Annotated in this window: 66 protein-coding genes and 14 tRNA genes; 42 read left to right on the top strand and 38 right to left on the bottom strand. The window is 42.6% G+C overall.

Annotated features, from left to right (window positions below; translation table 11 throughout):
• Positions 1 to 162: 162 nt before the first annotated feature.
• From ACW689_RS17095 to lolB, 10 genes are all read right to left on the bottom strand, one after another.
• Positions 163 to 239, bottom strand: a tRNA-Met gene (locus ACW689_RS17095).
• Between the two features lie 2 nt (positions 240 to 241).
• Positions 242 to 316 (bottom strand) — tRNA-Gln (locus ACW689_RS17090).
• A gap of 45 nt (positions 317 to 361) precedes the next feature.
• Positions 362 to 446, bottom strand: a tRNA-Leu gene (locus ACW689_RS17085).
• 45 nt (positions 447 to 491) lie between these two features.
• Positions 492 to 568 (bottom strand) — tRNA-Met (locus ACW689_RS17080).
• Positions 569 to 824: 256 nt separating this feature from the next.
• Positions 825 to 1,916, bottom strand: a complete 1,092-nt coding sequence (gene ychF, locus ACW689_RS17075; RefSeq protein WP_476293215.1) for a redox-regulated ATPase YchF — start codon at positions 1,914 to 1,916, stop codon at positions 825 to 827.
• 46 nt (positions 1,917 to 1,962) lie between these two features.
• On the bottom strand, positions 1,963 to 2,547 hold the full coding sequence (gene pth, locus ACW689_RS17070; RefSeq protein WP_476293214.1) for an aminoacyl-tRNA hydrolase: 585 nt from the start codon (positions 2,545 to 2,547) through the stop codon (positions 1,963 to 1,965).
• Between the two features lie 19 nt (positions 2,548 to 2,566).
• Positions 2,567 to 3,181, bottom strand: a complete 615-nt coding sequence (locus ACW689_RS17065) for a 50S ribosomal protein L25/general stress protein Ctc (protein ID WP_476293213.1) — start codon at positions 3,179 to 3,181, stop codon at positions 2,567 to 2,569.
• Between the two features lie 171 nt (positions 3,182 to 3,352).
• Positions 3,353 to 4,300, bottom strand: a complete 948-nt coding sequence (locus ACW689_RS17060) for a ribose-phosphate pyrophosphokinase (RefSeq protein WP_476293212.1) — start codon at positions 4,298 to 4,300, stop codon at positions 3,353 to 3,355.
• Positions 4,301 to 4,381: 81 nt separating this feature from the next.
• Entirely contained in the window at positions 4,382 to 5,230 is an 849-nt protein-coding gene (ispE, locus tag ACW689_RS17055) for a 4-(cytidine 5'-diphospho)-2-C-methyl-D-erythritol kinase (RefSeq protein WP_476293210.1), read from the bottom strand.
• Position 5,231: 1 nt separating this feature from the next.
• The gene (gene lolB, locus ACW689_RS17050; RefSeq protein ID WP_476293209.1) at positions 5,232 to 5,837 is read right to left on the bottom strand and encodes a lipoprotein insertase outer membrane protein LolB; all 606 of its coding nucleotides are present in this window, start codon (positions 5,835 to 5,837) and stop codon (positions 5,232 to 5,234) included.
• Between the two features lie 63 nt (positions 5,838 to 5,900).
• Between lolB and hemA the strand changes: the two genes are divergently transcribed.
• The 12 genes from hemA to rlmM all read left to right on the top strand — a co-directional run bounded on the left by hemA (position 5,901) and on the right by rlmM (position 17,243).
• Complete coding sequence (gene hemA / locus ACW689_RS17045) at positions 5,901 to 7,157, top strand: glutamyl-tRNA reductase (RefSeq protein WP_476293207.1); 1,257 nt, start codon at positions 5,901 to 5,903, stop codon at positions 7,155 to 7,157.
• A gap of 7 nt (positions 7,158 to 7,164) precedes the next feature.
• Positions 7,165 to 8,250 carry a peptide chain release factor 1 gene (prfA, locus tag ACW689_RS17040; protein WP_476293206.1) on the top strand — a complete coding sequence of 362 codons (1,086 nt, stop codon included), beginning with the start codon at positions 7,165 to 7,167 and terminating at the stop codon, positions 8,248 to 8,250.
• Between the two features lie 2 nt (positions 8,251 to 8,252).
• A complete protein-coding gene (gene prmC / locus ACW689_RS17035) occupies positions 8,253 to 9,101 on the top strand; it encodes a peptide chain release factor N(5)-glutamine methyltransferase (RefSeq protein ID WP_476293204.1) in 849 nt (282 codons plus the stop codon).
• 40 nt (positions 9,102 to 9,141) lie between these two features.
• Complete coding sequence (locus ACW689_RS17030; RefSeq protein WP_476293202.1) at positions 9,142 to 10,686, top strand: DUF3369 domain-containing protein; 1,545 nt, start codon at positions 9,142 to 9,144, stop codon at positions 10,684 to 10,686.
• Positions 10,687 to 10,697: 11 nt separating this feature from the next.
• Positions 10,698 to 11,072 carry a SirB2 family protein gene (locus ACW689_RS17025; RefSeq protein ID WP_476293201.1) on the top strand — a complete coding sequence of 125 codons (375 nt, stop codon included), beginning with the start codon at positions 10,698 to 10,700 and terminating at the stop codon, positions 11,070 to 11,072.
• 188 nt (positions 11,073 to 11,260) lie between these two features.
• The gene (locus ACW689_RS17020) at positions 11,261 to 12,070 is read left to right on the top strand and encodes a tetratricopeptide repeat protein (protein ID WP_476293200.1); all 810 of its coding nucleotides are present in this window, start codon (positions 11,261 to 11,263) and stop codon (positions 12,068 to 12,070) included.
• A 17-nt stretch (positions 12,071 to 12,087) separates the two neighbouring features.
• Complete coding sequence (locus ACW689_RS17015) at positions 12,088 to 13,338, top strand: DUF819 family protein (protein ID WP_476293199.1); 1,251 nt, start codon at positions 12,088 to 12,090, stop codon at positions 13,336 to 13,338.
• A 12-nt stretch (positions 13,339 to 13,350) separates the two neighbouring features.
• On the top strand, positions 13,351 to 14,205 hold the full coding sequence (kdsA, locus tag ACW689_RS17010) for a 3-deoxy-8-phosphooctulonate synthase (RefSeq protein ID WP_476293198.1): 855 nt from the start codon (positions 13,351 to 13,353) through the stop codon (positions 14,203 to 14,205).
• 56 nt (positions 14,206 to 14,261) lie between these two features.
• Positions 14,262 to 15,155 (top strand): transcriptional regulator GcvA, encoded by an 894-nt coding sequence (locus ACW689_RS17005; protein ID WP_476293196.1) that lies wholly within the window; start codon positions 14,262 to 14,264, stop codon positions 15,153 to 15,155.
• On the top strand, positions 15,155 to 15,784 hold the full coding sequence (locus ACW689_RS17000; protein ID WP_476293195.1) for an alpha/beta family hydrolase: 630 nt from the start codon (positions 15,155 to 15,157) through the stop codon (positions 15,782 to 15,784). The genes ACW689_RS17005 and ACW689_RS17000 overlap by 1 nt, the downstream gene beginning before the upstream one ends.
• Complete coding sequence (locus ACW689_RS16995) at positions 15,777 to 16,145, top strand: DUF423 domain-containing protein (protein ID WP_476293193.1); 369 nt, start codon at positions 15,777 to 15,779, stop codon at positions 16,143 to 16,145. The genes ACW689_RS17000 and ACW689_RS16995 overlap by 8 nt, the downstream gene beginning before the upstream one ends.
• A gap of 12 nt (positions 16,146 to 16,157) precedes the next feature.
• The gene (gene rlmM, locus ACW689_RS16990; protein ID WP_476293191.1) at positions 16,158 to 17,243 is read left to right on the top strand and encodes a 23S rRNA (cytidine(2498)-2'-O)-methyltransferase RlmM; all 1,086 of its coding nucleotides are present in this window, start codon (positions 16,158 to 16,160) and stop codon (positions 17,241 to 17,243) included.
• Positions 17,244 to 17,307: 64 nt separating this feature from the next.
• Here rlmM and ACW689_RS16985 read toward each other — a convergent pair whose 3' ends face one another.
• Positions 17,308 to 17,460, bottom strand: coding sequence for a hypothetical protein (locus ACW689_RS16985; RefSeq protein WP_476293190.1), 153 nt, complete (start codon positions 17,458 to 17,460; stop codon positions 17,308 to 17,310).
• Positions 17,461 to 18,025: 565 nt separating this feature from the next.
• Between ACW689_RS16985 and ACW689_RS16980 the strand changes: the two genes are divergently transcribed.
• Positions 18,026 to 19,630: a formylglycine-generating enzyme family protein gene (locus ACW689_RS16980; RefSeq protein WP_476293188.1), complete on the top strand. Its 1,605-nt coding sequence runs from the start codon at positions 18,026 to 18,028 to the stop codon at positions 19,628 to 19,630.
• Positions 19,631 to 19,694: 64 nt separating this feature from the next.
• Here the strand turns inward: ACW689_RS16980 and ACW689_RS16975 are convergent, their stop codons facing one another.
• A complete protein-coding gene (locus ACW689_RS16975; protein WP_476293186.1) occupies positions 19,695 to 21,443 on the bottom strand; it encodes a winged helix-turn-helix domain-containing protein in 1,749 nt (582 codons plus the stop codon).
• Positions 21,444 to 22,613: 1,170 nt separating this feature from the next.
• Here ACW689_RS16975 and ACW689_RS16970 point away from each other — a divergent pair.
• The 11 genes from ACW689_RS16970 (at position 22,614) to ACW689_RS16920 (ending at position 65,499) form a co-directional block, all read left to right on the top strand.
• Positions 22,614 to 23,888 carry an MFS transporter gene (locus tag ACW689_RS16970; RefSeq protein ID WP_476293185.1) on the top strand — a complete coding sequence of 425 codons (1,275 nt, stop codon included), beginning with the start codon at positions 22,614 to 22,616 and terminating at the stop codon, positions 23,886 to 23,888.
• A gap of 60 nt (positions 23,889 to 23,948) precedes the next feature.
• Positions 23,949 to 39,872, top strand: a complete 15,924-nt coding sequence (locus ACW689_RS16965) for an amino acid adenylation domain-containing protein (RefSeq protein WP_476293184.1) — start codon at positions 23,949 to 23,951, stop codon at positions 39,870 to 39,872.
• Positions 39,869 to 47,806 (top strand): amino acid adenylation domain-containing protein, encoded by a 7,938-nt coding sequence (locus tag ACW689_RS16960; protein WP_476293183.1) that lies wholly within the window; start codon positions 39,869 to 39,871, stop codon positions 47,804 to 47,806. The genes ACW689_RS16965 and ACW689_RS16960 overlap by 4 nt, the downstream gene beginning before the upstream one ends.
• A gap of 24 nt (positions 47,807 to 47,830) precedes the next feature.
• On the top strand, positions 47,831 to 54,322 hold the full coding sequence (locus ACW689_RS16955; protein ID WP_476293182.1) for an amino acid adenylation domain-containing protein: 6,492 nt from the start codon (positions 47,831 to 47,833) through the stop codon (positions 54,320 to 54,322).
• A gap of 83 nt (positions 54,323 to 54,405) precedes the next feature.
• Positions 54,406 to 55,395 carry a TauD/TfdA family dioxygenase gene (locus tag ACW689_RS16950; RefSeq protein ID WP_476293181.1) on the top strand — a complete coding sequence of 330 codons (990 nt, stop codon included), beginning with the start codon at positions 54,406 to 54,408 and terminating at the stop codon, positions 55,393 to 55,395.
• 72 nt (positions 55,396 to 55,467) lie between these two features.
• The gene (locus ACW689_RS16945) at positions 55,468 to 60,177 is read left to right on the top strand and encodes an amino acid adenylation domain-containing protein (RefSeq protein WP_476293179.1); all 4,710 of its coding nucleotides are present in this window, start codon (positions 55,468 to 55,470) and stop codon (positions 60,175 to 60,177) included.
• Positions 60,178 to 60,420, top strand: coding sequence for a hypothetical protein (locus ACW689_RS16940; RefSeq protein ID WP_476293178.1), 243 nt, complete (start codon positions 60,178 to 60,180; stop codon positions 60,418 to 60,420).
• A 122-nt stretch (positions 60,421 to 60,542) separates the two neighbouring features.
• Positions 60,543 to 61,574 (top strand): cytochrome-c peroxidase, encoded by a 1,032-nt coding sequence (locus ACW689_RS16935; protein WP_476293176.1) that lies wholly within the window; start codon positions 60,543 to 60,545, stop codon positions 61,572 to 61,574.
• Entirely contained in the window at positions 61,571 to 63,886 is a 2,316-nt protein-coding gene (locus tag ACW689_RS16930; protein ID WP_476293175.1) for a response regulator, read from the top strand. Before ACW689_RS16935 ends, ACW689_RS16930 begins: the two co-directional genes overlap by 4 nt.
• A gap of 214 nt (positions 63,887 to 64,100) precedes the next feature.
• Entirely contained in the window at positions 64,101 to 64,817 is a 717-nt protein-coding gene (locus ACW689_RS16925; RefSeq protein WP_476293174.1) for a substrate-binding periplasmic protein, read from the top strand.
• Between the two features lie 124 nt (positions 64,818 to 64,941).
• A complete protein-coding gene (locus ACW689_RS16920) occupies positions 64,942 to 65,499 on the top strand; it encodes a nuclear transport factor 2-like protein (protein ID WP_476293173.1) in 558 nt (185 codons plus the stop codon).
• A gap of 50 nt (positions 65,500 to 65,549) precedes the next feature.
• Here the strand turns inward: ACW689_RS16920 and ACW689_RS16915 are convergent, their stop codons facing one another.
• Together ACW689_RS16915 and cysZ are read right to left on the bottom strand one after the other, a co-directional pair.
• Positions 65,550 to 66,884 carry a glycerophosphodiester phosphodiesterase family protein gene (locus ACW689_RS16915; RefSeq protein ID WP_476293172.1) on the bottom strand — a complete coding sequence of 445 codons (1,335 nt, stop codon included), beginning with the start codon at positions 66,882 to 66,884 and terminating at the stop codon, positions 65,550 to 65,552.
• 134 nt (positions 66,885 to 67,018) lie between these two features.
• Positions 67,019 to 67,744, bottom strand: coding sequence for a sulfate transporter CysZ (cysZ, locus tag ACW689_RS16910; protein WP_476293171.1), 726 nt, complete (start codon positions 67,742 to 67,744; stop codon positions 67,019 to 67,021).
• A gap of 254 nt (positions 67,745 to 67,998) precedes the next feature.
• On the opposite strand from cysZ, the gene paeA reads away from it, so the two are divergent.
• The 5 genes from paeA (at position 67,999) to speB (ending at position 73,383) form a co-directional block, all read left to right on the top strand.
• The gene (gene paeA, locus ACW689_RS16905; protein WP_476293169.1) at positions 67,999 to 69,300 is read left to right on the top strand and encodes a polyamine export protein PaeA; all 1,302 of its coding nucleotides are present in this window, start codon (positions 67,999 to 68,001) and stop codon (positions 69,298 to 69,300) included.
• A 78-nt stretch (positions 69,301 to 69,378) separates the two neighbouring features.
• Positions 69,379 to 69,660, top strand: coding sequence for a hypothetical protein (locus tag ACW689_RS16900; RefSeq protein ID WP_476293167.1), 282 nt, complete (start codon positions 69,379 to 69,381; stop codon positions 69,658 to 69,660).
• Positions 69,661 to 69,718: 58 nt separating this feature from the next.
• Positions 69,719 to 70,309, top strand: coding sequence for a CBS domain-containing protein (locus ACW689_RS16895; RefSeq protein WP_476293166.1), 591 nt, complete (start codon positions 69,719 to 69,721; stop codon positions 70,307 to 70,309).
• Positions 70,310 to 70,542: 233 nt separating this feature from the next.
• A complete protein-coding gene (gene speA, locus ACW689_RS16890) occupies positions 70,543 to 72,456 on the top strand; it encodes a biosynthetic arginine decarboxylase (protein WP_476293165.1) in 1,914 nt (637 codons plus the stop codon).
• 3 nt (positions 72,457 to 72,459) lie between these two features.
• Complete coding sequence (gene speB, locus ACW689_RS16885) at positions 72,460 to 73,383, top strand: agmatinase (RefSeq protein ID WP_476293163.1); 924 nt, start codon at positions 72,460 to 72,462, stop codon at positions 73,381 to 73,383.
• Positions 73,384 to 73,524: 141 nt separating this feature from the next.
• On the opposite strand, the gene ACW689_RS16880 is transcribed toward speB, so the two are convergent.
• On the bottom strand, positions 73,525 to 73,818 hold the full coding sequence (locus ACW689_RS16880) for a hypothetical protein (RefSeq protein WP_476293162.1): 294 nt from the start codon (positions 73,816 to 73,818) through the stop codon (positions 73,525 to 73,527).
• Positions 73,819 to 74,214: 396 nt separating this feature from the next.
• Here ACW689_RS16880 and ACW689_RS16875 point away from each other — a divergent pair, with 396 nt between their 5' ends.
• The gene (locus tag ACW689_RS16875; protein ID WP_476293160.1) at positions 74,215 to 74,910 is read left to right on the top strand and encodes a helix-turn-helix transcriptional regulator; all 696 of its coding nucleotides are present in this window, start codon (positions 74,215 to 74,217) and stop codon (positions 74,908 to 74,910) included.
• Here ACW689_RS16875 and ACW689_RS16870 read toward each other — a convergent pair.
• The 5 genes from ACW689_RS16870 to ACW689_RS16850 all read right to left on the bottom strand — a co-directional run bounded on the left by ACW689_RS16870 (position 74,855) and on the right by ACW689_RS16850 (position 78,717).
• Positions 74,855 to 75,643 (bottom strand): CsgG/HfaB family protein, encoded by a 789-nt coding sequence (locus ACW689_RS16870; RefSeq protein WP_476293158.1) that lies wholly within the window; start codon positions 75,641 to 75,643, stop codon positions 74,855 to 74,857. The two genes, ACW689_RS16875 and ACW689_RS16870, sit on opposite strands and share 56 nt — an antisense overlap.
• A 28-nt stretch (positions 75,644 to 75,671) precedes the next feature.
• Complete coding sequence (locus ACW689_RS16865) at positions 75,672 to 76,100, bottom strand: curli assembly protein CsgF (protein ID WP_476293157.1); 429 nt, start codon at positions 76,098 to 76,100, stop codon at positions 75,672 to 75,674.
• A gap of 2 nt (positions 76,101 to 76,102) precedes the next feature.
• Positions 76,103 to 76,489, bottom strand: a complete 387-nt coding sequence (locus ACW689_RS16860; RefSeq protein ID WP_476293155.1) for a CsgE family curli-type amyloid fiber assembly protein — start codon at positions 76,487 to 76,489, stop codon at positions 76,103 to 76,105.
• A gap of 87 nt (positions 76,490 to 76,576) precedes the next feature.
• Complete coding sequence (locus ACW689_RS16855; RefSeq protein ID WP_476293154.1) at positions 76,577 to 78,226, bottom strand: hypothetical protein; 1,650 nt, start codon at positions 78,224 to 78,226, stop codon at positions 76,577 to 76,579.
• Positions 78,227 to 78,246: 20 nt separating this feature from the next.
• The gene (locus ACW689_RS16850) at positions 78,247 to 78,717 is read right to left on the bottom strand and encodes a curlin subunit CsgB (RefSeq protein WP_476293153.1); all 471 of its coding nucleotides are present in this window, start codon (positions 78,715 to 78,717) and stop codon (positions 78,247 to 78,249) included.
• Between the two features lie 477 nt (positions 78,718 to 79,194).
• Between ACW689_RS16850 and ACW689_RS16845 the strand changes: the two genes are divergently transcribed.
• The gene (locus tag ACW689_RS16845; protein ID WP_476293151.1) at positions 79,195 to 81,693 is read left to right on the top strand and encodes a S8 family serine peptidase; all 2,499 of its coding nucleotides are present in this window, start codon (positions 79,195 to 79,197) and stop codon (positions 81,691 to 81,693) included.
• A gap of 79 nt (positions 81,694 to 81,772) precedes the next feature.
• Here ACW689_RS16845 and ACW689_RS16840 read toward each other — a convergent pair whose 3' ends face one another.
• A complete protein-coding gene (locus ACW689_RS16840) occupies positions 81,773 to 82,723 on the bottom strand; it encodes a hypothetical protein (protein WP_476293150.1) in 951 nt (316 codons plus the stop codon).
• Positions 82,724 to 82,905: 182 nt separating this feature from the next.
• On the opposite strand from ACW689_RS16840, the gene ACW689_RS16835 reads away from it, so the two are divergent.
• From ACW689_RS16835 to ligA, 4 genes are all read left to right on the top strand, one after another.
• Positions 82,906 to 83,637, top strand: a complete 732-nt coding sequence (locus ACW689_RS16835; RefSeq protein WP_476293149.1) for a TrmH family RNA methyltransferase — start codon at positions 82,906 to 82,908, stop codon at positions 83,635 to 83,637.
• A 54-nt stretch (positions 83,638 to 83,691) separates the two neighbouring features.
• A complete protein-coding gene (locus tag ACW689_RS16830; RefSeq protein WP_476293147.1) occupies positions 83,692 to 87,084 on the top strand; it encodes an AAA family ATPase in 3,393 nt (1,130 codons plus the stop codon).
• A gap of 18 nt (positions 87,085 to 87,102) precedes the next feature.
• The gene (gene zipA / locus ACW689_RS16825) at positions 87,103 to 87,828 is read left to right on the top strand and encodes a cell division protein ZipA (protein WP_476293145.1); all 726 of its coding nucleotides are present in this window, start codon (positions 87,103 to 87,105) and stop codon (positions 87,826 to 87,828) included.
• An 83-nt stretch (positions 87,829 to 87,911) separates the two neighbouring features.
• Positions 87,912 to 89,930, top strand: coding sequence for an NAD-dependent DNA ligase LigA (ligA, locus tag ACW689_RS16820; protein ID WP_476293143.1), 2,019 nt, complete (start codon positions 87,912 to 87,914; stop codon positions 89,928 to 89,930).
• A gap of 46 nt (positions 89,931 to 89,976) precedes the next feature.
• Here the strand turns inward: ligA and ACW689_RS16815 are convergent, their stop codons facing one another.
• The gene (locus ACW689_RS16815; RefSeq protein WP_476293142.1) at positions 89,977 to 91,212 is read right to left on the bottom strand and encodes a pepsin/retropepsin-like aspartic protease family protein; all 1,236 of its coding nucleotides are present in this window, start codon (positions 91,210 to 91,212) and stop codon (positions 89,977 to 89,979) included.
• Positions 91,213 to 91,347: 135 nt separating this feature from the next.
• Here ACW689_RS16815 and ACW689_RS16810 point away from each other — a divergent pair, with 135 nt between their 5' ends.
• Both ACW689_RS16810 and ACW689_RS16805 read left to right on the top strand, forming a co-directional pair.
• The gene (locus tag ACW689_RS16810) at positions 91,348 to 92,157 is read left to right on the top strand and encodes a helix-turn-helix domain-containing protein (protein WP_476293140.1); all 810 of its coding nucleotides are present in this window, start codon (positions 91,348 to 91,350) and stop codon (positions 92,155 to 92,157) included.
• Between the two features lie 44 nt (positions 92,158 to 92,201).
• Positions 92,202 to 92,384: a glycine zipper domain-containing protein gene (locus tag ACW689_RS16805; protein ID WP_476293138.1), complete on the top strand. Its 183-nt coding sequence runs from the start codon at positions 92,202 to 92,204 to the stop codon at positions 92,382 to 92,384.
• Positions 92,385 to 92,440: 56 nt separating this feature from the next.
• Here ACW689_RS16805 and ACW689_RS16800 read toward each other — a convergent pair whose 3' ends face one another.
• The 8 genes from ACW689_RS16800 to ACW689_RS16765 all read right to left on the bottom strand — a co-directional run bounded on the left by ACW689_RS16800 (position 92,441) and on the right by ACW689_RS16765 (position 97,936).
• A complete protein-coding gene (locus ACW689_RS16800; RefSeq protein WP_476293136.1) occupies positions 92,441 to 94,078 on the bottom strand; it encodes an ABC transporter ATP-binding protein in 1,638 nt (545 codons plus the stop codon).
• Positions 94,075 to 94,614: a hypothetical protein gene (locus tag ACW689_RS16795; RefSeq protein ID WP_476293135.1), complete on the bottom strand. Its 540-nt coding sequence runs from the start codon at positions 94,612 to 94,614 to the stop codon at positions 94,075 to 94,077. Before ACW689_RS16795 ends, ACW689_RS16800 begins: the two co-directional genes overlap by 4 nt.
• 1 nt (position 94,615) lies before the next feature.
• Positions 94,616 to 95,116, bottom strand: coding sequence for a MauE/DoxX family redox-associated membrane protein (locus ACW689_RS16790; protein ID WP_476293133.1), 501 nt, complete (start codon positions 95,114 to 95,116; stop codon positions 94,616 to 94,618).
• 7 nt (positions 95,117 to 95,123) lie between these two features.
• Positions 95,124 to 96,032 (bottom strand): SDH family Clp fold serine proteinase, encoded by a 909-nt coding sequence (locus tag ACW689_RS16785; protein WP_476293132.1) that lies wholly within the window; start codon positions 96,030 to 96,032, stop codon positions 95,124 to 95,126.
• Positions 96,029 to 97,006 (bottom strand): MvdC/MvdD family ATP grasp protein, encoded by a 978-nt coding sequence (locus tag ACW689_RS16780; RefSeq protein ID WP_476293131.1) that lies wholly within the window; start codon positions 97,004 to 97,006, stop codon positions 96,029 to 96,031. Before ACW689_RS16780 ends, ACW689_RS16785 begins: the two co-directional genes overlap by 4 nt.
• A gap of 133 nt (positions 97,007 to 97,139) precedes the next feature.
• On the bottom strand, positions 97,140 to 97,301 hold the full coding sequence (locus ACW689_RS16775; RefSeq protein WP_476293129.1) for a hypothetical protein: 162 nt from the start codon (positions 97,299 to 97,301) through the stop codon (positions 97,140 to 97,142).
• Positions 97,302 to 97,498: 197 nt separating this feature from the next.
• Positions 97,499 to 97,660, bottom strand: a complete 162-nt coding sequence (locus ACW689_RS16770; RefSeq protein ID WP_476293127.1) for a hypothetical protein — start codon at positions 97,658 to 97,660, stop codon at positions 97,499 to 97,501.
• A gap of 114 nt (positions 97,661 to 97,774) precedes the next feature.
• Positions 97,775 to 97,936 carry a hypothetical protein gene (locus ACW689_RS16765; RefSeq protein ID WP_476293126.1) on the bottom strand — a complete coding sequence of 54 codons (162 nt, stop codon included), beginning with the start codon at positions 97,934 to 97,936 and terminating at the stop codon, positions 97,775 to 97,777.
• 340 nt (positions 97,937 to 98,276) lie between these two features.
• Between ACW689_RS16765 and ACW689_RS16760 the strand changes: the two genes are divergently transcribed.
• On the top strand, positions 98,277 to 98,759 hold the full coding sequence (locus ACW689_RS16760) for a DUF2919 domain-containing protein (protein ID WP_476293124.1): 483 nt from the start codon (positions 98,277 to 98,279) through the stop codon (positions 98,757 to 98,759).
• 30 nt (positions 98,760 to 98,789) lie between these two features.
• Complete coding sequence (msrB, locus tag ACW689_RS16755; RefSeq protein ID WP_476293122.1) at positions 98,790 to 99,230, top strand: peptide-methionine (R)-S-oxide reductase MsrB; 441 nt, start codon at positions 98,790 to 98,792, stop codon at positions 99,228 to 99,230.
• Positions 99,231 to 99,246: 16 nt separating this feature from the next.
• Here msrB and ACW689_RS16750 read toward each other — a convergent pair whose 3' ends face one another.
• From ACW689_RS16750 to ACW689_RS16715, 8 genes are all read right to left on the bottom strand, one after another.
• The gene (locus ACW689_RS16750) at positions 99,247 to 100,878 is read right to left on the bottom strand and encodes a response regulator (RefSeq protein ID WP_476293121.1); all 1,632 of its coding nucleotides are present in this window, start codon (positions 100,876 to 100,878) and stop codon (positions 99,247 to 99,249) included.
• Between the two features lie 272 nt (positions 100,879 to 101,150).
• Positions 101,151 to 101,226, bottom strand: a tRNA-Val gene (locus tag ACW689_RS16745).
• Positions 101,227 to 101,427: 201 nt separating this feature from the next.
• Positions 101,428 to 101,503, bottom strand: a tRNA-Val gene (locus ACW689_RS16740).
• Between the two features lie 32 nt (positions 101,504 to 101,535).
• Positions 101,536 to 101,611 (bottom strand) — tRNA-Val (locus tag ACW689_RS16735).
• A gap of 16 nt (positions 101,612 to 101,627) precedes the next feature.
• Positions 101,628 to 101,703: transfer RNA gene (locus ACW689_RS16730), tRNA-Val, on the bottom strand.
• A gap of 29 nt (positions 101,704 to 101,732) precedes the next feature.
• A tRNA-Val gene (locus ACW689_RS16725) sits at positions 101,733 to 101,808 on the bottom strand.
• A gap of 16 nt (positions 101,809 to 101,824) precedes the next feature.
• Positions 101,825 to 101,900: transfer RNA gene (locus tag ACW689_RS16720), tRNA-Val, on the bottom strand.
• A gap of 18 nt (positions 101,901 to 101,918) precedes the next feature.
• A tRNA-Val gene (locus ACW689_RS16715) sits at positions 101,919 to 101,994 on the bottom strand.
• A 638-nt stretch (positions 101,995 to 102,632) separates the two neighbouring features.
• On the opposite strand from ACW689_RS16715, the gene ACW689_RS16710 reads away from it, so the two are divergent.
• From ACW689_RS16710 to ACW689_RS16700, 3 genes are all read left to right on the top strand, one after another.
• Positions 102,633 to 102,708 (top strand) — tRNA-Ala (locus ACW689_RS16710).
• A 34-nt stretch (positions 102,709 to 102,742) separates the two neighbouring features.
• Positions 102,743 to 102,818 (top strand) — tRNA-Glu (locus ACW689_RS16705).
• Between the two features lie 103 nt (positions 102,819 to 102,921).
• Positions 102,922 to 102,997, top strand: a tRNA-Glu gene (locus ACW689_RS16700).
• The last annotated feature ends 15 nt before the right edge of the window (positions 102,998 to 103,012 follow it).

The raw sequence follows: 103,012 nt of genomic DNA, 5'->3' as shown, positions 1-103,012 counted from the left end.
AGAGACTTGAACTCTCACACCCGAAGATACTGGAACCTAAATCCAGCGCGTCTACCAATTCCGCCACCCCCGCACAGGAGGTTGTGTTTTTAGTGGAACCTAAATCCAGCGTCTAAAATGACATCTGGCCAATTCCGCCACTCCACACAGGAGGTAAGCAAATGGTGGCTATGCCCTGATTTGAACAGGGGACCCCATCATTATGAGTGATGTGCTCTAACCAGCTGAGCTACATAGCCAATGGCTGGAGTACCAGGATTTGAACCTGGGAATGGCGGGATCAAAACCCGCTGCCTTACCGCTTGGCGATACTCCAACAACGTTTACTTAGCGTTGATTATTTTACTTCTTATCGAGAAGTTGGTGCGGAGGGAGAGACTTGAACTCTCACACCCGAAGATACTGGAACCTAAATCCAGCGCGTCTACCAATTCCGCCACCCCCGCAAGGTCGACCAGCTAAACCGATGAGTTTGGTAGTAATAAAAAACATGGTGGCTATGCCCTGATTTGAACAGGGGACCCCATCATTATGAGTGATGTGCTCTAACCAGCTGAGCTACATAGCCATCTTTTTTTATTTCTCATCATCGCTGATGCGGGGCGTATTATGCTGATATGCCCCAAACTCGTCAACACCTTTTTTGCAAAAAACTACAGAAGAGTGTCTGTTTGCAGATTAAATAGCCGAATTGGTCATGATAATGTCATTGCTCGCTGCTATTTTAGACGATTCAGTAAAATGAACTCTTTTTCAAGGTAAGTTTCATATAACTGTAAAAACAAAAAAGGGCCAATGTTGGCCCTTTTGCAGTTTAATGTAAGTTACACATTAAATAAGAAGTTCAATACATCGCCATCTTTGACGATGTAATCTTTACCTTCTTGGCGGAATTTACCCGCATCTTTCGCACCACTTTCACCGCGATATTGAATGTAATCATCAAATGCGATGGTTTGTGCACGGATAAAGCCACGCTCAAAGTCAGTGTGGATCTTACCAGCCGCTTGAGGCGCGGTAGCACCTACTGGGATTGTCCAAGCGCGCACTTCTTTTACGCCAGCGGTGAAGTAAGTTTGCAGCTTAAGTAACTCATAACCACCACGGATCACTAAGTTTAATCCAGGCTCTTCTAAGCCAAGATCTTCCATAAACTCAAGTTTATCTTCGTCTTCAAGCTCAGATAATTCTGCTTCAATTGCCGCACATACAGGAATAACCACGGCATCTTCCGCTGCTGCAATTTCACGTACTTTGTCTAAATGAGGGTTATTTTCAAAGCCATCTTCATTGACGTTGGCAATGTACATCGTTGGTTTGATGGTTAAGAAGTTAAGTGGTTTGATCGCCTCTTTTTCTTCTTTTTCCAACTGTAATGAGCGAAGTGTTAAGCCTTCATCTAAATGAGCTTTTACTTTCTCTAGTACTTGGTTTTGGAATTTAGCTTCTTTATCACCGCCTTTGGCTTTTTTAGCGTTACGCTGCATCGCGCGATCGGCGGCATCCATATCAGCTAGTACAAGCTCAGTGTTGATCACGTCGATATCGTCAGCAGGGTCAATTGTGCCCGCAACGTGAACGATATTTTCATTTTCAAAACAACGTACTACGTGACCAATTGCGTCAGTTTCACGGATGTTTGCTAAGAACTGGTTACCAAGACCTTCACCTTTTGAAGCACCTTTTACCAAACCTGCAATGTCAACAAACTCCATTGTTGTTGGTAAAATACGCTGTGGGTTCACGATTTCGGCTAATTGTTCTAGACGATTATCAGGAACCGGTACTACACCCGTATTCGGCTCGATAGTACAAAATGGAAAGTTAGCGGCTTCGATACCCGCTTTAGTTAACGCATTGAAAAGGGTAGATTTACCGACGTTTGGTAAACCAACAATGCCACATTTAAAACCCATAGTTTTGAACCCTAATTTGACTCAGATAAACGCAATATACTTTAAATCACGGCTTAAATGAATGTAGTCTGTTTTGTGCTTTTAACACACCGTCTTTTGCTAAAATTTCCATGCAACGCACGGCTTCATCAACCGCCGCATCAATCTTCTCTTGGTCCTCTTTTGGCGCTTTTCCAAGCACCCAACCAGTCACTTTATCTTTGTGACCAGGGTGACCAATACCAATTCGCAAACGCATGAATTCTTTACTGTTAGCCATCTTTGCAATGATGTCTTTTAAGCCGTTATGACCACCGTGACCTCCGCCTTTTTTCAATTTGGCGATACCAGGCTCTAAATCCATTTCGTCATGGGCGACAAGGATATTTTCTACCGGAATTTTATAAAAATTAGCGAGACTACTTACCGCTTTACCACTTAAGTTCATATAGGTGGTTGGGATCAAAAGCTTAAACTCTTGATTATTGATAAGTACTTTTCCAGTAAGACCGAAGTGTTTTGCGTCAGGTTTTAATTGGCAGTTGTAGCGTTTGGCGAGTTCGAGAATGAACCATTCACCAGCATTGTGACGTGTGTTTTGATATTCGGGGCCTGGATTAGCCAGGCCCACAAGCATTTGAATATTATTCAAGGTGCTGACACCTTAATAATTATTCTGCAGCTTCTTCAGTTGCTTCTTCAGATGCAGCGCCTTTAGGTGCATTTAAAGTAACAACCGCTTGGTCGTGACCTTCACCTTTAGCAAGTTCAACTGAAGCAACACCAGCAGGAAGTTTAATGTCAGAAAGGTGTACAGTTGCACCAACTTCAAGCGCAGCTACGTCTACTTCGATGAACTCAGGAAGTGCAGCTGGTAAACAAGTAACATCGATTTCAGTTACGTGGTGAGCGATAGTGTTACCACCTTTAGTTGCTGCTTCTTCGTTTAGGAAGTGTACAGGTACTTTAGTGTGGATTTTGTGGTTAGCGTCAACACGTTGGAAGTCTAAGTGAGTTACTTTAGGCTTGTATGGGTGACGTTGAATGTCTTTAAGGATAGCTTCAACAGACTCGCCAGCAATGTTTAGCGTAAGGATGTGGCTGTAGAAACCTTCATCTTCTTGTGCTTTGATTACTTTGTTGTGGTCAAGTGTTAGCGCTAAAGCTTCTTTGTCTGCACCGTAAAGGATCGCTGGAACCTTGTCTGCACGGCGTAGGCGGCGGCTCGCACCAGTACCTAAATCAGCACGTACTTCGGCATTCAATGTGTATAATTCGTTAGACATAATGTCTCCAAAAATATTTTAAGTTTAATGTTGAGGGTGCTCGCGACCAAACACCCTACCTAAAAAGGCGCGCTACTATACCATTGCTGGTTGATAAATAAAACATAGAAGCACAAAAAAAGCACCCTAAGGTGCTTTTTGTCTAGTCGGCAATAATAAACGCCGACTAAATTAATGCTGGAACATAGCAGAGATTGACTCTTCGTTGCTAATACGACGGATCGTTTCTGCAAGCATATCTGCCAGTGTTAGCACTTTGATGTTATCAAGTGTGCGTAACTCATCCGTTAATGGAATTGAGTCAGTGACAATTACTTCATCAATGACTGAGTTACGTAGGTTTTCTGCTGCTGCACCTGAAAGCACTGGGTGAGTTGCATAGGCGAATACTCGTTTAGCACCGTGCTCTTTAAGTGCTTCAGCCGCTTTGCATAAAGTTCCACCCGTATCAATCATATCGTCTACGATGATACAGTCACGACCAGCCACGTCACCAATGATATGCATCACTTGAGAAACATTCGCTTGTGGGCGACGTTTGTCAATAATAGCTAGGTCTGTGTCGTTGAGTAGTTTTGCGATAGCGCGAGCACGTACAACACCACCGATATCTGGTGAGACAACAACCACATCTTCAAACTCACGCTCTTTCATATCGTCTAGTAGTACTGGACTACCAAAAACGTTATCTACAGGAACGTCAAAGAATCCTTGGATTTGTTCTGCGTGAAGATCAACCGTTAGTACACGGTCAACACCTACGCTAGATAGGAAGTCTGCAACTACCTTTGCTGTGATTGGTACACGCGCAGAGCGTACACGACGGTCTTGACGAGCATAACCAAAATAAGGAATAACAGCAGTAATACGACCCGCAGAGGCACGACGTAGAGCGTCGACCATGACGATAAGTTCCATTAGGTTATCGTTAGTTGGGGCACAAGTTGACTGGATAATGAAAACATCCGATCCGCGTACGTTTTCGTTGATTTGAACACTGATCTCGCCGTCACTAAAACGGCCAACAACAGCATCACCTAACTCAATGAATAAACGTTTTGCAACTTTTTGAGCTAACTCAGGTGTTGCGTTACCAGCGAAGAGCTTCATGTCAGGCACGGTAGGGTTCCTCAGGCACTGAATTTTTGGACTAACATGCAATGACAGGGTCAAAACAGGCTAACTTAAACAAATTTACTTCTACATTTTAAGCCAACTATCAAGCTGCATATGGGCAGGTGAGATATTGGTACTTGGGGCTATAAACCCTTGCCAGTATGACGGTAATGAATCGAGCACACGCTGTGCTGCATCGGCTGAATCTAATTCAACAAAGCAACACGCTCCGGTTCCTGTCATACGAGACGGCCCATATTTTAGCAACCACCCAAGGGTCTTTTCAACCTCGGGGTAAAGCTTTTTAACTAAAGCCTCACAATCATTTCGAGTTTGCGACAGTTGCCACTGGCCAAAAAGCTTTGGCGTATTTCTGACCAACTCTGGGTGTGTGAATACTTTTGCGGTACTAACATGTACATTTGGAAAAACCACGCAAAACCAGCGTTGCTCTATGCTGTATGGTGTTAGCTGTTCACCCACACCTTGGGCTAAAGCCGTTTTACCGTTCACAAAAACGGGCACATCTGCGCCCAGTTTTAGGCCCAGTTCTGCGAGTTTTTCTAGGTTTAAATTACATTGCCATAATTGATTAATTGCTAATAATGTCGTTGCTGCATCGGAAGAACCGCCACCTACACCGCCACCCATAGGTAACTTTTTTATAAGCTTGATGTCTACACCCTGTTTTGACTGGCGGTAAGGCATTAGAGTCATGGCAGCTTTATAGATGAGATTTTCTTCAAGCGGGATAGTGGATTGGGTATCGTGAATGCGCACACCGTCAGTGTCACTTAAAGAAAAAGTGAGTTCATCTCCATAATCTAAAATCGTGAACAAGGTTTCTAACTCATGGTAGCCATCTTCTCGCTGGTTATTGATGTGTAGAAACAAGTTAAGTTTGGCGGGGGCCATTAAAGAGAGTGAAGTCATATTAAAACTGCCATGAATTGAGCTGAATTTTTAAACGTAACGAATCATGTCTGAGGTCCATGCGAGTAGGCAGCCACATGCCATTTACTTGTTCAAACTGCTGATATTTTGCTTGCCACTGTTGACCTGAACTGTCGGTCCATGTGCCTGATTTTAGACGACCCAAGTTGTCATATTGATTGCTGTCATCATCAACAGTACCAGTTAGCCATAAAGGGGCCTGCGATACAGGTAAATCAAGACCACTGAGTCGCTTTACTAATTGCTGACTATCATTGTCTACATAGGTTTTGCCATCGTATTCTAGCTCGCTGTATTGATCTTGCTCGGTCAGCGATAAAATACGAGTGCCTATAAAGCTAGTGAGTACTAATTTTTGCTTGTTGTTACTAAGGTGCCAATTAAAATTGGCGGATTGACGATCTTGGTCGCTCATAAATGCAAGTTTACCACTTGCCTGCCAACTAGTTTGAGCTTTAAGCTGAGACCTCCAATCGTTATTTTGCGATGTCGGTTGGGAGATTTTTTGCGCACATCCATTAAGAAATAAAAAAAACATGAGCAAAATCAAATGAAATCGTTTCAATTGATGTTCCTTACTTTCCATATTCGATTGATTTTTGGTAAAATTGCGAGCTTTGAAACAGGGCTCGGGCAATTCTAGGCATCTATGACCATCATAGCACTTGGTATAAATCATAAAACGGCATCGGTAGAACTGCGCGAAAAAGTCGCCTTTTCCCCTGAGCAACTCTCGGAAGCACTGACTCAATTGGCGCACCACAGTCAATTTAAAGAGTCTGTGATTGTGTCGACCTGTAACCGTACCGAAATCTATTGTAGCCTTGAGAGCGAGAATCCCCAAGCGCTTCTAGCGTGGTTAGCAGACTTCCATCGCATTGAAGAAGCGCAATTGAGCGACAATGTTTATGTTCATCATAACCAAGATGCAGTTAATCACTTAATGCGTGTTGCTTGCGGCCTAGATTCTTTGGTTTTGGGCGAACCACAAATTTTAGGGCAAATTAAACAAGCTTATAACACGGCAAAGCACCACAATGGCATTAGACCCGCTTTTGAGCGTTTGTTCCAAAAGACGTTTTCTGTTGCTAAGCAGGTACGCACAGAAACGGATATTGGTGCCAGTGCGGTATCTGTGGCTTATGCTGCGGTCAATCTCGCCAAGCATATTTATGGTCAGTTGGATAAAACGCGGGTGTTGTTAATTGGCGCAGGTGAAACGATTGAACTGGTCGCGAAACATTTGTTTCAGCATCACCCTAAGTCAATTACAGTCGCGAACCGTACAATTGAGCGGGCGCAAGGACTAGCCACGGAAGTCAATGGGGAAGTGATTTCACTCGCGCAGTTACCTGAAGAGTTACATAAAGCAGATATCGTGATTTCATCCACCGCCAGTACGTTGCCCATCATTGGTAAAGGGGTGGTTGAACAGGCACTTAAACAACGCCGCCATAAGCCTATGTTGTTAATTGATATTGCAGTGCCACGAGATATTGAAAGCCAAGTTGGGGACTTGGATGCTGCCTATTTGTATTCTGTTGATGACTTACAAGCGATTGTCAGCGAGAATATGGCCTCTCGTGAACAAGCAGCGCGACAAGCCCAAGCTATAATTGAAGAGAAAACGAGAGAATTTGCGCAGTGGCAACGCTCACTCAAATCGGTAGATGTGATCAGACAGTACCGAGATAGCGCGCAGCAAATTAAAACAGAGTTGGTTGAAAAAGCGCTCAGCCAACTGGAGTCAGGCAAGCCTTCAGACAAGGTGTTGCTCGAGTTGGCCAATAAATTAACCAACCGTTTAACTCATGCTCCCACTCGTGCAATTCAAGAAGCCGCGAAATCGGGGGATGTTGAGCAACTGGCGCAACTCAAACAAACATTAGGAATTGAGCAGGAATAATACGTTAATGAAAGAGTCGGTATATCGTAAGTTAGAAACATTGGCTGAGCGTTATGAAGAGGTTCAGGCGATGCTAAGTGATCCAGAAGTGATAGGGGATCAGAACCGCTTTCGCGCATTGTCAAAAGAGTATTCAGAACTAGAAGATGTGGTAAAGGCGTTTGCGGCATACCAACAAGCACAAGAAGATGTTGCCACTTCGGAAGAAATGCTTAAAGACTCCGATCCAGACATGCGTGAAATGGCGCAAGAAGAGTATAAAGAAGCCAAAGCAGCCATCGCACAACTTGAGGACGACCTGCAAGTATTGATGCTGCCAAAAGATCCTAAGGATGACAACAATGTTTTCCTTGAAGTTCGCGCCGGTACTGGTGGTGATGAAGCGGCAATTTTTGCAGGTGACTTGTTCCGTATGTACAGCCGTTATGCTGAAACACAGAAATGGAAAGTTGAAGTGGTCAGTGCCAATGAAGGCGAGCATGGTGGTTATAAAGAGATTATTGCCAATATCAGTGGTGATGGTGTTTATGGAAAATTGAAGTTTGAGTCGGGAGCGCACCGTGTACAGCGTGTGCCAGAAACTGAATCTCAAGGCCGCGTTCATACCTCGGCGTGTACTGTTGCGGTGATGGCCGAAATACCAGAAGCTGAAGCAATTCAGATTAACCCAGCGGATCTAAAAATTGATACCTTCCGCGCGTCTGGTGCTGGTGGTCAGCACGTTAACAAAACTGACTCAGCAATTCGTATCACCCACTTGCCAACCGGTGTGGTTGTAGAGTGTCAGGATGAACGTTCACAGCATAAAAACCGTGCCAAAGCGTTGTCAGTGTTAGGGGCGCGTTTACAGCAAGCTGAAGATGAAAAACGTCAAGCGGCAGAAGCATCAGAGCGTCGTAACTTGGTGGGTAGTGGTGACCGTTCTGAGCGTATTCGTACTTACAACTATCCACAAGGCCGTATTACCGATCACCGTATCAATTTGACACTGTATCGTTTGAATGAGGTCGTGGCAGGTGAATTAGGCGCGATTATCGACCCATTGTTACTTGAGCACCAGGCTGACTTGCTTGCGGCTATGGGTGAAGAATAATAGTGACCACACAAACCGTTGCCCAAGCGATCGCTTGGGCTACCCAACTTTTAAAAGACACTTCCGATACTGCAAAGCTTGATAGTGAAGTTATTCTCCTTCACATAATCGATAAACCAAAGAGTTATTTATTTGCTTGGCCTGATGCAGAATTGACACACGCCCAGCGTGGTCAATTTTACGAATTCATACAAAGAAGGCACGCTGGTGAGCCTGTTGCACATATTGTGGGTGAGCGTGAGTTCTGGAGTTTGCCATTTGAGGTTAATCCAAGCACGTTAATTCCAAGACCAGATACGGAAACCTTGGTGGAATATGCATTGAGTTTAGCTTTGCCAAGTAACGCTAAAGTGCTGGACTTGGGCACGGGGACGGGCGCGATTGCCTTAGCACTGGCATCAGAACAACCTACATGGCAGATAACCGCTGTTGATTTTTCTGATGAAGCAGTGTTACTTGCTAAGCGAAATCAGTCTAAATTCGGTTTCAACAACGTCAGTATTATGCAAAGTAACTGGTATCAGGCAATACACGGTGAGAGGTTTGATCTTATTGTGAGTAACCCACCGTACATAGAAGAGGATGATCACCATTTAGCACAAGGTGATGTGCGTTTTGAGCCTCTCAGTGCTTTGGTGGCCGCTGATGATGGCATGGCCGATATAAAAACGATTATCCGTGAGGGTAGAGAGCACCTAAACCTAGGTGGCTTTTTACTCATTGAGCATGGCTTTAGGCAAGCTATTAAATTGCAGCAGTATTTTGCACAAATGGCGTATAACAATATACTTACCATTAAAGATATGGCAGGCTGTGATAGAGTCACCTTAGCACAATGGCAGGGTGAATAGCGCTGAACCTCAAGTTAGCAAGTAGTTGAAGGATCCCTCTATGGATGATTTTTTGTTTTCTGATGAACCCAATGACGTTGTTGAACCTGAGCAGGGTGGCAAGTGGAAGGTAATCATTGTTGATGACGAGCCGGAGGTTCATGCGGTGACTAAACTCGCATTGAGTGACTTTGAATTTCAAAAGAAACGTTTGGAATTCTTGAGTGCTTATTCGGGTGAGGAAGCTCGAAAAGTGATTAGTGAACACCCTGATGCTGCAATCGTACTGCTTGACGTTGTGATGGAAACCGATGATGCGGGCTTGCAAGTCGCTAAGTTTATTCGTGAAGAGGCAAAAAACAGCCATATTCGGATCATTTTACGAACCGGTCAGCCAGGGCAAGCGCCCGAGCGTCAAGTGATCGTTAACTACGATATTAACGACTATAAATCAAAAACAGAGCTAACAGCGCAAAAATTATTTACCGTAGTGATGTCTAGCTTGCGGTCTTATCGGGATATTCTTGCCATTGAGCAATCACGGCAAGGGCTTGAGAAAATTATTTGTGCTTCTCGTGATATATTCTCAACTCATTCTATCGAGCACTTTATTCAAGGTGTAATGCAGCAACTTACATCATTGCTAGGCACCGTAGATGAGGCTATGTACGCGACCTCATTGGTTGCAAGCAATCAGTGCAATCAAAAGCATGAGCAATTGGTTGTGTTTACAGGCCGTGGTGAATTTGAACAGTGTGAAGGTAAGCCTATCACTGAAGTTTTGACGGCAGAACAACTTGAGGCATGTAATCAAGCTTTGAATGACAAAGGTATTGTCTATAAAAACAATTATTTGTTTGCCTACTGTTCTAGCGAATATAACCACAGCTCCATGTTATTCGTGTCTGGGATCCCAGAATCACTTAGTGATACGCAAAAGCACCTGATCAAAATTTTCTCGCAAAATGTGCAACTGGCATACGAAAATGTACAACTTCAAGCCGAGATCGAAAGCACTCAACAAGAATTAGTTTACCGACTCAGTGAAGCGCTTGAACAACGCTCAACAGAGACTGGTAACCATGTAAAGCGCGTCGCGTATATGTGTGAGCTATTTGGTTCGAAAAAAGGCTTGAGCCACCACGATGTTGAACTGCTTCGTATGGCATCGCCTCTGCATGATGTGGGCAAAGTGGGTATTCCCGACGCGATTTTAAATAAACCTGAGAAGCTAACAGACGATGAGTGGAATGAGATGAAATCTCATACACTTAAGGGCTACAAAATTTTAAAAGACTCTCGCCGAGAGATAGTCAATGCTGGCGCTATTATTGCCAAAGAGCATCATGAGAAATGGGACGGTACGGGCTACCCTGAAGGGAAAAAAGGGGAAGATATTCATGTTTTCGGTCGCATTGTTGCATTGGCTGACGTTTATGATGCACTGCGTCATCAACGTTGTTACAAGGCTCCATGGACTAAAGAACAAGCGCTTGCAGAAATAAACACGCAAAGAGGTAAACACTTTGACCCTGAATTGGTTGATATTTTAAACGAACACATAGAAGATATAGAAGCAATATTCGCACGTTTCCCGGATCATTAAGAAGAAAAACTATGGATTATTTAGCTTTAAAGCACACTCACATGCTGTTTGTCGTTCTCAGTGTTATATTATTTTACACTCGAGCAATCTCTCGTTTAGCGACGGGAAAGTTAGCATCACATAAAGGTGTTTTTATTGTCGGTCATAGCGTCGATACGCTGCTCCTTATATCTGCTATCGCTTTACTCATCATGGGCAGTATCAACCCGCTGAGCCAGCCTTGGCTACTTGAGAAAATCGTTTTAGTGATAGCTTATATTGCGCTTGGTGTTATTGGTGCGAAAGCAGCCTCACGTCAGTTAAAAGTATCTACTTTGGTGCTGGGTACGTTGACGTTATTAGGGGCTGGTTATTTAGCAGGAACTAAGTCGGCTTTTATATTGTAGTGATTAAGTGATCTGATAAAAAAGCGCACATCTGTGCGCTTTTTTATTTTTTGCAATAGACTGACTGCTCGAAGTCTAAAAAAGGCAACTTACACTCAAAATGCGGCTTTCAAGGGTGTTTGGGTCTTTGCTAAAAAGTGGTAAACTAACCTTTCGATTAATGGAAAACAGAAAATAACTCGGTGGATATGACTGATCTCTGGTTCAACGAACAAGACGGTAGTACAGATTACATACCTCAAGAACCTTTGCTGCGCTGTATAGAAGCAGAACGGCACTGGGATGCACAAGCTAAATTAGAAACCAGTTACTGCCAACTTGCGGAACTAGAACTGCAAGTGGATGAAATTTGCTCGAAAAACATAAGCTTACACGAGCGTTTAGATGCATTGTTAGATGCGTTTTACACATTGTGGTTATTCAGTGGCAGCGATCAAAACGTCCCAGAGCACGCATTAAACAGTGTGTGTTACACATTAAATATGCGTAGTGGTTCTCCCACATCATTAGCACTGATTCTTACACACCTATTGAAGCGAGCTGAATATGACGCGCAGATGGCACTCAGTCAAGGTGAGGTCATGGTCAATGTTGCAATGAGTGGCTGTGAAAGCTATCTGATTGACCCAAATAGCGGTCAGCAAACATGGTTCATTCAAGCTGAAAACGATAAAGACAAAGAGAAAGAAGAAGAGCCACTTGAACTTGTTATTGGTGATGAGGCGGTTAAGTTATATCTTGCTCAGCAAAAATGGGCATTTATTGCGGTCGATAAGTTCAGCCATGCTTTGAGCTGTGTGGAACTGTTGATGGATCTGATCGGTGATGACCCATATGAACGCCGTGATAGAGGTTACCTTCTTAACCAGCTGAACTGTCCTAAAATGGCAAAAGAAGATTTACAGTTCTTCGTTGACGAGTGCCCAGATGATCCCACCATTGAGATCATTCAACATCAAATTGCGGAACTGGCCGATCATAATAATATACTCCACTAATAATAATGAGGATCGCTATGCACGAAGGATCTGCTTTAATCACTAATAATGCCGTTATTTTAGGCTTGTTAGCGGCAATATTGGGATTTGTTTTCTACACATCTAATTTAAAGCAAGGCTTTTGGGCTAAGTTTTACAAGTATGTGCCAGCGTTGTTAATGTGCTACTTTTTGCCTTCGTTATTGAACACCTTTGGTATTGTGGATGGCAGTAATAATCAGGTTTACACCGTAGCCAAGTACTTCCTATTACCAGCGTGTTTGGTGTTGTTGACGCTAAGTATCGACCTTAAAGCTATTCTCGGTTTAGGTAAAAAGGCCATCATTATGTTCTTAACAGGCACCGTTGGCGTTGTGATAGGTGGGCCAATTGCCTTATTAATTGTCGCGACGATAATGCCTGATTTACTCGGCGTGAGTGGTCCCGATGCTTTGTGGCGGGGTATGGCTGCACTGGCAGGCAGCTGGATTGGTGGTGGTGCCAATATGCTTGCGATGAAAGAAATTTATGGCGCTGGTGGTGAGATATTTACTGTGATGGTCACCGTGGATATTGTGGTTGCCAACCTTTGGATGGCTGGGCTACTGCTGCTGGCTGCAAGACATAAAGAAATTGATGCGAAAACGGGGGCGGATACAAGCTCAATTGATCGATTAATCGATAAGGTCCAGCAATTTGAAGCACAACATGCACGAAAGCCTGAATTGAAAGACTTTATGATCATGCTTGCATTGGCATTTGGTGCAACTGGCTTAGCGCATTTCTCAGCAGACCTTCTGGTACCATTTTTTGTTGAAAATTACCCTGAGCTTAAGAAGTTTTCATTACACAGTAAACTGTTTTGGATTGTTGTGTTAGTTACAACGGTAGGCCTTGGTTTATCTTTTACTAAGGCTCGCCAATATGAAGCCGTTGGAGCATCGAAAATCGGTGCTAGCTTTTTATATATTCTAATTGCAACCATTGGTTTGCATATGGATATTGCTAAAATTATAGAAGCTCCGAAGTATATCATTATTGGTGTGATTTGGATGTTGATCCATGTAGGCTTGCTGTTCTTTGTTGCGAAATTGATTAAAGCGCCCGTGTTTTATGTGGCTGTAGGTAGTAAAGCCAATATTGGCGGAGCAGCGTCGGCACCGGTTGTCGCCTCGGCATTTCATCCAGCTCTTGCGCCTGTGGGTGTATTACTCGCGGTTCTTGGTTATGCGCTGGGTACATATATGGCGTGGCTGTGTGGCCAGTTGTTGCGCATTGTTGGTAGTTAATTTGGAAATAATATGAATACACAAACAATTAGCTTAGCTAATATTGAAATCGCAAACGACAAACCGTTTGTGTTGTTCGGTGGAATGAACGTGCTTGAGTCACGTGATTTGGCGATGCGCATTGCTGAACATTATGTTGAGGTGACCAATAAACTTAACATCCCTTACGTTTTTAAGGCGTCTTTTGATAAGGCAAATCGTTCTTCAATTAACTCTTATCGTGGTCCTGGTATGGACGAAGGTTTGAAAATTTTTGAAGAAATTAAAAATACCTTTGAGGTGCCACTTATCAGCGACGTACATGAACCATATCAAGCAAAGCCAGTTTCTGAAGTGGTTGATATTATTCAGCTACCTGCGTTTTTGGCGCGTCAAACCGACTTAGTTGTTGCGATGGCTAAAACGGACGCTGTGATCAATGTAAAAAAACCACAGTTTTTAGCGCCTCATGAAATGCGACATATTCTCAAAAAGATTAATGAAGCTGGCAACGACCAAGTGATTTTATGCGAGCGTGGCAGCAGCTTTGGCTACAATAATTTGGTAGTCGATATGTTGGGTATGGACGATATGAAGCATATGGCACCTGTGATATTTGATGCAACTCATGCACTACAGCGCCCAGGTGGGCGTACTGATTCGGCAGACGGACGTCGTGCACAAGCGGCTGAGTTAGCACGCAGTGGTATGGCATTGGGCTTAGCGGGTTTATTCATCGAAGCGCACCCAAATCCAAATGAAGCAAAATGTGATGGCCCTTGTGCTTTGCCATTGGCAAAGCTCGAAGGCTATTTGCAACAAATGAAGGCGGTTGATGAACTGGTTAAGAGCTTTCCTGCACTTGATACCAGCGCGGCTGATCTGTAAGCAATACAGTGAGTCCAACATGGGATGGGCTCACGTAATTTGTAAGGCCCTTTTTCATGTCCAGACGACTTCCTCCACTTAACGCACTCAAAGCATTTGAAGCTGCAGCACGACATTTAAGTTTTACCAAAGCGGCAGAAGAGCTTTACGTTACTCAAGCTGCGGTAAGCCATCAAATAAAAATTTTAGAAGAGCATTTAGGCTTAAAGCTGTTTTTGCGTAAAAACCGATCGTTGCTGCTTACCGAAGAAGGGCAAGGTTATTTTCTTGACATAAAAGAAATATTTTCTCAGCTTATTGATGCAACTGAAAAACTACTGGCACGAGGAGCAAAAGGCTCTCTAACAGTGAGTTTAACGCCGAGTTTTGCAATCCAGTGGCTAGTGCCCCGCCTGAGTCAGTTTCAAGAATTACACCCTGAGATTGATGTTCGGATCAAAGCGCAAGATCATGATGAAAACTCATTGACCGATGACGTTGACGTTGCAATTTATTATGGCAGAGGTCATTGGAATGGCGTGCAAACTCACAAATTACACACTGAGTATTTAGTACCCCTGTGTAGCCCATTACTGCTCAATGGCCCAAAACCACTCGATCAGCCAAGCGACTTGACCCATCATACTCTACTTCATGATACTTCACGAAGAGCTTGGAAGGCATGGATGAAAACCGCTGGTGTTCGCAATGTACAAGTCAATACGGGGCCAATCTTCAGTCACTCGTCAATGGTGTTACAGGCTGCGGTGCATGGTCAAGGTGTTGCACTGGGGAACAGTGTGTTGGCAAAGCCTGATTTAGACTCAGGCCGACTCATTATCCCTTTTAATCATGTGCTTGAAAGTAAGAATGCATACTATCTAGTGCTTAGGGAGTCGCAAGCAGAGCTAGGTAAAATCGTATCATTTAGGGATTGGATGCTCAGTCTCGTAGAACAAGAGCAATTGTAATGACAATACAATGGTTTAAACCAACAAAGCCGATGGCACAGTTTATTTTTGCCCATGGTGCCGGTGCGGGTAGTGATTCTGACTTTATGCAAGTCATGGCCAAACACTTGTGTGATTTGAATATACAAGTTGGCCTGTTTGATTTTGAGTATATGCAACAAGCAAAAGCGCAGAATAAACGACGTCCTCCAGATAGAGCGCCAAAGCTATTGGCGTATTTTACAGAGCAACTAAAACAAGCAGACCCTCAGCTGCCTTTGTTTATTGGTGGTAAATCAATGGGAGGGAGAATGGCCTCTATGCTCGTCACTGAAAGTGATATGCCAATACGCGGCGTAATTGCTATGGGTTATCCGTTTCACCCCCCCGGTAAACCGGACAAGCTCAGAGTAGAGCACTTTAGTGATATTTCATGCCCTTTTTTAATATTACAAGGTGAGCGAGATACCTTCGGTAATCAAACTGAAATAACGCGTATGACTTTTTCTAAAGCGCCTAAATTAATTTGGCTTGCCGATGGTGACCACTCACTTAAGCCTCGCAAAAAAAGTGGTTATAGCGAGCAACAGCATCTACTTGATGCTGCGAAGCATGCAGCCCAATTTATGCAGGAGCACAGTCATGATTAAGCTTTTTCTCATGTTAGGAAGCTTGTTTTGTATGCTATCAGTGGCATTAGGTGCGTTTGCCGCTCACGGCCTTAAAAAGCACTTAGATGAATATGCACTCGGTATTTTTAAAACCGCTAGCGAATATCAGATGACCCATGGCCTTGCTTTAATCGCGGTGGCCATTTTACTTAAATGGGGCGTAAAGGCCGGGTTATCTGGGTGGTTGTTGATAGCCGGTATCATGCTCTTCAGCGGTAGTTTATACTTACTTGCTGTGACGGGAGCAAAATGGCTAGGTGCCATTACGCCACTCGGTGGCATTTGTTTTATCGCTGCGTGGGCGATATTAATTGTTAAGATTTATAAGCATTCATTTTAAAAGAGAGCACAGATGTCGAGTGTTGTAATTTATTGTCGCAGTGGGTTTGAAAATGACGCCGCAGCAGAGATCAATCACCATGCAGCTTTGCAAGGTGTAGCGGGTTACGTAAAGGCTAAATCCAATACAGGTTTTGTGACCTTTGAATGCTTTTCACCAGATGATGCGCAGCAGCTCATAAAGTTAGTTGACTTTAAAAGTCTTGTATTTGCTCGCCAGTGGTTTGCGGGCGTGCTAGTTAGCAATATGCTCATAGAAGATAGAGTCAGTGAGGTGAAAGCGGTTGTAGGCGAGTTCCCGCTGTGTGGCGACTTACGTGTAGAGACCCCGGACACCAACGAAGGTAAGGAGCTATCTAAATTCTGCAAGAAGTTTTCGACGCCACTAGCAAAGAGCTTGGAGAAGTTGAATAAACTAACCCGAGATCACAAACCAATGAAACCTGTTTTACATGTGTTGTTTTTGGCCAATGATACGGCTTATGTTGGCTATTCATTTAGTAATAACAACTCGCCATTTTTTATGGGCATTCCGCGTTTAAAAATGCCATCGGATGCGCCGAGCCGCTCAACTTTAAAATTAGATGAAGCATTCAATGTATTTGTGCCTAAGGACGAAGTAGAGAAACGTGTACAACCAGGCATGCGAGCGGTCGATTTAGGGGCCTGTCCTGGTGGTTGGACTTATCAGCTCGTCCGTCGTGGTATGTTTGTAGCAGCCATTGATAATGGCCCGATGAACGATGCCTTGATGGAGTCCGGTCAAGTGAAGCATTTTAGAGAAGATGGCTTTAAGTACCTACCTGAAAAACGTAATATCAATTGGTTGGTATGTGATATGGTTGAAAAACCTTTGAAAGTCACGAACTTGATGCTGGATTGGATAGTTAATGCTTTCGCTAAAGAATTGATATTCAATCTTAAATTACCCATGAAGAAACGTTTTGATAGTGTTTATGAGTGTTTAACATTGATCCATGAAGAGTTGGCGAAGTACGAAGTAGATTATACGTTGCAAGCCAAACATCTATATCATGACCGTGAAGAAGTAACCGTGCATATTGAGGTAAATAAGGTGCCTGAAAAGCTGTATAGTTAGTTTTCTTCAAACATGAGTCTTTAACCTGTAAAGACTCATTCGGACAAGCCCATTTTTAAACGAGTTAGCAAGCTTCGCTACAAGGGCCACGGCTAGGCACGCAGTAGTGATGATCGCCATTGGTAAGCGCGCCACCGCCAACTTGTGGTGTTTGAGCTGCATCAATTTTTTTTGTTTTTACCGACAGTTTTTTGAGTTGTGTTTTCTTAAGTAACATCAATAATTCCTTTTTATTGGTGATTTGGGAAAAAGAGCGATTAGGCTCTTGATTCTATTTTTAACATTTAAAATTCTTTTTTGCAACATTGTGTGTTCGGATGGATTTCGTAGAATGCACTGACGAATAAATAAAACGGTTTACAAACGAATGTTAGGTACTTAACCTCAGCTGCACATAAGCGAATTTGCCCAATAAAGCTATTTCGCTCACTCTCTGCGTTATTTCCACTTGTAATAGCCTGCTATTACTTCGCGAAAATGCCTTGATATTAAGCGAAATATCATCATTGGATGTCGAAATAGTTGCAATGTTTCTATTGCTAGCTATCAAAACTCTTATCCGCAGCTGAGGTTACTTAGTCCGGCCATTGATTATTGAACTTAGTCTTATTTGGTAGAATAAGCCTGTGATTAGGCTATACAAAAAGGGAATAAAAAAATAGAAAACGTTTTAAGTTTATGATTATTATGGTTATGAGTTTATTGGGGTAAAAAATAGAAGTAAAATAAGACGAATTTTTTTCACCAGCCTAAAGTGCTTCTCAACATTAGAGGAGCAAACAATGAAAACTCAATTTCCATCTATTATTTTAGTCAGCCAGTTAATAGTAAGTGGTATTACTTACGCTACAGATAGTCATGTCATCGAACCCGTTTTACAAAAGATCCCTATTGGCGACCAAGCAAATTTAGCCAGCTTTTATATGGGACAATATGAAGTGACAGTGGCTGAGTTTATGCAGTTTGTGAATGAAACGGGCTACCAATTACCTAGCAAATGTATGACATTTACAGATGAGCTTTGGCCCGATCCAGACAAACCAACGAAATGGAATTTACCGGCATTAATCGAAAACCCATATCGTCCAATAGTGTGCGTAGGTGCACAGGGGGCGTTGGATTATGCTGACTGGTTATCAAAAAAAACGGGTAAGGCTTATAAGTTACCAAGTGAGCGGCAGTGGCGACACGCAGCATTAGCGGGTCAAACAGGACGTATGGCATTTGCTGATGATTATGATCAAACTGAGATATGCAAATATGAAAATACTGAGGATATTGCCAATATAGCGGGGCTGAAAAAGCATCACCAAGTGCGTTACAAACGCAGTGCGCAATGTAACGATGGCGCAATATATCATACTGTTGTGGGCATGTACCGGCCAAATCAATTTGGCTTATATGACATGATGGGTAATGTGAGAGAGTATACTCGTACATGTCATGCGTATAGTGACTCCGAGCCAAAAGCTTGCAAGCAATATGTTGCTGTAGGGGAAGCTTGGCACTGGCAGCCTAGGGGCGTGATGATACCCGATTGGATAGAGGTTGACTTTCAAGGGAGTATCGAGGGGTTTAGGCTCGTACTTGAGGCTGAAAATACGGGACCGATGACAAAACAAACGCTTTCTTTTTTGGAAAAGCTAAAAGACGCGCATCATCAAGCGCGACAGGGACATGCTCAACTGCAGCGTATTCCAGCTACACCTGAAGGAGTTTTTTTACAGTCAATGGGAAATAAAACTCCAAAAATTAGCTGGTTACCAGTAAAAAGCAAAAAGGTAAAATATACTGTCTACCGTGCTTTAAGTGACTTCAAAGGGGCACAGGTAACGCGCTTTACCAAAATAGTGGATGAGCTAAATATCCCTGAATTTATTGACACAAGTGTACCAAAAGATGCCTTTGCACGATATCAGGTATTCTCATATAACGATATGGGGGAAGGACTTGGTAGTAAAGTCGTCACACATGGTGAACCTAAAACCTTTACTATGGCAGAGCGCATTGAAGCCGAACACCACTTTAATGAACGTTATACATGGATTAGTAAGCGTGATGCAGCAACCGTAGTTGGGTTTAGTAGTAACCCAGATCACTTCCCAACGGGTATTAAGCCCCATAAACCTGCATGGCTTAGTTTGGCGCTTGATGTAACAGAAGCGGTGAGCACAGAGCTAACATTCAGGGCTAAATCAGGACAAGGTGGCGGGTTCGAGCTTTGGCAAGGCACACATTTAGTGGGGCGCTATAAAGTCCCTGCTGGAGACGAATTTTCAGTTTATAAGGGGCCAGCTACAATCATTAAAAGTAATGCACCTTTAGAAATTCGAGCAGAACAGTCAAACTGGTTTGAGCTAGATTGGTTGGAGTTTAAGTTACATTAATTGTTAAAGTGGCATGCACACCAGTTGGTATTGAATAGCAGCACTAGCTGCTATTTTTATTTCACTATCCGTTATTTAAATGATTTTTTAACCACTGATGTTCGCCACTGCGCTGTAAAAAGTCATAATAAAGTTGTCGCTTTTGATTTTGTTCCTGTAGGTGCAGGTAAAGCGCACGTGCGGCATGAATACTGGCGTTTTTATCAAATGCTTTTTGCGCTTGCTGGTACGCGTCTTCTAAAAAGAGGATGGCTTGTTGTGTTTGGTCTTGTGCCAATAGAAGCCTAGCTTGTAGAAGGTTGCGGTTAACCGCATGCGCCACGTTACTAGTAAGTAAGGTGTTTGCTTGTTTAAATTTGCCTGTTTGCACGTACAAATCGAAAAGTCGTTCGAAAGCATCATCAATCACCCAGAAGTTTGCTTGGCTGCGGGGGAGCGGTAGCACCTTTTTTAAATATTTTTCTTGCATGCCCTCATCAGTCGAAAAAAGTGCATAGTGAAAATAGACAAATGCGAGATGAGATGGGTGAAGATTCTCCTCGTTAGCAAGCTGCTGTGCTTCATTGAGTTGTAGGTACTTACGCTCATTCAGTCCCAACTTTGCCGAGAGGATAGAGTCTAAAATATGCAGTTGAAAGCGACCTTCAGCGTCAATGTTTTGTTGGGCAAGTTGTGTACCTCGTTTTAACTGTACTTCAACTTGCTGCAAGTTCCGCATCGCATAGGCTAAAAAGGCTTGTTTTTTAATGAGTTCAAATTGTAACGGCCAAATTTTCTGTGCGAGTTCATTTTCGGCTTTGTCTAACGTACTTTTTGCGAGAGTGTATTGGCCATTGTGCTTGTAAATTGAAGTTTTTAGTAACGCAGCTTCAATACGAATAGGCATGTTCTGTATGCTGATGGGCTGCTTCGCAATGCTCTCTAGGTGGGCTAAAGCAGCATCAACATGGCCAAGGCGGTAGTAGTAGTTAGCCAAAAATAGCGTTTTACTTTGGGCATTATAATCATCAGCGCGTTCAAGTATGTTCACCCAATGATTTACTTGGTTTGCGCTATCGAACAAGCCAACTTGCGAAAGTTGGTGTAGCTGTTTTTGCAATTTTGAAGCGAGTGTCGAGGGGTCTTTAGCAAACACATAGTCATGCCACTGAATATCATTGCTCTGCAATTTAAACTCTAAATATTGTCCCTCAGGAGTTTGGAAAAGACGGGTGCCCATTAACCAAGCATGGTTACCTACTGCAAGCTCCTTATAAGCCAGTTCAGGCATATTCATAAATTTGAGAGAAGCGACTCGGTTATGTGATAGCGGCTTAAAATCCATTACGCCATCGCTTAATTGGCTTAACAGGGGTTGGCTGTCATCGTGCGATAAATAAAATATTTGTAATGCCTGAAAGCTGGCGTTTCGCCAAATACCATATCCAGTAATTAGCGTAAAAATTAACACGGCACTTATTGCATAGCCTATCGATTTAGGGCGCTTGCTTGCCAAAGAAGCGGAAGGAGCTTGTTCGTTATTATGCGTGATTGGGTACAGCCATTTGTATCCTTTTCGTGGATAAGTTTGAATGGCACGTTCTCCCAAAATAGTCCTTAATTGGCTAATGGTTTGAAATACCACTTGCTCAGACACAACTCGGTTTTGCCACACGCTATCAAGGATTCGTTCTTTGCTCAGAACTATTTCTGGATTGCTGATAAAGAGCGCCAGTAAAGCTTGCTGTTTAGGCTGAAGGTCAATGACTTGGCCTTGGTGCGTCAAAATACCAGTGAGCGTATTGAATTGAAATGTATTGAACGAAACTACCATGCAATGACTCTGACGAGTGAGATTACCGTCATTATTCAATATTCTATAATTTAGGTAAATAGCCGCACATGATTGGGTCATGTGTACAAGACAGAGATTAGCTCTTGAGCGCTTATTTTTATCAAATCACGGGCTATGAAGATTGAGATATGAACAGTCTTGCGATGCAGTGCACTATAAATATATAAAATAAAATCAATGTTTTATTTTTCTTTTATCTATTAAGCCTCTGTCTATGATAGATAGTTGATTCATGCCTGATCTGGCTATGTGATTCGTCACATCAACAAGCAATGATGCATGAAGAGCTAAATGCTTGTTAGTTATCAACGTTTCAAACTGCTTGCCTTCTTAGTTGTTCAGTAAAATGAATTAAAAACATTCGGTCACTCAGCGTTTAATTGCACGCAAAAAGCAATAGTCGGGGTTGTGTGTCGCTTAGGGCTTAGCACTGGCGATAAACTTGATTCTACACAGTTATATATGTGGACAAGTTAAAAATTGAGCCTTATTTCTATCTCATCTTATCCTTATAAAAGTGTGCTTTTAGAATGTAAATTCTACATATTGTTGTTTATAAAACAGCCTTTTGAAGTCGCTTTTGGCAAGGCGTTATGTTTTTCAAAACAAATTATTAGTAGTAAAAACGCACGTTTAGTATTTTTTTTGAACGAAAAGTCCCATCTTTAAAAATAGAATTAAAAAATAAATAATTTCATAAAAGGCAACAGATGTTTTTTTTACTTACCTGATGAGCTCAGATGTTTTGTATCTGGGTTATGCCTAAGCCGCATTTTTATTTGCTTTGTTCACTGCTTGGTAGAAGTGCGGGGTTGTTAAAATTGGAATATTATTGTTATTTATGCACCTTTCTTTGTTTACATTAATTTTCATTAACGCAATATATTTTGACAGTTTATTTTCACGTGGATAGAATTCTTGGCGTAAACAAATCTTAGTAGTAATGGTTTGTGATTCATGTGTGTTTTTTTGAAGTTAAAAGTCTAAATTTTTTTGTCATTAATGTTAGCGAATTTGAGTGTTTCAAAATGCGCTTTGTTTGGTGTTAGACCTGATCTTTATACTGAATTGTTGATGTATATGACTTCTAATAAATAAGTGACAAAAATGGACTTGTTCGAACAAACACAGTTATAAGGATATGTTGTAATGCTAGATTTTTCTCTCGGGCTTGACTTTTGGAAGTACCGAATTGGTCGTTTTATACACGACTTTATGGGCAGTGCGCTGTTGATTGGGATAAGTGTTTGGGTATTGCAATCAGGAAATAAACCTTCTGATTTGGCACTTACCGTCGTTCCAGCTCAAGTTATCGGGTTGTTTTTAACACCTTTATTGGGCCCTTTTTCCGATAGATTCAATCGCAAGCGGTTGATGTTATTAGCTAACTTTTTAGTTTTATTACCACTCGGCGCAATGCTGTATTTTTCATTAAATGGTCTATTGAGTATCTTTGTTATCGCTTTACTCATGGCTGCAAATCAAACAGCAAACTCGCTATTTAGTGCTTGCGCAAGCGCTATTTTACCGCAACTAGTTACCAAGGATAAATTAGCTTCTGCGACCGCAAATGTGCAGGTTATGAACGCTTTGGTAGCGGTATTGGGTGGCCTGTTAGGTGCAAGTTTGGTCGCAATATTATCACTGTCTGAGCTATTGGTGATTGTGCTCATTGCTAAACTCGTTACATCTTTATTTATCGCTTTAATCAAATCTGATTTTTCTGTCACCCACATTGGTGAGAAGGATGCAGAATATGGCGTTAAGAAGTGGTGGAGAGATCTCAAAGGCGGCTTTTATTATCTGTCTAAAGTTAAAGTAGTACTTGTACTGTGCTTTATCAGCATGGTGCTCAACTTTTTTGGCGCACCAATCATGATTATTTCTGAGACTTTGGTGATTCGAGATCTCGGCTTATCAGCCAGTTATTTAGGCTACCTTAATGCGTCATTTGCCACTGGGATCATTCTTTCAATTGCCGTCTATAAGTTTCTTAATAAGAAAGTAAAACAGCCTGGTTTAACCTTTTTACTGTTTTTACTTTTTGCGGGTGAGCTTTTAGTAATCGGATTGAGTGAGTCTTACTGGGTCACATTAGCTGTCTTTTTCTTATTGGGTCTAACAAACGGTGTATTAAATGTACCGATCCAAACCCAACTAATTGCTGCGATAAGTAATGAGTACAGAGGTCGAGTAATGAACCTCTTCACGATGCTCATTGGCATTACAGCGCCTCTGGCTATTACATTGTCTGGCTACATATTAAACAGTCTTTCTGGGTACAACTTACTGGCTATATGTGGTGTCGGCGTGCTGTTGTTTAGCCCTATTGTGCACTTAAATCGAGCACTTTCTGGGTTTCTTGGTCACCCTACGCAGCGCGTAGAGACCTGGGTTAAACGCCTTTATTTCAAAAATATGTAGATAGTCTACTCACCTTATTCAACAACTTAATTAAATAATAACTACAAGCGGTTTATAAGTATGGATGCATCTTGCGCAGACTCAGCATTAAAGCTGAGCGTTGAAAATATCTCAAAATATGAATCAAACATTTTGGAGTGCAGTGCGCTTCAACCCAATAAGTGTTTTGCAGAACAGTTTTTACTTCGGTTATCTGGGTCATTAGATGAGCAAAGAATTCAAAATGTAATGTCATGTTTTATTGACGAATTACTTACTTGTTTCAATGAAACAGACTTTTTGGGTACTGAAAATACGTGCCGTCTAGAGCAAATCTCATGGGTTAATATTGAGCCTGATGAACAAATCACTCAGCTACTTGAATTGGTTGAGGCGCAGCGCGCTTTATCTTTTGAAGTGGGTCATGAAAGCTTGATTCGTGTTCACCTAGTGAAGCTTTCTAACCAAGAACACACATTACTTTTCACTGTGCACGCCTTAATTCTGGCCAGATGTTCGTTGTCCCATATTGAGCATACTTTTCAAAATCAAATTGCTGAATTTTTGGATGTGCAAATAACGCATGAGTCATTGCCTTGGTTTAAAGCACAAGCCAAATCACAATTAACAAACAGTCAGTTTAACCGTGTACTTCGTCGTGATTATCCTAAGACACTCTGTATTCATCACCTATTAGAAGAGCAAGCGAAACAAGTTTCGACCTTGGCTGCGGTGGTTCATGATGAAACGAGCATAAGCTTTGCTGAACTTAACAACAAAGCGAATCAGTTGGCTCACAAGTTAGTTGCAATGGGAATAAACAAAGATGCCATAATCGGCATTTGTCTCTCACGTTCGACTGATTTTATTGTTGCCGCTATGGCTATACTCAAAGCTGGAGGGGCGTTTTTGCCGTTAGACCCAACCTATCCTAAAGATAGGTTGGCCTATATGGTACAAGACTCAAAACTGCAAATTGTGATCACGTCGCTGGATATGCAAGCGAATGTTTGTGCGGAAACTTTGCAGTTAACCGCTGTATTACTAGATGATGAAAAAACCTCTCTAGAGCTTGCGGCACTCCCAACTAGTAACCTTGATTCATCTACGCATAGTCCTGATCAGTTGGCTTATGTTATTTACACTTCGGGTACAACAGGGCAAGCCAAAGGCGTGATGGTAAACCATCGAGGCCTAGTGAATTTGATCTGGCAGGATAGAACGTTACTTGATATTCGTCCCGCTGATAGAATGTTGCACTGTATATCACTCGCGTTTGATGCGGGTATTCAAAACTTGCTTACAGCGCTGTGTTCCGGGGCAAGTGTTTATTTGACCGATGCGCAAGCGGATCTGATGACGTTAATGCAAACGCATTTGATCAGCCACGCATTTTTCCCAGTTTCTTTGCTTGCTGTTCAGGTACCCACGTATATTCCGTCATTGCGTATGTTAATGGTTGGTGGTGAGGCGTGTCCGGTTTCTGTGGTCGAAAATTGGGGCGCCAACACGCGCCTAATTAATGCGTATGGACCAACGGAAGCGTCGGTAACGGCCACAATCGCAGAGTTAAAACCTCAAGATAAAATAACGATTGGTCGAGCAATTCCTAATGTACAAGTTCACATATTAGATCACGCACTCAATGCGGTTGAACAAGGTCAAATTGGTGAAATTTATATTGGTGGTGTGGGTGTCGCACGGGGCTACCTTGGCCGTGAAGAGTTGACGGCAAGTAGCTTTATTCGCGATCCATTTAGCAACGATACGTCTATGCGTTTGTATAAAACGGGTGACCTTGGCTGTTGGACTGAACAAGGGGAAATTGAATACCATGGGCGTGCAGATGATCAAGTTAAGATCCGTGGTTATCGAATTGAGCTTGGAGAGATCACTCAGAAGCTATGTGATTTACCAGAAGTTAAAGAGGGGCTGGTTGTTGTTCACCAAGAAGGTGGGAGCAAACACCTCGTTGCTTACTTCGTCGCGAGCGAAAATATCAAAGTTGAGCCGCTATCGTTAGAGCAACAGTTAGAGGCGATTTTACCTCAATACATGCTACCTTCGGCCTTTGTTGAACTCGAGGCATTTCCTTTAACAACAAATGGTAAAATAGACAAACGCGCACTGCCAAAGCCTGAGATCAGAGCGATGGCAACCAATTACCTTGAAGCGCGTAACGATGATGAAGCTGTGCTTTGTCAACTTTGGGAAAACATACTTGGAATAAGTAGCGTTGGTATCGAAGATGATTTCTATCAACTCGGTGGTGACTCTATTTTGGCGATCCAAATGGTTTCGCAAGCCAATAAGCTTGGTTTTGCGTTGTCGACAAAAAATGTCACCGCTACACCGACCATCGCTGCATTGGCGCTATGTAAGAACAAGGCTGAGCGAGATGCAGAACAAAGCGAAGTGCAGGGTGAGCTACCGCTATTACCGATTCAGAAGTTTTATCTCGAAGAAACGGATGCGCAAATTCATGACTTTAGTCAGGCACTGTTATTAAGCACCCCAGCAGGATTTGATCTCTCGTCTCTTGAAGCAATCGTTGAGGCGCTATACCAACGTCATGATGCATTGAGACTGCAGTTCAATGAACAAGCTAACTCACAGTGGATTGCCAGCCATAAACCACTTCAGCAAATTGATATTAAAGAAGCTTGCTCTCATGTTGTGTGTCCTGCGGGAGTTGAGTGGAGCGATTGGCTAACTCAACAATGCAACGAATATAGAGAGCAGCTCAATATTTTTGATGGTCCGCTACTGCAGGCTGTTTTCTTTGAACAAGAAGATCAGGGTAGATTATATCTCGCAGTTCATCACCTCATTGTTGATGGTGTATCTTGGCGAATTTTACTTGCTGACATTGAAGAAGCATATGAGCAATGGGCAAAAGGCACGCCCATAAAATTAGGTGAGAAAACATCCTCCTTACAAAGCTGGGGTAAAACCTTACACGACTACAGTCACGATGAGCAGTTGCAAAAGGAATTGGGATTTTGGCAAAGTCAGCTTGCTGATGTACCAGCATTACCACTTGATCATCTAGTGCAAGAGCGTCCTCGTGAAAATACCACTGCCGTTGTGCATTTTGAACTTTCGCACGAAAAAACACATGCGCTGCTACATAACTGTCACCATGCATACCACACTCAAATCAATGATTTGCTATTGGCCGGTTTATATCTAGGAAGTAGTGCTTGGTCTGGGCTTGATGCATTTAGAGTTGTACTGGAAAGTCATGGCCGTTCGGATTTGTTCGAACAAATGGACACGAGCCAAACATTAGGATGGTTTACTGCTGCTCACCCACTGAGAATGGCTTTCGACAGTCATCAGGTCCGTGATGTGATCATTGCTACGAAAGAGCTGGTACACGGCATTCCGAATAAAGGCTTTGGGTTTGGTATATTAAGCCAGTTGGGCACACAGTTAGCATCTGAACCGTATGAAAATAGCATACTATTCAATTATCTAGGTCAGTTTGATAGTAAAGATGAGCAAAGCGCTCGGTTCTTACGTGCTGATGATAAAATTGGCGATGATGCTAAAAGTAAAGCACAACGTCGTTGGCATCAATTGAATGTGAATGCCAAAGTCATTGATGGTCATCTTAAAGTTGAAATCGACTTCAGCGAATTGGAGTTTGATAGCGCCAATATTCAGCATTTTGCGAGTGAACTTGCCAAAGGGCTCGAACTTGTTATTGCACACTGTTGTGAGTCTGACACGTCGAGTTTTACTTGTTCTGATTTCCCTGTTGCAAAGGTGACTCAGGCACAACTTGATGCGTGGCAGTCAACTTACCCAAGCTTGGAAGATTTGTATCCAGCGACAGCGATGCAGCAGGGCATGATGTTTCATAGTTTGGTCGACAAATCTGCCTACGCGACCCAGCAGGTCATTCACTTTAAGGGTGAAATTGATATTGATGCTTTGCAACAAGCTTGGGCATGTATCGTGCAAAGGCATAAGGTTTTCAGAAGCGTTTTTGTTGGTGCTGATGATGTATTGCATCAGTTAGTACAAAGTGATGTTGAGTTACCTTGGCAGGTTTTGAATTGGCACAGTGAAGATGAAGCTGTAGCGCAGTCAAAGCGTATGGCTTTGATGCACGAAGAGCGTCACCTTGGTTTTGACTTTGAACAAGCACCGCTCATGCGTTTTAGTTTATTGCGGATGCCTTGTGGACAATGGCAGCTTATCTGGACACACCACCATATGCTGCTAGATGGCTGGTGTTTGCCATTATTAACAGAGCAAGTTCAAACGCTGTATCAAACGTTCCTTGAGGGTAATCAACCGAACTTACCAAAACCAGCCGACTATGGCCATTATGTGAAATGGTTAGCTGATCGCCCGATTGAACAAGCGCAAGATTTTTGGCATAGCCGCTTGGCAGATGTAGAGTCGCCAACCCAATTACCTTGGGATGGATGCGAACCTGAACAGGGCAAAGCAATGGCTGTGGCTAAATTGGTTTTAGACAAAGATAGCTGCGATGCGCTTAAAACGCTTGCTCGTGATAGTCAGGTGACAATGAGTACTGTACTGCAGCTAGCGTGGGGGTATTTACTCAGTTGCTACAGCTCAGAAAGTAAGGTTGTATTTGGCACTACAGTGTCGGGTCGTCCTGCTGACTTACCTGGTGCTGATGAAATGATAGGTTTATTTATTAATACCTTACCTATTAGTACAGACTTCTCTGACTCATCACCTTTGGTTGAGCAACTAAAGCACCTGCATAACGAGATCCAAAACGCAGATGAGCACGGCTATCTATCTTTAACTGAAATACAGTCATTGAGTGGCTGCCCAGCTGAGCAAGGTTTATTTGATAGCATTTTCGTGATGCAGATTGCAGGAATGAAAGAGGCAGGGTCAAGTGCTAAGTTGCAAATAGCCGAACTTGAAAGTACTGAACAAACGAACTTTGCGATGACGCTTGCTGCGACTGTTGAACAGCAATGTATTTTAGAGTTGAACTACAAATCTGACGTATTTTCAGCACAGCGTATTGAAAGCTTATTGGCTCGATTACGTTTGATTTTAAATGCTATGCCAACTTGGGGAAGCAAGCCTATTCAAGGTTTGAGCGTGCTCAGTGAAAGTGAGCGCATGCAACTGACTCAGTGGGCAGGTCACTATCGCGAATTTGACCCGCATTTATGTATGCACCATTTATTTGAACGTCAAGTTGATAAAACCCCAGATGCTATCGCACTAGTTTATCAAGACGAGTGCATGACCTATCGCGAGTTAGATCAAGCAGCCAATGCGCTAGCCCATAAATTGAAGGCTGCGGGTACTGGCGATGAACAGCTCGTTGGGATCTATTTAGACCGTTCAAATAGTATGATTATAGCTATGTTGGCGGTTTTGAAGGCCGGGGCTGCCTATGTGCCGATTGACCCAAGTTACCCACAAGATAGGGTACGTCATATGCTGAGTGATTCTTGTATTGAGATTGTGCTTACTCAAAATCACTACGTAGATGAAGCTGAGCTGGCATCGCTGATCAAGATAGAGGTAACACAAGAAGTTAATTCTGGCATGCCAAGATTGGGACTTTCAACGGTAAATGCAAGTTCACTGGCTTATGCAATTTACACCTCAGGTTCAACGGGCCTACCTAAAGCGACTTTGTTAGAGCACAAGGGTTTAGTGAACTTGGCGCAAGCGCAGTCAAACAGTTTTTCCGTAACCTCGAACAGCAAGGTGGCACATTTTGCATCGATGACTTTTGACGCAGCCACATCGGAATGGGGAATGGCGTTAGTTGCAGGCGCGCAATTGCATATTTTGCCAGAGGATATTCGTACACAAGCAAACTTATTGCAACGTGTTTTGGTCGACAATGAGATCAGTCATATCACTTTACCGCCAGCGTTATTACCACACCTTGAACCAAGTGAACTGGGATGTCTAAAGCACTTGATTGTTGCTGGTGATGCGTGTTCAAAAGCTCAAGCGGATCGATGGTTATCGGCCGAGCGCACTTTTTATAATGCTTATGGTCCGTCGGAGGCAAGTGTGTGTGCATCTATTGGTGTATACAAAGGTCATGGTGCGGCGTTGACGATAGGTAAGCCATTAGACAATGTGCTGCTTTATGTTGTTGATAGTCATTTAAACCAAGTCGCACCAGGTATTATTGGAGAGTTATTAATTGGTGGGGTTGGTGTAGGCCGAGGATATTTAAATCGTGCTGAATTAACGGCCGAAAAATTTATTCGTAACCCATTGTTGGTAGGTGACGAGACAACACTATATCGAACAGGTGATTTAGTACGTTGGAGCGAGCAAGGCGAACTTGAATTTGTTGGTCGTGTTGATAATCAGGTTAAGATCAGAGGATTTAGAATTGAGCTGGATGAAATTGAGCAACAACTTACTACGCTTGAATTTGTCAAAGAGTCTTTTGTATGTGTAAGGCAAGAGCAGGGCTATAAGCAATTAGTAGCCTACTTTGTCGCTCAAGCTGGATTAGATGCAGCTCAATGTGCAAATAATGCTCGTGAGGCATTGGCAAAAACACTGCCTGATTACATGCAGCCTAGCGTGTATATGCCACTGGATACATTCCCACTGACACCAAATGGAAAAATAGACCGCAAAGCATTACCAGTACCACAGTTTAGTAGCGATAGTGAATCATACGTTGCGCCGACCACAGAAGTTGAAAAACAACTATGTGCAATTTGGGAGAAAGTACTTGGGGCTAAGCAAGTTGGCGTAGAAGACAACTTTTTCTCGTTAGGTGGAGATTCAATTTTAGCGATCCAAGTTGTTGCTCAAGCAAATAAATTGGGTATTTCGGTCACAACAAAGAGTTTGATTGAGAATAAAACGATTAAAGGCATGGCTGACAACTTAGCCACTTGTCATGTGGTAGCCGAACAAGGTGCCATTGACGGTGAGCTGTCTATGCTGCCTATCCAAAAATACTATTTTGAGCATAGTGGCAAGTCTCTTAATCACTTTAATCAGTCGGTTCTACTAAATACACCGGAACACTTTGACTTTGAGCAGTTGAGCACCATAGTGGCGGCGTTGGTCACCCGTCATGACGTTTTACGTTTGAGCTTTCAATTCAATGATGATGCATTGACTGCAAGTCATTTAAACCTGAATGAGTCGCTATGGGCGAACAATGTAGTACATGAGTGTTGCCCTGACGGGGTTGATTGGTGTGACTGGCTTGAAACACGTTGTCAGTCATATCAAGAAAGCTTGGATATTCAAAATGGTGAAATATTTAAAGCGGTGTACTTACAAGGTAAGTCACAAGGGCGCTTACTCTTTGTTGTACATCACCTTGTAGTTGATGGTGTTTCTTGGCGCATATTGTTATCAGATCTAGCTGAAGCATACGAACAAGTTGCTGCTGGCCAAGTGATTAAACTTGCTTCGAAAACCTCATCATATAAAGCGTGGGGACAGGCCATAAGCGACTATGCTCTTGATAGTGAAGTGCAGGCGCAAATTCCATTTTGGAATGAACAGCAGCATGCAGTTCAACCCTTACCATTTGATAAATCAGTGACAGAAAAACCGCTTGAAAGCACCACACGCATTCAAGAAATTCACTTCACCAATAAAGAAACAGAACAATTACTATATCACTGTGGGCAAGCATATCGCACTCATATTAACGAGTTGCTGTTAGCCGGTGTGCTGGTGGGGCTGCATAACTGGGCGGGTTTAGAATCTGTAAGGGTTGTTTTGGAAGGACATGGCCGAGAGCCTTTGTTTGACCACTTGGATGTGACCCAAACCATGGGCTGGTTTACATCTATCTATCCGCTACGACTCGCACCTGAATCTTATGGTGTAAGTGATGTTATTCGTTATGCAAAAGAGCGTCTACGTACTTTACCTGACAAGGGAATGAGTTATAGCGCCTTGGCGGGGCAGGAGAAAGCACAACAATTTAGCGATGCGATAGTATTCAACTATTTAGGTCAGTTTGACCAAGGAATGAACGCGGGTCAATATTTTACCGCTGCCACTGAAAATAAAGGGTTAGAAGTCGCCACAGACCATCCTCGTTGGCATCCTTTGAATCTAAACGGCATGGTCAAAGATGATCAGCTTTATTTTGAGTTGGACTACAGCACTGAGCAATTTAATGCCAGCACCATCGAAACTTTAGCTGAGCAAATCGAGTTAGGAATTCGAGAAGTAATAAAGCATTGTGCGCATGTGACGCATACCAGCTTTACGCCTTCAGATTTCAGCGGGGCAAAAGTAAGCCAGTCGCAATTAGATAAATGGCAACAAGATTACCCTCAGTTAGAAGATTTGTATTTAGCTACACCGATGCAAGCCGGCATGATGTACCACAGCTTATTGGAGTCAAGCGCGTATGTAACACAATTGTGTGTGAAGCTGTCAGGAGCAGCCGATCCGCAAAAATTGCAACAAACTTGGCAGCAATTGGTAGGCAGACACAAAATCTTCAGAACTTCGTTTGTTGGTGAAGAAGGGGCTTTGCATCAGTTAGTTTCAAGCTCTGCACCTCTTATGTGGCAAACACTTGATTGGCAGAACATGAATGTCGATGAGCAGAATAAAGCACTGATTTCTTTACAGCAAAAAGATAAATCTCAGGGCTATGATTTTGCTCAAGCACCGTTAATGCGACTTTACTTTATACAAGTGTCGGCAGAAGAGTCTTGGTTGCTTTGGAGTCATCACCACATGTTGCTTGATGGTTGGTGTTTGCCATTAGTGCTTGGTGAAATGCTTGATATCTACGCTGCGCTCGACCAGAGGCGAGAGCTAAAACTAACGTCAGTAGCAGACTATGGGCAATATATCCAGTGGCTAAATAAGCAAGATAAAGCAGCATCAAAACTATTTTGGCAGCGAACGCTAGCTGCGTTTGAGGCTCCAACACCGATTAATTTGTCGAAGCCCGTGTTTGCTACAGAAAATAGATCAACCGAGCTGACTTGGAAATTGTCGGAAGCTGTTACTTCAACACTCAAATCATTAGCCAAAGAGCATGAAATCACAGTCAACAGTATCTTACAGTTTGCTTGGAGTTGGTTATTGCACATTTACAGCAATGAAACTCATGTCATGTTTGGAACAACGGTGTCCGGTCGTCCTGCGGAGCTTAATGATTCAGATAAAATGGTTGGTTTATGTATCAACACTATCCCTGTCGTGTTCTCAATAGATAAATCAGAGCTGGTTGTTGATGCGTTAAAACGTATTCATGCGAATTTTCTCTCTACAAATGAGCATGGTTACTTGGCGATGACTGAAATTCAAGCGCAAAGTCAAGTCTCTAGCGAATGCGATTTGTATAATAGCTTGTTGGTCCTTGAAAATTACCCGATGGATGCGCTTGATGATTCGCAGTGTCATGAAAGTCTCAAGATTGCTAGCTTGGAAGGGAATGAGCAAACCAGTTTTGCACTAAGTGTGCTTGCGTATCTAGATACTCAGCTGCGCTTTAGTATTAAGTACAATAGCAAGGACTTTGCTGATACTGCAGTTGAAAGACTGGGAGAAAAGTTAGAGCACGTGTTGTTGACTCTTGGGCAATCTCTCAATCATAAAGTTGAACAATTAGATGTGTTATCCCAGTCTGAGCAAAAGTTAATGCAACAATGGAATGATACTGGAGTTGCGTTTGCTGATGTTCAAGGCATAGATGATTTATTTGTTCAGCAGGCTCGTAAAACGCCAGATGCAATCGCCGTCAGTTTTGATGACAAAGTGCTAACCTACCAAGAGCTGGATCAGGCATCGAACCGTTTGGCACACCTACTCATAGAGCAAGGATTACAGCGCGATAATTTAATTGGTTTGTGTTTACGACGTACACCCACAGTGCTAGTAGCGATGTTAGCCGTATTAAAGGCTGGCGCGGCATACGTCCCTATAGATCCCGATTCTCCAGCAGATAGGATCGCGTATATTGTTTCTGACTCTAACATGAAGCGCTTATTAACAACGAGCGATGTACCAACTAGCTCTCATCTAGATGGGCTACACAGCATTTGTCTTGACGATCCAAACGTGATGGATGTTTTGAATAATAAGCCTATTGAGCGTCCGAACACAGAGGGTAGACAAACGTCGGATCTTGCTTACGCAATTTATACGTCCGGTTCAACGGGGCAGCCAAAAGGTACGTTATTGGAACACCGAGGCTTGTGTAATTTGGCTCAGGCACAAACGTCGTTGTTTGAGATAACTCCTCAAAGTTGTGTGTTAATGTTTGCTTCTATCGCTTTTGATGCGGCGACTTGGGAGTGGTCTATGGCACTGATATCTGGTGCTCGACTACACATCATTTCTGAGCAAGAACGGGCCGATGTGAATTTATTGCAGGCACAGATACAGGCTCAAGGAGCAACCCATGCCTTCTTAACGCCAGCATTGTTACCACATTTAGATACGGAGCGAATGTCCAGCATTAGACATCTCATCGTTGGGGGTGAAGCATACCCACTGAAAGAGGTAAATCGTTGGACACGTGATGGTCGAATTTTCCACAACGCATATGGTCCATCTGAGACAACATGTATTGTCACGACTAGTCGGTTTATGAAGGAACACCGAGCGGTATCTATTGGTAAGGCAATTGCTAATGTTCAGTTGTATGTTGTGGATGAGCAAATGAAGCTATTGCCGATAGGTGTACCCGGTGAATTACTGATTGGCGGAGATGCGCTAGGGAGAGGCTATCTGAATCGCCCTGAGTTGACCGCAGAGAAGTTTATTGATAATCCTTTTGAACCCTCTAAGGACTCTTTATTATACCGTTCCGGCGATATAGTTCGCTGGATGGAAAATGGGGAACTAGAGTTTGTTAGCCGGGTCGATAATCAAGTTAAACTGCGTGGATTAAGGATCGAACTTGGTGAAATTGAGTATAGACTGACTCAAATACCTCATATTTCAGAAGCTCTCGTCTTGTTACATGAAGCAGATGGACGCAAGTATCTTGTTGCCTACTGTGTAACACAAAATGCACCAACGAATGACGCGGTTCGAGTGGCTTTAGCTGAACATTTACCAGACTATATGATCCCATCAGCTCACGTCATGATGGATGCGTTCCCACTAAATGTGAATGGTAAAATTGACCGAAGAGCTTTACCTGAACCAGAACTTGAATTGATTAGTCGAGATTATGAAGCCCCTCGAACTGACATGGAATGCCGTTTATGTGAAATATGGCAATCTGTGTTGAATGTGCCACAAGTGGGTATTCAGGATAATTTCTTCGCGCTCGGTGGTGACTCTATTCTATCGATACAAGTTGTTGCTCAGGCGAACAAAGCTGGAATTGGTATTACCACTCGCAGCTTAGTTAAAGGGCAGACAATAGCCGCTCTGGTGCGTGATATTAAGTCGACCCAGATTGATGCTCAGCAAAGTGACGTAAGCGGTGTTATGCCATTGTTGGCTATTCAAAGCTTTTTCCTTGATATGGATAACGTTGAACATGCGCGCAATCACTTCAATCAATCTGTTCTATTACAAGCACCTAGTGAGGTAACAGTGGAGTTTGTGACGGCGTGGGTACACAGTGTTTACAAACGTCATGACGCACTTCGGTTGAGATTTAAGCAAGCTCAGAGCGATGAGTGGGTGGCGGAGCATTACACTTTGTCTGAAGAGATGGTTAATGACACCGTTGAAAATGAACATCAGCCAGAAATTGTAGAACATGATATTTGGCTTTCAACGAGATGTGACGAATATCAGCGAAGTCTCGATATTACAAATGGTTCATTGTTCAAAGCGGCTCTGCTGAGCGGACAAAAAGGCAAACGCTTGTTTCTTGCACTTCATCACTTGGTTGTTGATGGGGTGTCTTGGCGGATACTGTTATCAGATTTGGCCGATGCGTATGAACAGTGGTGCAACACTGGGCAAATACAGCTTAGTGCAAAAACGAGTGCCTACAAAGCATGGAGCCTCGCGTTGCGAGATTATGGTGAAGGTCAAAAAATGCGTGATCAGCTGAGTTACTGGCAAACTCAATTGCGAAGTGTTCCGACTTTACCATTTAGCTCTAAGCTTGCAGAACAACCCAATGACCAAATGTCTCGTGTCGAATACTTTGAAATCAACAGCGAACAAACGCACGCTTTATTAAAAGATTGTCACAAAAGTTATCACACTCAAATCAACGATTTACTGTTGAGTGGTGTTTACCTTGGATTGAATGACTGGTCTGGTCATCAAGCGTTTCGCATTATGTTAGAAGGTCACGGCAGAGAGGAGCTGTTTGAACAATTAAATACCAGCCAAACTATAGGTTGGTTTACAGCTATTCACCCACTTATTCTTGCTCATGAGCAAGGTGGCGTTAAAGCCACGATAGTTGAAGTAAAAGAAAGCCTACGCCGAGTGCCTAATAAAGGAGTGGGATATGGCTTATTGAAGTCAAATGGGCTGTTAGACGTACCTAGTGATTTGAGTTCATCCGCAATTGTTTTCAATTATTTAGGGCAAATGGATCAAGCTGTATCGGCGGGAGATAATTTTCCAGAAGCATCAGAGAGCAAAGGTCGAGAGACCAGTAGTGAACTTAAGCGCTGGTTCCCATTAAATATCAATTGTATGGTTAAACAAGGTAGGCTGCGTGTCGAAATAGACTATAGCACCTGTCAATTCTCGCCGGAACAAATCAAGCATCTCGCGCAAAGTGTGGAAAAAGGGTTCATTGAAGTGATCGAACACTGTCAAGAGTCTGGCGTTAGCCAGTTTACACCAAGCGATTTCCCTTTAGCACAAGTTAGTTTGTCGCAGCTTGATCAATGGCAGCAAAGTCATTCAGATTTAATTGATCTTTACCCTGCAACTCCGATGCAGCAGGGCATGCACTTCCACGGATTGATGGATAAAACGTCATATGTAACTCAGTTATGCTTTGCGCTACAGGGCGATATTGATCCAACAAAACTACGCCAAGCTTGGCAGCAAATAGTGCAGCGACATAAAATTTTTAGAACCTATTTTGTAGGCCATGAAGAGCTATTACACCAATTAGTTGTTAAGCAAGTTGAGTTGCCTTGGGTCGAATTGGATTGGCGAGTGATGGATGAGCATGCGCAAAGACAGCAGCTGGATGAGTTGTTCGATGCGGATAGAGCTAAAGGCATGGATTTTTCTTGTGCACCATTAATGCGTTTTCATTTGATAAGGATGACGGATAGGCAGTGGCGCCTGTTGTGGAGTCACCATCATATGTTATTGGATGGCTGGTGTTTACCTCTCATATTGCAAGAAATGAAGGTTCTCTACAGTCAGGCAGATTTGGCACTTGAACCAGCCGCTGACTATGGTCGTTATGCTGGTTGGCTGAGTGAGCAAGAGCAGTCTGTAGCAAGACAATTTTGGCAGCAAGCTTTGTGTGAATTTGAAGCACCTACGCCATTGTCTATAGATAGGTTACCTGACTCTGGTGAGCACGGCTACAAGGAGTCCATGTTAGTCGTACCTGAGCATGTGGCCGGTGCTCTCAGCCACATAGCAAGTAAAGCGAATGTTTCGGTAAATAGTGTATTGCAGTTATGTTGGGGTTACGTACTACATGTCTATAGTGGTGAAACTAAAGTCATGTTTGGTACTACAGTTTCAGGGCGTCCTGGTGAACTGGAACGTTCGGGAGAAATGATAGGGTTATTCATTAATACCATTCCAATTGTGATGGATTTTAATGCTCAACAGCCACTATTAACATTGTTGGAGCACATTCATGCACACTTCCAGCAGGCTAACTTGAATGCATTTTTGCCGTTGTCAGAGGTTCAATCTTTGTCGAATATTTCGGCAGAGCATGAGTTGTTCGATAGTCTGTTTGTGTTCGAAAACTATCCTGAAAAAAATGAGCAAGAGCATGCACAAGAAATCGATGTAAAAGTAATGGAAGGGCGTGAACCGACGCATTACAAATTGACAGTATCTGCTCGTTTAAGTAACGAATTGCAACTTCTTCTAAGTTACCGTTCTGATGAGATAGCAACGTCTACAATTGATAGATTGAAGGCAAACTTAGCGCATTTATTCGAAACTTTACCTAAGTGCATTGAAGGTAACTTGGATACACTTTCTCTTGTTACAGAGCAGGAAAAGGCATGTTTGCTGGGGTGGAACCCGCCAACCGATGTAGTTTACCAAGCGCAAAGCATACAAGAGCTGTTTGCAAAACATGTGACTCAAGCGCCAAATGCGCCTGCATTATTGTACGGTGAGTATGCACTTAGCTATGCAGAACTTGATAGTGAAGCGAATAAACTGGCGCATTATTTAAAGCAAAATCAAGTTGAAACGGGTGATTTGGTTGGCATATGTCTAGCCCGTAGTCCACAGATGATAGTTGCAATGTTAGCTATTCTAAAAGTGGGTGCAGCCTATGTACCGATAGATCCTGACTATCCGTTAGACCGAATAGAGTACATGTTGCAAGACACACAGAGTCGCTGTGTTATCACATCGAGTGCTTTCGATTTTATTCCTAACGAAGTGGCATTGCATATTGATAGCACAGAAGTGATGCAATTGATTGATGCACAGCCTAATTCGCGCCCTGACGTTTCAAAAGTAAGTCCAGATAGCATAGCGCATGTGATTTATACGTCTGGCTCTACGGGTAAACCTAAAGGAGTGTGTGTGCCGCACCAAGGGGTGATCCGTCTTATTGATAAGCCTAATTATATTGATATTACAACGGATGATGTGATGGCTCAGGTATCAAACTGCTCGTTTGATGCGGCTACATTTGAAGTATGGGGGGCGCTGTGCAATGGCGCTAAGTTGGTCGGTATTGAGAAGGAAACACTGATCAATGCTGAAGCTCTGTTGGCATGCATTGCGCGTGAAAAAGTGTCCATCATACTAATCACTACGGCTATATTTAACAATCTTATCTCTGAAAAACCAGACGGGTTAAGTGGCTTAAAGTATGTACTGTTTGGTGGTGAAAAAGCCAACGTCCATAGTGTACGTTCAGTGCTTGAGCGTGGCAAACCACAACATCTGCTGAATTTGTATGGCCCAACAGAAAATTCTACAGTCAGTACGTTTGAGGAAATTCATCAAGTACGCGGCAACATAGTACCAATAGGTAAGCCGATCAGCGCCACATCAGCCTATGTCGTAGATAAAAACAATAAGCTGCTGCCAATTGGTGCCGCAGGTGAATTGTTGTTGGGTGGTGTTGGTCTTGCGCACGGATATTTGAACAAGCCAGAGAAAACTGCCGAGGCCTTTATTCCAGATCCATTCAACCCAGGCCAGCTTTTGTATCGCACTGGAGATATTGTGCGTTGGTTACCCGATGGCAGCATTGAGTTCCTAGGTCGGGCTGACAATCAGGTGAAGATCCGAGGTTTTAGGGTTGAGTGTGGAGAAATCGAAAATCAGCTCAATGCGATTGAAGGCGTGGAAAACTCGATTGTTGTTGTCGATGAATCTAAGGGCCAAAAAATTCTACTTGCTTACATCGTACTTGAAGACGCTACTACGTTATCGATCTCGGATATTCGTACACAGTTATCAAGTCGTTTACCTGAATACATGCTCCCAGGTCTGATGACCTTGATTGAAGAAATGCCTTTAACGCCAAACGGCAAAGTTGATCGTCGCGCACTACCTGAGCCAGATTACTTAGCGATGGCTGACGAATATCAAGCGCCTGATACTGAACTTGAAATTGCGGTGGTAAACATATGTGCAGAGTTGCTTCAGTTAGGTACTGAGCAAATTAGCATTACTGCCAATTTCTTTGAGTTAGGGGGACATTCTTTATTAGCCACTAAACTATGCGCAAAAGTAAATCAGGCTTATGGGGTCAGCCTTCAGTTGAAAGCCGTATTTGACTGTAAAACCCTCAAAGATCTGGCGGCAGCCATAGAGTTATTAACAATGCCCTTGGCGTCTGACGAAGACGAGTTAGGTTTTGATTTGGACGAGTTGGGATTCGACTTGGACGAGTTGGATGAAAGTGAAGAAGGATTCATGCTGTGAAGATAGAAGATGTACTAAAAAGACTAAAAGAAAATAAAATCACTATCGGATTGAAAAATGGAAAGCTATTTATAGGGGGCAAAAAAGAAGACATTAGTCATGACAGTCTTCGATTGCTTAAACAACATAAGGTTGAGCTAGAGGCTTTTCTTAAGGCTCGACAGCATAAAGTGCAGGCTGCACCATCAATAGGTAAAGCCCCGTCAGACGCGCGTGGCTTATCTTACGCGCAACAGCGTTTGTGGTTTATTGACCAATATGAAGGAGCGAGTGCCCTTTATAATATTCCTGTTGTACTTGAACTGAAAGGTAAGCTGAATATCGAGGCACTCAATGCCGCGCTCAGTGAAGTAATTACACGCCACCATAGTTTAAGAACGGTATTTATTAAAGATGGGATGGGCGAAGCCCACACCCATCTGCTAGATGCAGAGTCGTTTATTTTACCGCTCAATGATATTTCAAAGTTAGCAAATATTGAGCGTGACGAAGCTTTGCAGGCGCATATTCAAGCACAGGTTAATTGTACATTTGATCTCAGTGCTGACTTGATGTTGAAAGGGTCATTGACCAAGTGTTCTGATAGCAATTATGTACTGTGTTTAGTCATGCACCATATCGCATCAGATGGTTGGTCGGTTGGAGCGTTGGTGAATGAGATTAACCTTGCATACGTTGCATTTACAACGTCGCAGAAACCGGTTTTGCCTGAGTTAACGTTGCAGTATGCTGATTACGCACACTGGCAGCAAAATTATTTCTCAGATGGTGTATTAAAGTCGCATTTGGACTATTGGAAAAAGCAGCTTGATGGGATCCCTGAATTACATGGATTGCCATTAGACAAATCAAGGCCGAGCGAACGTACATATCAAGGTAAAACTCACACATCGCATATTAGTGCGCAGCAAAGTGCACAACTAAAAACTGTTTGCCAAAAACAAGGCGCTACTCTGTTTATGGGAATTAATGCGATATTTTCTGCACTGTTAGCACAGTACAGCAATGCCACAGACGTGGTTGTTGGCACCCCCATTGCCAATCGAGAACAGCAAGAACTAGCGCCATTAATAGGCTTTTTTGTTAATACCTTAGTGTTGCGAACAGATTTATCGGATAACCCCGATTTTGTTACTCTTCTAGAGCGCTCGAAACAAACGACATTAGACGCTTATAGTCATCAACAGCTACCTTTTGACCGTTTGGTTGAAGAGCTACAGCCTGCACGCAGTCTTAGCCACTCACCCTTGTTTCAGGTGATGTTGTCTTTACAAAACAATGATGTTGGTAGCATTAATTTGCCAGACCTAGAAGTCAGCCCATTGAATGGTGAGTCTAAGATTGCCAAATTTGATTTAACTTTAAACGTCACTGAATCAGAACAAGGCCTATCTCTTGATTGGGAATACAACACCAGTTTGTTTGAGGCCAACAGCATAGAGAAAATGGCTCGCCATTTTAATAATTTAGTCAGTGCAATCTTAGCTAACCCACAGGTAAGTGTGTTAGCAATTTGCTTGCTAGATGAGCAAGAAAAAGCACAACAGCTGGTTCAGTGGAACGCCACTGAAACAGCCTATGCAATCGAGGATTGTCTGCATCATGCATTTGAACGACAAGCACTCAACACGCCGGATAATATTGCGCTTGTTCACGGCAAAGAGCGTATAACTTATGGCGAACTCAACAGTAGAGCCAATCAGCTAGCTCACTACTTACTGCAAAAGGGAGTGACAGCTGGTGACGTGGTGGGCATTTGTTTAGAGCGCTCAAGTGCGACGATTACAGCTATGCTAGCAGTGTTAAAAGCCGGCGCAACTTATGTACCGCTCGATCCCAATTATCCGCAAGACCGACTTGATCATATTGTAGAAAGTTCCGCGTTGAATACAGTAGTTACATCTACGTATGCGCGTCAACTGCGTGCATTTCCTAAGCAAAACAACATTTGTATTGGAGAGCCAGAAGTCGAAGCTGCGCTTGCGACAATAAGCGATAAAAACTTAGTTGCACAAAATAACGATGCGCAAAGCTTAAGCCATATTATTTATACCTCGGGCTCTACGGGTAAGCCTAAAGGGGTGAGTATTTTACACAGCGCCGCGGTGGCGATGTGTGCTTGGGCAATTCGTCATTACGATGAAGCTGATTTAGCCGGTGTTTTGGCTGCAACCTCCATTTGCTTTGACTTGTCCGTTTTCGAAATTTTCGTGCCTTTAAGCATGGGTGGAAAAGTGATTGTGGTTGACAACGCACTGGATATTGCAAGCGTCGTAGAACCCCAAGAGATCACCTTAGTCAATACCGTCCCTTCAGCAATCAAAGCATTGTTGGAGAATCGTTTATTGCCGCAGCATGTGCGGGTTGTCAATCTTGCTGGAGAAGAGTTACCTAATAGCACTGTTTGTGAAATTTACCGACAGTTGCCTGATTGCCGAGTATACAACTTATATGGACCGTCTGAAGATACGACTTATTCTACATTTGCACATATTCCAGAGGGCTTTTATGGCGAGTCACCCATAGGCAAGCCAATCGATAATGGGACTGTGTATGTACTTGGACAAAATCGTCAATTATTACCTGTAGGTGTGGCAGGTGAACTATATGTTGGTGGTGCAGGTTTGTCGCAAGGTTATTATAAGCGAGCTGATCTAACCCAAGAGCGCTTTGTAGAGCATCCTTACAGCGATGTATCCGGTGCACGTTTGTATCGTACTGGCGACTTAGTACGTTGGCAAAATGATGGCACTTTGGCATATCTTGGCCGTATAGATAATCAAGTAAAGATCCGCGGTTTTAGAATAGAACTGAGTGAGATAGAGCATCAAATGCGCACTGTGTCAGGTGTTGAGGATGCACTGGTACTGGCACAAGAGCATAATAACAAGAAAATTTTGGTGGCTTATCTTGCGGGTACCGAACAACAATTAACCGCTGCAGTACGTCAACATTTGGTCGATAGCTTACCCGATTACATGGTACCAGATGCTTTTGTTGAGCTAGAAGCATTTCCACTTACACCAAACGGCAAAATAGATCGCAAAGCCTTACCTGCGCCGCAAATACAAAGTAATGAACAAACTTATTTGCCACCGCAAAATGATACACAGCAACGTCTATGTGACATTTGGCAACAGGTATTAGGTTTAGAGAAAGTAGGGATCCGCGATAACTTCTTTGCTATTGGCGGCGACTCAATCCTATCAATTCAAGTGGTTGCTCAAGCAAATGCGATGGGGATTGGTATTTCAACCAAAGGCTTGTTTACGCACCAAACAATTGAGCAACTAGCGGCCAATGTTGAACAAGTAATAGTGAATGCTCAGCAGGATGATGTGGCAGGCCCGCTGACACTGTTGCCTATTCAGCGTTATTTCTTGGATAGCCAGCATGCCGTTAATCATTTTAACCAGTCTATTTTACTCAAATTGCCAGAAATGGTGGGTGAGTCTGATGTGTACCGTTTGTTTGAATACTTGGTGCAACGTCATGATGCATTGCGATTGCGTTTTGCACATACACAGCATGGGTGGCGTGCTGAGCACCTTGATGGTGTATCTAACATTTTATCTCAAGCTTTTGTAAGTGAATCAAAAACGATAGAGCAGTCATGGCCTACATGGTTGGAATCACGCTGCCAGCATTGGCAATCGTCACTGGATATTGAACGAGGACCCTTGTTTAAGGTTGTGCTTCTATCTGAAGGCCGTGAACGCCGTTTGTTTGTTGTTTTTCACCACCTCATTGTTGATGGTGTTTCATGGCGCGTTATATTGGCGGATCTAAATAAGGGGCTGCAGCTACTACAAGATAATTTGCCTATGTCGCTTGAGCGCAAGACATCGTCATTACAACTTTGGGGACAAAAACTATTTGCTTATAGCCAAAGTCCAGCTTTACTCAAAGAAAGTTCATATTGGCAAGCGCAGTTAGCACCGGTGCCTGCATTACCAATCGATCACGGCGAACCTAAAAGTGTGTTAGAAAGCACAACGCGTCGAATTGAAATTGGGTTAAATAAAGAGCAAACAGATCGCTTATTACATCAATGTTCGCAAGCTTATCGCACACGCGTTAATGAACTATTGTTGGCGGGGGTCATGCTAGGTATGCAGCGTTGGTCTTCCAATCAGGCTTTCAAAGTGGTACTTGAAGGCCATGGACGCGAAGAGCTGTTTGATGACGTAGTTTTAAATCAAACGGTTGGTTGGTTTACGTCACATTACCCTGTGCGATTTGCGTTCCAAAGTACCGACGTTGCGCAAACCATTGTTGATGTGAAAGAGCAATTACGCCGTGTGCCGAACAAAGGTATCGGTTTTGGTATCTTGGAAGCGCACACTCATGAATTACAAAGCAGTGATACCGACTTATATTCGACATTAGTCTTTAACTATTTAGGCCAACTTGACCGAGGTGCTTCAGTTGAAACGCTGCTCGAAGTGAGTGATGAAGTGAAGGGTTGTGATATAGGTCCAGCTGTGCAGCGTTGGCACCAACTAGGCCTAAATGGCCTCGTTAAGAACGGGCAACTGACGTTCATACTCGATTATAGTCAACAGCAGTATCAAGACCAGAATATGGAGGCGCTGGCCACACTTATCGAGCAGGGATTAAATGAAGTAATAGCCCACTGTAGTGATACGGATGCGGGCTATTATACGCCCTCAGATTTTCCTCTGGCTCAAGTATCGCAATCTAACCTTACAAAGTGGGTTGAACGCTACCCATTAATTGAGGACCTGTATGCGGCAACGCCAATGCAACAGGGGATGCACTATCATAGCCAAATTGAAAATGGCGCGTATGTCACTCAGCTTTGCGTCACTTTAGAGTCACAGCTAGAGCCATTACATTTTAAGCAAGCTTGGCAGGCCGCGACCAAACAACACAAAATATTGCGTACTGCTTTTGTTGAATCAGATGAAGGGTTACAGCAACTAGTTGTTTCGCAAGCGCCATTAGTTTGGCAGGATCTTGATTGGCAATCTTTATCAGATGAGCAGCAGAACGACCAAATAAAAGCGCTGATGCGAGAGGATCAAGTGAACGGCTATGATTTTGCTGAACCTTCACAAATGCGTTTTTATTTAATTCGCTTAGCTGAAAATAAATGGCAATTCTTTTGGAGTCACCACCATATTTTACTGGATGGGTGGTGTTTACCGATCGTGTTTAATGACGTACTTACACAGTATCAGGCGCTTAATAAGGGTCAGGCGCTTCAGTTTGGCGCACAGCCTCAATACAAGGACTACATCCAATGGTTGGCTGCACAAGAGCATGTATTGGCTCAAGATTATTGGAGTGATCAGCTTAAGGACATTGATAGTGCAACACCACTGCCTTTTAGTGAGCATGACGTTGATAGTGATTTAATTGGTTACGCTGAAAAAGAGTTGAGCCTTGATAAGCAAACGACTGCTCGCTTAGAAAGCCTAGCATCGGCTGGCTGCACGACGATGAGCACCGTGGTGCAAGCGGCGTGGGCTTACTTATTATCTCGTTATTGTAATGATGAAAAAGTGATGTTTGGCACAACGGTTTCTGGTAGGCCTGCACAGTTGGCAGGTGTTGAGCAAATGGTTGGTTTGTTCATTAATACAGTACCAGTGGTTGCAACCATTGCGCATGAGCAGCCACTACTAGAGTGGTTAAAAACTCTACATCAGGCGCATATACAAAGAGATGAGCACAGTTATTTGCCACTCACTGAGATCCATGCGCTATCCAACATGCAAAGAGATACGCCGTTATTCGACAGTTTATATATATTTGAAAACTATCCGATCGGTAAAGAGCAAGATACTGATAATGACTTTAACATTGTTGATGTCATGTCAAACGAACAAAATAACTTTGCACTTACGCTTAGTGCGTTTCCTGGTGATGCACTTGCGTTTCGTATTACTTATCAAAAGAATAAGTTTGCTGATTCAAGTATTGTTTTGTTGGGACAACACCTTAAGCAGCTATTGGAGTCTATGGCCCAAGACCCGATGCGTCCGCTTGGCGACTTAGAGATTTTATCAGCGCAAGAGCGTAATTATCAGTTACACGAGCTCAATCGCACAGCCTCACCATTAGAGCCTTTCCAATCAACCTTGGAATTATTCGAATCGCAAGTTTTGCAAGCTTCGTCAGCCATTGCTGTAAAAAGTTCAATGGGGAGTTTGAACTACGCACAGCTAGATGAACAAGCAAACCAATTAGCGCATTATCTGCATATTCAAGGCAACCAAGCTGGGTCTTTGATAGGTGTATGTCTTGAACGAACACCAAACATGTTAGTTGCGTTATTAGCCGTTTGGAAACTGGGTTGTGGATATGTGCCAATCGATCCTAGCTACCCTCAAGAGCGAATTGATTATGTTATTGCACATAGCCGTTTGCGTACTGTGATAACTCAGTCTGAATATGCGCCCCGTTTAGGAGGGGAAATAAATGGGGTTGTTTGTTTAGATGATAGTCAGGTGCAGACTCAATTGTCGACATACGACGTCAGTACATCATTGCCGACGAACGTAGAGCCGCACAGCACTGCGTATGTGATTTACACATCAGGATCAACTGGTGCACCGAAAGGCGTTGAAATAACGCATAAGAACTTAGCTAATTTTGTGCTTGCTATGTCTGAGCGTACCCAATGGAACGCACAAACTCGCTGCTTAGCGATCACCACATTGGCTTTTGATATTGCGGTCGTTGAGTTGTATTTACCACTGATTCAGGGGGGATGTATCTATCTTGCTGATGAACAGCAAAGTCGAGATCCTGTTGCGTTAATGGCGCGCCTTGAGCAAGACAATATCAATATGATGCAAGCAACGCCAGCGACGTGGCAGATGTTGATCACGGCTGGTTGGAAAGGGGCAAATGACTTTAATGTGTTAGTTGGAGGTGAGGCGTTAACGCATCCGCTGGATCAACATTTATTAGAGCGAGCTTGCGCAGTTTGGAACTGTTATGGACCGACAGAAGCAAGTGTTTGGACTTTAGTTAAGCGCTTGGAAAAAACACATTCAGCATCTGAGCGTGTGGCGATTGGAAACCCTTTAAATAACCTCAGACATTACGTATTAGATAAAGCGCAGCGTTTACTGCCATTAGGTATGGTTGGTGAGCTATACATTGGTGGTGAAGGCGTTGCGAAAGGTTATTTTGCACGCGAAGATCTGACAAAAGAGCGTTTTATTAATAATCCGTTTAAGGAACATAGTGAGCCGACCATTTATCGTACCGGTGATCTCGTGCGATACCTGCCAAATGGTGACTTTGAATTTTTGGGTCGCTGTGATGACCAAGTGAAAATTCGTGGCTTTAGAATCGAGTTGTCGGAAGTTGAGAACCACCTAAATAGATTAGATACCATTCGCCATTGCGCAGTCGTCGCTCAGCAAGATGAATTTGGTGCTCAACGTTTAGTGGCGTTCTTTGTGCCTAAATCAGGGGTAGAGTCGCCAGATAATGTGACATTACATCAAGCTTTAAAGACCACTTTACCAGACTATATGGTGCCCAGTGCGTTGGTGGAATTGAGCGAGCTACCAATGACGCCGAATAAGAAAGTCGATAGAAAGCTACTTAGTACCTACTCGGTTGAATTTGTAGCTCAGGCATATGAAGCACCAACATGTGAGTTGGAAATAACTCTGTGTGAATTGTGGCAAGAAATGCTTGGCTTGGAGCAAGTCGGCATCACGGAAGACTTTTTTACATTGGGAGGCCATTCATTGTTGGCAACTCGATTATTGTTCAGTGTCAATGACATGTTTGGTTGTAACGTGCGTTTACACGATTTTCTGCAGGTGCCCACCATTGCTTCGTTATCGGAGCTAATAGAACAACAAAAACAAGAAAAAGATGAAGACAAAATCCACTCTAGTGCAGATGCGGCAAGCGTTGAAGCCGTAGAAGAGTTGGAATTTTAATCCTAAGGAACAGAGAAAAAGATCATGCTAGTACAGAAGTTAATTGAGCTGAAACAACAGGGTATTCACATTGCGTTAAATGGCGATAAGCTCAAGGTTAAAGCAACAAGCAGAACCCTTAATGAAGACGAAAAAAGTTTTATAGGGGGCAATAAGGAAGAGATCGTAGCGTTATTAGCGGAACAGCTCAAAATCGAGTCTAATTTTCAATTAGGAGTGCTGAGCGATACGCAAAGGCGTCTGTGTTTTATTAAAGATTTCGATGCAACCAATACCAGTTACCATATTCCGGTTTCAATTGAGCTTAAAGGCGCTGTGTGTGCAAATTTAATTGAGCAAACGTTGCAAGAAGTCATTCAAAGACATCAAATTCTAAGAACTATTTACTTCAAGGATGAAGACGAAGTTTATTATCAGGCAGTTCAATCTGACTTCAACTTCGCGCTTACACAATGTATGTATGACAGAGATGTTGACCAGGTCAGCTCATTTGAGAAGCAGTCATTTGATCTGAAAACAGATCTCATGCTGCGAGCTCAGCTTATAAAGGTGAGTGAGCAACACAGCATACTGACAATTGTTATGCATCACATTGCTGCAGATGGTTGGTCATTAGGTGTTTTATTTGAGGAATTTAGCCGCATTTATGGTGCAAAAGTGACCGCACAGCCAGCGGCACTTGAACCGCTAAATATTCAATACTTGGATTATGCACAGTGGCAGCAAACACATCTGCAGGGCGAACAGTTCGAAGCCAGTATGGATTATTGGCGCACTCAATTGGCGAGCTTGCCGCAATTGCATAGCTTACCGTTAGATCACGTGCGTCCAGCGCAGCAAAGTTTCATTGGCAAAACATACAACTCAAGTGTGCCCGCTCAAGCCGTTCATGAATTAAAGCAAATGTGTCAGCGTCATGGAGCAACCTTGTTTATGGGCGTTAATGCTGTGCTTGCCGCTTTATTGTTCCGATACAGTGGTGAGGCGGATGTTGTTGTAGGTACACCTGTAGCAAATCGTGATCGTAATGAATTTGCTTCATTGATTGGCTTTTTCTCAAATACCTTAGTGTTAAGAACCCAAGTAGAGGGGGAGCTGGGTTTTAAGGATTTGTTAGCGCAAAGTAAGGATAATTTGCAAGCGGCGTATCGACATCAAGCGATGCCTTTTGAGCGTTTAGTGGAAATTTTGCAACCAGAACGTAACACAAGTTATTCGCCACTGTTTCAAATTATGCTTTCGATGCATAACCAAGACTCTGGCCCCATCACTTTAGCGGGTTTAGAAGTCAGTCCATATCAAAATGATTATGAAGTTGCCAAGTTCGACATCAGTTTAAATGTTGTGGAAGAAGGTGAGGAGTTACAGCTGCATTGGGTCTATAACAAGGACTTGTTTAATGAGCAGACGATGGTGCGCTTGAGTGATGCCTTCAACCGACTATTGCACGAAATGGTGATGCAGCCAGATACCGCAGTGGAAAAAATTGTACTCAACAATGAGCCTGTGAAAGCACAGCTAGAAGCTGCGTCAAATGTCACTTTGCATGACTTATTTGTACGTCAAGTGGCACTCACACCTGAGGCAGTTGCTGTTGTGCATGATGATCAAAGTTTAACATTCGAACAGCTTGATCTACGTGCGCAACAACTTGCACAGCGATTGCATCAGCAAGGCGTTAAAGCGGGAGATTTTATCGGTATTTGTTTACCCAGAACACTTGAAATGTCTGTCGCAGCTTGGGCTGTACTGAAGGTGGGAGGCGTATTTGTACCAATGGATCCGGAGCATCCACTGAGCCGACTTCAGTATCAGATCACAGATGCCAATATAAAACACTTGATAGCCACACAAGGTGTCAGAGACACCTTGGAAAGTTCAATTGAAAATGTCATTGCACTTGACGATCCACACACTATACGTTTGTTGGCGGAAATGAGTTGTGACGCAACTTTTAGTCACGTTTCGGCAGATAGCAGTGCGTATGTAATTTATACCTCGGGTACGACAGGCACCCCAAAAGGAGTGCTTGTATCCCATCGTGCAATTTGCCATTTCCATAGAGGCTTTCAAGCACAATTAGCATCGCTTGGCATTGATAAACTCAATAGCTGGTTATGGATGGCGTCTTTTACTTTTGACGCATCACTTAAAGGGTTATTAGCACAGTGCTTAGGTGCCAAAGTGGTTGTGTTAGATAAGGAGACCTTGGTGGAACCAAGTAAGTTGGTTGCACAGGCTGTTCAGCATGAAATTCAAATCATTAATACGACGCCGAGTTTACTTGAAGAAATACTCCCGCAGCTCGAGCAACTGGCGCACTCTCGTATGTCAATTATTACTGGAGGAGAGGCACTGTCTCAGTCACTTTGCTCACGTATAGCTGATTATTGTGAGCAAAGAGGCACACGTGCCATCAATGCATACGGTCCGACTGAGACAACCATTAACGCCACCTATGGTGTGATAGGAAAGAACAAACCGCTAACGATAGGTTCGGCACTTCCAGGGTATTGGGCTGGCATATTGGATAAAGCAGGCAATCCATTACCGAATGGCTTCCCTGGTGAATTATGTATCGCGGGACCTGCTCTGGCAGATGGCTATTTGGGCAAACCTGAATTGACTGAAGCCGTTTTTCAAAGCTACCCCTGTTTTATGGATGGGCAAGTTAAGGTTTATAGAACGGGTGATAAAGTACGTTGTTTAGCTGATGGGCAGTTTGAATATCTTGGCCGTTTGGATGAACAGGTCAAAATCCGTGGTATCAGAATGGAGTTGGGTGAGATCACATCGAATTTGTCGAAGCTGCCAACAGTGAAAAGTGCGCATGTTGTCGTTGTTGATAAACAACGAGAGAAGTATCTTGCGGCCTATGTGCAGCTTGTAGACAACGCCGATACAACATCGTTTGAACTACAGGCGCAACTTAAGGCCTTTTTACCTGCTTACATGATCCCAAACCAATATATGTTTGTGGAACACTTTCCAGTCACAACCAGTGGCAAGATAGACCTAAAGCAACTGCCAAAATTTGAGCTTCAGCAAGGCGAGTATGTAGAACCTAAGACAGAGATTGAGAAAACACTGAGCAAAATTTGGCAGCAAATTTTGAAAAAAGAACGTGTTGGCACGTCAGATAATTTCTTTGATTTAGGGGGGCACTCTCTGACTGTGGCTAAAGTTGTTGCCGCAATTCGTCGTGAACTTGAAGTTGATATAGAGATAAAGGCGCTATTTGACAATCAGGATATAGCGTCCCTTGCAAAGTTAATAGCTGCAATGGATAAAGCGCAGGTTGTCGCACCCATGCAACCAGTTGATGAAAATACTCGAGTTGAGCTCTCTTTTGCTCAACAAAGGTTGTGGTTTATTGACCAATTGGATGGCTCCAAGGAGCAGTACAATATGGCTTATTGTCTCAAGTTAACCGGGCCATTAAACATTGTAGCATTGGAAAAATCCATCGCTCAGATTATGCAACGACATCAGATCTTACGAACTAGCATCACGGCGGATGAGCATGCCGTGCCATATCTAGCGCTTAAAAGTGTTCCTGAGCAGGTGCTGCCTATTGAAGATTTGTCTGCGATTACAGCAGACATGCAGACTGATGAACTACAGCAGAAAGTGCACAGTGAAGCGACTCAAGCTTTTGATCTCAGTAATGATCCCATGCTTCGTGCTCGTTTGTTTAAACTTGACGTACAAACACACTTTTTATCTTTAACCATGCATCATATTGCATCAGATGGTTGGTCTATCGGTGTATTAGCGAATGAACTGAGTACATGTTATCAAGCCTTTTGTGTGGGGGCTGAGCCACAATTACCGCAGCTAGCATTGCAATATCGAGATTACGCACATTGGCAGCGACAAACATTAGGTGCAGGTAAGATCCAGGCTCAACTAGATTACTGGACGGATAAACTAGACGGTTTACCTGAAGTACATGGATTGAATTTAGACTTTCCTCGCGCAGCAAGACAAACATTTGTAGGGGCAAGTTGTACTAAACGTTTGCCCGCTGAGCTAAGTCAGCGATTAAAGCAATACTGCAAACAGCATGGTGCCACGTTATTCATGGGGTTACATAGTACCTTAGCTGTGTTACTAGCCCGCTATAGTGGTGAAAACGATATCGTCATTGGTACGCCTATTGCTAATCGTGACCAACACGAATTAGCCAATTTAATAGGCTTTTTTGTAAATACACTCGTATTACGCGCAGACTTGAGTGACGGTCCGAATTTTGATGAGTTAATCGCTCAGTCTAGAAAAACGGCTTTGGATGCCTTTGATAATCAGCAAGTACCATTTGATTGGTTAGTCGAACGTTTAAAACCAGAGCGTAGTCTCAGCCATTCCCCATTATTCCAAGTGATGCTGTCATTACAGAATAACGATACGACAGAACTCGATTTATCAGGATTAAGTGTGCAAAGCTATGGGGCTGATAAAGAAATCGCTAAGTTTGATTTAACCGTTAATGTCGCAGAAAAAGGCGATGAATTGGAGCTGCACTGGTTATACAACCGAGATCTTTTCGAAGCAAGCTCCATATCTGGCATGGCAGATCATTTTAATGTGTTGTTGGATAGTCTGCTCTCTAATCCACAACAAAGCGTGATCCAGGCTCCTTTGATAACACAGCAGGACCAGTTAGCACTGGTGCATGCTCAAGAGCAAGGTGTCGTCGAGCGAGGGCCATGGCGAGCATGGCACACAAGATTTGAATATCTGGCCTCTACCCACCCGGATAACCATGCACTCGTCTATGAAGAGTGTAAGTTAACTTATGCACAGCTAAATGATAAAGCGAACAAGCTAGCTCATTACCTTAAAGAGAAAGGCTGCACGAGAGGCCAGTTAGTTGGAGTTTGTTTAGGCCGTTCGTTAGACATGGTCATTGCCATGTTGGCTATCTTGAAGGCGGGAGGGGCCTATGTGCCGCTAGACCCCAACTACCCAGTGCAGCGATTGGAACTCATGATAGAGGATAGTCATCTTGAACTGATTGTGACGAGCTCTGAATTTTTTGACAAATGTGGTAGTGCTGGTGGTGTGCAAATATGTGTCGATGATGTAAGCACTGCATCGGCGATTGCGCAGCAACCGGCGTGTAATCTTGAAGATGTGACATCAACAATGTGTGAATCGGATCCTGCGTATGTGATTTACACTTCGGGTTCAACTGGTCGCCCTAAAGGCGCCCTGATCATGCACAGCAATTTGGTGCATTTAGAGCATATTGTCAAAGATATGTGTGGAGACCTGTTTGCGCTAGGTAATCACGTTGGCTGGAATGCTTCGTTTAGCTTCGACGCCTCAGTGATGATGTTTGCTCAACTTGCATATGGAGTGACTTTGCATATTCTGCCTGAGGAGTTGCGAACTGATCCTGATAGTCTCTTAAATTACATTGAAAAACACAACCTCATGCTACTTGACGCTACACCTCGTCAGCTTGAGTCAATTATGCACGTGACGCCAGCTGACTTTGTGTTACCTAACCTGATTATTGGTGGCGAAGAAATAGGTGCACACCAGTGGCAACAGCTGATAGACCGCGTTGTGTCAAAGGAGCGTAGTGCGTTCAATATTTACGGCCCTACGGAATGCACTGTGTTCGCTACTTATGCATCGATTCAACCTAAGACGCGTTCGAGCATCGGTAAACCAGTATCAAATGTACAATGTTATGTACTTGATAGTAATAAAAATTTATTGCCTCATGGTGTGCCGGGAGAGCTATTCATTGGTGGTGAAGGCGTCTGTGCTGGTTATCTAAACCGTGCACAGCTGAACGAAGAAAAGTTCGTCACTATCACGCTGGGTGGGTCAACTAAGCGACTATATGCTACGGGTGACAAGGTTAGAATGTCAGAGAGTGGCGATTTGGACTTTCTAGGTCGTATTGACCAACAAGTTAAGATCAGAGGCTTTAGGATTGAACCTGGTGAAATCGAACAGTGTTTGCTTACACATCCAAATGTTGCTGCTACGGCGGTCGTAGCTAACTCGTTTGGTGGTGACCTTAAACTGGTCGCATTTGTTGTTAAAGAATATGAGCAAAGTAATTTGGCTGATGAGCTAAAGCAAATGCTGAGTCAAACATTACCCAGCCACTTTGTACCTTCTAGCATCGAGCTACTTGAAGCCTTACCAATGACACCAAATAGGAAAGTGGACCGTCAGGCACTCGCCGCGCATAAGTTAACCTATGAATCGGACGTGCAGCAATGTGCTGCGAAAAATGAGTTGGAAAATAGCCTACTAAAAATTTGGCAACAACTGATAGGTCATCAGGAAATAAGCGTGTTGTCGGATTTCTTCGATATTGGTGGACACTCTCTACTTATTACGCGATTAGCAAACGCAATTCGTACCGAGTTTGATATTAAGTTGTCAATTTCTGAACTATTTGAGAGTCGAACCATACGCCTTCAAGCTGAGCTATTGCAACAACAATTAGACAGTTACGAAGCTGAGGAATTTGAGGAGCTAGTGCTTTAAAGCATTGCCAAGCATACCTTGGGTGGCATGGTTCAAGCTGTGCGCCCAAATAAAGAATTTAGAGACTAAATTGGAAGGAACGTATGGAAACTATAGTAACGTTATCTGAAAGCGAAATTAAAACAATTAGAAAAATCATACAAGACGTCAAGGCCGATCATGCGTCTGCAGAATGCGATAACTATATTCGGGATGCCTACAAGTATGTTGAGCGCATTCCAGCAAGCATTAAAAATGCAATTCGTGACTTAAAATATCGGGAAGACGAGCAGGATGTCTTGATCTTAAGAGGATTTCCCAAGGGGGAATTCACAAATATGGAAACGCCTGAACATTGGCAAGTGGTGCAACCTAATAATAAAGCCACGGGTATCGATTTTGCGTCCGTGATCCTATCGTCTATCTTAGGCTACATCTTTAGTTGGAAATCTCAGCAGTTTGGTAACTTTATCAATGATCTTATACCGATCAAAGGTATGGAGAACGAACAAGTTGGCAGCAGCAGTGCCACAACCTTAGCTTGGCATAATGAAGATTGTTTTCACCCTTGTATGCCTGATTACATTTGCCTTTATTGTTTGCGCAATGAAGAAGGTGTGAATACCAAGTTATGGAGTGTACGCCGATTGGCACAACACAAGAACCATCCCTATTACAAAGAGCTTTTTAAGCCTAATTATGAGTTTTTGGTCGATGTTTCTCACAACCAAGGATTAGCTGATGATGACAACACAATGGCTAATCTTGAGAACCAACCGCTCATATCTTCAGTTCTTTGGGGTGATGAAAGCTCGCCATATCTGAGTTTTGACCCTCATTTTATGCGCCCACTAAACGATAAAGCAAAGCAAGCGCTAGAGTGGCTCGAAGAAGTTATCAACAGTGATTACAGTCAATGTGCACTGCAAGAGTCAGACATTATCTTTTTCAATAACCACCGAGTTACTCATGGTCGAGAAGCATTTAGTGCCAAATTTGATGGCCAAGACCGTTGGTTAAGACGCATCTTAATCACCGAATCGTTACGGAAAAGCATAAAAGAACGAAAAGTACTAAAAAGTCATAAAATTTAAAGTGTTGTAGGCCGCCTCAACATCGTTTTGGCGGCTTTTGCATAATGTAACGAATAAAGTAATGGAATAAAAATGGGTGTATTAGAGTTAACTGAAATTTTAAAAACGAAAGGTATCAAGCTTGAGCTGGACAATGGCTCATTGAAGGTAAAGGCACCGAAAGGCGCTTTGGATAAGGCGTTAGCCGATACCTTAAAGGCGCAAAAACAAAATTTAATTGAATGGCTAAATAACAATGCAAGTGAACATTCGCCCGCAAGTTTGACAAAGCGACCTGATGAATCTCAAATCACTTTATCATATGGGCAAAATCGAATGTGGTTTTTAGATCACATTGACGATTCTAGTGATCTTTATAACGTGCCATTTGCACTGCGTTTAAAAGGAGACCTCAAGATAGATATTTTAGAGTCGACCTTTCAGGCAATTGCAATGCGTCATCACAGTTTACGTACTGTTTATGTACGTCAGCAAGACAAGGTCAACGCATCTTTGCGAGAATCATTAGATGGTCTATTTGAACACATAGATTTGAGTGACAAAAGCGAACAAGAAAGGGAATCATCAGCGCAGCAAATAGCCATTCAAGAGCGCAGTGTTGGATTTGATCTAGAAAAAGATTTAATGATCAGAGTTAAGTTAGTTACCCTTTGTGCTGGTGAATATCTTTTGTTTGTTACCTTGCATCACATTGCAACGGATGGCTGGTCAATGGGCGTGTTGCTCAAAGAACTGGGTGAGCTTTATAACTTATCGCTTGTGGATGAACAAGCTACATTGCCTGAGCTGGATATTCAGTATGCGGACTACGCTCATTGGCAGCATGCTCAGTTGCAGGGCGAGCAAAAAGAAGAACTTGTTAATTATTGGACTAAGCAGCTGCACGACATTCCACCACAGCATAACCTGCCACTCGATAGGCCTAGGCCGAAAGCACAGACATTTAATGGTAACACCTACGTTTTTGAAATTGACGGCACGACTGCCGAGCGTTTGCGTGCTTTATCAAGCAACAGTGGCACTACACTGTTTATGACTATGTTGTCTTTTTACGCTGCCATTCTTTATCGCTATAGTGGAGATCAAGATCTTGTGATCGGTACGCCTGTTGCAGGGCGAAGTGAACCTGAACTTGAGAATATTATTGGTTTATTTATCAACACCTTGGCTTTAAGAGTGGATTTGTCTGGCACACCAAATTTCACTGAGTTATTAAAGAGAGTGAGAAAAACAGCGTTAGATGCTTATGAACATCAAGCGCTACCATTTGAAATGTTGGTAGATGAACTGAATCCAGAACGAGCGGCGGCTTACAGTCCCATCTTTCAAGTTTTCTTTAGCTTGAGTGCGCGTAGTGAAGGGGGTATTGAACTAGCAGGTTTAGAAGTCGATTCTTTGATGCAATCAAACAATAATTCTAAGTTTGATTTGTGCCTAGATATTAGAGACTCTGCAGATTCACTTCATGCGCTGTGGGAATACAATACGGACTTATTCGATTTAGAAACGATAGAGCGTATGGCGGATCATATGAACACCTTGATTCATCGCGTTTTAGAGCAAAGTGAATTGAACTTGGATGCTGTGCCACTGTTAAGTGATGACGAAACAAGATTACAGGTTGTTCAATGGAACCAATCGGCACGAGATTACCCTCTAGACACTGCAATTCATAACTTATTTGAAGCTCAGGCTCAGCGTACTCCAAATGCAATTGCTGTGATGCATAAAGACACTGAACTCACATATGAAGCATTATCTCGGTTATCTGATGATCTAGCTCATACATTACTCGCTCAAGGGGTGAAGCCTGGGCAGTGCGTTGGTGTCTGTCTAGCGCCTTGTACCGAGCTAATAGTGTCAATTTTAGCTATTTTTAAGGTCGGAGCAGTATACGTGCCGTTGGATCCAGGTTACCCGAGCCAGCGTCTGTCACTTATTTGTAGTAAAGCTGACCTTCAAGTACTACTGACAAGTAAAAACATAAGCATAACCCTTGACGAATATTCAGGACCAGTTGTTTATGTTGAGTCATTGGTTCAATCTACACTCGAAACTCAATCGTTAACGCTTCCTGAGGTTGATGCAGAACAAGCCGCATATTTGTTGTTTACATCGGGTTCAACGGGTCAACCAAAAGGTGTACAGGTCAGTCACAGGAGCTTAGTGAACTTTTCTTTCTCCTTAATTGAAGAGTCGAATTTACAATCATGTGATCGCATGATGCAACTTGCTTCAATTAGCTTTGATGTTTTCTTTGAAGAAGTCATTCCTCCGCTGTTTATTGGTGCTACTGCGGTTCTAAAAGAAGAAACTCCACTTATTTCAGCATTGGACCTACAGCAAGTTATGGACCGTTATAAGGTTACTTGTGTCAACCTTAATACCGCGCATTGGCAACAATGGGTGAATGAACTTTACGAGCGAGGCATGACCCCACCAGATAGTTTACGTCTGGTGATTGTTGGTGGCGAAATCATTAATCCTGAGCGTTTAAAACAATGGAAAGCATACAATTTGCCACTGATCCATTTATACGGTCAAACGGAAGCTTGCTGCGACTCTATGATTTACCACTACCGACCTGAGGACCCTCTAGTTGAGGTTTTACCCATAGGTGGGCCTATTGCCAATACGCAAGTATACGTTTTAGATGAGCATATGCATATCCAGCCTATCGGTGTGGTTGGTGAAATTTATATAGGAGGCGCGGGATTAGCGATGGGTTATTATAATGCCCCTGAGCTGACTCGTTCGAAATTTGTGCCTAGTCCATTTATTGATGGGCAGTTGTTATGTAAAACAGGAGATCTTGGTAAAGCGCGTCCAGACGGTAATGTGGAGTATGTTGGTAGGGCCGATCAACAGGTCAAGTTGCGAGGATTCAGAATCGAGTTGGAAGAAATTGAAGCGTGTTTAATGAAGCTTCCTGAAGTAAAAGACAATGTTGTTATTGTGCGAGAGGATGAGCCTAACAATAAATACCTAGCAGCTTATGTCGTACTGCAAAATGATGAATATGAGCACAGCGAGTTAACAAGCCGATTGCGCGATGTACTTGGAAAGCAATTACCGCAATATATGGTTCCTTCAGCGTTTACTTATTTGAATACAATTCCTTTGACTGCGAACGCAAAAGTAGACAAAAGAACGCTACCCAAGCCAACCATAGAAAACCTAAAAAATAGTACTTATGTTGCACCTGAAACTGAGTTGGAGTCATTATTAGTTTCATTGTATGAGCAAACGCTAAAAACCGCTCCTATTGGTGTATCAGATAACTATTTTTCGATTGGTGGTGATTCGTTACGTGTGGTTGAACTGTCACTCAAAGCCCGAAAACACGATATATTCTTCGAGGTAAAGGATGTTTTTCAACATCAAACAATTCGCGAATTGGCTGACTTTTTAAGTAATAATCAGGAAACCGAGGCGAATATCGACAGTTTATTTGAAGAGATGGGGCAAGCAGAGGATTACTTAAATCCACTGCCAGATTCTGTTGAAGATGCTTATCCGGCAACTCAGTTGCAATGCTTTATGATTGAACAACATCAAAAAGCAGGAGAGAAGCAAGGTATTTATCACCCTTTGAATCTGTACGGTATAGACGAGCCTAACTTTGACCCCGATCTTTTTGAAAGCGCGTTAAATCGCCTCATTCACAAAAACCCAACTTATCGCACGGCATTTATTCCATCGCAAAAGTGGGGATACCTGCAGTGTGTGAAAAAACACCTTAACGTAAGTCTGCCTCGTGAAGATTTGTCTGACCTGAGTGAAACCCAAAGACATGACTATTTTGAAAAAGTTTTTGCTCGTGAGTTGGAGACTGGCTTTAAATTTGAGCAGCTAGATGACGAAATGATTCGTTTTGGACTGTATCGTATCAGTGACTCTAACTGGTATTTTCTAATGTCGAGCCACCACGTTATTGATGATGGTTGGGGGGTTGTTGCGATGATGAACGAGCTTATCCGTAGCTATCGGGCATTAAAGCTTTCACAATCCCTTCCTGAGTATGAAGTCAGTCAGGTATGTCGTGAGTTTTCTGCCTTGGATCGTATATCAGCTCGATCTGAATCGAGTCGAGCCTTTTGGCAAGAAAAGCTAGCTGGGTTTAATCCACTTAGGCTCAAGAGAAAAGGCGATGTGAGTGGCAAAATTGTGCAAGGTCATTTAGTAGATGGCCAGCGTGTTCCCTTAGAAAAGCTCAAGCTTTGTGCTCAATCTCAGCAAGTCACATTGCGTGCTGTATTTCTTTACGCTTATGCACACGCAATACAAACATGTATGGGAGACCAGGGCGTTGCGGTTGATGTTGTGACTAACGGTAGAAGCAGTGCGCTGTCGGACCCATTGTGTGGTGTAGGATTGTTTTGGCATTTATGCCCAGTTGTACTGAACACGCAAGTCACATCAAGTACGGCTCAGTTGAAAAGTATGCATGACTATCTATTAGCATTAGACTTACATGGCGCATATCCGATTGGCGCATTGGAAGATGTGGCTGGTTGTACTGAAATATCTGTTGCGGCTTTTAATTTTGTGCATTTTCACAATAAAGAAGACAGACAAACAGATGATGGCTTTAACATGCAAGTTTTGCATGCCAAAGATAGGTTTCACCACCCTATCAAGGCTTTTGTATCGCTTTCTCAAGATGAGTTGAGCGTACAAGCTTACTTCGAGTATGATGAAAGTTATTTTAGTGCGGCTGATGTCGCTGATATAGAAGAGCAAATGCTAGTAACTATCGATCAATTAGTTAAAGGATTTTAGATGAAAGAGCGTTCAATGCTTGAGTTACTAAGAGAAACTTTATCTAGTGTTTGGAGTAAAGTTAGTGTGCGAACGAAAACCAATCGCAAACTGGCTATCTTAGAAAACGCACAAGGAGATAGAGTTCGTTTGGAAGGAAAGTGGACCGGAGTTGGGTTTGGGAAAACGCTGTCGGATAAAAAGTTCGAGGATGAGGTGGAAGAGTATGTAAAGAAAGGGTACAAAATCATCTCGACAAACTAATTCTAAATAAATCGGGTAAAATTCATAAACAAGCCAGCATTGCTGGCTTGTTTTTTTTGTCTTCCCGCTGAACGACTATACTCAATGTCAAACTCAGTCTGAATTTGGGCATGGACGTGCTTATGGGCTTTAAATATGCATTGATTGTTTTAAGCGCATTGTCCGGCATTTTGATTAGCTTCGTGGTGCAGTTTAAATCAATTGACTCCTTAGCAAGCGGGCCGGATATTAACCAAGGTGGCAACTTTGCGGCCACAACGTTTATAGCGCGAGATGTTGATGCTGCTATTCAGCCTCTGCCTAAACTGGCAAGCTATGATGAGCAATGGGTGCAACTAGGTAAAGCACTATTCAAAAGTCCCCTTTTATCGGCAGATAACTCCGTGTCTTGTGCCTCTTGTCATGACCTTTATCACGGAGGTGAAGATGGATTTCCGGTCTCTTTAGGTATTAAACAGCAGTTAGGCGAGCGTAATTCTCCTACTGTGATCAATGCGGTGTTTAATTTTCGACAATTTTGGGACGGGCGTAGTGCCAATCTCTCTGAGCAAGTGCACGGGCCGATTCATAATCCCATCGAAATGGGGACTAATTGGAATGAAGTGATTAAAAAGCTAAAAACACAGTCTGGCTTTGTAAGCACTTTTGATCGGCTTTCAAATGATGGGATCACAACCCAAAATATTGTTAAGGCCATCGTACTATTTGAAGAATCACTGGTGTCGGAAGATACCCCCATTGATAGCTATTTGCTCGGTGATGAAAGTGCATTGACGGAGCAACAAAAGCGTGGTTACAAAAAGTTTATCGATTTTGGCTGTGTCACTTGTCATCAAGGTCAAAATATAGGGGGGAACTTATATCAAAAAATAGGCCGCTTAGATGCCGTTCCCGCTTTTTTATTGGCAGATCTGGGCCGATATAATCAAACAAAAAACGAGCAAGATAAGCATGTGTTTAAAGTGCCCAGTCTACGCAATGTAACTCTAACAGCGCCGTATTTTCATAATGGCTCGGTCGATGAGTTGTCTGATGCGATTCGGATCATGGCAAAAGGGCAGCTGGGCCTGAATTTAAAAGACGAAGATGTCGCAGATATCAAAGCGTTGTTTCAGTCATTTGAAGGGAAGCTTCCGAGGTCATTAAAAGAGTGAAATATATAATAGAAGTGGCACTACTGGCATTGGTTTGGTTTTTTGGCAATCAAGCCATTGATCATTATTTTCGATTGGGTGCACTACAAACACAATTACAACTCAAAACACAACTGAACCGTTTTGCTACGGAGTTATCATTGGAAACGATGTCTGCCATAGACCAAAACGTCTATCATTTTGATAAACACGCGCAAAAACAACTCGAGTATAAGCGAATTGCCCGTCAACTGAATGAGCAAGGTTTTATCAGCGACAGCATGAACCAACAAATGGCCCAGTTTGAGATTGCAGTAGATACCTATATGCAATTAGCTTCAATGCTAAAAACGTCGTTCCGGTATGTTGCCAAGCAAAGTGTGAACAGTCATAACATTTACAGCACATATGGTAAAACTTTCGATCATAGCGCAGCCTTAGTATCTAACCTACAAGTGACAAACTCAGCATCCACAATCAATGCGGTAACAGCACAATTAAATGAACAACTAAAAGAGTTGGAAAGGATAGAAAAGCAAATGCCGAAGGTTAGGGTTATGCGCTTACATATTGAGTTTATTATTGCCAATGCGAGCGATGCATCAAGTCTGCTACAACCTATTCGAGAAAACTCGCTATCTCGTACTATTTTGCAAGAAATACAGTCGCTGAATCAATCCATCGACGAGGAATACTGGCATGTCACCAAGTACATACTTTTATCTCTTGTCTTGATTTTTGCATTAGTGATTGTCGCCATGTTAAGGCTAATGCTGGAGCTCAAACGTGCGAATCAGGCGGCAACACAGGCGTCAGAAACCAAGTCTATGTTCTTATCCAATATGTCCCATGAAATAAGAACGCCCATGAATGGTATCGTTGGACTGACAGATATATTGCTCTTAACATCGCTTTCGGTAACACAAAGAAACTACCTTGAGAAAATTCGTTTTTCTGCAAATGCACTAACAACAATCATCAATGATATTTTAGACTTTTCGAAAATTGAATCGAAAAAATTGCACATAGAGCGGGCCAACTTTCAGTTTGAAGAGTTACTAGATAATGTGCGCTCTTTAATTTCCCCACTCGCAAATTCCAAAGGCATTAAGCTCGTTTTTGATATAGACCCGCAATTAAAAACCTTCTACTTGGGGGATTCAGTGCGAATTGGTCAGATATTACTGAACTTAATGTCAAATGCAGTGAAGTTTACACAAAACGGTTCAGTTACACTGAAGATCACTACAATTCCCCATATAAACGACCCCGACTTTGAGTGGCTAGAAATATCCGTAATAGATACAGGGATTGGCATTGACTCATCAAGGATAACACAGCTGTTTGACCGCTTTACGCAAGGGGAATCCTCAACAACACGAAAATATGGCGGAACTGGTTTGGGGTTGACGATTTGTAAATTACTCACAGAGTTAATGGGTGGGGAGATCACCGTCGAGAGTGAATATGCAAAAGGGTCTGCGTTTACCGTTAAGTTGCCGCTACAAGTGGGAGAGGATGATAGTCATAAGGGAACAATCAAGGAGCAGGGTTCAATACTCATCGTAGAAGATGACCCAATTTACATGGAGATAAGTACGAGCATTGCAAATTCAATTGGATATAAGGTAACTGGAGCATTGAGTGGTGCTTGTGCGAAAGAGTTACTAGCAGCTAAATCATTTGATGTGCTTTTACTTGACTGGGTATTACCTGATTGCGAAGCAGATAGATTGTTGGAAGACTTGCGGGGAGCATCAAGATTGCCTAATCAGGTGGTTATTTATACTGCCCATCCTGATACGCTCATAAATCATTACGTTGACTATCCAGTATTGTCTAAGCCGTTACTAAAAAAAGATTTAATGGATGCGTTAAATGGCACTCTGCATCAGGACGAGCATGGCAAAGTTGCCAGCCAAACTGTGCAAGAAGATTTGAATGGACCGCGACCAAATAAGTGCAAAGTCCTTTTAGTGGAGGATAATGAGATAAATAGAATTGTTGCCCTAAAAATGTTGAATGATTTGGGCGTAGAAGTCACCACGGTTGTGAATGGCCGCGAAGCTGTGGATACGGTCATTGAGCACAAAGGGAGCTTTGACCTAGTACTGATGGATATTCAAATGCCTATCATGGATGGGGTAGAGGCAACAAAGGCGATCCGGCAAATATACTCACCCGAGTCGCTCAATATTATTGCGCTGACCGCCAATGTGATGGAGACGGAAATTGACAAATACACTGTGGCGGGTATGAACGGTCATTTGGGTAAGCCATTTAAAATGAGCGCGCTTGAAAACCTGCTTAATAGATGCACAAATTGGCGATAGGTTGAGTCTTCGAAGTTTTATCTCAGGCTTAGTTGTCTCAAAGCAATTAAATACATCAACTACATCATCCAAGAATTGATCGCAGATGCTTAAGCCCTTTGTTAGACTGCCCGCTGACAACGTAACGTGTTTGTCTGTGCTAAAATATTAAACAGTTGTATTCAGTAAGGGGTCGGTTATTTCTATTCGATGTAAATTAGCGAAGTTGATATGGGTGACTCTCTTACTGAGTGTTTTTTTACCTTGTAGTGCTTCAGAAGACGACCCTTTGCTTGTCGCATTCGGCCAAAGTCGTCCACCTTATGTTGATGAGGGAAGTCAGTCAGGGATCAGCATAGAATTATTTGATAATGTCGCCAAGTTACTGAAATGGAGTTACAAGCCTGTATACGTGTCTAATAAACGTATGGAACGTTTGTTGACTAAAGGTAAAGTGGACATTGCTATTGAAGTACAAAAAACGAGTAGCACGCTATTTTATTCTATGCCCTTTATCTCATACAGTAACTACGCTGTTCATAGCCATGATCCCAAATTTAAACTAACGACTATTGCCCAATTACAAAATTACAGCGTGTGTGCGTGGCAAAATGCCCGTGAGCATCTTTCGTTGCCACAAGCGTTTGTCGGCAAGGCAGATTATTTTGAGTACCCAAAGCAGCAAGAACAAGTCATCGATTGGCTGGCGGGCAAATGTGAAGTTATTTTGATTGATGATACCTTATTGAGTTGGCATTTAATGCGGCTCAGAGAGGGGAAAGCAAGCTATGCGAATTGGAACTGGGGGAAAGTTTTGTTACCTGTTAAAAGCAATCCGTTATGGTTTTACGCAGGCTTCCGTGATGAACAGCTACGAGATAGTTTTAACTTCGCGTTACAGCGTCTCAAAGAGAGCGGGAGATATACGCAGATCCGTGAGATGATCAGGTAGGTTATTCTTATCCGCAGTAATCCTTAATTATTGAGAGGGATTCAATCTGACACTGGCTGCATTAAAAATTTCTTACGTGCTTTCACTCATCTAATAATAATTATTGTTTAAGAGAACGAAAAGAATGAAATGTCTATGTATAATAGCGACAAGTGTATGTTTATTATCGAACATCGCATATGGTGATGAACAACAGACTTCAGGAAAACACAATGTAGCAACGATAGCCACTGAATATATTGCAACACTCGATAATGATTATAAAAAGCAACGTACTTTTTATACCGCAAACACGCACTTTAAAGACCCAACATCTGCTCAATTCGGTCCCATGTGGGATATAAAAGGGGGTGATAACATCGCCGACTTTTTTGAAAAGGTGGGCAAAGAATATGGTGTGTTAGAGGTAAAAAACAAAGTCACTAGAATGTTGGTTGAACCGCCGTTTGTGATTGCTAACATTGACTCGGTAGTGACAACGTGCGCGGTTGCTTTGAATTACCCGACGAAATCTTATACCGGTACCATTGAACTTGTGATGGTGTTAAAAATTAATGGTCGCCATATTGTTGAAAGAACTGATTATGTGGATTACTCCAGCGCATGGCAATTTGTGGAGCTGTTATCTCCCAGTCTGGCAGCGAAAAAGTCGGACGATAGGTGCCAAGCGAAACAAATTTAAAAGATATATTTGAGTAAGGGCCAATTACGGCCCTTACCAGTAAAATACGGTTAAATACTCGGTGTCATGCCCATACAACTAGCATAGAAAGTAGTTGTTGCAGGCCAGTCGCTGAATACACCTATAACGCCCACCTCCTTTGCCAACACATCCAGTAATACTAAAGCATCAGCATCACTATCAATTGCATCTTTAATTGACTGATAATACCAACCACCACCTGTTGCAAGTTGCCCAGAGCGCTCTAATGTCCAAGTGATGATTTTCAACCCCGCTTCTTTGGCGGCTTTTGCGTACGCGGAAGGTACGATGTTGTTGTCATTATCCAAAGTGACCAGCATCCACAAGGGGGGAGCGATGATTTTCACGCCATCATTGCTCAGCTCAGTCATAGTTGGCTGCCAAGTATCAGGATTGTTTGGGTTAAAACCAGCAACATCATAGCGGTCGTCAAGGTAAACCGCTTGTGTACCAAACTCAGCTTCGTTACCAATCCAGTATTTAACATCATCAAGATTAAATGACTGAGCAAATACCTTGCTTGCATCGACACCGGCTGCTTTGTATTCATCAATCATTTTTTGTGCGTACATCTGCTGTGTCATACCATCAAATGGCATATCAACGCTGGCTGATTTAAGCTCGGGTGTCATTTTGACGTTAAGTGATTTGAATAGCTCGATGCTTTCTTTGTGTGTTAATAAAGTCCCTTGGCTTGAGTATAAATCTGTACGCCAATTTGCGGTGCCAGCTAGGTATTCATCGACGGTGCTAGCAAGCGAGTTTGCACCGTCCATTTTGCCTTTTAGTTGTTTGAACTCAGCTAGTGTGATGTCAGATGTACAGCATTTTGCACTGGCTGGGGTGCCGGATGCTTTGTCAGCAGGTGTGAATGGTTCTGAACATTTGGCCGCAAGCTCTGGAATGGCAAGAATATTGGTTGTGGTATGTAAGTCACATTGAGAGTGACGACACACTAGCTCTTTGTCTTTGGTAAAGGTCACATCACATTCAAGAATACCTGCGCCCATTTTGGCTGCTGCGACATAAGACTCTTTAGTATGCTCTGGATATTGCATTGGTGCACCGCGGTGACCAATAGAGAAATCAGTTTTATAAAACGGACCGTCCTGACAGGCTTCTAGCTTGGTTTTTAATGTGCCAGATTCAAGTTGATTAACCAGAAATTGTGCTCGGGTACCAATTTGAATGTCTTTTACTGTGCCTTTGGCAACTTCCACAATCACTGGCACTTCTACTTTTTCGACCACGGTAATGGGTTTTTCAACAACGACTTCTTTGGTGACTTCTTTTATTTCGGTGTCGTCATCACAGCCGCTAAGCGCCAGTAGCGCAGTCATAGAGAGTAATAATTTAAACTTCATGTCAGTACTTCGTCTGTTTATAAAAGGAAAACAAACGTTAACAGCGGAAAATGACGGAAATATTATAAGGCTATGACATTTAAGAGGTTAGAGCTGTTTTAGGTTAACAGCTCTAACTTGTGAATTGTCTCGTTCTAGCGGTAATTTGAACGGTAGTTATCCACCCATAAACGGGTTGCGCCGCACACTGCGACGGGCATTACAATGAGGTTAACAATTGGAATAGACGTTAATAAAAAGACAGCAAAGCCAAAGCCGTATGATAAACCTTGCTTAGACCTTAAGTCTTCTTTCATTTGTTTAAAGTGAATTTTATGATTGTCAAACGGATAGTCATTATATTGAACGTTATACATCCAGCAGGTGAATAACACCCATAGCACTTGACCAATAACAGGTAAGATCCATAACAAGATAAAAAAGCCAATAGCACGAGGTAGGTAGTAGCACAGTTTGGTCCATTCTCTGCCAAGCATTCTTGGTACATCCTTGATAAGATCTGCAAACCCATCATCATTGATCTTTTGGCCTGTTAAGTGCATTTCTACTTTTTCGCTCAGCAAGCCGTTAAACGGTGCCGCAATAAAGTTGGTAATAACGGTAAATACCATACTGTAGCTGAAAAGAATGACCAAAATGGCAATAGGCCACATTAACCACTCAAGCCAGCTTAACCAGCTTGGTAACAGTGAGTTCATGTAATCAAAGCCTTGAGTTAGCCAATCGACAAGAAAGAACAATGAGCTTCCGAAAAGTAAAACATTGATAAAAAGAGGAATAAAAACAAAGCGTTTTAATCCTTTTTGGGTGATAAGTGAAAACCCCGATAAAAAATATTCAAAGCCTCGGCCTAGTTGCACAAAAAACCTCTTTCGAAAATATTGCAATGATCACAGTATAAGCTGGCTCTTATAACGAATAAACCCAAAGAAGTAACAAACTATTACGAATAAATTGCAAGTCAGGGGGATATTGCAAAGTGGTGCTTAATTTATTTTATAACTAATTGAAATTTAGTGGTTTATATTTATTGCTTACTAAGAGGGTTAGGCTACAATTGCTCACTTTTTGTTATTTTTGAAAAGCCTAAACCGTTTTCTATTGGAGAAATTGAGTGACCGAATTGCTTGGTATTGTGTGTTTAATTTTGATCAGTGCATTGTTTGCTATGTCAGAAATAGCCATTGCGGCTGCGCGTAAAATTAAGCTTAAAATCATGGTAGACGAGGGCAATCATAGTGCGGAGCAAGTGTTAAAACTGCAAGCTAATCCCGGTGCTTTTTTTGCCATGATCCAGATAGCGTTAAATGCGATAGCCATATTAGGCGGCATTCTTGGCGAACAAGCGCTGACAGAGCAAGTAAGCGAATATGTTGGCATGATTTATCAAGGGCCGATGCTTGGGCAGATCAGCTTTGTCATCTCGTTTTTAGTTATCACTTCACTATTCATTTTATTTGCTGATTTATTACCTAAACGGATTGCTATGCTGATGCCAGAAGCCGTGGCAGTGAGAATTGTGGGGTTGATGAATGGGGTAACGCTAGCGTTCAAACCGTTGGTGGCATTTTTTAATGGCGTTACAAATTTAGTATTAAAATTACTCGCATTACCGACTGAGCGTAAAGATGAAGTAACCACAGAAGAAATCGTAGCGATTATGGACGCAGGTGCAAAAAGCGGAAGTTTGCAGGCGCAAGAGTACCAACTCATTGGCAATGTCTTGGATCTAGAGTGCCGAACCTTGCCTATGGCTATGACCACACGTGAATCTATCGTTTATTTTGATATTGATGATGATAGCGAAACCATCAATCAAAAAATTCTGGCCAATCCACATAACCATTTTTTGGTGGTTGATGGGCACTTAGACAAATTATTAGGCTACGTTGACACCAAGCAAATTTTACAGCAATTGCTGCGCGGTGAAGCGGTTCACTTGAGTGATCAGATCATCGAAAAAGAAGTGTTTTACCTACCAGAAACACTGACGCTTTCAGAAGCGCTTAATGCGTTTAAAACAACCAGTGGGCAGTTTGCTGTAGTGGTGAACGAATATGCCTTGATTGTGGGCATTGTTACCATCAAGGATCTCATGACGAGCTTTATGGGTGACTTGGTTACGGTACATGGCGAAGAGCAAATTGTACAGCGTGATAACGAATCTTGGCTGGTGGATGGCAGTACGCCTATGGTCGATCTATGCAAGGTTTTAGGTTGGGATGATGTACCAGAAGCCAATCAATATGAAACGGTTGCTGGTTTTTTGATTTATCGCTTAAAGCGTTTGCCAAAGCGCGCTGATCATATTTTTTGTGCAGGTTTCAAGTTTGAGGCAATTGACATCGAAGGCGTACGCGTTGAGCAGTTGTTAGTGAGCCGAGCAAAAGACGAGCATTTAGAGATAAAGCTTTAACACTTGATAAATGTGCAACATGCCCATACACTGAAGTTAGGTACTTAATTTTATTGTACCTAACTTTTTGGAGATCCAATGCGTCTGAGTAAGTGGTTTGTTATATCTTGTTTGTGTGTGCTGTTCCTGTCGGTAACAAGCGCGCCAATGAGCTATGCAAAAGTACAAGACCACTATGAGCAGCAACAATCGGTATTTATTGACTCTGATTCAATAGACCATGATCCTCAAGGCTTGATCATAAATGCAGCAACATACAACTTTGATGTTGTTGCCTTTGAGCCTATAGCGAAAGATGCTTCGCTCATTTATGATTCTACATCATTTCACTTAAGTATTCGCGCACCACCTGTTTTATAAACTTATCTAAAAAAATCAAAGTTTTTTATTGTCAGTTTATGAATACAAAGGTGCAGTTATGTCTAAATATCATACTCTTCGTAGCCAGTCGGCTGCGCTAAATACACGTTTTAACACATCACTTGATAGCTGTGTTACGGTTTCGCTTGATAGCCCTGCAAGCAGTGTTATGCATGGTTTCCATCAAGTGCCACCGCAATTAGTAGACGAACGCACAAGCCTCGATGATGCGCTGCTGATCATGCAGCAAACACACATGCGTACGAGCTTTGTTGTTGATGAAAAAAATAACATGTTAGGTGTTATCTCTAAAGCGAGATTAACCAGCAGCTATGTGTTGAAAATTTCGGCTAAAACAGGTGTGAATCGTGCTGATCTAACGGTGCGAGATGTCATGATCCCACTATCTTCCTTGAACAGCATTGGTGAGCTAGCCATGCGTAATGCCCGAGTGGGGGATGTGATACAAAGTATGGAAAATGCCAGTCAAGAATATTTGCTGGTGGTAAGTCAAGCGCCCAAATGTATATGCGGATATTTTGATTTAATTGATATGAGTCGGATGGTGGGCTATCCCCTTAACCAAGTTAAGCAAGCAAACACATTTAGTGAAATTGTAGACAGCCTTTGGCACCACGCCGAAATCTAAAGAATTCCGATTATCTTACTTTCCTGAGTAAGATAATTTGATGCTCCTAAGTAATAAAGTTAATGAAACCAAGGCACCAAAAAAAAGGTGCCTTTTTCATGCCAAAAATTTACCGAGGTTAAGTAAGTTTTCTAATCTTAAAGAGTAATTTATTTCGTTAGACACATACCCATAATTTATTTCTAATGCGCAAAATAAAGACCCCACTATTTTATTTACTTTAAGGAACTTTAATGACCAATACCACCTCCTCTGAACTAGCGCGTGAATGTTACAACGTGCGCCATTGGAGCCAAGGCTTTTATGGCATCAATGATCAAGGAGAGGTTACTGCAACCCCTAAACTCGCGCAGCCTGAGCACGCTGTTACCTTAGTTGAAATTGCTCAGAAAATTAAATCGCAAGGTTACACCTTGCCAGCTTTAGTGCGTTTTCCTCAAATACTGAGTCAACGCGTAAACAGTATTTGTGATGCATTTAACCAAACGATTACTGACTATCAATATCCAAAAGATTATTTGTTAGTTTATCCAATCAAAGTGAACCAGCAAAAAGAAGTGGTTGAAGGATTGATCGCAAGCCAGATTGGTAAAGAGCAAAAGCAATTAGGGCTTGAAGCGGGTAGTAAAGCCGAGCTATTAACAGTGCTTGCATTAAGCGAGCAAACATCAGCGGTGATCGTGTGTAATGGTTACAAAGACAAAGAGTATGTTCGTTTGGCATTACTTGGTGAAAAACTGGGCCACCAAGTTTATATCGTGTTGGAAAAACGTTCTGAGTTAGACATTGTATTAGAGCAAGCGAAAGCGTTAAACGTTACACCCAGATTAGGGCTACGTGTTCGTTTAGCGTCGCAAGGTAAAGGCAAATGGCAAGCCAGTGGTGGTGAAAAGTCTAAGTTTGGTTTGTCGGCGTCGCAAGTGTTGACGGTGATAAACCAACTAGAGCAGGCCCAGATGTTAAGTGCATTGCAGTTAGTGCACTTTCATCTTGGCTCGCAAATGGCCAATATCCGCGATGTCAGACTGGGTGTAGGCGAAGCGGCAAGGTTTTATTGTGAATTACGTCGTTTAGGCGCTAATTTACAGTGTTTAGACGTGGGTGGCGGTTTAGCAGTTGATTATGATGGCACGCGCAGCCAGTCACATAACTCGATGAACTATAGCTTGGCCGAATATGCCAATAATATTGTGTACACAATTGGCGATACATGTAAGCAATACGAACAGCCGATGCCTAGAATTATTTCTGAGTCTGGGCGTGCTTTGACCGCGCACCATGCTGTGCTGGTAACAGATGTGATCGGGACTGAAAGTTATCAGCCCGAGGTAGTTGTTGCACCAAGTAATGAAGCGCCAAGACTGCTACATAATATGTGGACGTCATGGCAAGCATTGAGTGGACAAAGCGATGACCGTGCATTAATAGAAATTTATCATGACACGCAAAGTGATTTAGCAGAAGTACATAGCCAATTTGCAATGGGCTTATTAAACCTAGAGCAAAGGGCGTGGGCTGAACAAATAAACTTGCGCGTATGCTATGAGCTGAATCAACGCATGGACAACAAAAACCGCTTTCATCGCCCTATTATTGATGAATTGAGTGCAAAGTTAGCGGATAAGTTCTTTGTGAATTTTTCTTTGTTTCAGTCATTGCCGGATGCTTGGGGCATTGAGCTGGTATTCCCTGTATTACCCCTGAGTGGACTGACTGAAGCGCCGAAAAAGCGTGCGGTGCTACTTGATATAACCTGTGATTCAGATGGCACGATTGAGCATTATGTGGATGGTCAAGGTATTGAAAGTACATTACCTGTGCCTGAGTTTCATAACGACAAGCCCTATTTGCTCGGGTTCTTTTTAGTCGGTGCTTATCAAGAAATTTTAGGTGATATGCATAACCTATTTGGTGACACGCATAGTGTGATGGCAACACTGGACAATGATGGCATGTTGCATCTGAGTGATGTTGACTGTGGTGACACGGTAGCAGATATGATGCGCTATGTGCATTTAGATGTTGCTCAGTTTAAGAGTAATTTTGCAAAGTTAGTTAAAAGTAAGCTGCCAGAAAATGAACAAGCAATTTGCTTGGCTGAATTGGAACAAGGTTTAGATGGTTACACTTATTTGGAAGATGTTTAATAAATGAGCCAGTTGTTTGATCACACCGATCACTCATTATACTCAAATGGGATGACGTTTTTACGTCAGCCCATGGTTAAAGATATGACCAATATTGATAGTGATGTGGTGGTATTAGGGTTGCCGTTTGACTTAGCAACGTCAGGTCGACCTGGTGCGCGCTTGGGCCCAGATGCGATTCGCCGCGCATCAGTCCATTTGGCTTGGGAAAGTAAAAAGTATCCTTGGACATTTACGCTATGGGATAAAATCAGTGTATCGGATGCGGGGGACTTTACTTACCCTGTTGGCGACCCTGAGTATTTTACCGCGCAACTTGAGTTGGCTGCGCAGCAAATTGTGCTTCAAGGTAAAGCGTTGTTGGGTTTAGGTGGTGACCACTTTGTGACCTTACCTCTGTTGCGTGCGCACCATAAGGTGCATGGCAAGATGGCCTTGGTACACTTTGATGCGCATACAGACACTTATAGCCAAGGCTCGCGTTATGATCATGGCACGATGTTTTATCATGCGCCAATGGAAGGTTTACTCAGCCCTGAGCACTCTGTACAAATTGGTATTAGAACTGAATATACACAAGATGGACACGGGTTTTCAGTCATTGATGCGATGCAAGCAAATGATTTGAGCGCAGAGTATATTGCTCAGCATATCAAAAATACAGTGGGTGATTTACCTGTGTATGTCACGTTTGATATCGACTGCTTAGATCCCGCTTTTGCGCCTGGCACAGGTACTCCTGTGTGTGGAGGCTTAACCAGCGATAAAGTACTAAAGATTTTACGTGCACTACAAGGTGTCAATATGGTGGGTATGGATGTGGTTGAAGTATCTCCTGCATACGATCAAAGTGAACTTACGGCAATCGCGGCAGCGACCATCGCTCATGAGTTACTGCACCTTTGGGCTGTAAAACATCGGCCATAAGCCACGATGCAAAATGCCGAGTTTCACTCAGCATTTTTTTATTCCAGTCCGCTTAACAAGGTGGTCTATTTTGAGGCTAGAAAAGCTTTCGCTCGTTAGATTTAATCCTGCAAAATGATTAACTGTTATTAAACATGGGGATTACTTCAAAAAAGGCAGGTGGTAACGCTTTGCGTACCAAACAAATAATGGGATCTGCAAAAGCAGGTACGTGATCAACGTAAACCAAAACCAATTTACATCAAACAAAGCAAAACTAAACTTGACGTCACTATCATGAAATACTGAGCCCACCACGCACAAAGAAATGCTAGCACCCACCATGTCTTGCGCTGATATCTTTTTCAATGTGTTTGCACAGTAGGGGTAGATGAGCCCGTATGCGGTGCTCAAAACGATCATATTTAATATGATCACATTAAATTCAATACCCATAATTTGGCCTGTAACTAACTAGGAACTACTACACTAATAGTGATGTCGACAATTAGACATGCTACGGGTAGAGAACCAAAATTTTTGCATTGATTTGAAATCGGCAGCAAGCGATATAACTTTAACGGCAATTGTATTTATTTTTCCACTTTGACGGGTTTATTCGTTTGTTCAAATTGTATGTTCTATCAGATGTTAAATAATAAGCTTTAATTGTGAATTTTTTATTGGTTACATCATATTGATATGAAAGTTTTTATTTTATTTTGGCTTAACATTTTTATTTAATTATAAAACATAATATTTACATATAAGGGCGATTTGTGTAGCTTGAAAGCACATGGGAACAAGTCGGGCACAAGGGTGTTCCGGTCAACTAGTAAAGTGGGAATAACAATGGGCAGAGAGATCATCAACGCGACGGTCGTAACCCGACCGACTACGAATCAAACGTCAAAACACACTGCTTTTATGCAAAGTTTACTCACGCTTTTAGGTATGTCGAGCAGCAGTGCGCATAGCCAAAGTATATTGCAAGAATTGCCTGATAATCATCTGGTGTTAATTGATCTTGGTAGTTATAGCGAGAAAGAGGTATTGTCATTTGATATCGCCGTGCTGGCTAAAAAGAAAGCGATTATTCTTTTCAATGCGGTAGAAGGACAAGTTGATGAGCGCCAAGCATTACTCGCAGGAGTCAAAGGCATTATTTACGCAAAGGATGAACCTGACGTGCAGCTCAAAGGAATTAAAGCGGTAAAAGAAGGTGAGTTGTGGTTTCGCCGAAGTATTATTAGTAGCACTTTTTCAGAGCTACTGTGCGAGCATGCTATTTTCAGTGCGCCAAAATGTACACCTAAGTTAGAAGATGCGACCTCAAGCTTAACCAAGCGAGAAAAAACCATTGTTAAATTGATAGCTGAAGGCGCACAAAATAAAGAGATCGCTAATAAATTGCATATTAGCGATCATACGGTAAAAACACACTTGTATAGCGCATTTAGAAAAACTAACTCAAGAAATCGCATTGAGTTACTTAATTGGGCGAGACAGTTTTTCCCTGATGCTTTACATCGCTCTTATTCTGAGTAGGTTTAGCCGCCCAAAGGCCTTTATTAATGCCGCTATTAATTAAATCGACAAGGGCTTTTTCAATGGCTTGTTTAACGCAAATATGCATTGGTTCGTTATCACTAAACCCCCCCTCGGCCTCTGCAAGGCGTTTGTAGCTGACGTATCTGAAGAAGCCTGCTCGCATTTCATAACTTAACACGGTTTTGGTTGTCGCAACGGAGGTTAATACGACACCGGTTCTGACATCCACAGCACGCATGTAAATGGAAATGACATCTTCACGATATAACTCTGATGTACCAATACCAAAGTACTCCGCACCTAGTCCCCCAGTTTTAGTGTTAGAGTCATAGCTGATGATACCGCCTTCTAAGATTATTTTTGCCGTTTTTAGCGGTGGTAGCTTGCTATCGTCACCGTTGCTGTCATTGGCCGCGCGGATAATCTTTCTCTCCGTTAGAATGTTTTGCAGGCCTTCTCGTTCAACGGGCACAAACCAATCTGTCTCATTGAGAGCTTGTACTAAAATGGCCGTCGCGCCTTGCGTGACCGCAGTAGAGAAGGAGCTTACATTGGCAATCGGTTTATATTGGCCGGTTTGATCACGAAATGAATAGACGGAGACAGGGATACTTCCCATGGGGGTTGGCAAAGATTTGAGTTCATCATAGGTTGGCGTTTGCGGTAATGATTGAGCCGTTTTAATATCGGGTGGAAGCGTTTTTGCTAAATGTGAGCAGCCCCCTAACATAATGAAACTTATAGTTATAATTATAATTTTAAGGTGCGTCATTGGTGCCATACCTCGGTATTTCAATAGTGGTCACTTCTCCCGAGACAAGATTGGTTATCTCAATTGTTATACTGTCAGCATTGCTGGTGAGCATTTTTATCTGGTGGTCACCACTGACGAACATGGAATCTCCATCAAATATGTTGGTGTCATCAGAGCTTTCCCCAAAAACTTCATCTGTGATCTCTCTGACAATGCGGTTAATAAATGCACGTTCTAATGATTCTTGCATCTTTTCAGAGAAACTCTTTGGTTCAGTATGCGCTTTGTGTTTATTTTGCGCTTGTGCTTTATTCATCAACATACTGGCATTGAGCGGGTTGCCGCCAAAACTTGGGTTAATGGGGGTGTAAACTAACTCGCTCGCATAAGATGCAAAACTGAGCCCTAAAAAAACTAAAAGTATATTTTTCATAGTTATAGACCACTGCTTGATAAGTCATCACTAAACTTGCTGAAGCGGTTGCTTGCAAGTACCTTGATAAGCACTAATGCTGCTTGCTCTACCTGATCGTCAATAGGCTTTAAACGTCTACCTAAATAGGTGGCGTAAATGACTCTATTATTAAGAATCACGGTTAATGAAGTGCCTGCTTTAGGAATGAGAGTTTCTTTTATGGTTACGGTCGCTCCTTCTGTATTTGGAATATCCTGCCAAAGCATACTGAGCTGACGATAAAACTCATGTCCAGAGCGACTGATACTTTGATCTAACAAAAAACCACTGATCTCCATCGCTTTGCCAATCGGACTCAATGCGAGTAACAAGGTTAATGCTATGGTTCTGATTAATATCGTCATCATAAAACAGCTCGACTTCAGTGCTAAAAAATAGGATATGCTGATGAAAACTGGATGATATGGCGTGCGCGTAGCACGCCATTTATGGGCTTACTGCTGTACGACAGTTGCGGTATTGTAGTCTCCCACCTGAGTGATCGACACGTCGCCATTTAACTGTGACATGCCACCTTCAACTAAGTTACCAGTACCTGTTTGCGTAATATTGAGTGATAAATCACTGCCTACAACTTCAAATGCGCCTTGGTTCAAACCAACTACCATGTTCATATCACCATTTTGCGCGATATCTATGCTGTTGTTGCTACCATCTACCATTAAATCAATGGCATTGAGGTTACCCACTTGCGTGAGCGATAGATCGTTACCTTGGCTCGCAACGCTATTGCTAAGCGTGACACTGGCGTCATTCTCGTTGCCTGTTTGCATTAACACAATGTCATTGGAAGAAGTGTCTAACGACGTATCAGGGTATGAATTTTGGATCTGCGCGACATTGCTATCACCATTTTGAAACACGGTGAAGTTATTGTCCGAGCCATTAAAGTTTGCGATATGGCTTGAGTTTTTATCGCCTATTTGCAGGCTTGTAAGGGTGTTGCTGTCACCAATAGCACCAACATATGCGCTATTTTCGTTACCTATTTGTAGTGACGCCATGGTATTACCATTGCCAACCATGTCCATTTCAATGCTGTTATCGTTACCAACTTGGTCAGTGAGTTGACTATTTTGGTTACCTACAATAAGACCGCTTTTGAAGGTGTTATTGTCACCTTCTTGGCCCATGCCAAGGTAATTTCCATCTCCTTCAACCACAGCATACGAGATAGTACTGCCATTGCCTGTCTGTTCGAAATCTAAGGTGTTACTGTTACCGTTCACCAAATCGATGCTGACGCTATTATTATCGCCTGCTTGTGCTGATTTTAATGTATTGTTGTCGCCAGTAAACTCCGCAACGGTAACACCATTTTCATTACCTTGTTGAGTCAGCGCAAAATTGTTTGAGTTGCCTTGGATTAAGTCCAATTGAATATTATTCTGATCGCCTTCTTGGCGCGCTTTTATGGTGTTGTCGTTACCTTCAAGCTCAGCGACAGTTGCGACATTCCAATAACCATCTTGTTGGAACTCTAGTTGATTACCGTCGCCAATCACTTCTTGTAGCCTGACTTCGCCCCATTCACCATCCTGTTCAATAGTAATATTGTTGCTATTACCTTGCAGATCGCGAATAAAAGTCCATTGACCACCGCTGGTTTGAGTTACATTAATACTATTGTCATCGCCTTGCGCTTTAACAATGATTTCATTTTGAATACCAAATGAGCCTGCATCGCCGCTCTGTGATAGCGATAACATGTTGGCACTGCCATTAATGTTAAGGTCCATCGCAGCATCATTACCTGTTTGATTGCTACTGATTTGGTTTGCGTCGCCTGTTATTTCTGCCAGTTGTAAGTTTTTATTGCCCGACTGCTCGCCGACGAGTTGGTTACCATCGCCAGTGACTGTCAACTGAGCACCATTAGTTTGGCCTGCTTGAGTCAGGTTTATCTCGTTTCCGGAAGTACCAGTCGACTGCTGGGTTATTTCTACTTTATTTTGTTCTGCACCCACTAGGAAAGTTGATTGAATGGTACCTTGAGTATTTTTGTTCTGTTCAGCAGCGAGCGCAGCATTGCCAAAACCCAATGCCATTGCAATGGCACAGGTAATGAGGGATTTCTTTAGCATGAGATTTTCCTTGTTTATCATTAATCTTTTGTAACGCTGATATTGAGCACCATGTCATTACCTTGTTGCTGGATCATGAGGGATTGCTCACCTAACTGCGTTAAATTGACGACATTGGCGTCACCTTGTTGCACTATGGAGGTAAAATTATTGTCGCCATATTGCACTAAATTAACGCTGTTATTAGCGCCAGCTTGTGTGATGTCGGCCAAATTGTTTGAACCTAGTTGCACAAGAGACACCAAATTTAGTTCGTCACCTATTTGGTTTATCGTTGCTTTGTTCAGTGTTCCGCTTTGCTTAATCGTTGCCTGCAGGTGTGCAGTTACAGACAATGATGGACTAATACTCAAAGACAAGGGGGACTCTTTAAGGTCGACAGAGCCTGCGAAAACATCATGAGTAACTAAAAAAGTACTAATGAATAGCCCTAAAGAGGAACAAATGTTACAAACTTTAGAGGTACAAAAGACCTTTTTTACTGTTAGCATTTTGTTTCACTTTTGCTTCAACCAACCTTGTACCCCACATTAGACAAGAGCGAGTTGATAAGGAATACGAAATTTTAATGAAAATTTTTATATTTAAAATCAAGGTTTAGCGATTTTTTGAGCTGCTTGTTATTTGTTTTCAACAAAAAAGTATGAGTATTCTCATTGGCTAGGGGTAAGGCTTTCCCATACATTATTGTTAATTTTTTGTATTGAAGTGATTTTTTAGTCTATTTGTATGGTTTTAACATTTGACTATTGCAGGGTACCTATTTTTAGTGTTTTCTAAATGCGTTGCTTAAATAAAGTGTTTTGCATGTTGCCTCATTGTGCGTGAGCGACATGTTTGGAGTAATTAACTCACAGAAATTGGTGGGATTCATTAACTAGTGGCCTTCATTGTGGCTGCTAATAATCTGGTTAAGCGAGCTGTCAGTAAGCTCGTAAACGAATAAGAACTTAATGGACACCAACAAAATGAAACTAAAATTATCTGCTTTAACTCTTGCTATTCTTCCTTGCCTTTCGCAAGCGGCACTTCATGTTGATAAACAAAATACCATTGAAGCTGCGAGCGATGCGTTAATTGTTGTATACAAAAAAGACGCAACCAAAGCTCAGCGTATCTCGGCTCGTAAATTAGTTGCCGCTAAAATTTCAGACCTTAACCAAGATGAAATTGATGATGCATATCGCCATGTACTAAAAGGTCGCCTTGCAAAATTCAAATTAGATAACAAAGACGTGAAGGGAGCAATTGATGCACTGAATGCTCATCCAGCGGTTGAATATGCAGAGCCAGATTACAAAGTAACAGTAATGGGCACCCCTGATGACCCAAGATTTGATGAGCTATGGGGTCTGCACAATACTGGCCAAACAGGTGGTACAGCAGACGCAGATATTGATGCGCTAGAAGCATGGGATATTTCTGTAGGTAGCCGCGATGTCGTGGTGGGGGTTATTGATACTGGTGTTGACCATTCTCACCCTGATCTTGCTGCGAATATTTGGACAAACCCGAATGAAATCGCAGGCAATGGTATTGATGATGATAACAATGGCTATATTGATGATGTTCATGGTATTAACGCGATTACTAATGCAGGCGACCCTATGGATGACCAAGGCCATGGTACACACGTATCAGGTACTATTGGTGCGGTAGGCAATGATGGCACGGGTGTAGTGGGTGTTAACCATCAGGTTTCTATTGTTGGTTGTAAATTCTTAGATGCATCAGGCAGTGGTTCTACTTCTGATGCTATCAAGTGTATCGATTACCTAGTAGGTTTACGCGAAGCGGGTGTTGATGTACGTGTATCAAACAACAGTTGGGGTGGCGGTGGCTACAACCAAGCAATGGCTGACGCTCTTACAGCTTCTGAAGAAGCGGGTATTTTATTTGTTGCCGCAGCAGGTAACAGCGCGGTTGATAATGATGTGAACCCTCACTACCCATCTAGCTATGAGCATGCATCTATTCTATCAGTTGCCAGTACTACTCATACTGACGCGATGTCGGGCTTCTCGCAGTGGGGCTTAACAAGTGTTGACTTGGGTGCGCCAGGCTCAGCTATTTTATCGACAGTACCTGGTGGTGGTTATGATTCATACTCGGGTACTTCGATGGCAACACCACATGTTGCAGGTGTTGCAGCATTGGCATTGTCAGTCAATCCAACACTCACAACAGAAGAGCTTAAAGCTGTGCTGATGGACTCAGGTGATGAAAATGAAGCACTCAACGGCAAAGTGGTATCAGGCAAGCGTTTGAACGCAGCAAGAGCACTAGAATATGCTGATCCAGAGCCTGGTTTTAGAATGTCAGTAACACCTCAATCGCAAGAAATTGTGGCAGGTGACACAGCAACTTATAACTTTGATGTATTGTCTGTAGCAGACTGGACAGGCGAAATTGCCCTAACAGTAGAAGGTGATTTACCAGGTGCGACTTTATCTACAGATATCGTGCAGCCGGGTCAAAGTTTCTCGCTTTCAGTTGCAACAGAGGGTGACACGCGTTGGGGCGAATACTCATTCAACGTAACAGCAACAAGTGGTGAATTGGTACAGAGCAAGCAAGTTTCTGTTTATGTATTACCACAGGGCTTAAATGACTTTAACTACGCTAATACAACCAGTGCAGATATCCCTGATAACGACCCTGCAGGCGTGACATCTGTGATCACTGTGCCTGATGAAGTAACTATCTTTGGCTCAAACACTTTCTTTGATATTACACATACTTACATCGGTGACCTAGTGGTGACCCTTACTTCACCAGCCGGTACAGTAGCAACATTGCATAATAAAGCGGGCGGTAATGCGGACGACATTAAGCAATCGTTTGAGTCTGATGTATTCAACGGTGAAGTTGCGACGGGTGATTGGCTATTAAAAGTAGAAGATACCTATGCGCAAGACACTGGTACTTTGAATCAGTGGTCACTGACGCTAACGGGTCTTGGTGATACAGCGCCAAGTGCACCAGAAGCTAATTTTGCATATGCAGCAGATAAACTTAATGTGACCTTTAGTGACTCAAGCTCTGATGCAAACAATGACATTGCGAGTTGGGCATGGGATTTTGGAGACGGTAATACTTCAACTGAGCAAAACCCAGTACATGCGTTTGCTGCGGCTGGCACATATGAGGTGACATTAACTGTAACCGACGAAACAGGTTTAACAAGCACTAAAGTGCAATCAGTAACCGTATCTACTGACGTACTTGAGCTAAAACTTAAGCGTGCAAACAAAACACGCTTAAACTACGCACGCGTTGAGTTGTCATACCAAGGTGCATCGTCGGATACAGTCGATGTTTTCCGTGATGGTGCAAAAATTGACACAACGGCTAATACGGGTACATACAGAGACTTCATCCGTAACGCGACGCAGAACCAGTATGTTTACAAAATCTGTGTAGGTGAAAATGTTTGCTCTGAAGAAGTTACGGTTTCTTTTGAATAATCAATATTTATGATGCATAAAAAAGGGCTCATTGAGCCCTTTTTTACGTTTAAACTGGGGTTATTGATTAATGTCTACTCTACTGTGCGAGAAACAGGGTGTCGTTCCGTTCTATTTCATGCTCCCAAGCAGCAGATAAATCATTAGCGGCTTGTATTTCATCTTGTGATAGTTGTGAATACAACCTTTCATTGTATCTAGCATATCGATTATATAACTCATTACTTTGCGTGAACGTCATGATGAGTTGGTTCAGTGCGTATGCTTTTACATAGCCATGCTCGCCACTATTTTGTGAGTGGGACATACCAGACAGGCGCATCATAGCGGTAATGCTGCCATGGTTAACTGCCTGTGTTAGGTAAGCAATTTGCTGTTGCTTGAAGTTGTCTCTAATAGCAATGTAAGAGTTTCGGTCAAAAGTGTCGTAATTGCTGATGCTCATAAAAAACTGCGGCGTCATTTTGCCTATCGCCTCTTGCGCAGGCACGTAACCAGCATGGGCGGCCTGTTCAAGGTAAGAATACGTTGCTGCATATTCTAATGTGTCGATACCCTGACAATAATAAAAGCGTTGTGTAATACGATCGGCGGCAACATCCGCATCACTTAGCTCGTATGCTTGCTCTAATTTAGATTGGAATGCTTGTTCATCTTTGGGGGCGTGGTAACAGTATGTGAGATTTTGAGCTAGGATGTAGCGAGCTTGGTTATCTCCTTCCTGTGCTTGCATTTTCAATTTCTCAATATGCTTAGTTAAATTACTTTGCAATCGCCAAGTAGGACGCGTTTGAACTACGAATTGGCCGTATGAATTAGTAAGCGGTTTATCCAGTTTCTCTTGAGAGGCGTGACTTTGTGGTGATTGCGTCATCATGCTATGAGAGCGTGTCACTGGCTCAGCCGTTTGAGTGGACAAAGCACTGGCTGTGTTTTTCTCAAAGAGGAAATTTAGTAATAAGGCCACGATGATAAACAGGATGCTAAGAGTCAGCGTGAGATAGGTTAGTATGCGTTTAAGTCCTTTCATAACCAGTGTTTTTAATTTTTTGCCAAGAGTAATCACTTTCCTCGCTTTATAAAAGCGTTTTATCAGTAGTCTTAAAATTATGCTGACTAGATTGAGTGGTAATAGCAAAGTCGATGCGACCTCGATGCTCGCAAAATTGTGCACCTCAGGTATAATCACCTCTTCTGTAAACTGGGGTGGCTATGATCTCTAAAAACCAACTAAAACTGTTACGCTCTCTGGCGCAAAAAAAATACCGCAAGCAACATGGGTTATACCTAGTACAAGGTGAGAAAAATGTACTGGAGTTAATCGCTGCGGGTAGCGAAATTGAACAGTTATTTGCCACTCGTGACTTTATAGATACGCATTCGGATAAACTCAAAGCTATTTCATGTATCGAAGCAGATGTAGAAAGCTTGACTAAGGCCAGTACATTAGTGAGCAATAATGCGGCGATTGCTGTTGTGCCAACACCTCAATCGCAAGCCATTGATACATCGGGCCTTGTATTAGCATTAGATGGTATATCGGATCCTGGCAATCTCGGTACTATCATTCGTGTTGCGGATTGGTATGGGCTTAAGCAAATTGTGCTGAGCCAAGACTGTGCGGATCATCTCAATCCTAAAGTCATTAGCGCGACCATGGGCTCGTTTGTACGCGTTAATGTTGTGCGTACTGAGCTACCTGAGTTTTTGGCGCAATATGAAGGTGCAATTTATGGTGCGTATCTAAACGGAGAAAGTGTACATAGTACTGAGTTCGCTCGCCAAGGTGTATTGGTGATGGGCAGTGAATCCCACGGCATTCGTGAACAAGCGGGGCAATACATTAATACGCCAATTACCATTCCTGCTTTTGGCGGTGCCGAGTCACTGAATGTGGCGATGGCAACGGGTATTATTTTAGATAACATCAAACGTGGTAGTTAATTTTTGCTGCCTGCTTTGCTATGTTTTGTTTAAGTTACCAATAAAAATAACAATATGCGTTTAAGCAGTATCAAATTGGCTGGGTTTAAATCTTTTGTTGAACCTACCAAAATCCCATTCCCCGATCCTATGACCTGTGTTGTTGGTCCTAATGGTTGCGGCAAGTCCAACGTGATTGACGCGGTACGCTGGGTACTGGGTGAAAGCTCTGCAAAAAACCTGCGTGGCGATGCCATGACGGATGTTATTTTTAATGGCTCAACCAACCGTAAAGCCATTTCTCAAGCCTCGGTTGAATTGGTGTTTGATAATGCTACAGGCCGGCTGCCCGGAACACTCGCAGATAGAAGCCAAGTTGCAATTAAGCGCTTGGTTACTCGTGATGGGCAATCCTTGTATTTCTTAAATGGCAGTAAATGTCGAAAACGAGACATTACCGATATTTTCTTAGGCACGGGGCTTGGTCCGCGCAGTTATGCCATTATTGAGCAAGGTATGATCTCGCGCCTGATTGAAAGTAAGCCGCAAGAGCTTAGGATTTTTTTAGAGGAAGCTGCAGGCGTATCAAAATACAAAGAACGTCGCCGTGAGACGCAAACCCGCATAAAAAGTACCCGCGATAATCTAGAACGCTTGTTAGATGTGCGCCAAGAGTTACAAGCACAACTCGATAAACTAGCAACGCAGGCGCAAGATGCGCAATCCTACCGTGCGTTAAAGGCGCAGGAGCGCACATTAAAAAGTGAGCTGGCAGTATTAAAATGGCAAAGCTTTCATCAAAAGCAACTACAAAAGTCAGAGCAAATAGCACAGCTACAAAAGCAAATCGAGTTTCTAAATAGTGCTCACGGTGGCCATGATGATGTGCTAGCCAGTTTAGAAAATGAAGTGCTGCATTTCAGTGATGGTATCGCTGCACAGCAACAGAGCATTCATCAGACTCATACTGAGCTGACGCGCGGTGAGCAGCAAAAAATTCATCTGTTAGACAAGCTTCGTCAGTTACAAAGTGACATTGATAAACAACAGCAAGCATATCGTGAAGCGAGTAGCTTGCTGGTGGCACAAAAAGAGCATGTGAATGAACATGAAGAGGCGGTGCAACTAAGCGCAGAAGAAGCGCTTGTTTGCGAGGCGCAGTTTCACGAATATGCGCAATTACACCAATCCTTAGTTGACGCATTTCATGCACTAGAAGTACAGCAAGCGCAGTTACAACAACAACAAACATTGGCGCAAAAGCGTGTGCATGAAGCGCAGCAAAGCGTTTCACAAGCGCAGCAAGTCGAGACCCATAATCGAGAAAAATGCACTGCTTTAGAAGAGCAGTTAACATTATTATTAGGGCAAGACCCAACGCAAGAATTAACCGACCTTCAAGCGCAATATAGCCACAAAGCGCAAGAGATGGCACGTTTGCAGGCAAATGCAAAAGCACTCGGTGAAGAAGTAGACCTGAGCACTGCCAACATCAGTGAACAACAAAGCGATTGTATGCAAAAGCAAGCTGACTATGCCAGCTGTGTTGCGAATATCGATGCGTTGTTAAAAGTACTCAAGACGACACAAGCGGGAGAGGTCGACAGCTTTATCAACAAGTTGAGAGTAAAAAAGGGTTTTGAAGAGCGGGTTGAAGCGGCGTTGCTAGGTATCGTTAACCTACAGGCAAGCGATGGAAAAGCCCATGATGCGGTATGGCTTTCATCCGCCGAGCGTAAAGCAGGCTCAGTCGCAAGCGTCATTGAATCTGGCAACTATCCGGATTTTTTAAACCAAATCCAATTGGTTGAAAAGGAAGAACATTATAAACCGCAACAATGGTTGTTTGCGATAGACAACGATGGCTGTTTAATGGGCCGTAACTGGCATGCCAGTGCTAAAAGTCAGCAACAAAACTCGGGATTACTGTTACAACATGCGCAACTTAGAGAGCTTGAGCAACAGCTTCCAATTTTAGAAGCGAAGCAATCAGCAGCCCAGAGCGAGTTAGCGCAATTAACGCAAAAGCACACTGTTTTACTCTCGTCACAAAGCGAAAATAAAGAGCATATACATCAACTTGCGCAAGAAATGGCGAGCGTTAAAACACGCATTGATATGCTGCAAGAGCAAATCATTAAGTGGCAAAATGACCAACAGACGTTACACGAACAGCTTGAAAGTATTCAAATAAAACAGCAGCATGATAGTCAAAAATATGCTGAATATCAGCAGTTGTTAAGGGATGAACAAGCACAATTTACTTCTTTAGAGCAACAGCAGACGGACTTTAGTATGCAATTTGCTGAGGCCAAGCAAGCGCAACAGAGCGCGCTCAGAGATAAACAACAAGCGCAGCAAGCTTGGCATGATGCAAAATTGAATCAGCAGCAAGCTACGAGCACTTGGCAATTGAGCCAAACCAAAGCGCAGCATTTGGAGCAAAGCCAAGCTCACGCACAGGAGCGGTTACATACGTTGCAAGAAGAGCAGATGCTATTACAAGAGCCGTTGGCTGAAATCGATGAACAAATCGTATCGCTGTTGGCAACCCATGAAGCGCAGCAGCAATTATTAACCGAGTTACAAGCCGGACAGAGCAAAGCAAAAGAACAATTACACAATAAACAAGTGAGCTTGAAAAACGCGCAGTCTGAAGTTCAGCAACTTAATAATAAACTTCAACAGCTTAAATTCGACGAGCAAGGCTTGATGATCAAAGCTCAGGGTGCTTTGGAACCTTTACAAGAGTTACAGCAAAATCTTAAAGCCGTGTTAGAACAGCTTCCTGATGAAGCGGAGCAAGCAAAACATCAATCGCAGTTGAATAAAGTAAGCCAAAGCTTAGTTGAGCTTGGTGCTGTTAACCTGGCGGCCATAGAAGAGTTTGAGCAAGCAAAAGAGCGCAAAGATTATTTAGATGCGCAATTAGATGACTTAACCGCAGCGCTGGCCACCTTGGAAGGGGCAATCAAAAAAATAGATAAGGAAACCAAAACGCGCTTTAAAACAACATTTGATCAGGTAAATGAAGACTTAGCAGAGCTGTTTCCTAAAGTGTTTGGTGGTGGAAGTGCGTACCTAGAACTAACCAGTGATGACTTACTTGAAAGTGGTGTGACCATCATGGCAAGGCCTCCGGGCAAGAAAAACTCCACAATTCATTTGTTAAGTGGTGGAGAAAAAGCGCTGACCGCATTATCATTGGTGTTTTCTATATTTAGACTTAATCCGGCACCATTTTGTATGCTCGATGAGGTTGATGCGCCGTTAGACGATGCCAATGTCGGTAGATTTTGCCGTTTGGTAGAAGAAATGTCACAAACGGTGCAATTTATTTATATCAGTCATAACAAGATAGCGATGGAAATGGCTGGACGATTGACGGGGGTAACGATGGCGGAACCAGGAGTTTCGCGTATGGTTGCCGTTGATATTGAACAAGCAGTGCAAATGGCACAAGCGTAATAATAAAAAAGGTGAGTGATGGCCACAGAATTGAGATGGGCGTTAATTGTGATCAGCGCATTAGTGATTGGTGGGTTGTTGATCCATGGATTATGGTCGGTGCGCAAAAAAGGCACTGATGAGCAGCCAGCTGGCACACAGTCAGACAGTAAGCCTGAACCTAGTGAAGCTGCACCTGCCACCCGCTCAACCATAGACGACGAGCCAGAAATTGGTGAGTTAAGTTTTGCGGCGACCGATGATGAGCCTCAGGTATCTGCTGAAGCGCCATCGCATAGCGACAAAGGCACTGAGGAAGAGGTTGTATCAGATGAGTCAAAATCAGCGCCACAGCCAGAAGATTTTATTATTTTACACATTGAGATGCCTGAAGGTTTGAGTATGGCAGGATCTCGATTATTACCTTCGGTGTTAAGTCTTGGTTTTAAATACTCAGAAGAAGGCTTCTTTAATCGCCACGTAGAGCCGTCAGGTAATGGCCCAGTATTATTTAGATTAGTCAACATGTTCAATCCAGGTACATTCGATATTGATAACATGGAGCAATTTAGTACAGCTGGCGTAAGCCTATTTATGACCTTGCCTTGCGAAGGTGATGATGGCTTAGCGGCGTTTAACATGCTACATGGTGCGGCGAAAAAGCTGGCGGATGAGTTTGGTGCTACGGTACTTGATAGCCAGCGAGAACCACTTTCCGTGAACACGGTACGTGCGTATGTTGAAAAAGTGAGAGAATATGCCTAAGCGGCTTTGAGGCTAGCTTAGTATTAATTTTAAGCCATGAACTTTAAATCAAAGTTCATGGCTTTTGTGTTTTAGAGGTTTCAATGTCAGAGCAAATTAACGAGCAGATCTTAGGGTTAAGAGCGCAGCTAGAAGAACATAACTATCAATATTATGTGTTAGATAACCCTAGCATTCCTGATGCAGAGTATGACCGTTTAATGCGAGAGCTGATAGCGCTTGAATCAGAGTATCCGGAGTTTTTGAGCCCAGATTCCCCATCGCAAAAAGTGGGCGGACAAGCGCTTGGCAAATTTGAGCAAGTGACGCACCAAGTGCCGATGTTGTCATTGGATAACGCGTTTGATGAAGCGGAGTTCACGGCGTTCAATCGCCGTATTAAAGAGCGATTACTAGAATCTCAAGAATTGACATTTTGTTGTGAGCCAAAGTTGGATGGTTTAGCGGTGTCGATTTTGTATCGTGATGGCGTATTAGTGCAAGCTGCAACGCGCGGTGATGGCCAGATTGGCGAGAACATTACCGAGAATGTGAAAACCATTCGCAATATTCCGCTGCGCCTGCGCGGCGATGATATTCCACAAGAACTGGAAGTGCGCGGTGAAGTATTCATGGACAGCGCTGGATTTGCACGCCTAAACGAAACTGCTGCGGCAAAAGGAGAAAAAACTTTTGCCAACCCAAGAAACGCGGCAGCGGGCAGTTTGCGTCAGCTTGACTCTAAAATTACCGCAAAACGTCCGTTGATGTTTTATGCCTACTCACTAGGTGTGGTGCAAGGGGCTGAGCTGCCTGAAGAGCACTTTGCACAACTGAAAAAGCTCACCGATTGGGGTTTTCCAATGTGCCCTGAGACTCGCTTGGTGAGTGGTACTCAAGATGTACTTGCATATTATCAAGATATTCTAAACCGCCGCGCTGAACTTGCCTATGAAATTGATGGGGTAGTTATTAAGGTCAATGACAAGACTAAGCAAGAACAACTAGGTTTTGTTGCCAGAGCGCCTCGCTGGGCAATTGCGTTTAAGTTTCCAGCGCAAGAAGAAATTACTCAGTTGCTAGATGTAGAATTTCAAGTTGGTAGAACGGGCGCTATTACGCCGGTGGCACGCTTGGAGCCGGTATTTGTAGGCGGGGTGACGGTGTCGAATGCTACTTTGCATAATCGCGATGAAATCGAACGCCTTGGTGTAAAAATTGGTGATACCGTCATAGTGCGCCGTGCGGGGGATGTGATCCCACAGGTGACACAAGTGGTGTTAGAGCGCAGACCTGACGATGCGAAAGAGATTGAATTTCCAAGCTCGTGCCCTGTGTGTGAGTCGCATGTGGAACGGGTGGAAGGGGAAGCTGTCACTCGATGTACAGGCGGTTTAGTGTGTCAGGCGCAGCGCAAACAAGCCATTAAGCACTTTGCCTCTCGTAAAGCGCTTGATGTAGATGGTCTAGGGGACAAGATTGTTGAACAACTCGTTGACCGTGAGTTAGTACATACTCCTGCTGATCTGTTTATTTTAAAACAAGGTCATTTCGAATCACTTGAGCGTATGGGGCCTAAATCGGCTAAAAATTTAGTCGAAGCACTTGAAGCTGCAAAAGCAACCACCTTAGCAAAGTTTTTGTATGCATTGGGTATTCGTGAAGTGGGTGAGGCAACGGCACAAAACTTGGCGAATCATTTTATGACGCTCGACAATGTGATGGCAGCATCCGTCGATGCATTACAGGAAGTGAGTGATGTTGGTGTGGTCGTTGCCAAGCATTTACATGCATTTTTTGCCGAGCCGCATAATAAAGAAGTGGTGAATGCATTACTTGAAGTGGGTTTAAACTGGCCACAAATTGAGAAAAAATCAGAGCAACAACAGCCTCTAGCGGGTTTGACTTATGTGTTGACGGGTACTTTGAGTCAGCTGAATCGCAATGATGCCAAAGCAAGATTACAAGCACTAGGTGCGAAAGTCTCTGGCAGTGTATCAAAGAACACCCATGCACTGGTTGCTGGCGAGAAAGCGGGCTCTAAGCTTACAAAAGCACAAGAGCTGGGCGTTGATGTGCTCGATGAAGAGGCATTAATTGCGCTACTTGCAGAGCATGAGTGATTTTTTCAACCGTAAGTGAGGCTTACTCGCCTCACTTACGGTTATTTTATATACGAGGGTACAGTGGTAAATCCGCACATTTTTTTTGCTGTTCATGTTGCCAACAGATATTAACGGATGCTTGCTCGCTGCTTAGCAGGGAGCGCAACGCATCAAAGTTATTTGCCGTAAAGGCTTGCTTGTTAATATGGGTAATAATACTCCCTTCACTTAATTGCAGATTCTTAGCATGAGAATCGCTTGCGATTTGTTTTACTATGCCACCTTGGATGTGTGGCTCAAGCACTACACCACTGCGGTCGAGTAGTGAGTGTGTATTAAATAATTTGTTTTTGCGAACAGCGACAAAACTTTGTTGATAATTGAAGTGTATATCAAAGTTTTTTAATAGTGCGCTGCCTATTAAACCAATGCCTTGTTCATCTTCTAACTTGGGTAAGTTGTGTGCAGTGACTTGTGTAAAACGCTCACCAAACAAATCAAATAGCTTTATTCGACTGGTTTCAATTTGTTGAACACCATCAAAGTTCTCAAAATGACTTTGAAACGTCTTGGCGGGAAAATTAAACCCCTGAGCAAGGTGCTCGTTTAAATATATGTAATCAGGTGCGCCGGTGTCTATAGCGAACTGATAAGTGGCGCTTTTACTGTCTTGATCACTCAAATTCGCTTTTAAATATGGGATCCTGCCGTGTAAGACGATAGGGTAGAGTTGCCAATCTTTTGTACTAACTTGTGTGTCGGAGGCCGGATTTGAAAAGACGATGAGTTGATCTGCATAGTGTATTGTAATGTTGAAGTGGTTAAACAAGTCGTAACCAATCGCACCGTCAAAATAGGCGCTATCAAAATCACTGAATAGTGGGTTTTGTGATATGGGCACATGTACGACAGTGAGATCAGATAAAGTGATACTACCTAGTTCTATTCGCGTGTTATTAACGATGTTAACTTGCTTGCTATTCAACTCGACTTGGCCCTCAATTGCCAAAGGGATAGCCTGCGTTCTAGCGGTTTCAAATAAAACAGTTGCAGATGCCGCTGAATCGAGGGCAAATCGCAATGGCTTACTGTTGTTGAGACTCAGTTCAATCATGATGTGCCCATCATACCAAGCAAATGGGAGCGAAAACTCGTCACTCGGGCCTTGCCATTGCTGCGAAGCAAGCACATTCCCACTTTGTAAGTTGAGTAGGCCTTTTGCTTGACAGGCGCTCAGCAGCACAAGGAGTAATATCAAAAAGATGAATTTAATTTTAATGAGTCTTATCGTTTCCCACATAGCTGTCTCCAACGCTTTTTCGGTTATAGTAGCAATTCATGATCTGAATTTATTGAACGATATTGCGCAAAAGTATCAATGGTCAGGGGTGAGGTGTTAGCGAGTTTGAAAAGTGTGTCAGACAGAGGTTTGAATATGATGAGTGGGTCAAGTTGGGTAAAACGCACGAGCGATGGCACAGGTCGTATGGAAGAGTGTCTATATGATTTTGCCTATGAGCCCCATAAACATGCTGCTTATGCCTTCGCTATCACGACGCAGGGAGTTCAGCGCTTTCATTACCGAGGAGCCCAAAGGTATGCACTACCAGAACAGGTGGTTATATTGCACCCAGATGAAATGCACGATGGGAAAACCTTGCCTGGGGCACATTTCGCTTATCGAGGCATGCTCATTGACCCACTTCAAGTGCAGGATATTTTACAAGGCACGAGCTTACCTTTCTTTGACACGGGCGTGACGTCAGACTCAAACTTGGTTGCTACTGCGCAAGCGATGTTTACTGAGCTAGACCAACCACTAGAAATATTAGCTTATCAAGAGCTTATTTTTAGCTTTGCAACACAGTTACAATGTCTGGTAGGCAAGAGAACATCACACACACATGAAAACTACGCTGCAATTGCCCGAGTCAGAGAGTATTTAGACGATTTGGCTTTGAGCAGCATGGCTGGACAAACACAGGTATCACTAGATCTGCTTGCACACATTGCAAACTACAGTAAATGGCAAGTTACTCGCGATTTTAGATCATTGTACGGCACGACACCCTATCATTACTTTTTGTTAAAAAAACTGTTTAAAGCCAGAGCGCTTATTGAGCGAGGTCATACGGTATCACATGTTTCTCAAGAGTGCGGCTTTTCGGATCAAAGCCATTTAAATCGACAATTTAAAAAATGTTTTGGGATAACGCCAAAAAAATGGTACAAAAAGATGGTGTAAATTTGTACTCCGTTGATTAACTCGGTGACATTTGGAGTGACCATATGAACAACAAAAATAATAGAGGGCTTGGGATAGCCATAGGTGTGGGACTAGGAGCGGTGTTTGGCGAAGCCGTATTTGGCAATGTCGGCGTGGGTATTGCATTGGGGGCCGCGCTTGGTATTGCTTACTCTTCACAGAATCAGTGTTGTAAAAGAGAGAGTAACAGCTCAAACAAACGTTAAAGCTGTACTCAATGTCACATGTTGAGTTGGAAAAAACCTTTAAATGCCCTGATATCTTAGATCTGGATTAAATGATTGGCTTGCTCAATATGCGTTTGTTGATGAGATATCATTAGCACTGTTTTACTTTTCAATAAGTTATTAAGTGCCTGTTCAATACTGGCTTTGTTCTCTTGGTCTAGGGCACTGGTAAACTCATCTAAAATAACAAACTCTGGATTTTTCAGTAACGCTCGAGCGATTGCCAGTCGCTGTTTTTGCCCACCAGATAGTAAACTACCTCTGTCGCCTATTTGTGTGCCATACCCATGTGGTAATTGCATGATAAAGTCATGGGCATTCGCCTGTTTGCAGGCATTTATGATGCTTTCCATTTGCGCGTCATCAGGCTCTCCGAGCGCTTCAGGAAGTAAATTATCAATGATAGATAAAGACATGAAGAGCGGCTCTTGCTCAACATAGGCGATATTTTGCCTAAAACTGACCATATTGTTTGCATTTAAGACTTGGTCGCCAATGCTTATTTGACCGCTTGTTGGTGTGTAGAAGCCGAGTAAGAGTTTTGCGACGGTTGATTTTCCGCAGCCCGACGGGCCTGCAATAACGTTTTTTTCCCCTTTTTTTATTTTAAAAGTGAGCGCGTTTAGTACATTCTTATCTTGGCTTGTCGGATAAGCAAAGGATACATTATCAAACAGTATATCATCCATCTGTGCAGGCGTGTTTTGTTGCAAAACTGGTTCTACTTCGGCTGTTTGTTGAAGCGACAATAGGTATTTCGTTGCCCCCATCGACTGCTTCCAATTAGCCCAAAAGCCGGACAAAGTATTTAAGCTGGTGAATGCCATACCCAAATAAAGTACAAAAGAGGTAAGCTCTCCCACGCTTAACTTGCCTTGTTGGATTAAATGGCTACCTAATATAAGCATGATGATTAAACAGCTATAAATGAGCAAATTGAAAAAACCTTGAAATCCAGCAATTGCGGTAATTGTTTTATTAGCATACTGGGTATATTGCTGACACGCTTTGATATAGCGCTGCTGGCTAGAGGTAAACCAATTGTATAGTTTGATAAGGGTATGACAGTTGAGGTTATCAAACGCGACTTTATTTGTGGTAGCCAATGTTGTTTGCTCTTGTTCAGCAAGTCTCTCAATCTTTTTCGTGAGTAACTTGGTTGCGAGAAAAAAAGCAGGGATCAGTAGCAATAACGACAATGCAAGCACATACGAAATACTTATCATCATGATGATACAGCCGCAACTAATCACCACTGAGCGAAGGAATAAGGCTGCATCAGTGGTTAGTACATCTTTTAGCATTTGCGTATCGGCATTTATACGACTAGTTAACTCTGCCGCATTAATTTCGTCATAATAGCTGGATGGTTTGTTTAGCAAAGTATGATGTATGGTGCATCGCAAACGAGTAATGACCTTAATGCCTAAACTTTCAAATAAATAAAATCGCACAGCGCTCAATAGCGCAAATACCACAACAAATATAAATACGTAGAGGTGAAAGGTTGAAAGTAGTTCGCTAGGAGCTTGTCCATCAATGTAATAGTTGGCGATTTGAGGAAGTGCAAGTTGGGCAATAGCGGTTACCAGCATACTTAGTAGCGCGAGCGCTAAATGGCCCTTGAAGGGGGTGAGGAGAGATAAACGTTGTTTGTCTTCAAAGCTGATCATGCGGCTTCCTCGAAAACTTGTGATGTAAAGTACTGCCAACTTTGATCGCCAATCATGCCTTGGCCTTCCACTTGATCCTCGTCATTAATAAATAGATAGGTCGGGGATGCTTCTTTTGGATTCAGTTGTAGGTATTCGCTGTGGCCTAATAACCAAACCTGATTGTGTAGTTGGGTTGTTTGGAAAAATGCTTCAATATTCTGCATCCTGTCGTGAAGCACAATGTAAAGCGAAATACCATGTTGTAATGCGGCTTTGTTTAACTTATCGAGCATGTTTAGCTTACTTTTGCATTTAGGGCAATTTGTGGCTAAAAAAATGTATACTTTTTCTTCTTTTTTATTTAAAGGCTGGTCAGTTTTTGAGACAAGGTTGTGAGCCGTTAAATTTGGAATAGACTCGATTGGAAGCATACCTTGCTCCATTTCTTGACGAGACTTGACCATCTTTTTAATTATTAAAATGTTTAATAAAATGCTTGTTGCAACAAGACTGGATAAAATTAGTATTATAGTTATTATATTATTTTCAATCATTTTATTGGGCTTTTATAAAGTAAGTAATTTGTTTTGAGTTAATGATTATTAAAAATGCTGAGTAGGATAGAAATGTGATAATAACCAGGGATAAATCAAATTGATTTTTTTTGGGATAGAGGTATATCACATAGCTACATATAAATAGTAATGTGTTTCTTACCAGTTCATGCCAGCCAAGGAGACTTTCTTCACCAAAACACCCGCATCGGATCTCTTTTTTAGCTACCAAAGCGTAGAGAGGTAATGCACAAAATAAAGCGGTAATGGTAAGTGTAGTGAGTTGCAGCCATATTTGCTCGGGCATCATTAGTAAGCTGATGCCCAATGCCAGTTCACTTGTTATGATGAGGGCTGCAGCAGGTTGAGATAGCTGCACTGGTAGCTTGAAAGAAAGCTCCAATGTTGAGTAGAAAGTGCCAAACTCAAACAGCTTTTTAAGTGGTGCATAAACGAAAGTTAGAACGAGTATCATTAAACAAAATGTGCTAAGAAGTGCCATGGGGTTTTTACTCCTGTATTGCCCATTGTGGATTAAGCCCCGACATATCTTTCCAGCGCGTACTTATCCGTTGTTCTGCCAAAATAATGGCATCACACCAACTTTCTTCAAGCGATACTCTATTTCCAGCACCGATATGGCTATGACATATTTGCCCAACTTCTAATGCGGCTGGGTTGAGATTATCTTGCTGTGCGAAAGGTAGCCCTAAGTCACGGAGTTGTTGCCCAGTTAGCGCATATTCATGGCTATATTGTCCAAACATTAAATGCTGGATAATCGCAGCCTCATTGCCTTCATAATGATGAGATGATAAATGCAAGTGCTCATGTGCAATTGCTTCTACCTCACGTACCGTTCTATAAAATGAAGTTAAGGTGGGAGGGAAAATATGTTCACATAGCATGCCTAACATATTGCTCTGGTCCGATGCGTCACAGTTAAACCAATCTTGGGCCATTGTACTGAATAGCTTCACATCAGCACTTGACAGGGAGCTTGACTCATCTCCCGTACCGCCATGCAAGTAAGGATCGAAAGCAGAAAAAACGCTTATTGGTGTGTAATATATCTTATCTGCCGATAGCGCCAAAAGTGTACCTGAAGACTGGCAGTAGTAAGGGCAGAGCACAGTTAAGTGTTGGCAAAAATCTCTCAGCAATAATGCAATTCTACGTGCAGCATCTACGTCTCCACCACGTGTGAAAAGTACGACTAATAATCTATCAACTCGTCCAATTTTTGTTAAATGTTGATAGAGTTCTGGCAGTAGTGCCATATCAAGGTGCGAAGCTGCTAGGGTGATTGTGGCATGCGCTTCACAATGATTTGTTATGCTTGAAAAGTGCTGTATTTTGAGCTTACTTAACTGGTCATGTAGGTATTCTTTTTGATGATTGTCTATACAGTTTTTCATTGGCATGCCTTGTGAAGTTCGTTTGCTAAAGTGTTTAGTAGGCCCAATTCAGGCACTTTTTCTTCAACAAACATAAACTGGCCATTTGGGTTGTTTTCCAAAAATACATAGTCGCCGTGCGGAGTAACGATAAAGTCCAAGGCGGAGTAGTTTAAGTTATAACTAGCTACAAACATCGAACATGCTTGCTCTATATGCTTGGGTAAGATGTATTGCGTCATGGGGACGTTCACGTTCAAGTTTCGACAGTCAACTTGAGTTTCCGGATGTACTTGCGAATCTAATTTCGCGGCAAAAACTTGTCCATTAATCACTGTTACTCTTAGCTCATAAGCTTTTTCGATATAGGCTTGAAACATATTAGGGGTTAAAGCTAAAGCGTTGGTATCTTCAAGCATACCTTCATCGACTAATGTTGTAGCGATACCTTGTTCGTCACCGCTGGAGTGACTGATCACATCACTTGACATCGCTTTATAAACGACTTTTTGATGCTCGATATAAAATGCCCTGATCTCATTTGGATCTTGACTAATGATTGTATTAGGAATCGTAAAACCAAAGTTTGAAGCTCTTTGTAACTGCTCTCCCTTCCACATTGATGCACGTAAATTTCTAGGGTGACTTACCCAAAAGCAGGAGAGTCCATAAATGGCACCAAATAATGCATGTTCAGTCTCTTTATCTGAAAAGGCTTTAAATCCTTCTTCCATATCAGAGTTGATATAAGCGAAAGGTGCAGGCTTTCTAAGCCAAACAGCACCAATATTATCGAAGTTTAAATGTTTATTTATCTCAATGCTTTTTAAGTGAGTTTGACATTTTCCATCTATAAACTTTTGGCTAAACTCATAATCTTTAGGGAATTTATCTAAATTAAGGATAAAATAAGGTGTTTTATTTTCTTCAAAAATGGGAACGGATTTGTGAACATGATAATCTTCACTATGACTAACGATAAGTAACTCTTTCATTAAGTCTTCCTTGATTTTAATCGAGAAAACACAGGGTTTTTTATTGTAAGTGGTTTTCTATGCTTTTGTTGTTTTTCTTTTATCTATTGTTGGTAAAGCGGCCTGCAGACCGCTTATTTATAGCATGTTTTTATTAACACATAATGCCCGAGTCGCTGCCCCAACGTGAGTGACCATAGGCCCAAGGCCCTGAGCATCCTGCAGTTGCAGCTTTATCATTTGCTTGCCATTTTTTATTGTTTTTTACTGCGTTTTTGTTTGCTGAGGTAAATGCGAAAGGTTTAACGTTTTTCATATTTATATCCTTTTTGAATTTTTATTTGACCATGTTTTTTAAAATAAATTATGTTTTTTATATAGGTCAATGTGGTTTGTAATCCTATTTTATTAAGTATTTTTCTGCTCACACTTTAAATTTTATTATTCTAAGTTAAAGTTTAGCTAACACTTTGATGTTTGTTATTTTATTTATAGAAGGTTTTGTTTCTTATGTTAGCAAAATATACAGGTGTCAGCGCCCCAGCGAGAGTTTGCACGCGCCCAAGGGCCAGAACAACCAGCTGTCGCAACAGAGTTTTTTACTTTCCATTTTTGGCTGTTTTTTACGACGTTTTTATTTACTGAGGTAAGTGCAAAAGGTTTTGCATTTTTCATAATCACATCCTTTTTGATTTTTCGATTAATAACTTCTTATTTAATAAGAGGTATGAAGTTCTTTTGATAGATAATAGCGGCCATTCGACCGCTGTTTTTTAGAGGTGAAAAAAATTAGCACCAAATTCCATTGTCACTACCCCAGCGAGAACTGCCACGCGCCCAAGGGCCAGAACAGCCAGCGGTTGCAGCTTTATCGTTTGCTTGCCATTTTTTGTTATTTTTTACTGTGTTTTTATCTGCTGACGCAAATGCGAAAGGTTTTACATTTTTCATAATCATATCCTATTGAATTATTTGTTTTGACCGTGTGGTCATGTTTTACACTATATTTAAATTTTATTTTGGTCAAGTTAGGTTTTTATACTGAATTGTTTTTATTTTTATGCTCTTTATTTCTAATTGTGATATGCAATGCTGGATTGCTTAATTGATCTAAGCTATATATTTTTATGCAATTATTTTGGCCGTCATTATCAGTCAGTTTTCACAGGTTTTGCATTCATTAACAGGTTCAGATTCAAGTTATTGATCCTAAGGTGGAAGGAGCGTACATTAGTGCACTATATGAAGTACGTGTCTTGGTGACTAAGCCGAGTCATCAGTGGAGAGGTTTATGCAGCGGTTTGGTCCTGAATATTGGGATAAATATGGTGTTTACAAAACCCCAATTGGGTTTAATTTAACAATATTAGTGTTACTGAGAGCCTATTTACTTTGGATATTTTCTGCGGTAACCAGGCGCCCTGATTTAGATTTGTTATCGATGTTCTTCCCGTCAAAAAGTCATTTTTTTGTTGCACTGGGTATTGGTGCCGTCGCATTGCTTCCAACTATTCTTTTTTCGCTACGTAGGCCGACGAGTTCACCAAAACTTGCAAAGTATTGGCGTTTTATGCGTTGGCCTTTGTTATTGACGGCAATTGCTGATCTAACTTGGTTGAGTTTACAAGCGGCAAACAGTCACTATCAGTTTTCTAGTTGCATTGCGGTGCAAATGGTGATGCTACTTTGGGTTATTCTATACTTAATAAAAAGTAAGTATCTAGGCTACTTTTTTAACGATTGGCCTGAACCTGACAGTGCTAGTAAATCTTGATATTTAGAATTTGATTGAAAAGGAACGGATATGCTTACGTGGCAGAACATTTTAGACTTTGCAAACAAGGGAAATCTCGAAGCTGCCTTTAAAGTCGAAAAAACGGCTGAGCAGTGGAGAGCACTGCTCAGTGACGAGGTTTACTACATAACCCGTAATAAAGGAACAGAGAGACCGTTTAGTAATGCCAGTTGCAGTGTGTTCGAGCCTGGGGAATATCGATGTGCTTGTTGTGAGCAAGTACTTTTCGATGGAGATGAAAAGTTTGAAAGTGGTTCTGGGTGGCCCTCTTTTACACAACCTGCTAAGCCCAATGCAATTGCCTATGTTTCAGATAGTAGCCATGGGATGGAGCGAATTGAAATAGTGTGCAATGTGTGTGATGCGCACTTGGGCCATGTTTTTCCAGATGGGCCACCGCCAAGCGGGCTTCGCTATTGTGTAAATGCATTATCAATGGTGAAAGCTTAGTTATCCGCAGCAGAGGTTAGTTAACGGAAAGACCTAATTCTTGCATATGAGCAAGAATTTTTGCGAAACGCTTATGTTGTTCGGCATCAAGTGGCAGGTTGCTGAGCGTGTCATAGCACTTTCTAGCCAGAGCTGAGTTAAATGTTTGACCACTTTTTCCTGCATGATCGAGCATGCATTGTAATAAATTAAGTGCAATACTTGGGTTTTTTGGCATGATCCTGAACGCTTGAGTAAAAGCTTCAACCGCGACGTCAAGTTGACCTCTTTTATACTGGTTTACAGCGTGATTATTAAGCTCTTTAGGGCCCATCGTAATATCGCGACGCTCGCTTTGTTGTTGCTCAATATATCTCACCGTCATGGGATCGCTCACCTTATCATGACTTTTGCAATGATCAATTATCTGACCAAAGAGGTTTTGAGCTTTACTGTGAAAGCCAAGTTCATGCAAGGCTTTTGCTTTGTCGAGTGAAGCGTCAATGGAACGTATTGTTGGCTCGTCATCAAGTTGTTCGATGAGCTTTTTGGCTTTTTTACTTTCATCTTTTAAATAGTGTATGCGCGCATTTAACACATCGATTTGTGCTTGATTATCGGCATCTGGAAATTGCTTTTTTAAGTCTCCCAAATATTTCTGAGACTGCTTAGTTATTTTATGTATTTGCTCGCTCTGATCGGTGGCAAGCGCAAAATCGATACCAGCACGGACAGCATTAAGGTATACGTCAGGCCCGTCATGTATTGAGTTTTTGGCGTATAAAGCAATTTCTTTCATCGCATTGTAGCTGACTTCGTAATCATGGTTTAAAGAGGCGATACGGCCAAGTGATTTTTGCCTATCGAGATTACGAGGTGCAATATCGGATGCTTCTTTCAAGGCTTTTTGAGCTTGCTCAAGGCGATTTAGTTTAATCTCAAGCCTACTTAACAAATCTAGGGCGATTAGGCGAGTTTCTGGTTGCTCCAGCATTTCCGCCAGCATGTTTTGGGCTAGCGTATCTTCGTTATTCATTATCAGTGCTTCTACTAGCCCAATTTTGGCCCAAGTAAATTTTTGTAACTCTAAAACGGAGCGATAGAAATGTTTAGCATCGACCGCCTTTTTTAAACGCAAAAGTATTTCGCCTTTTAATTTAAGTAGAATGGGGCTGTAGGCATGATCTTGCTTATCTAGGTCTTCATCTATCGACTTGAGTGCTTTGGAATCATTACCGTCATCTATAAGCGCATAAATATTTTTAAGCGCACGTTTTCTCTTTAGCACTCGTTCAATGCGAGTCTTTAGCTCTTTGATTGAGAATGGCTTAACCAACAACTCGTCAGGGTTTAGTTCAATAATACTATGTACAATCGAGGGGCTAGTTTCTGCAGAAACAAAAATAAATGCGGTGCTCTTTTTAATGAGTTTTTTGTGCTTAAGCTCCTCGTATAACTGATAGCCATCCTGTCCATTGGTCAGATCAAAAGAACAGATAATGAGTTCAAAGTTGTTGAGCTTACACAGATCCTTCGCCACCAAGCTATTTTCGGCAAATTGCATATCTCGAAAACTGAGCTGTTCCAAAGATCGCTTCATATAACTCATAGCGAGCGCTTGCTCTTCAATAATCAGGATCTTTGAATTTGAGAAGGGTTGTATTGCCACGTATTAGAGTATCTTTTGACTACAAACTTGTTTTCAAGTCTAGACGGTAATTGCTGTTTTTAAAATGTTTTCTGAGTGTACGTTAGTTTGTTCAACACTATTTTTGTAAAATAGATAGCTAATTCTTTTATATTAAATTAAGTTGCAACTGGCTGATACAACTACACATAAAGTAGCAGTTATATTTTCTGGCGAATTTCTAGCTTTATGGATAATTAGTTTGAAAGCGATTCGATGAGAGACTTAGAAAAGAGAGTGGCAAAATTTATATGTGGTGGGTGATACTGGACTTGAACCAGTGACCCTCGCCTTGTAAGGGCGATGCTCTCCCAACTGAGCTAATCACCCACATATAAACAGATTTTTATGATTACATAGTAAGTCATACTGGACTTGGTCAGTTAGCTTCGCCTTTATCTAAAGAAGGTGGCGATGCTCTCTACTAAGCAATATTTGATTACATGGTGGGTCGTACTGGACTTGGCCAGTTAGCTTCGCCTTTGTCTAAAGAGGGCGGCGATGCTCTCCACTAAGTAATATTTGATTACATGGTGGGTCGTACTGGACTTGAACCAGTGACCCTCGCCTTGTAAGGGCGATGCTCTCCCAACTGAGCTAACGACCCCAAGTAATCAATTCTTTGCGTTACCAAATTAATGGTGGGTCGTACTGGACTTGAACCAGTGACCCTCGCCTTGTAAGGGCGATGCTCTCCCAACTGAGCTAACGACCCGCAAAGTGTATCTAAATGGTGGGTCGTACTGGACTTGAACCAGTGACCCTCGCCTTGTAAGGGCGATGCTCTCCCAACTGAGCTAACGACCCATTTAGATATTGCACTTTCTAAAAGAAAGTGGTGGGTGATACTGGACTTGAACCAGTGACCCTCGCCTTGTAAGGGCGATGCTCTCCCAACTGAGCTAATCACCCTAAACTGTGTTCTACATGGTGGGTCGTACTGGACTTGAACCAGTGACCCTCGCCTTGTAAGGGCGATGCTCTCCCAACTGAGCTAACGACCCATATAGAACTTTAGATAATGGTGGGTCGTACTGGACTTGAACCAGTGACCCTCGCCTTGTAAGGGCGATGCTCTCCCAACTGAGCTAACGACCCATATCTAAATTTTTCAACGACATTGCTGCGTCGTTGTGGAGCGCTATTATAGGGAGACTTGAAAGAGTGTCAATACTTGAAGTTACAAATTTAGTTTAGGTGCGGTTTTTATCACCAAATGATGAAGGCTCTTCATTATATACCTAAATAAAAATTGCCTGCTAAAAGTTCTTGAATGATAAAAATATAAGAGAAATATTGTACTTTCACCTTTATGTACTTCCATAATTGATCACTCTTTATAATATGAATTTGGCCTTACTCCCATGGGGGTGGGGGAGGGAGCGTCGCAGTATTATTAGAAAAAAGCATCAAGTTAAGGTAATAAAGTTCTCCCTGAACGGAGGAATCAAGTCGGTAGTAATGGTAGAGGGCATGGAGCAGCAGTTATCGGTTGGACGAAAGACACGGCTCTGATAATAGGCTCAACAAAGGGTGTTCTTTTTTTGAGCGAAAACAAGGGTTTTTATTGTTTACAAGCATCAGTTTGGCTATATTGTCGCCTAATTGATGTTTTTTAAAACGCCTGACAAAAAGTTAGTGAAAAATTGTTGACTTTGTTTGTGCGCCTGCATAGAATGCGCCCCGCACTCAGCGATACGGTTAAACAGTTTTGTTTGCTAAGTTCGTTAAGGAATGGGGCTATAGCTCAGCTGGGAGAGCGCTTCGCTGGCAGCGAAGAGGTCTGCGGTTCGATCCCGCATAGCTCCACCATTTCTAAGTGCAATGTCCTAGAACACATTTTAGTGTCCCCTTCGTCTAGAGGCCTAGGACACCGCCCTTTCACGGCGGTAACAGGGGTTCGAATCCCCTAGGGGACGCCACTTAATAATTTAAGTGATGTTTTTTACAAGCTCTCGAGTAACTTGTAGAATTAAAGCTCATATGGTGCGAGTTAAAATAGCCAGTCCTAGTGACACATACTGTGTCCCCTTCGTCTAGAGGCCTAGGACACCGCCCTTTCACGGCGGTAACAGGGGTTCGAATCCCCTAGGGGACGCCACTTTACTTTGGTAAA

It is taken from the genome of Pseudoalteromonas sp. ABE4_541 (assembly GCF_056312285.1).
The sequence above is the reverse complement of the archived record's forward strand: the minus strand, read 5'-3'. Positions and strand labels throughout refer to the sequence as shown.

Excerpts from the sequence above, each read along its gene's own strand:
- ychF (WP_476293215.1), bottom strand. The coding sequence starts at position 1,916 with ATGGGTTTTAAATGTGGCATTGTTGGTTTACCAAACGTCGGTAAATCT.
- ACW689_RS17065 (WP_476293213.1), bottom strand. The coding sequence starts at position 3,181 with ATGTCTAACGAATTATACACATTGAATGCCGAAGTACGTGCTGATTTA.
- ispE (WP_476293210.1), bottom strand. The coding sequence starts at position 5,230 with ATGACTTCACTCTCTTTAATGGCCCCCGCCAAACTTAACTTGTTTCTA.
- lolB (WP_476293209.1), bottom strand. The coding sequence starts at position 5,837 with ATGGAAAGTAAGGAACATCAATTGAAACGATTTCATTTGATTTTGCTC.
- hemA (WP_476293207.1), top strand. The coding sequence starts at position 5,901 with ATGACCATCATAGCACTTGGTATAAATCATAAAACGGCATCGGTAGAA.
- prfA (WP_476293206.1), top strand. The coding sequence starts at position 7,165 with ATGAAAGAGTCGGTATATCGTAAGTTAGAAACATTGGCTGAGCGTTAT.
- ACW689_RS17030 (WP_476293202.1), top strand. The coding sequence starts at position 9,142 with ATGGATGATTTTTTGTTTTCTGATGAACCCAATGACGTTGTTGAACCT.
- ACW689_RS17025 (WP_476293201.1), top strand. The coding sequence starts at position 10,698 with ATGGATTATTTAGCTTTAAAGCACACTCACATGCTGTTTGTCGTTCTC.
- ACW689_RS17020 (WP_476293200.1), top strand. The coding sequence starts at position 11,261 with ATGACTGATCTCTGGTTCAACGAACAAGACGGTAGTACAGATTACATA.
- ACW689_RS17015 (WP_476293199.1), top strand. The coding sequence starts at position 12,088 with ATGCACGAAGGATCTGCTTTAATCACTAATAATGCCGTTATTTTAGGC.
- kdsA (WP_476293198.1), top strand. The coding sequence starts at position 13,351 with ATGAATACACAAACAATTAGCTTAGCTAATATTGAAATCGCAAACGAC.
- ACW689_RS17005 (WP_476293196.1), top strand. The coding sequence starts at position 14,262 with ATGTCCAGACGACTTCCTCCACTTAACGCACTCAAAGCATTTGAAGCT.
- ACW689_RS17000 (WP_476293195.1), top strand. The coding sequence starts at position 15,155 with ATGACAATACAATGGTTTAAACCAACAAAGCCGATGGCACAGTTTATT.
- ACW689_RS16995 (WP_476293193.1), top strand. The coding sequence starts at position 15,777 with ATGATTAAGCTTTTTCTCATGTTAGGAAGCTTGTTTTGTATGCTATCA.
- rlmM (WP_476293191.1), top strand. The coding sequence starts at position 16,158 with ATGTCGAGTGTTGTAATTTATTGTCGCAGTGGGTTTGAAAATGACGCC.
- ACW689_RS16985 (WP_476293190.1), bottom strand. The coding sequence starts at position 17,460 with ATGTTACTTAAGAAAACACAACTCAAAAAACTGTCGGTAAAAACAAAA.
- ACW689_RS16980 (WP_476293188.1), top strand. The coding sequence starts at position 18,026 with ATGAAAACTCAATTTCCATCTATTATTTTAGTCAGCCAGTTAATAGTA.
- ACW689_RS16975 (WP_476293186.1), bottom strand. The coding sequence starts at position 21,443 with ATGGTAGTTTCGTTCAATACATTTCAATTCAATACGCTCACTGGTATT.
- ACW689_RS16970 (WP_476293185.1), top strand. The coding sequence starts at position 22,614 with ATGCTAGATTTTTCTCTCGGGCTTGACTTTTGGAAGTACCGAATTGGT.
- ACW689_RS16965 (WP_476293184.1), top strand. The coding sequence starts at position 23,949 with ATGGATGCATCTTGCGCAGACTCAGCATTAAAGCTGAGCGTTGAAAAT.
- ACW689_RS16955 (WP_476293182.1), top strand. The coding sequence starts at position 47,831 with ATGCTAGTACAGAAGTTAATTGAGCTGAAACAACAGGGTATTCACATT.
- ACW689_RS16950 (WP_476293181.1), top strand. The coding sequence starts at position 54,406 with ATGGAAACTATAGTAACGTTATCTGAAAGCGAAATTAAAACAATTAGA.
- ACW689_RS16945 (WP_476293179.1), top strand. The coding sequence starts at position 55,468 with ATGGGTGTATTAGAGTTAACTGAAATTTTAAAAACGAAAGGTATCAAG.
- ACW689_RS16940 (WP_476293178.1), top strand. The coding sequence starts at position 60,178 with ATGAAAGAGCGTTCAATGCTTGAGTTACTAAGAGAAACTTTATCTAGT.
- ACW689_RS16935 (WP_476293176.1), top strand. The coding sequence starts at position 60,543 with ATGGGCTTTAAATATGCATTGATTGTTTTAAGCGCATTGTCCGGCATT.
- ACW689_RS16920 (WP_476293173.1), top strand. The coding sequence starts at position 64,942 with ATGAAATGTCTATGTATAATAGCGACAAGTGTATGTTTATTATCGAAC.
- ACW689_RS16915 (WP_476293172.1), bottom strand. The coding sequence starts at position 66,884 with ATGAAGTTTAAATTATTACTCTCTATGACTGCGCTACTGGCGCTTAGC.
- ACW689_RS16900 (WP_476293167.1), top strand. The coding sequence starts at position 69,379 with ATGCGTCTGAGTAAGTGGTTTGTTATATCTTGTTTGTGTGTGCTGTTC.
- ACW689_RS16895 (WP_476293166.1), top strand. The coding sequence starts at position 69,719 with ATGTCTAAATATCATACTCTTCGTAGCCAGTCGGCTGCGCTAAATACA.
- speA (WP_476293165.1), top strand. The coding sequence starts at position 70,543 with ATGACCAATACCACCTCCTCTGAACTAGCGCGTGAATGTTACAACGTG.
- speB (WP_476293163.1), top strand. The coding sequence starts at position 72,460 with ATGAGCCAGTTGTTTGATCACACCGATCACTCATTATACTCAAATGGG.
- ACW689_RS16880 (WP_476293162.1), bottom strand. The coding sequence starts at position 73,818 with ATGGGTATTGAATTTAATGTGATCATATTAAATATGATCGTTTTGAGC.
- ACW689_RS16875 (WP_476293160.1), top strand. The coding sequence starts at position 74,215 with ATGGGCAGAGAGATCATCAACGCGACGGTCGTAACCCGACCGACTACG.
- ACW689_RS16870 (WP_476293158.1), bottom strand. The coding sequence starts at position 75,643 with ATGTTAGGGGGCTGCTCACATTTAGCAAAAACGCTTCCACCCGATATT.
- ACW689_RS16865 (WP_476293157.1), bottom strand. The coding sequence starts at position 76,100 with ATGAAAAATATACTTTTAGTTTTTTTAGGGCTCAGTTTTGCATCTTAT.
- ACW689_RS16860 (WP_476293155.1), bottom strand. The coding sequence starts at position 76,489 with ATGATGACGATATTAATCAGAACCATAGCATTAACCTTGTTACTCGCA.
- ACW689_RS16855 (WP_476293154.1), bottom strand. The coding sequence starts at position 78,226 with ATGCTAAAGAAATCCCTCATTACCTGTGCCATTGCAATGGCATTGGGT.
- ACW689_RS16850 (WP_476293153.1), bottom strand. The coding sequence starts at position 78,717 with ATGCTAACAGTAAAAAAGGTCTTTTGTACCTCTAAAGTTTGTAACATT.
- ACW689_RS16845 (WP_476293151.1), top strand. The coding sequence starts at position 79,195 with ATGAAACTAAAATTATCTGCTTTAACTCTTGCTATTCTTCCTTGCCTT.
- ACW689_RS16840 (WP_476293150.1), bottom strand. The coding sequence starts at position 82,723 with ATGAAAGGACTTAAACGCATACTAACCTATCTCACGCTGACTCTTAGC.
- ACW689_RS16835 (WP_476293149.1), top strand. The coding sequence starts at position 82,906 with ATGATCTCTAAAAACCAACTAAAACTGTTACGCTCTCTGGCGCAAAAA.
- ACW689_RS16830 (WP_476293147.1), top strand. The coding sequence starts at position 83,692 with ATGCGTTTAAGCAGTATCAAATTGGCTGGGTTTAAATCTTTTGTTGAA.
- zipA (WP_476293145.1), top strand. The coding sequence starts at position 87,103 with ATGGCCACAGAATTGAGATGGGCGTTAATTGTGATCAGCGCATTAGTG.
- ligA (WP_476293143.1), top strand. The coding sequence starts at position 87,912 with ATGTCAGAGCAAATTAACGAGCAGATCTTAGGGTTAAGAGCGCAGCTA.
- ACW689_RS16815 (WP_476293142.1), bottom strand. The coding sequence starts at position 91,212 with ATGTGGGAAACGATAAGACTCATTAAAATTAAATTCATCTTTTTGATA.
- ACW689_RS16810 (WP_476293140.1), top strand. The coding sequence starts at position 91,348 with ATGATGAGTGGGTCAAGTTGGGTAAAACGCACGAGCGATGGCACAGGT.
- ACW689_RS16805 (WP_476293138.1), top strand. The coding sequence starts at position 92,202 with ATGAACAACAAAAATAATAGAGGGCTTGGGATAGCCATAGGTGTGGGA.
- ACW689_RS16800 (WP_476293136.1), bottom strand. The coding sequence starts at position 94,078 with ATGATCAGCTTTGAAGACAAACAACGTTTATCTCTCCTCACCCCCTTC.
- ACW689_RS16795 (WP_476293135.1), bottom strand. The coding sequence starts at position 94,614 with ATGATTGAAAATAATATAATAACTATAATACTAATTTTATCCAGTCTT.
- ACW689_RS16790 (WP_476293133.1), bottom strand. The coding sequence starts at position 95,116 with ATGGCACTTCTTAGCACATTTTGTTTAATGATACTCGTTCTAACTTTC.
- ACW689_RS16785 (WP_476293132.1), bottom strand. The coding sequence starts at position 96,032 with ATGAAAAACTGTATAGACAATCATCAAAAAGAATACCTACATGACCAG.
- ACW689_RS16780 (WP_476293131.1), bottom strand. The coding sequence starts at position 97,006 with ATGAAAGAGTTACTTATCGTTAGTCATAGTGAAGATTATCATGTTCAC.
- ACW689_RS16775 (WP_476293129.1), bottom strand. The coding sequence starts at position 97,301 with ATGAAAAACGTTAAACCTTTCGCATTTACCTCAGCAAACAAAAACGCA.
- ACW689_RS16770 (WP_476293127.1), bottom strand. The coding sequence starts at position 97,660 with ATGAAAAATGCAAAACCTTTTGCACTTACCTCAGTAAATAAAAACGTC.
- ACW689_RS16765 (WP_476293126.1), bottom strand. The coding sequence starts at position 97,936 with ATGAAAAATGTAAAACCTTTCGCATTTGCGTCAGCAGATAAAAACACA.
- ACW689_RS16760 (WP_476293124.1), top strand. The coding sequence starts at position 98,277 with ATGCAGCGGTTTGGTCCTGAATATTGGGATAAATATGGTGTTTACAAA.
- msrB (WP_476293122.1), top strand. The coding sequence starts at position 98,790 with ATGCTTACGTGGCAGAACATTTTAGACTTTGCAAACAAGGGAAATCTC.